General features: G+C 35.7%; 125 protein-coding genes, 2 riboswitches and 2 other annotated features (2 of these 129 running past the window's edge). Of the genes, 102 read left to right on the forward strand and 23 right to left on the reverse strand.

Annotated elements, in window-relative coordinates:
* From sat to ACUL40_RS27240, 8 genes are all read left to right on the forward strand, one after another.
* Window positions 1–810: the 3' portion of a sulfate adenylyltransferase gene (gene sat, locus ACUL40_RS27205; protein WP_000029491.1), read on the forward strand. It extends 327 nt beyond the left edge of the window; only the last 810 of its 1,137 coding nucleotides appear in the window; the start codon falls outside the window, past its left edge; its stop codon occupies window positions 808–810.
* Between the two features lie 12 nt (window positions 811–822).
* Window positions 823–1,416, forward strand: coding sequence for an adenylyl-sulfate kinase (gene cysC / locus ACUL40_RS27210; RefSeq protein ID WP_000380499.1), 594 nt, complete (start codon window positions 823–825; stop codon window positions 1,414–1,416).
* Between the two features lie 11 nt (window positions 1,417–1,427).
* Window positions 1,428–3,050: a nitrite/sulfite reductase gene (locus ACUL40_RS27215; protein ID WP_000119621.1), complete on the forward strand. Its 1,623-nt coding sequence runs from the start codon at window positions 1,428–1,430 to the stop codon at window positions 3,048–3,050.
* 10 nt (window positions 3,051–3,060) lie between these two features.
* A complete protein-coding gene (locus tag ACUL40_RS27220; protein WP_000366914.1) occupies window positions 3,061–3,261 on the forward strand; it encodes a DUF3906 family protein in 201 nt (66 codons plus the stop codon).
* A gap of 84 nt (window positions 3,262–3,345) precedes the next feature.
* On the forward strand, window positions 3,346–4,122 hold the full coding sequence (cobA, locus tag ACUL40_RS27225; protein WP_000521262.1) for a uroporphyrinogen-III C-methyltransferase: 777 nt from the start codon (window positions 3,346–3,348) through the stop codon (window positions 4,120–4,122).
* 1 nt (window position 4,123) lies between these two features.
* On the forward strand, window positions 4,124–4,879 hold the full coding sequence (locus ACUL40_RS27230; RefSeq protein ID WP_048538177.1) for a sirohydrochlorin chelatase: 756 nt from the start codon (window positions 4,124–4,126) through the stop codon (window positions 4,877–4,879).
* On the forward strand, window positions 4,854–5,468 hold the full coding sequence (locus ACUL40_RS27235; protein ID WP_000283356.1) for an NAD(P)-binding protein: 615 nt from the start codon (window positions 4,854–4,856) through the stop codon (window positions 5,466–5,468). The genes ACUL40_RS27230 and ACUL40_RS27235 overlap by 26 nt, the downstream gene beginning before the upstream one ends.
* A 64-nt stretch (window positions 5,469–5,532) precedes the next feature.
* Window positions 5,533–5,781: a binding site (T-box leader), on the forward strand.
* Between the two features lie 111 nt (window positions 5,782–5,892).
* Window positions 5,893–7,248 carry a sodium-dependent transporter gene (locus tag ACUL40_RS27240; protein ID WP_000665430.1) on the forward strand — a complete coding sequence of 452 codons (1,356 nt, stop codon included), beginning with the start codon at window positions 5,893–5,895 and terminating at the stop codon, window positions 7,246–7,248.
* A 27-nt stretch (window positions 7,249–7,275) separates the two neighbouring features.
* Here the strand turns inward: ACUL40_RS27240 and ACUL40_RS27245 are convergent, their stop codons facing one another.
* Together ACUL40_RS27245 and ACUL40_RS27250 are read right to left on the reverse strand one after the other, a co-directional pair.
* Window positions 7,276–7,434: a hypothetical protein gene (locus ACUL40_RS27245; RefSeq protein ID WP_001096001.1), complete on the reverse strand. Its 159-nt coding sequence runs from the start codon at window positions 7,432–7,434 to the stop codon at window positions 7,276–7,278.
* Window positions 7,435–7,535: 101 nt separating this feature from the next.
* On the reverse strand, window positions 7,536–8,801 hold the full coding sequence (locus ACUL40_RS27250) for a murein hydrolase activator EnvC family protein (protein WP_000726086.1): 1,266 nt from the start codon (window positions 8,799–8,801) through the stop codon (window positions 7,536–7,538).
* 495 nt (window positions 8,802–9,296) lie between these two features.
* On the opposite strand from ACUL40_RS27250, the gene gltP reads away from it, so the two are divergent.
* The 9 genes from gltP (at window position 9,297) to ACUL40_RS27295 (ending at window position 17,076) form a co-directional block, all read left to right on the forward strand.
* On the forward strand, window positions 9,297–10,571 hold the full coding sequence (gltP, locus tag ACUL40_RS27255) for a glutamate/aspartate:proton symporter GltP (RefSeq protein ID WP_000821126.1): 1,275 nt from the start codon (window positions 9,297–9,299) through the stop codon (window positions 10,569–10,571).
* A gap of 68 nt (window positions 10,572–10,639) precedes the next feature.
* Window positions 10,640–11,158 (forward strand): DUF402 domain-containing protein, encoded by a 519-nt coding sequence (locus tag ACUL40_RS27260; protein ID WP_000824664.1) that lies wholly within the window; start codon window positions 10,640–10,642, stop codon window positions 11,156–11,158.
* A gap of 120 nt (window positions 11,159–11,278) precedes the next feature.
* Window positions 11,279–11,384: riboswitch (SAM riboswitch) on the forward strand.
* Between the two features lie 94 nt (window positions 11,385–11,478).
* Complete coding sequence (locus ACUL40_RS27265) at window positions 11,479–12,795, forward strand: Na+/H+ antiporter NhaC family protein (RefSeq protein ID WP_000665496.1); 1,317 nt, start codon at window positions 11,479–11,481, stop codon at window positions 12,793–12,795.
* Window positions 12,796–12,976: 181 nt separating this feature from the next.
* Window positions 12,977–13,333: a lmo0954 family membrane protein gene (locus tag ACUL40_RS27270; protein WP_000808640.1), complete on the forward strand. Its 357-nt coding sequence runs from the start codon at window positions 12,977–12,979 to the stop codon at window positions 13,331–13,333.
* A gap of 47 nt (window positions 13,334–13,380) precedes the next feature.
* A complete protein-coding gene (locus ACUL40_RS27275) occupies window positions 13,381–14,043 on the forward strand; it encodes a PspA/IM30 family protein (RefSeq protein ID WP_000814124.1) in 663 nt (220 codons plus the stop codon).
* A gap of 106 nt (window positions 14,044–14,149) precedes the next feature.
* Entirely contained in the window at window positions 14,150–14,890 is a 741-nt protein-coding gene (gene liaF / locus ACUL40_RS27280; RefSeq protein ID WP_000716095.1) for a cell wall-active antibiotics response protein LiaF, read from the forward strand.
* On the forward strand, window positions 14,890–15,945 hold the full coding sequence (locus ACUL40_RS27285; protein WP_000744329.1) for a sensor histidine kinase: 1,056 nt from the start codon (window positions 14,890–14,892) through the stop codon (window positions 15,943–15,945). Before liaF ends, ACUL40_RS27285 begins: the two co-directional genes overlap by 1 nt.
* Entirely contained in the window at window positions 15,942–16,574 is a 633-nt protein-coding gene (locus ACUL40_RS27290) for a response regulator (protein ID WP_000598707.1), read from the forward strand. Before ACUL40_RS27285 ends, ACUL40_RS27290 begins: the two co-directional genes overlap by 4 nt.
* A gap of 163 nt (window positions 16,575–16,737) precedes the next feature.
* The gene (locus tag ACUL40_RS27295) at window positions 16,738–17,076 is read left to right on the forward strand and encodes a DUF3922 domain-containing protein (RefSeq protein ID WP_119683145.1); all 339 of its coding nucleotides are present in this window, start codon (window positions 16,738–16,740) and stop codon (window positions 17,074–17,076) included.
* Between the two features lie 24 nt (window positions 17,077–17,100).
* Here ACUL40_RS27295 and brnQ3 read toward each other — a convergent pair whose 3' ends face one another.
* Entirely contained in the window at window positions 17,101–18,456 is a 1,356-nt protein-coding gene (brnQ3, locus tag ACUL40_RS27300) for a branched-chain amino acid transport system II carrier protein BrnQ3 (RefSeq protein WP_229173980.1), read from the reverse strand.
* A gap of 54 nt (window positions 18,457–18,510) precedes the next feature.
* Window positions 18,511–18,769 (reverse strand) — a binding site (T-box leader).
* A 272-nt stretch (window positions 18,770–19,041) separates the two neighbouring features.
* On the opposite strand from brnQ3, the gene ACUL40_RS27305 reads away from it, so the two are divergent.
* On the forward strand, window positions 19,042–19,251 hold the full coding sequence (locus ACUL40_RS27305; RefSeq protein WP_000880630.1) for a hypothetical protein: 210 nt from the start codon (window positions 19,042–19,044) through the stop codon (window positions 19,249–19,251).
* Between the two features lie 40 nt (window positions 19,252–19,291).
* On the opposite strand, the gene ACUL40_RS27310 is transcribed toward ACUL40_RS27305, so the two are convergent.
* A complete protein-coding gene (locus ACUL40_RS27310) occupies window positions 19,292–20,068 on the reverse strand; it encodes a class I SAM-dependent methyltransferase (protein WP_445423110.1) in 777 nt (258 codons plus the stop codon).
* A 108-nt stretch (window positions 20,069–20,176) separates the two neighbouring features.
* Here ACUL40_RS27310 and ACUL40_RS27315 point away from each other — a divergent pair, with 108 nt between their 5' ends.
* Window positions 20,177–21,031 (forward strand): hypothetical protein, encoded by an 855-nt coding sequence (locus tag ACUL40_RS27315; protein WP_000677061.1) that lies wholly within the window; start codon window positions 20,177–20,179, stop codon window positions 21,029–21,031.
* 107 nt (window positions 21,032–21,138) lie between these two features.
* Here the strand turns inward: ACUL40_RS27315 and ACUL40_RS27320 are convergent, their stop codons facing one another.
* Window positions 21,139–21,336: a hypothetical protein gene (locus ACUL40_RS27320; RefSeq protein WP_001053356.1), complete on the reverse strand. Its 198-nt coding sequence runs from the start codon at window positions 21,334–21,336 to the stop codon at window positions 21,139–21,141.
* Between the two features lie 151 nt (window positions 21,337–21,487).
* On the opposite strand from ACUL40_RS27320, the gene ACUL40_RS27325 reads away from it, so the two are divergent.
* The 3 genes from ACUL40_RS27325 (at window position 21,488) to hmpA (ending at window position 24,586) form a co-directional block, all read left to right on the forward strand.
* Entirely contained in the window at window positions 21,488–22,585 is a 1,098-nt protein-coding gene (locus ACUL40_RS27325; protein WP_000794502.1) for a site-2 protease family protein, read from the forward strand.
* 114 nt (window positions 22,586–22,699) lie between these two features.
* Window positions 22,700–23,218 carry a hypothetical protein gene (locus tag ACUL40_RS27330; RefSeq protein WP_000735227.1) on the forward strand — a complete coding sequence of 173 codons (519 nt, stop codon included), beginning with the start codon at window positions 22,700–22,702 and terminating at the stop codon, window positions 23,216–23,218.
* 159 nt (window positions 23,219–23,377) lie between these two features.
* A complete protein-coding gene (hmpA, locus tag ACUL40_RS27335; protein ID WP_229173978.1) occupies window positions 23,378–24,586 on the forward strand; it encodes an NO-inducible flavohemoprotein in 1,209 nt (402 codons plus the stop codon).
* A 17-nt stretch (window positions 24,587–24,603) separates the two neighbouring features.
* Here the strand turns inward: hmpA and ACUL40_RS27340 are convergent, their stop codons facing one another.
* Window positions 24,604–25,116 (reverse strand): Crp/Fnr family transcriptional regulator, encoded by a 513-nt coding sequence (locus ACUL40_RS27340; RefSeq protein ID WP_000600589.1) that lies wholly within the window; start codon window positions 25,114–25,116, stop codon window positions 24,604–24,606.
* Between the two features lie 170 nt (window positions 25,117–25,286).
* On the opposite strand from ACUL40_RS27340, the gene ACUL40_RS27345 reads away from it, so the two are divergent.
* Entirely contained in the window at window positions 25,287–25,514 is a 228-nt protein-coding gene (locus ACUL40_RS27345) for a hypothetical protein (RefSeq protein WP_000883008.1), read from the forward strand.
* 293 nt (window positions 25,515–25,807) lie between these two features.
* Here ACUL40_RS27345 and ACUL40_RS27350 read toward each other — a convergent pair whose 3' ends face one another.
* The 3 genes from ACUL40_RS27350 to ACUL40_RS27360 all read right to left on the reverse strand — a co-directional run bounded on the left by ACUL40_RS27350 (window position 25,808) and on the right by ACUL40_RS27360 (window position 28,356).
* Window positions 25,808–26,608: a sulfite exporter TauE/SafE family protein gene (locus ACUL40_RS27350; RefSeq protein WP_000455762.1), complete on the reverse strand. Its 801-nt coding sequence runs from the start codon at window positions 26,606–26,608 to the stop codon at window positions 25,808–25,810.
* A 117-nt stretch (window positions 26,609–26,725) separates the two neighbouring features.
* On the reverse strand, window positions 26,726–27,724 hold the full coding sequence (locus ACUL40_RS27355) for an inorganic phosphate transporter (protein ID WP_000380272.1): 999 nt from the start codon (window positions 27,722–27,724) through the stop codon (window positions 26,726–26,728).
* 11 nt (window positions 27,725–27,735) lie between these two features.
* Window positions 27,736–28,356 carry a DUF47 domain-containing protein gene (locus tag ACUL40_RS27360; RefSeq protein ID WP_000231449.1) on the reverse strand — a complete coding sequence of 207 codons (621 nt, stop codon included), beginning with the start codon at window positions 28,354–28,356 and terminating at the stop codon, window positions 27,736–27,738.
* A 311-nt stretch (window positions 28,357–28,667) separates the two neighbouring features.
* Here ACUL40_RS27360 and ACUL40_RS27365 point away from each other — a divergent pair, with 311 nt between their 5' ends.
* The gene (locus tag ACUL40_RS27365; RefSeq protein WP_000769242.1) at window positions 28,668–30,710 is read left to right on the forward strand and encodes a transglycosylase domain-containing protein; all 2,043 of its coding nucleotides are present in this window, start codon (window positions 28,668–28,670) and stop codon (window positions 30,708–30,710) included.
* A 124-nt stretch (window positions 30,711–30,834) separates the two neighbouring features.
* Here the strand turns inward: ACUL40_RS27365 and ACUL40_RS27370 are convergent, their stop codons facing one another.
* From ACUL40_RS27370 to ACUL40_RS27380, 3 genes are all read right to left on the reverse strand, one after another.
* Window positions 30,835–31,263, reverse strand: a complete 429-nt coding sequence (locus tag ACUL40_RS27370) for a hypothetical protein (RefSeq protein WP_001265569.1) — start codon at window positions 31,261–31,263, stop codon at window positions 30,835–30,837.
* Between the two features lie 195 nt (window positions 31,264–31,458).
* Window positions 31,459–33,498 carry a Gly-Xaa-Xaa repeat protein gene (locus tag ACUL40_RS27375; RefSeq protein WP_445423157.1) on the reverse strand — a complete coding sequence of 680 codons (2,040 nt, stop codon included), beginning with the start codon at window positions 33,496–33,498 and terminating at the stop codon, window positions 31,459–31,461.
* Between the two features lie 241 nt (window positions 33,499–33,739).
* Window positions 33,740–35,011, reverse strand: coding sequence for an ATP-binding protein (locus ACUL40_RS27380; protein WP_000937244.1), 1,272 nt, complete (start codon window positions 35,009–35,011; stop codon window positions 33,740–33,742).
* Window positions 35,012–35,150: 139 nt separating this feature from the next.
* On the opposite strand from ACUL40_RS27380, the gene ACUL40_RS27385 reads away from it, so the two are divergent.
* Window positions 35,151–35,996: a DUF72 domain-containing protein gene (locus ACUL40_RS27385; RefSeq protein WP_000897361.1), complete on the forward strand. Its 846-nt coding sequence runs from the start codon at window positions 35,151–35,153 to the stop codon at window positions 35,994–35,996.
* A 214-nt stretch (window positions 35,997–36,210) separates the two neighbouring features.
* Here ACUL40_RS27385 and ACUL40_RS27390 read toward each other — a convergent pair whose 3' ends face one another.
* The 4 genes from ACUL40_RS27390 to deoD all read right to left on the reverse strand — a co-directional run bounded on the left by ACUL40_RS27390 (window position 36,211) and on the right by deoD (window position 39,921).
* The gene (locus ACUL40_RS27390; RefSeq protein ID WP_001094860.1) at window positions 36,211–36,405 is read right to left on the reverse strand and encodes a DUF3924 domain-containing protein; all 195 of its coding nucleotides are present in this window, start codon (window positions 36,403–36,405) and stop codon (window positions 36,211–36,213) included.
* A gap of 121 nt (window positions 36,406–36,526) precedes the next feature.
* Window positions 36,527–37,057 carry a tyrosine-type recombinase/integrase gene (locus tag ACUL40_RS27395; RefSeq protein ID WP_000806236.1) on the reverse strand — a complete coding sequence of 177 codons (531 nt, stop codon included), beginning with the start codon at window positions 37,055–37,057 and terminating at the stop codon, window positions 36,527–36,529.
* A 107-nt stretch (window positions 37,058–37,164) separates the two neighbouring features.
* Window positions 37,165–38,979, reverse strand: coding sequence for a sensor histidine kinase (locus tag ACUL40_RS27400; RefSeq protein ID WP_000797516.1), 1,815 nt, complete (start codon window positions 38,977–38,979; stop codon window positions 37,165–37,167).
* Between the two features lie 234 nt (window positions 38,980–39,213).
* Complete coding sequence (deoD, locus tag ACUL40_RS27405) at window positions 39,214–39,921, reverse strand: purine-nucleoside phosphorylase (RefSeq protein WP_000110703.1); 708 nt, start codon at window positions 39,919–39,921, stop codon at window positions 39,214–39,216.
* A gap of 177 nt (window positions 39,922–40,098) precedes the next feature.
* Here deoD and ACUL40_RS27410 point away from each other — a divergent pair, with 177 nt between their 5' ends.
* A complete protein-coding gene (locus tag ACUL40_RS27410; RefSeq protein WP_000232610.1) occupies window positions 40,099–40,887 on the forward strand; it encodes a hypothetical protein in 789 nt (262 codons plus the stop codon).
* Between the two features lie 4 nt (window positions 40,888–40,891).
* On the opposite strand, the gene mprF is transcribed toward ACUL40_RS27410, so the two are convergent.
* Window positions 40,892–43,471, reverse strand: a complete 2,580-nt coding sequence (gene mprF / locus ACUL40_RS27415) for a bifunctional lysylphosphatidylglycerol flippase/synthetase MprF (protein WP_000010848.1) — start codon at window positions 43,469–43,471, stop codon at window positions 40,892–40,894.
* Between the two features lie 184 nt (window positions 43,472–43,655).
* Here mprF and ACUL40_RS27420 point away from each other — a divergent pair, with 184 nt between their 5' ends.
* From ACUL40_RS27420 to ACUL40_RS27485, 14 genes are all read left to right on the forward strand, one after another.
* Window positions 43,656–44,045 carry a hypothetical protein gene (locus ACUL40_RS27420; RefSeq protein WP_000584367.1) on the forward strand — a complete coding sequence of 130 codons (390 nt, stop codon included), beginning with the start codon at window positions 43,656–43,658 and terminating at the stop codon, window positions 44,043–44,045.
* A gap of 22 nt (window positions 44,046–44,067) precedes the next feature.
* Window positions 44,068–44,559, forward strand: coding sequence for a YpuI family protein (locus tag ACUL40_RS27425; protein WP_000064519.1), 492 nt, complete (start codon window positions 44,068–44,070; stop codon window positions 44,557–44,559).
* Window positions 44,560–44,664: 105 nt separating this feature from the next.
* Entirely contained in the window at window positions 44,665–45,579 is a 915-nt protein-coding gene (locus tag ACUL40_RS27430) for a superoxide dismutase (RefSeq protein ID WP_074047853.1), read from the forward strand.
* Window positions 45,580–45,691: 112 nt separating this feature from the next.
* Complete coding sequence (locus tag ACUL40_RS27435) at window positions 45,692–46,816, forward strand: D-alanyl-D-alanine carboxypeptidase family protein (protein WP_001252635.1); 1,125 nt, start codon at window positions 45,692–45,694, stop codon at window positions 46,814–46,816.
* On the forward strand, window positions 46,809–47,405 hold the full coding sequence (gene spmA / locus ACUL40_RS27440; RefSeq protein ID WP_000247811.1) for a spore maturation protein SpmA: 597 nt from the start codon (window positions 46,809–46,811) through the stop codon (window positions 47,403–47,405). The genes ACUL40_RS27435 and spmA overlap by 8 nt, the downstream gene beginning before the upstream one ends.
* Window positions 47,402–47,932: a spore maturation protein SpmB gene (gene spmB / locus ACUL40_RS27445; protein ID WP_000029514.1), complete on the forward strand. Its 531-nt coding sequence runs from the start codon at window positions 47,402–47,404 to the stop codon at window positions 47,930–47,932. Before spmA ends, spmB begins: the two co-directional genes overlap by 4 nt.
* A 289-nt stretch (window positions 47,933–48,221) precedes the next feature.
* Window positions 48,222–48,950: a 23S rRNA pseudouridine(2605) synthase RluB gene (gene rluB / locus ACUL40_RS27450; RefSeq protein ID WP_000440556.1), complete on the forward strand. Its 729-nt coding sequence runs from the start codon at window positions 48,222–48,224 to the stop codon at window positions 48,948–48,950.
* Window positions 48,951–49,056: 106 nt separating this feature from the next.
* Entirely contained in the window at window positions 49,057–49,578 is a 522-nt protein-coding gene (gene resA / locus ACUL40_RS27455) for a thiol-disulfide oxidoreductase ResA (protein ID WP_000742192.1), read from the forward strand.
* Window positions 49,579–49,699: 121 nt separating this feature from the next.
* Complete coding sequence (gene resB, locus ACUL40_RS27460; protein WP_000910522.1) at window positions 49,700–51,325, forward strand: cytochrome c biogenesis protein ResB; 1,626 nt, start codon at window positions 49,700–49,702, stop codon at window positions 51,323–51,325.
* Window positions 51,326–51,339: 14 nt separating this feature from the next.
* The gene (gene resC, locus ACUL40_RS27465; protein WP_000250083.1) at window positions 51,340–52,497 is read left to right on the forward strand and encodes a cytochrome c biogenesis protein ResC; all 1,158 of its coding nucleotides are present in this window, start codon (window positions 51,340–51,342) and stop codon (window positions 52,495–52,497) included.
* 303 nt (window positions 52,498–52,800) lie between these two features.
* The gene (gene resD, locus ACUL40_RS27470) at window positions 52,801–53,517 is read left to right on the forward strand and encodes a DNA-binding response regulator ResD (RefSeq protein ID WP_000426861.1); all 717 of its coding nucleotides are present in this window, start codon (window positions 52,801–52,803) and stop codon (window positions 53,515–53,517) included.
* Window positions 53,517–55,292, forward strand: a complete 1,776-nt coding sequence (resE, locus tag ACUL40_RS27475) for a sensor histidine kinase ResE (protein WP_229174189.1) — start codon at window positions 53,517–53,519, stop codon at window positions 55,290–55,292. Before resD ends, resE begins: the two co-directional genes overlap by 1 nt.
* Window positions 55,293–55,428: 136 nt before the next feature.
* The gene (locus ACUL40_RS27480) at window positions 55,429–56,010 is read left to right on the forward strand and encodes a cob(I)yrinic acid a,c-diamide adenosyltransferase (RefSeq protein WP_000781269.1); all 582 of its coding nucleotides are present in this window, start codon (window positions 55,429–55,431) and stop codon (window positions 56,008–56,010) included.
* An 84-nt stretch (window positions 56,011–56,094) separates the two neighbouring features.
* Entirely contained in the window at window positions 56,095–56,709 is a 615-nt protein-coding gene (locus ACUL40_RS27485) for a peptidoglycan DD-metalloendopeptidase family protein (RefSeq protein WP_000866117.1), read from the forward strand.
* A 164-nt stretch (window positions 56,710–56,873) separates the two neighbouring features.
* Here ACUL40_RS27485 and ACUL40_RS27490 read toward each other — a convergent pair whose 3' ends face one another.
* The gene (locus ACUL40_RS27490; protein WP_000710837.1) at window positions 56,874–57,560 is read right to left on the reverse strand and encodes a hypothetical protein; all 687 of its coding nucleotides are present in this window, start codon (window positions 57,558–57,560) and stop codon (window positions 56,874–56,876) included.
* A gap of 248 nt (window positions 57,561–57,808) precedes the next feature.
* A riboswitch (FMN riboswitch) is annotated at window positions 57,809–57,948 on the forward strand.
* 162 nt (window positions 57,949–58,110) lie between these two features.
* Between ACUL40_RS27490 and ACUL40_RS27495 the strand changes: the two genes are divergently transcribed.
* Window positions 58,111–58,689 (forward strand): ECF transporter S component, encoded by a 579-nt coding sequence (locus tag ACUL40_RS27495; protein ID WP_000810855.1) that lies wholly within the window; start codon window positions 58,111–58,113, stop codon window positions 58,687–58,689.
* A gap of 121 nt (window positions 58,690–58,810) precedes the next feature.
* On the opposite strand, the gene ACUL40_RS27500 is transcribed toward ACUL40_RS27495, so the two are convergent.
* Window positions 58,811–59,059 (reverse strand): ferredoxin, encoded by a 249-nt coding sequence (locus ACUL40_RS27500; protein WP_001151993.1) that lies wholly within the window; start codon window positions 59,057–59,059, stop codon window positions 58,811–58,813.
* A gap of 298 nt (window positions 59,060–59,357) precedes the next feature.
* Here ACUL40_RS27500 and ACUL40_RS27505 point away from each other — a divergent pair, with 298 nt between their 5' ends.
* The 12 genes from ACUL40_RS27505 (at window position 59,358) to ACUL40_RS27560 (ending at window position 69,323) form a co-directional block, all read left to right on the forward strand.
* Window positions 59,358–60,419: a helix-turn-helix domain-containing protein gene (locus ACUL40_RS27505; protein ID WP_001167004.1), complete on the forward strand. Its 1,062-nt coding sequence runs from the start codon at window positions 59,358–59,360 to the stop codon at window positions 60,417–60,419.
* On the forward strand, window positions 60,409–61,938 hold the full coding sequence (gene recQ, locus ACUL40_RS27510) for an ATP-dependent DNA helicase RecQ (protein ID WP_000762973.1): 1,530 nt from the start codon (window positions 60,409–60,411) through the stop codon (window positions 61,936–61,938). Before ACUL40_RS27505 ends, recQ begins: the two co-directional genes overlap by 11 nt.
* Window positions 61,938–62,501 carry a CPBP family intramembrane glutamic endopeptidase gene (locus tag ACUL40_RS27515; protein ID WP_001025780.1) on the forward strand — a complete coding sequence of 188 codons (564 nt, stop codon included), beginning with the start codon at window positions 61,938–61,940 and terminating at the stop codon, window positions 62,499–62,501. The genes recQ and ACUL40_RS27515 overlap by 1 nt, the downstream gene beginning before the upstream one ends.
* Before the next feature lie 22 nt (window positions 62,502–62,523).
* Window positions 62,524–63,003 (forward strand): LysM peptidoglycan-binding domain-containing protein, encoded by a 480-nt coding sequence (locus tag ACUL40_RS27520; RefSeq protein ID WP_001231553.1) that lies wholly within the window; start codon window positions 62,524–62,526, stop codon window positions 63,001–63,003.
* Window positions 63,004–63,069: 66 nt separating this feature from the next.
* The gene (locus ACUL40_RS27525) at window positions 63,070–63,846 is read left to right on the forward strand and encodes a metallophosphoesterase (RefSeq protein ID WP_000637791.1); all 777 of its coding nucleotides are present in this window, start codon (window positions 63,070–63,072) and stop codon (window positions 63,844–63,846) included.
* On the forward strand, window positions 63,846–64,721 hold the full coding sequence (locus ACUL40_RS27530; RefSeq protein WP_001142719.1) for a MerR family transcriptional regulator: 876 nt from the start codon (window positions 63,846–63,848) through the stop codon (window positions 64,719–64,721). The genes ACUL40_RS27525 and ACUL40_RS27530 overlap by 1 nt, the downstream gene beginning before the upstream one ends.
* 77 nt (window positions 64,722–64,798) lie before the next feature.
* The gene (locus ACUL40_RS27535; protein WP_001235402.1) at window positions 64,799–65,407 is read left to right on the forward strand and encodes a genetic competence negative regulator; all 609 of its coding nucleotides are present in this window, start codon (window positions 64,799–64,801) and stop codon (window positions 65,405–65,407) included.
* A 311-nt stretch (window positions 65,408–65,718) separates the two neighbouring features.
* Window positions 65,719–67,005: an NAD-specific glutamate dehydrogenase gene (gudB, locus tag ACUL40_RS27540; RefSeq protein ID WP_000225173.1), complete on the forward strand. Its 1,287-nt coding sequence runs from the start codon at window positions 65,719–65,721 to the stop codon at window positions 67,003–67,005.
* An 80-nt stretch (window positions 67,006–67,085) separates the two neighbouring features.
* A complete protein-coding gene (locus ACUL40_RS27545) occupies window positions 67,086–67,295 on the forward strand; it encodes a hypothetical protein (protein WP_000426763.1) in 210 nt (69 codons plus the stop codon).
* A gap of 92 nt (window positions 67,296–67,387) precedes the next feature.
* Entirely contained in the window at window positions 67,388–67,624 is a 237-nt protein-coding gene (locus ACUL40_RS27550) for a DUF3961 domain-containing protein (protein WP_001983018.1), read from the forward strand.
* 79 nt (window positions 67,625–67,703) lie between these two features.
* The gene (locus tag ACUL40_RS27555) at window positions 67,704–68,234 is read left to right on the forward strand and encodes a peptidoglycan recognition protein family protein (protein WP_001240655.1); all 531 of its coding nucleotides are present in this window, start codon (window positions 67,704–67,706) and stop codon (window positions 68,232–68,234) included.
* Window positions 68,235–68,342: 108 nt separating this feature from the next.
* Entirely contained in the window at window positions 68,343–69,323 is a 981-nt protein-coding gene (locus ACUL40_RS27560; RefSeq protein ID WP_001168522.1) for a YpdA family putative bacillithiol disulfide reductase, read from the forward strand.
* 35 nt (window positions 69,324–69,358) lie between these two features.
* On the opposite strand, the gene ansA is transcribed toward ACUL40_RS27560, so the two are convergent.
* Window positions 69,359–70,333 (reverse strand): asparaginase, encoded by a 975-nt coding sequence (gene ansA, locus ACUL40_RS27565; RefSeq protein WP_000822010.1) that lies wholly within the window; start codon window positions 70,331–70,333, stop codon window positions 69,359–69,361.
* A 180-nt stretch (window positions 70,334–70,513) separates the two neighbouring features.
* Between ansA and ACUL40_RS27570 the strand changes: the two genes are divergently transcribed.
* The 4 genes from ACUL40_RS27570 to ACUL40_RS27585 all read left to right on the forward strand — a co-directional run bounded on the left by ACUL40_RS27570 (window position 70,514) and on the right by ACUL40_RS27585 (window position 74,039).
* Window positions 70,514–70,687 carry a YpfB family protein gene (locus ACUL40_RS27570; protein ID WP_000738059.1) on the forward strand — a complete coding sequence of 58 codons (174 nt, stop codon included), beginning with the start codon at window positions 70,514–70,516 and terminating at the stop codon, window positions 70,685–70,687.
* A 129-nt stretch (window positions 70,688–70,816) separates the two neighbouring features.
* Window positions 70,817–71,494: a (d)CMP kinase gene (gene cmk, locus ACUL40_RS27575; protein WP_000361252.1), complete on the forward strand. Its 678-nt coding sequence runs from the start codon at window positions 70,817–70,819 to the stop codon at window positions 71,492–71,494.
* Window positions 71,495–71,828: 334 nt separating this feature from the next.
* Window positions 71,829–72,977, forward strand: a complete 1,149-nt coding sequence (rpsA, locus tag ACUL40_RS27580; RefSeq protein ID WP_000229559.1) for a 30S ribosomal protein S1 — start codon at window positions 71,829–71,831, stop codon at window positions 72,975–72,977.
* Between the two features lie 12 nt (window positions 72,978–72,989).
* Window positions 72,990–74,039 (forward strand): type 2 isopentenyl-diphosphate Delta-isomerase, encoded by a 1,050-nt coding sequence (locus ACUL40_RS27585; RefSeq protein ID WP_000251036.1) that lies wholly within the window; start codon window positions 72,990–72,992, stop codon window positions 74,037–74,039.
* Between the two features lie 307 nt (window positions 74,040–74,346).
* Here the strand turns inward: ACUL40_RS27585 and ACUL40_RS27590 are convergent, their stop codons facing one another.
* Complete coding sequence (locus tag ACUL40_RS27590) at window positions 74,347–74,481, reverse strand: YpzI family protein (RefSeq protein WP_000513900.1); 135 nt, start codon at window positions 74,479–74,481, stop codon at window positions 74,347–74,349.
* Window positions 74,482–74,598: 117 nt separating this feature from the next.
* Between ACUL40_RS27590 and ACUL40_RS27595 the strand changes: the two genes are divergently transcribed.
* The 29 genes from ACUL40_RS27595 (at window position 74,599) to ACUL40_RS27735 (ending at window position 99,150) form a co-directional block, all read left to right on the forward strand.
* Entirely contained in the window at window positions 74,599–75,210 is a 612-nt protein-coding gene (locus ACUL40_RS27595) for a YphA family membrane protein (RefSeq protein ID WP_000349103.1), read from the forward strand.
* Window positions 75,203–76,096: a YIEGIA family protein gene (locus ACUL40_RS27600; protein ID WP_000141596.1), complete on the forward strand. Its 894-nt coding sequence runs from the start codon at window positions 75,203–75,205 to the stop codon at window positions 76,094–76,096. Before ACUL40_RS27595 ends, ACUL40_RS27600 begins: the two co-directional genes overlap by 8 nt.
* The gene (locus ACUL40_RS27605) at window positions 76,093–76,278 is read left to right on the forward strand and encodes a capping complex subunit for YIEGIA (RefSeq protein ID WP_000979059.1); all 186 of its coding nucleotides are present in this window, start codon (window positions 76,093–76,095) and stop codon (window positions 76,276–76,278) included. Before ACUL40_RS27600 ends, ACUL40_RS27605 begins: the two co-directional genes overlap by 4 nt.
* A gap of 124 nt (window positions 76,279–76,402) precedes the next feature.
* Window positions 76,403–77,713 carry a ribosome biogenesis GTPase Der gene (der, locus tag ACUL40_RS27610; RefSeq protein WP_001125893.1) on the forward strand — a complete coding sequence of 437 codons (1,311 nt, stop codon included), beginning with the start codon at window positions 76,403–76,405 and terminating at the stop codon, window positions 77,711–77,713.
* Between the two features lie 18 nt (window positions 77,714–77,731).
* Window positions 77,732–78,754, forward strand: coding sequence for an NAD(P)H-dependent glycerol-3-phosphate dehydrogenase (locus tag ACUL40_RS27615; RefSeq protein ID WP_000161763.1), 1,023 nt, complete (start codon window positions 77,732–77,734; stop codon window positions 78,752–78,754).
* Between the two features lie 115 nt (window positions 78,755–78,869).
* Window positions 78,870–79,121 (forward strand): stage VI sporulation protein F, encoded by a 252-nt coding sequence (locus ACUL40_RS27620; RefSeq protein WP_000369754.1) that lies wholly within the window; start codon window positions 78,870–78,872, stop codon window positions 79,119–79,121.
* 267 nt (window positions 79,122–79,388) lie between these two features.
* Window positions 79,389–79,592 carry a DUF2768 domain-containing protein gene (locus ACUL40_RS27625; protein WP_001289008.1) on the forward strand — a complete coding sequence of 68 codons (204 nt, stop codon included), beginning with the start codon at window positions 79,389–79,391 and terminating at the stop codon, window positions 79,590–79,592.
* Between the two features lie 63 nt (window positions 79,593–79,655).
* The gene (locus tag ACUL40_RS27630) at window positions 79,656–80,366 is read left to right on the forward strand and encodes a hypothetical protein (RefSeq protein ID WP_000713407.1); all 711 of its coding nucleotides are present in this window, start codon (window positions 79,656–79,658) and stop codon (window positions 80,364–80,366) included.
* Between the two features lie 245 nt (window positions 80,367–80,611).
* Window positions 80,612–82,090 (forward strand): stage IV sporulation protein A, encoded by a 1,479-nt coding sequence (spoIVA, locus tag ACUL40_RS27635; RefSeq protein ID WP_000416519.1) that lies wholly within the window; start codon window positions 80,612–80,614, stop codon window positions 82,088–82,090.
* A gap of 299 nt (window positions 82,091–82,389) precedes the next feature.
* On the forward strand, window positions 82,390–82,662 hold the full coding sequence (locus ACUL40_RS27640; RefSeq protein ID WP_001043860.1) for an HU family DNA-binding protein: 273 nt from the start codon (window positions 82,390–82,392) through the stop codon (window positions 82,660–82,662).
* Between the two features lie 120 nt (window positions 82,663–82,782).
* Window positions 82,783–83,352 carry a GTP cyclohydrolase I FolE gene (folE, locus tag ACUL40_RS27645; protein WP_001151482.1) on the forward strand — a complete coding sequence of 190 codons (570 nt, stop codon included), beginning with the start codon at window positions 82,783–82,785 and terminating at the stop codon, window positions 83,350–83,352.
* A gap of 181 nt (window positions 83,353–83,533) precedes the next feature.
* Complete coding sequence (locus ACUL40_RS27650) at window positions 83,534–84,268, forward strand: heptaprenyl diphosphate synthase component 1 (protein WP_000332847.1); 735 nt, start codon at window positions 83,534–83,536, stop codon at window positions 84,266–84,268.
* A gap of 38 nt (window positions 84,269–84,306) precedes the next feature.
* A complete protein-coding gene (gene menG, locus ACUL40_RS27655) occupies window positions 84,307–85,020 on the forward strand; it encodes a 2-heptaprenyl-1,4-naphthoquinone methyltransferase (protein ID WP_001187674.1) in 714 nt (237 codons plus the stop codon).
* A 31-nt stretch (window positions 85,021–85,051) separates the two neighbouring features.
* Window positions 85,052–86,014: a heptaprenyl diphosphate synthase component II gene (gene hepT, locus ACUL40_RS27660; protein ID WP_000776077.1), complete on the forward strand. Its 963-nt coding sequence runs from the start codon at window positions 85,052–85,054 to the stop codon at window positions 86,012–86,014.
* 124 nt (window positions 86,015–86,138) lie between these two features.
* On the forward strand, window positions 86,139–86,585 hold the full coding sequence (ndk, locus tag ACUL40_RS27665; protein WP_000415883.1) for a nucleoside-diphosphate kinase: 447 nt from the start codon (window positions 86,139–86,141) through the stop codon (window positions 86,583–86,585).
* Between the two features lie 264 nt (window positions 86,586–86,849).
* The gene (aroC, locus tag ACUL40_RS27670) at window positions 86,850–88,022 is read left to right on the forward strand and encodes a chorismate synthase (RefSeq protein WP_001269384.1); all 1,173 of its coding nucleotides are present in this window, start codon (window positions 86,850–86,852) and stop codon (window positions 88,020–88,022) included.
* Entirely contained in the window at window positions 88,022–89,107 is a 1,086-nt protein-coding gene (gene aroB / locus ACUL40_RS27675; RefSeq protein ID WP_000526819.1) for a 3-dehydroquinate synthase, read from the forward strand. The genes aroC and aroB overlap by 1 nt, the downstream gene beginning before the upstream one ends.
* A gap of 132 nt (window positions 89,108–89,239) precedes the next feature.
* On the forward strand, window positions 89,240–90,352 hold the full coding sequence (gene hisC / locus ACUL40_RS27680; protein ID WP_445423044.1) for a histidinol-phosphate transaminase: 1,113 nt from the start codon (window positions 89,240–89,242) through the stop codon (window positions 90,350–90,352).
* 328 nt (window positions 90,353–90,680) lie between these two features.
* A complete protein-coding gene (locus ACUL40_RS27685) occupies window positions 90,681–91,943 on the forward strand; it encodes a tetratricopeptide repeat protein (protein WP_001168671.1) in 1,263 nt (420 codons plus the stop codon).
* 73 nt (window positions 91,944–92,016) lie between these two features.
* Window positions 92,017–92,553, forward strand: a complete 537-nt coding sequence (locus ACUL40_RS27690) for a ReoY family proteolytic degradation factor (RefSeq protein WP_001095925.1) — start codon at window positions 92,017–92,019, stop codon at window positions 92,551–92,553.
* Window positions 92,554–92,707: 154 nt separating this feature from the next.
* On the forward strand, window positions 92,708–93,166 hold the full coding sequence (locus tag ACUL40_RS27695) for a YpiF family protein (protein ID WP_000871313.1): 459 nt from the start codon (window positions 92,708–92,710) through the stop codon (window positions 93,164–93,166).
* A gap of 140 nt (window positions 93,167–93,306) precedes the next feature.
* On the forward strand, window positions 93,307–93,819 hold the full coding sequence (qcrA, locus tag ACUL40_RS27700; RefSeq protein ID WP_001290418.1) for a menaquinol-cytochrome c reductase iron-sulfur subunit: 513 nt from the start codon (window positions 93,307–93,309) through the stop codon (window positions 93,817–93,819).
* Window positions 93,820–94,494, forward strand: coding sequence for a menaquinol-cytochrome c reductase cytochrome b subunit (gene qcrB, locus ACUL40_RS27705; protein ID WP_000932700.1), 675 nt, complete (start codon window positions 93,820–93,822; stop codon window positions 94,492–94,494).
* A gap of 43 nt (window positions 94,495–94,537) precedes the next feature.
* Window positions 94,538–95,305 (forward strand): menaquinol-cytochrome c reductase cytochrome b/c subunit, encoded by a 768-nt coding sequence (gene qcrC, locus ACUL40_RS27710; RefSeq protein ID WP_000554603.1) that lies wholly within the window; start codon window positions 94,538–94,540, stop codon window positions 95,303–95,305.
* Between the two features lie 119 nt (window positions 95,306–95,424).
* Window positions 95,425–96,015 (forward strand): DUF1405 domain-containing protein, encoded by a 591-nt coding sequence (locus ACUL40_RS27715; RefSeq protein ID WP_025709269.1) that lies wholly within the window; start codon window positions 95,425–95,427, stop codon window positions 96,013–96,015.
* A 25-nt stretch (window positions 96,016–96,040) separates the two neighbouring features.
* The gene (gene lit, locus ACUL40_RS27720; RefSeq protein WP_000414378.1) at window positions 96,041–96,727 is read left to right on the forward strand and encodes a lipoprotein intramolecular transacylase Lit; all 687 of its coding nucleotides are present in this window, start codon (window positions 96,041–96,043) and stop codon (window positions 96,725–96,727) included.
* 106 nt (window positions 96,728–96,833) lie between these two features.
* Window positions 96,834–97,622 (forward strand): sporulation protein YpjB, encoded by a 789-nt coding sequence (gene ypjB / locus ACUL40_RS27725; protein ID WP_000831584.1) that lies wholly within the window; start codon window positions 96,834–96,836, stop codon window positions 97,620–97,622.
* Between the two features lie 101 nt (window positions 97,623–97,723).
* On the forward strand, window positions 97,724–98,407 hold the full coding sequence (locus ACUL40_RS27730; protein ID WP_011109966.1) for a zinc metallopeptidase: 684 nt from the start codon (window positions 97,724–97,726) through the stop codon (window positions 98,405–98,407).
* A 101-nt stretch (window positions 98,408–98,508) separates the two neighbouring features.
* A complete protein-coding gene (locus tag ACUL40_RS27735) occupies window positions 98,509–99,150 on the forward strand; it encodes a uracil-DNA glycosylase (RefSeq protein WP_000876873.1) in 642 nt (213 codons plus the stop codon).
* Window positions 99,151–99,178: 28 nt separating this feature from the next.
* Here ACUL40_RS27735 and ACUL40_RS27740 read toward each other — a convergent pair whose 3' ends face one another.
* On the reverse strand, window positions 99,179–100,060 hold the full coding sequence (locus ACUL40_RS27740; RefSeq protein WP_000202121.1) for a YitT family protein: 882 nt from the start codon (window positions 100,058–100,060) through the stop codon (window positions 99,179–99,181).
* 492 nt (window positions 100,061–100,552) lie between these two features.
* On the opposite strand from ACUL40_RS27740, the gene ACUL40_RS27745 reads away from it, so the two are divergent.
* Genes ACUL40_RS27745 through ACUL40_RS27775 form a run of 7 tightly spaced genes read left to right on the forward strand, consistent with a single transcriptional unit; the run spans window position 100,553 to window position 106,107 of the window.
* Entirely contained in the window at window positions 100,553–100,894 is a 342-nt protein-coding gene (locus tag ACUL40_RS27745) for a nucleotide pyrophosphohydrolase (protein ID WP_002108639.1), read from the forward strand.
* Window positions 100,894–101,694: a dihydrodipicolinate reductase gene (gene dapB, locus ACUL40_RS27750; RefSeq protein ID WP_000658813.1), complete on the forward strand. Its 801-nt coding sequence runs from the start codon at window positions 100,894–100,896 to the stop codon at window positions 101,692–101,694. The genes ACUL40_RS27745 and dapB overlap by 1 nt, the downstream gene beginning before the upstream one ends.
* A 14-nt stretch (window positions 101,695–101,708) precedes the next feature.
* Entirely contained in the window at window positions 101,709–102,104 is a 396-nt protein-coding gene (gene mgsA / locus ACUL40_RS27755; RefSeq protein ID WP_000684765.1) for a methylglyoxal synthase, read from the forward strand.
* A gap of 11 nt (window positions 102,105–102,115) precedes the next feature.
* Window positions 102,116–102,820 (forward strand): bacillithiol biosynthesis deacetylase BshB1, encoded by a 705-nt coding sequence (gene bshB1, locus ACUL40_RS27760; RefSeq protein ID WP_000015673.1) that lies wholly within the window; start codon window positions 102,116–102,118, stop codon window positions 102,818–102,820.
* The gene (gene bshA, locus ACUL40_RS27765; RefSeq protein ID WP_445423043.1) at window positions 102,817–103,962 is read left to right on the forward strand and encodes an N-acetyl-alpha-D-glucosaminyl L-malate synthase BshA; all 1,146 of its coding nucleotides are present in this window, start codon (window positions 102,817–102,819) and stop codon (window positions 103,960–103,962) included. Before bshB1 ends, bshA begins: the two co-directional genes overlap by 4 nt.
* On the forward strand, window positions 103,949–105,142 hold the full coding sequence (locus tag ACUL40_RS27770; RefSeq protein ID WP_048657189.1) for a CCA tRNA nucleotidyltransferase: 1,194 nt from the start codon (window positions 103,949–103,951) through the stop codon (window positions 105,140–105,142). The genes bshA and ACUL40_RS27770 overlap by 14 nt, the downstream gene beginning before the upstream one ends.
* On the forward strand, window positions 105,127–106,107 hold the full coding sequence (locus ACUL40_RS27775) for a biotin--[acetyl-CoA-carboxylase] ligase (protein WP_001192063.1): 981 nt from the start codon (window positions 105,127–105,129) through the stop codon (window positions 106,105–106,107). The genes ACUL40_RS27770 and ACUL40_RS27775 overlap by 16 nt, the downstream gene beginning before the upstream one ends.
* Before the next feature lie 128 nt (window positions 106,108–106,235).
* Here ACUL40_RS27775 and ACUL40_RS27780 read toward each other — a convergent pair whose 3' ends face one another.
* Window positions 106,236–106,625, reverse strand: a complete 390-nt coding sequence (locus ACUL40_RS27780; protein WP_065212122.1) for a cupredoxin domain-containing protein — start codon at window positions 106,623–106,625, stop codon at window positions 106,236–106,238.
* A gap of 482 nt (window positions 106,626–107,107) precedes the next feature.
* Between ACUL40_RS27780 and panB the strand changes: the two genes are divergently transcribed.
* The 9 genes from panB to nth all read left to right on the forward strand — a co-directional run.
* Window positions 107,108–107,944, forward strand: coding sequence for a 3-methyl-2-oxobutanoate hydroxymethyltransferase (gene panB / locus ACUL40_RS27785; RefSeq protein ID WP_065212121.1), 837 nt, complete (start codon window positions 107,108–107,110; stop codon window positions 107,942–107,944).
* On the forward strand, window positions 107,944–108,792 hold the full coding sequence (gene panC, locus ACUL40_RS27790) for a pantoate--beta-alanine ligase (RefSeq protein WP_000707025.1): 849 nt from the start codon (window positions 107,944–107,946) through the stop codon (window positions 108,790–108,792). The genes panB and panC overlap by 1 nt, the downstream gene beginning before the upstream one ends.
* Before the next feature lie 12 nt (window positions 108,793–108,804).
* Window positions 108,805–109,188 carry an aspartate 1-decarboxylase gene (panD, locus tag ACUL40_RS27795; protein WP_000490184.1) on the forward strand — a complete coding sequence of 128 codons (384 nt, stop codon included), beginning with the start codon at window positions 108,805–108,807 and terminating at the stop codon, window positions 109,186–109,188.
* Between the two features lie 131 nt (window positions 109,189–109,319).
* Complete coding sequence (gene dinG / locus ACUL40_RS27800) at window positions 109,320–112,124, forward strand: ATP-dependent DNA helicase DinG (RefSeq protein WP_065212120.1); 2,805 nt, start codon at window positions 109,320–109,322, stop codon at window positions 112,122–112,124.
* A 250-nt stretch (window positions 112,125–112,374) separates the two neighbouring features.
* A complete protein-coding gene (locus ACUL40_RS27805; protein WP_000412179.1) occupies window positions 112,375–112,545 on the forward strand; it encodes a YpmA family protein in 171 nt (56 codons plus the stop codon).
* A gap of 7 nt (window positions 112,546–112,552) precedes the next feature.
* Entirely contained in the window at window positions 112,553–113,056 is a 504-nt protein-coding gene (locus tag ACUL40_RS27810; RefSeq protein WP_000758739.1) for a cell wall elongation regulator TseB-like domain-containing protein, read from the forward strand.
* A gap of 18 nt (window positions 113,057–113,074) precedes the next feature.
* Window positions 113,075–114,262 (forward strand): aspartate transaminase AspB, encoded by a 1,188-nt coding sequence (aspB, locus tag ACUL40_RS27815; protein ID WP_000761560.1) that lies wholly within the window; start codon window positions 113,075–113,077, stop codon window positions 114,260–114,262.
* 120 nt (window positions 114,263–114,382) lie between these two features.
* On the forward strand, window positions 114,383–115,090 hold the full coding sequence (gene dnaD, locus ACUL40_RS27820) for a DNA replication protein DnaD (protein WP_000728542.1): 708 nt from the start codon (window positions 114,383–114,385) through the stop codon (window positions 115,088–115,090).
* A 15-nt stretch (window positions 115,091–115,105) separates the two neighbouring features.
* Window positions 115,106–115,343, forward strand: partial view of an endonuclease III gene (gene nth / locus ACUL40_RS27825; protein ID WP_000933030.1) — the beginning only. Its footprint extends 410 nt past the window's final position; the window shows 238 of its 648 coding nt (coding positions 1–238); it begins with the start codon at window positions 115,106–115,108; its stop codon lies beyond the right edge, outside the window.

The following is a 115,343-nucleotide window of genomic DNA, read 5'->3' on the forward strand; positions in this document are numbered from 1 at the left end:
GTACCAGATAAAGAAAAAGAAGCGTTACTTGTATATAAAACAACGGATGAGGCTCATCCAGGAGTGAAAAAATTATATGAACGACCAAACGTTTACGTTGGAGGAACTATTATTCTAACAAAACGCTTTGAAAATAATCAATTTCCTTCTTATCATTTAGACCCAATTGAAACGAGGGAAGCATTTAAAAAACGTGGGTGGAAAACAGTGGTCGGATTTCAAACGAGAAACCCGGTACATCGTGCCCATGAGTATATTCAAAAATCTGCTCTTGAAATTGTAGATGGTCTCTTTTTAAATCCGCTCGTTGGAGAAACGAAATCGGATGATATTCCTGCTGATGTAAGAATGGAAAGCTATGAAGTACTTCTTCAAAACTATTATCCGAAAAATCGTGTCTTTTTAAGTGTATTTCCTGCTGCCATGCGTTACGCAGGACCAAGGGAAGCGATATTTCATGCGTTAGTAAGAAAGAATTTTGGATGTACCCACTTTATAGTAGGGCGTGATCATGCTGGAGTAGGAGATTATTACGGAACGTATGAAGCGCAAGAAATCTTCACAAATTTTACGATAGAAGAGTTAGGAATTACACCACTATTCTTTGAGCATAGTTTTTACTGCACGAAATGTGAAGCGATGGCTTCAACGAAAACATGTCCGCACGGAAAAGAAGATCATGTTATTTTATCGGGTACAAAAGTAAGGGAATTATTAAGAAACGGTGAGATTCCGCCAAGTACATTTAGTCGTAAAGAAGTAGTGGAAGTGCTAATTAAAGGCTTGAAAAAAGAAGTAGTAACAGAATAGGGAGAGAACGAGATGGATACGAATATTACTTGGCATACAGCTTCGGTTTCAAAAGATGAGAGAAGAGTGAAGAATGGACATCATAGTTTTGTAATTTGGTTTACTGGTTTATCAGCTTCGGGTAAATCTACAGTAGCGAATGCGGTCGCTCGTAAACTGTTTGAAAAGAATATTGGAAATTATGTGCTGGATGGGGATAACATTCGCCACGGTTTAAATAAAGACTTAGGATTTTCTGAAAGTGATCGCATGGAAAATATAAGACGTATTGGCGAAGTGGCAAAGTTATTTGTAGACCAAGGAGCAGTTGTCCTTACAGCATTTATTTCACCATTTCGAGTAGACCGCAAACAAGTAAGAGATTTATTAGCGGCAGATGAATTTATTGAAATTTTTGTGAAGTGTCCGATTGAAGAGTGTGAGAAACGTGATCCGAAAGGACTTTATAAAAAGGCAAGAAAAGGTGATATTAAGGATTTCACAGGTATTGATTCGCCTTATGAAGAGCCAGAGCAAGCGGAATTAATTGTAGAAACGCACAAATATTCTATTGAAGAATGTGCAGAACAAATCGTGAAGTACTTACAAGAGCGTAGTTTTATATAGGGGGATAAACAATGAGTTATGAAAAAGTATGGGCTAACAATGAAAAATTAAATCAGACCGAGAAAAATAAATTAGAAAAAGATGGCTTAGAAATTTTTAATGATATTCCTTACTATGCGGAAAATGGTTTCGAATCTATTCCGAAAGAAGAGTGGGATGCCTTTAAATGGGCAGGCTTGTATTTACAAAGACCGAAAGAAGCTGGTTATTTTATGATGCGGGTAAATATTCCGTCAGGGATTATTACAAATGCACAGGCAGAAGTACTTGCTTCTATCGCTGAAGATTATGGACGTAATGTAATAGATATTACGACGAGACAGGCGATTCAGTTTCACTGGTTAGAAATTCAGCAAATTCCAGATATTTTTAAAAGATTAGCAAGAGTTGGGTTATCTTCAGCGGGGGCTTGTGGTGATATAACGCGGAATATTACAGGTAATCCGCTTGCTGGCATTGATGCAAATGAACTATTCGATACAACGCATATTGTAAAAGAAGTATATGATTACTTCCAACATAATGAAGAGTTTTCTAACTTGCCACGTAAATTTAAAATGTCTATTAGTTCTAATATTTATAATTCAGCAAACGCAGAAATTAACTGTGTTGCATTTACGCCTGCAACGAAAGAAATAGATGGTGAGAAAAAAGTTGGTTTTCATATAAAAGTAGGTGGAGGATTATCAGCTCGACCGTATTTAGCTGATGAATTAGATGTATTCGTTTTACCAGAAGAAGTGAAGGCGGTGGCGATTGCGATTGCTACTATATTCCGTGATTTTGGATATCGTGAAAAACGTCATTTAGCTCGGTTGAAATTTCTTGTTGCGGACTGGGGAGCAGAGAAATTTAAAGAGAAACTAATAGAGTATACAGGGCCTTTACAAAGTAAAGGGGAAAGTGCACTCAAAGGATGGAATGCAGGCTATTTTTATGGTGTTCAAGACCAAAAACAAAAGGGATTAAAATATGTAGGTTTTAATGTACCGGTAGGTCGTTTACATGCAGAAGAAATGTTTGAGATTGCAAGAATCGCAAAGCAATATGGAAATGGACAAATTCGTACATGTAACTCGCAAAACTTCATTATTCCGAACGTTCCTCCGGAAAATGTAAAAGGATTACTTAGTGAACCGCTGTTTGAAGCGATATCTGCTAGCCCGAAATCATTTATTGGTCATGCGGTTTCATGTACCGGTATTGAATATTGTAATCTTGCACTAGTAGAAACGAAAGAAAGATTACGAAAAATTGCAGAATACTTAGATACACAAATTGCACTCGATGTTCCAGTTCGAATTCATATGGTAGGCTGCCCGAATTCATGTGGTCAACGTCAAATTGCTGACATTGGGCTACAAGGGGTGAAAATGAAAACGAAGGAAAAAGGTATTGTTGAAGCGTTTGAAATATACGTAGGTGGAACATTGTTAGATGGCGGTGCCTACAATCAAAAGTTAAAAGGAAAAATAGATGGCGAGGATCTACCTGATGTACTCGCATCATTTATAAGTTATTTCAAAGAGAATAAATTACCAGCCGAAACATTTTATGATTTTGTAGGTCGTGTTGGTGTAGATACATTACAAATAGCGTTAAATAACGTGCTAGAAGAAGTAATAGCGTCTTAGGAGGGACGATATGGATTTATATCGATTTGAAGCTGTGTTAGTAAATAGTATTGTTCCGATTGTTGTTGTTGCTCAAAGTGAAGAACAGGCATTTAAGCTTGCGGAGATTGAGCTTGAAAAGCATTTTTTACCGTTGCCAGAGGTAAAAGAGATTTCTTTGTTTGAAAAAAAGAAGATTCGAAAAGGTGGGGCATTTGTTATCCATGAGTAGAGATCAGTAATACGAAAAAATAAAAACTTCCATTCTTATATACGAATGGAAGTTTCATTTTAATAGAAGAAATGAGGAGAGATGATGGGGAAGGTTTATATTGTTGGAGCGGGTCCTGGCGATCCAGATTTAATTACTGTTAAAGGGTTGAAATGTATTGAGAAGGCAGATGTTATTTTATACGACCGACTTGTGAATAAAGAGCTGCTTTCATACGCAAAGCCTGACGCGGATTTAATTTATTGTGGAAAACTCCCGAATTATCACACGATGAAGCAAGAGACAATTAACACGTTTCTTATTAAGTATGCGAAAAAAGGAAAAGTTGTAACGAGGCTTAAGGGTGGCGATCCATTTGTGTTTGGTAGAGGGGGAGAAGAAGCTGAAGCATTAGCAAAGCAAGGTGTACCATTTGAAATCATTCCTGGTATTTCAGCTGGAATAGCTGCTCCTGCTTATGCGGGCATTCCAGTGACGCACCGTGATGCAAGTGCAAGTTTTGCTATTGTGACTGGGCATAGGAAAGAAGGTGCTGAAGAAGAAGTGAAATGGGAAAGTTTAGCGAAAGGTGTAGAGACTTTAGCGGTATATATGGGGGTTAGTAATTTGCCCTACATATGTGAGCAACTTATGAAGCATGGAAAAGATAAAAGTACGCCAGCTGCTATTATTGAGCAGGGGACGACGTCTATGCAACGCACAGTTGTTGGAACGTTAGGGACAATTGTAGATGTTGCGAAAAAAGAGCAAATTCAAAATCCGAGTATGATTGTAATTGGAGAGGTTGTCCGTTTTAGAGAAAAAATTCATTGGTTTGAGAAGCAGACAGAAAATGCTTATCAAGTAAGTGGAGTGTTGTAAAATGAAAGCCGTCTTATATATATGTCATGGAAGTCGTTTGAAGACAGCGAAAGAAGAGGCGATTCAATTTATTACATCGTGCATGAGCCGTATAGAAGCGACTATTCAAGAAGTTTGTTTTTTAGAGTTAGCGAATCCTTCTATTGAAGATGGTTTTCGTACATGTGTGAAGCGTGGGGCCACTGAGATTATTGCTATCCCTGTTTTTTTATTAGCGGCAGGTCATGTAAAAAAAGATATCCCTTTTGAATTGGAAAAGTTAACTAATCAATTTTCGGATGTTAAAGTGACCTATGGTAATCCGTTTGGTGTATCAGAAACACTTGTTAAATCGGTGTATAGCGGAAGTGGCATCGAACAGGAAGATAAAAATGAAGTGACGTTACTTCTTGTTGCAAGAGGGAGCAGTGATCCTGAAGTATTAAGAGATATAAACTGGATTGCTTCTTTATTTCAAACAAAAGAGAAGGTTAAAAAAGTAGAAGTTTGTTATTTAGCGGCTGCAGAGCCAAAATTTGAGGAGAAGTTAAAGGAAGTTGTAGAACGAAAAGAAAAGAACATCGTTGTACTGCCTTACTTGTTATTTACAGGTTTACTTATGAAACATATTGAGAAAGAAGTGTGCCAATATGAAGTGGAAGAGATAAAAATTAGTCCATATTTAGGGAAGAATGAAGCGTTTCAAGATATGTTAATTCAGAAAACGACGGAGTTATTGAAAGGAGATCAGTATGTATCCACTTACAGTGCGAGTTAATGAGAAACGCGTTGTTGTTATTGGCGGGGGAAAAGTTGCAGGATTTAAAATTATTCCTTTACTCAAACAGGGTGCGGATATAGTTGTGATAAGTCCAGAATTAGATGCGAATTTAGTAAAACTTGTGGAAGAAAAGAAAATTCGTTGGTATCAAAGAGAATATGAAAAAAGTGATATTAAAAGTGCTTTTTTAGTTGTTGCAGCGAGTAGTGATTCAATATTAAATGAACAAGTTGCTGAAGATGCCGCTGAGAATCAATTAGTAAATGTTATTACAAATCCGGAAAGTGGTAATGTTCATTTTCCGGCAGCGATTCATCGTGGTTTACTTAATATAGCAGTTTCTACTGGGGGAGCGAGCCCGAAGCTCGCAAAAAAAATTCGAGATGATATTGCAAATAAATATGATGAGACATATGAATCGTATTTAGATTTTTTATATGAAGTAAGGTTGAAGTTAAAAGATTTACAGTTAGAAAAGAGGGAACGAAATATATTGCTCCAAGAAGTGTTGAAATCAGTATATGTGCAAAATGAGGGGAAAAGAGAAAGTTTTTTACGTGAGTTAGAGGAAAAGGTTTTAAAATAATAAAAGATAAAGTGCGCTTTACAAATATAAAAATATAATTTATAATCACAAGTAACTTCAATAGATGAAATCGATGAGCAAGAAGAGTACGTATATTTGATGCGTTCAGAGAGCTGGGGTTAGGTGGGAGCCCGGTACGATAAAATATACAGAATGGGCTTGCGAGAGGTATGTTGAACATTGTAGTAGGCAACCCGGGTTCCGCCGTTAAAAGGATAGAGTATCGGAATTATTCCTGTACTTGAACAAGTGGGATTTATCAATCCAATTGAGGTGGTACCACGGTATTTACATTACATATATCGTCCTCTACATGCATATTTGCGTGTAGGGGACTTTTTTATTTTCTAAAGGAGGTGTGCGAGTATGAAATGAAAGTGTATAATTAACAAAAGTTTAAATATTCAGAAAAGGAGAAATTATGATGAAAGAAACACAGCAATGGACGTCGAAAATAGGCTTTGTACTCGCAGCAGCCGGAGCCGCAGTAGGTCTTGGTGCGATATGGAAATTTCCATATGTTGCAGGTAATGGCGGGGGAGGCGCATTCTTCCTTGTATTTTTACTATTAACTTTATTTATAGGTATGCCTCTTCTAATAGCGGAGTTTGTTATTGGACGTAGCACGCAAAAAGAGGCGGTTACAGCTTATAAAGTACTAGTGCCAAATAGCAAATTATATCCTTGGATTGGTCGTATGGGAGTTGTTACTTGTTTTAGTGTACTATCTTTTTATAGTGTTGTAGGTGGATGGATTTTACTTTATTTATATTATAGTGTGACAGGAAGTTTCTGGAATGGTGCAGCTGATTATGGACAATTGTTCGGTGAAACGATTTCAAATCCATTAAGTGCGATTGGAGCACAATTTATCTTTATGCTTTGTACGATTTTTGTTGTAAGTAAAGGTGTAGAGAAAGGTATAGAAAAGGCAAGTAAGTACATGATGCCGCTATTATTTATTTTATTTATTGCGATTATTGTTCGTGCGTTAACACTCGATGGTGCTTTTGCTGGAGTAGAGTTCTTCTTAAAACCAGATTTTTCAAAGCTTACAGCAGATACAATTTTATATGCGATGGGACAATCTTTCTTCTCGCTAACTGTAGGTGCCTCGGTAATGGTAACGTATAGTTCGTATTTAAAGAAAGAGGAACATTTAGCGAAATCGGCAACATCTATTGTAAGTTTAACTGTTTTTGTTACAGTACTTGCAGGATTAGCAATTTTCCCAGCGATTTTCGCATTAGGAGTTAAACCGACTGAAGGACCGGGATTACTGTTTATCGTCCTTCCAGCAGTATTTGCAAAAATACCATTTGGTCAATTTTTCTTTATTATGTTTTTAATTTTATTCTTCTTTGCGACTTTAACATCAGCAATTTCAATGCTTGAAATTGTAGTAGCATCTGTTGCGAAAGGTAATGAGAAGAAGCGTCCGTCAGCATCATTATTAATTGGTATTCTTATTTTTGCAGTCGGTATTCCATCAGCGTTATCATTTGGGATTATGAGTGACGTGAAAATATTTGGGAAAACATTCTTTGATTTAGTCGACTTTTCGGTAAGTAACGTATTGCTGCCGTTAGGAGTACTAGCTATTTCATTATTTGTACCAAATAAAATGAGTAAAGAGTTGTTGATGAAAGAATTAGAAGTGACGGAAACGAAAGGGAAAACGTTATTTAACATTTGGTTCTTCTTACTTCGTTATGTTATTCCGGTAACTGTAATAATTGTATTTTTAAATGCGATAGGTGTATTTAAAATGTTTGCATAAAAAAAGGCGGGGATCTCCCGTCTTTTTTTATGTTGATGAATGTAATAGACGATTATACGCTTTATAGGCTGTGGTGACTGCGAGGAATGAACCGATTAAAAATAAAACTGAGCCGCCAAATGTAAATATCCGGCCAATATACGTTTCTCTAGCTTCTTCTATTTTTTGTTGTAATTGCGTATTCATATGGATCACCTCGTAAACTATAGGCATTTAGTTATAGTCTATGTAGAATGCCTATAGTGTGTGAAGTGTAAATGAAAAACCTCGGTAGGCACCGAGGTTTTTTATAATCCGATATAAGGAGATGGGTCAACTGCGTTTGTCTTGCCGACATTCCATTCTCCAAGATGAAGTTCGAAGTGTAAATGTTGTCCGTATGATTGGCCCGTATTCCCCATAAATCCAAGCTGATCGCCTTGTTTTACAGTTTGTCCATTCGATACAGAACGACTATTCATATGAGCATATACTGTCGTATATGTTTTTCCGTTTATACGGTGAGATAAATACACTACGTTTCCGTAACTAGATGATAATTCTGAGCGAATAACAACGCCATCTGCAGCAGCGATAATTGGAACCGTTCCCGAAGCAGCGATGTCAATTCCTTTATGGTTATCTAAAGAACGTACACCAAATCCGGAAGTTTTTGATCCAGCTGCTGGTTTGATAAAACCACCGATATTTGTATCATGTGGTGTTGGGGCCGCTTGAGCAGATTTAGTAGCTTGTTGTTTGCGAGCCTCTTCTGCCTGGCGGGCTTCTTCCGCTTTACGAGCTTCTTCCGCCCGTTTTTCTTCTTCAATTGCTTTTTGAACAGCTTGACGTTGATTTTCTAAAATGCCCTTGGATTCTTCTAATCCTTCAATCTCTGAATCTACTTTTGCTACTTTCGTATGTAGATCGTTAATAAGAGTTTGTTGCTGCTGTTGGTTATTTTGTAATTCTTGTTGTTTTTGTTCTAGTTTTTGTTCAGAGTCTTTCAGTTGTTGTTCTTTTTTCTCAACAGCCTCTTTTTCTGTCGTTACAGCATTTTGATCAGATGTTTGTTTTTTTACAATATCTGTATCGTTGTTTAATATTAAACTTACGGAGTACATATTATCAACAAGATCAGCAATGTTTGTAGAGTTTGTTAATACTTCTGTAATGATATTTGTACGCGGTTTTTCTTGCATAGATTGTAATCGTTGTTTAATAACTTCCTGACGTGTATCTATGTTTGTTTGTAATTGTTCTATATGTTTCTTTTTGTCAGTAATTACTTGTTGTGTTTTGCTAATTTCTTTTTTTGTATCGTTTAATTCAGTCTCATTTTTATTAATGGAAGTAGTTAATTCATCGATTTTCTTCTGTAATTCTTGAATTTCTTTTTCTATTTGTTCTTTCTCGACTGATTTATTTTGTAAGTCACTTTGTTTGCCTTCTAATTCAGATTGAATGTTAGATAATTTATCTTGATTCGTTTCAGCGTATACGGGTGAAAGTAACGGGGAAGCAAAAATCGTTCCTGCTGCTAAAACACTAAACGCTGCAAATTTCTTTTTCATTGTTGTCTGACTCCTTTCCCTATGAATGTTATATATCATAAGAAGAAGGGTGTCTATCGTTGTAATCATAATGTAAAGAAAATTTTATAAAATTGCTAAGTTTTGTCGGAATTTATCATTTTTCAACTGTAATTGTCATAGTGCTTACATTTTATTCATATGTGTAACAAAGGTATATTTTGGAATTTTCCTGTAAAATGAAGGAGGAAAGTAATCGTTTTTATGAGGTGAAATATTACTTGGAAAGCTAATAAAACACTAGTGAGGAATCGTTCTCATGTGAGGTTTTCTAACATGGGTTTATTTTTTGTCAAGAAAATTATTTGCATTCGGGGAAAGTTATTTTGTTGTCAGATTTTAAATTTTGATTTATGATTTTTAACAGGGACAAAATGTAGTGAATTGTCGAATAATATGTAATACTCTTAATTTCTTAGTTTTATAGAGATAGAATGAGAGATAGAGTGACACATCGAAGAGGGGGTTACAACAAATATGAAAAGAATAGGACTTGCATGGCAAATATTAATAGGGCTTGCGCTTGGTATTGCGGTTGGGGCGATTTTCTTTGATAATCCAGCTGTTGTGAAGTACTTACAACCAATTGGTGATATTTTCATCCGATTAATTAAAATGATCGTTGTACCGATTGTTGTAGCAAGTATTGTTGTTGGGGTTGCTGGTGTTGGCGATGTTAAAAAACTAGGTCGACTAGGCGGAAAAACAATTATTTACTTTGAAATTATTACAACAATTGCAATTATTGTTGGTCTATTAATAGCGAATATTTTCCAACCAGGAAAAGGCGTAAATATGGAGCAGTTAACAAAGACAGATATTTCGAAATATACACATACGACAGAGCAAGTACAAAGTCATTCATTTGCAGATACGTTTGTAAATATTGTTCCAACGAACATTATGAAGTCATTGGCTGACGGAGATATGCTTGCTATTATCTTCTTCTCTGTACTATTTGGTTTAGGTGTAGCAGCAATTGGTGAAAGAGGAAGACCAGTTCTTCAATTTTTCCAAGGTGTAGCTGACGCAATGTTTTATGTAACAAACCAAGTTATGAAATTTGCACCATTTGGTGTGTTTGCACTAATTGGTGTTACAGTTTCTACATTTGGTCTTGCTTCATTAATTCCATTAGGGAAATTGCTAATTGTTGTATATGGGGCAATGATCTTCTTCGTCGTAGTTGTCTTAGGACTTACAGCGAAAATATTTGGAATTAACATTTTCCAATTCTTTAAGATTTTAAAAGACGAGCTGATCTTAGCGTATTCTACAGCAAGCTCAGAAACAGTTTTACCAAAAATCATGGAGAAAATGGAGAAATTCGGTTGTCCGAAAGCAATTACATCTTTCGTTATTCCGACTGGTTATTCATTTAACTTAGATGGATCAACTTTATATCAAGCAATTGCGGCTATTTTCTTGGCGCAAATGTACGGTATTGATTTATCTATTACACAACAAATTACATTATTACTTGTATTAATGGTTACATCAAAAGGTATCGCAGGTGTACCGGGCGTATCATTCGTTGTATTATTAGCGACACTTGGTACAGTAGGTATTCCACCTGAAGGCTTAGCGTTCATTGCTGGTATTGACCGTATTTTAGATATGGCTCGTACAGCAGTTAACGTTGTAGGAAACTCTTTAGCAGCTGTAGTTATGTCTAAGTGGGAAGGTCAATATGACGCTGAAAAAGGACAAGCTTATTTAAAAGAGATTTCTGAAAAGGGTCAAGCGGCTTAATTATAATATGAACAAGCTCTCACATAATATGTGGGAGCTTTTCTGTATATAGAAGAGGAGCAGACATAATGAAACGAAAATATGGTGACGGTTCTTCGTGGAAGAGACTAATAGAAAAGAGTTATACGGTTAAGCAAGTGGAAGAGGGAATGCTCGGAATACTGGATATAAAAAAGGTGAGAGAGCCTAGTTGTAAAGAATATGATGGTGAAGAACTTTGTATTGCAGCAGATCAGTATACGTGGATTCAATATTTCATAGACGGGAAAAACTTTGCGATTACCGCTATGTTAGATGATCAGAAAAAATTAGTGCAATATTATATCGATGTGGCGAAAGAATATAAAATAGACGATCGTGGTTTACCGTATTTTGATGATTTATATTTAGATGTAGTATTATTATCTAGCGGTAAGGTGTATGTATTAGATGAAGAGGAGCTAGAGGATGCTTATAAAAGTGGTGATGTCACGAAGGAAGAGTATGAGCTAGCATGGCACACTACGAAATGGATATTAGCAACAATAAAAAATAGTGAATTTTATTGGATTTCAATATTGGAAGAAGAAATCGAAAAGTTAAAATGATTGTTGTATTCAAATTTTTGTATAATTACCAAAAAAATCTATACAAAAAATAATTGACTTTTGTTTTGTAAGCGAGTAAAGTTAGGGAAGAAATTATTATTAAAAAATAAATATGAAACCTTCTTATAAAGAGAGGCGGAGGGACTGGCCCTACGATGCCTCGGCAGCGGACTCGATTTCAGAGTGCTGTGCCAAATCCAGCAAGCGTGTGCTTGAAAGATGAGAAGAGTGTTTCTTATAGATGTATAAGACCTCTTCTCATCGGAAGAGGTCTTTTGTTATTCATTAGAAAAAGGTTGAAACTAGGGAGAGATGGTACTTTGAAAGAAACGAGAGGAAATGGTTTAGCTTTATTACCACTTGGAATATTTTTGGCGCTATTTATTGGTTCTGGAATTATTACAGGTGATTTCTATAAATTGCCGATACTTGTAGCGATTTCAATTGCTGTAGGAGTCGCTTTAGTGATGAATCGTAAAGAAAGTTTTAATGTGAAAGTAGAGCGGTTCGCTAAAGGTGCAGGAAATCCGGATATTATGATTATGGTATTAATTTTTGTGCTTGCAGGTGCGTTTTCTGAAACTGCTAAAGGAATGGGCGGAGTAGACTCAACTGTTAATTTAGCGTTAACTATTTTACCGCCAGGATTTATCGTAGCTGGAATCTTTGTTATTGGTGCATTTATTTCATTAGCGATGGGAACTTCAATGGGAACAATTGCAGCATTAGCGCCGATTGCTGTAGGTATTAGTGGTCAAACTGATATCTCAATTGCGCTTGCAATGGCTACTGTTGTTGGCGGAGCGATGTTTGGTGATAATTTATCATTTATTTCAGATACAACAATCGCAGCTGTTCGTTCACAAGGAACAGAAATGAAAGATAAGTTTAAAACGAACTTTTTAATTGTGTTACCAGCGGCTATTATTACAATTGTACTATTAGTAATAGTTACTTCAGGAAGTGACACGCAGATTAAAGCACATAGCTTTGATTGGATAAAGATTTTACCGTACGCAGGAGTACTTATTACAGCGCTACTTGGCTGGAATGTACTTATTGTATTAACTGGTGGAACTGTACTATCTGGTGTTATCGGCCTTATAGATGGAAGTTACACGTTAGAAAGTTTCTTTAAAAGTGTAACGACTGGAATGGGCGGTATGATGGAGTTAGTATTACTTGCTATATTAATTGGCGGTATGGTTGAATTAATCCAATATAATGGTGGTATTCAATATTTAATGAATGTATTAACACGTAATATTCGTTCGAAAAAAGGAGCGGAATTTGGTATTGCTGGTTTAGTGAGTATGACGAATATGTGTACAGCGAATAATACGATTTCAATTATCTTTACAGGCCCGCTTGCAAAAAATATTGCAGATCAATATGAAATAGATCCTCGTAAATCAGCGAGTGTATTAGATCTTTTCTCATGTTGTGTGCAAGGATTAATTCCGTACGGTGCCCAAATGTTAACGGCAGCAGGATTTGCAGCGTTATCTCCGGTTGAATTGTTGCCATATGCATTTTATCCAATCTTAGTTGGAGTATGTGGGATTGTTTCTATTTTAATTGGGTTTCCAAGGTTTTCGAAAGTAGCTGAGAAAAAAGAGTATCATAAAACAGCTTAATTTAATATGAATGTTAGTAATTAAAAAACGTGCAGAGAATAGACTCTGCACGTTTTTTTGCGTAAAGGGCTGAATATGACTCGGTCTTAAGTCTGAGTTAAAAACGGTTCTTAAGCTCGTTATGGAAAGATGAAAAAATAGTTAAGATAAGAGTATCAAATCGAAGGGAGGCAAGCACAAGATGAAACAATTTCTAGCGTTTATCGCAGCCGGTATTTTGGCTTTAATTGCTCTTGGTAGTCTTGCTGGTATTGTAGGATTCGCAATCGGAGCAGGAGTTGTATATTGGAGCTATAAATCATTTGTGCGAGCTAAATCATTTTTTGGAAAGTTAGCTTGGGGTATTGTTGGTTTAATCGGTTTATCCATTGCACTTTCTCATTCGCCAGCATTAATCGGTATCGCTGCTTTAGTGGTTTTATACTACGGATACCGTGAGTGGAAAAAAGAAAAAGATGTAGTTGTTGAATCTGCTCCAGAAAGTTCTAAACCATATAGTAACTTTGAAGATGAGTGGAACAAATTAATGAAAAACTAAAACAATAAATCAAATTATAAATAAAGTAGAAGAGAGGAAGATTTATAATGAAACAATCTTTATTCGGACGTGTACGCGATGCAATTTTAGCTGATTTTCATAACGTGTTAGATGAGAAGGAAAGAAAAAATCCAATTGCGATGTTAAACCAATATTTACGTGATAGTGAGCGTGAAATAACAAAAATTGAGAAGTTAATTGAGCGTCATAAAACATTAAAATCTAATTTTGCTCGTGAGCTTGAGCAAGCACGTTATTTCGTTAATAAAAGATCAAAGCAAGCTATCATTGCTCAAGAAGCAGACGAACTACAATTGCACGAACGTGCGTTAGAAGAGGTAGCTTATTATGAAGGGCAAGTAACTCGATTAGAAGAAATGTATGCAGGTGTTGTAGAGCAAATTGATGAGTTAGAGCGTCGTCTTTCTGAAATGAAAAATAAATTAAAAGAAATGCACGCAAAGCGCATGGAACTAATGGCACGTGAAAATATGGCACATGCAAATCGTCGTATGAATACTGCGATGCATAAAATGGATGAAAATAATCCGTTCTTACGATTTGAAGAGATTGAAGATCATATTCGTGACTTAGAAACTCGTATGAATGAAGAGCATGAGCGTGACACGTTTGATATGAAAATTGCAAAACTTGAGCGTGAAATGAAAGAAAAGAATGATGTATCGTTAACGAAAGAGTTAACAAAATAATAGTAGTATATTATAAAACAGGCTTATGATATAGTGATAGGAGAAAAGGTGTTGGAAAGCAATGCCTTTTCTTCTATGTATATGTGACAAGAAGGGGGGAGCTGAAATGAAGAAACATTTTTCAAAGACACAATTAATGGGGATGCTCCTCATCATATTTGGATTCGGTCTTTTTCTTGATATGATACTTGGACATTTTGAACCAGGTGGTCTCATTTTTGCATTTATTATGCTTATGTTTGGAAGGCATTATCGTAAAAAGAATCGTTATGTACGGGGAAATGTATTTTTATTTGTTGGTGGTATCGTATTTTTATTTTTCTTATTTTCATCAGCAGCATTTGTTCTTGTCGTATTTGCTTGTTTAGCTTTAATTGGTTATCAATTGATTCAACAAGGACATCAGCAAAAAGCAATGAAGGTTGAAATTAAAGAAAAAGGGATTATAGACGAAGAGAAGCAAATATATCGTACAGAAACATATTTGAAAAATATGTTTGTAGGCAATGTACGAATGATGGATCATATTTATGAACTTGAGGATATTAATGTTCAATATGGTGCTTGTGATGTGGAAATAGATTTAACAACTGCTATGATTCCAGAAGGGGAAACGGTAATTGTTATTCGGGGTGTCGTTGGTAATATTCGTTTATATGTGCCATATGATATTGAACTTTCTTTAAATCATTCTGTTATTGTCGGACGTGTGCTCTTGCCAGGTCATGAAGAGACAGGGTTTAACCGCAATGTTACATTTAGAACAGAGCAGTATAAAGAGGCTCCTCGTCGTATTAAAATTATTTCTTCGCTTGTCGTAGGCGACACGGAAGTGAGGAAAGTATAATGAAGAAACAAAAAAATATTTCGTGGATGTATATTCGTTATTCTATGTTGTCCTCAGTTAGTATCGCACTCATTTGTACAATTGTATATGTATGGAAAAGCGAGCAACAAGTGTATGATTTATTATGGAAGGAATCCATCGCTTCTGTTCCAATTGGCTTGTTTATTATGACTACAAGTTTACTTATCGGGGGAATTGTAGGATATGCAATCGGTTATTATATAGAGCAGCGTATACAAGGATTAAATACTTTTCTATTTGAAGTAGAGCGAGGGAATTTTCCGAGCGATGTTTCGTTTACTGCAGATGATGAATTTCATGAAGTGGAACGAAAAGTAATCGTTCTGGCTCGTCGATTAGAGGAGCAAGCTGGACTCTTTCAAAAAGTAACGAATGAACGAGCTCATTGGAATGAAGAGATGAGACAAGAAGCGATTTCTCAAGAAAGGCATCGTTTAGCAAGGGAGTTGCATGATTCAGTAAGTCAGCAGCTTTTCGCAATGTCGATGATGATGTCAGCGATTAATGAACAAATAACTGAATTTCCAGAGGTGACAAAAAAACAATTGCAACTTGTTGAAAATATGGTTGTAAATGCTCAATCAGAAATGAGAGCATTGCTCCTTCATTTACGTCCTGTACAATTGGAAGGTAAGAAACTGACAGAAGGTATAGAGGAATTATTAACGGAATTATCGCGAAAACAACATATGAAAATTGAATGGCTTATTGAGCCAATAGAATTAAAAAAAGGTGTAGAAGATCATTTATTCCGTATTGTGCAAGAAGCGTTATCAAACACGTTGCGACACGCGAAGGCAAAGAAAACAGAAGTGCGCCTTCGAAAAATTGATCAATATGCGATTTTAAAAATTATTGATGACGGCGTTGGGTTTGAAGTAGGCGTTAATAAGGCAGGTTCATATGGCCTAAGATCGATGCAAGAGCGTGTTCATGAAATTGGTGGGACACTCAAGGTGCTTAGTTTCCCGGCCAAAGGTACACAAATAGAAGTAAAAGTACCGATTATGATTGAGAGAGGGGGAGAAGTATGATAAAAGTATTGCTTGTCGATGATCATGAAATGGTTCGTATGGGTGTATCGGCATATTTATCTACACAGCCAGATATTGAAGTAGTAGGGGAAGCTGAGAATGGACGAAAAGGATCAGAGTTAGCATTGCAATTAAGACCGGATATTATTTTAATGGACCTTGTTATGGATGAGATGGATGGTGTCGAAGCAACACGTGCTATTATTCAAGAATGGCCAGAAGCAAAAATTGTAGTTGTAACAAGCTTTTTAGATGACGAAAAATTGTATCCTGTTATTGAGGCTGGGGCGACCAGTTACTTATTAAAAACATCAAGAGCAAGTGATATTGCTGATGCTGTACGAGCTACTTATGATGGAGAAACAGTATTAGAGCCGAAAGTTACCGGGAAAATGATGTCCCGTATGCGTCAAAAGAAAGAGCAACCTTTGCATGATGATTTAACGGAAAGAGAGTTTGAGATTTTGTTATTAATTGCAGAGGGAAAAAGTAATCAAGAGATTGCGGACGAGTTATTTATTGCACTGAAAACGGTAAAGACACATGTGAGTAATATATTAAATAAATTGAATGTAAGTGACCGTACTCAGGCGGTTATTTATGCATTTAGGCATCAATTAACGAAGTGATAAAGTGAAACTTTAATCAGTGGGGAGGTTGTTCCTCTCCCACTGATTATCAGCCCTCACCAATCGGGCTTTTACGGGCAGTTAATGCGAAGCTTTAATTGGAGGGGAATTCCTCGCTGATTATTGGCTCGATACAATATAGGTTTGGCATTAAAACAATTGAATGTTTTTATTGACGATAAATAATGTAAGCGTTATCATTGAGGTGTTAACAGTACATATAAAGGGGAGAATGTATATGTTAGTTCAAACTATATTCGGAATGGATAAGTCTAAAAAATTAGGGGATTATGTGAACGCATTACAAGCGCTTTGTGAACAATATAATGTTGAAACAGATAAAATTGCGATTATTGAGGCAACAGAGGAATACTATTTATTTTTAGTAAAGCAAGAAGAGCGCTATGATGTTGTCAAGGTAGAAACAGTTGATACAAATATTGAATATTATACGAAGGCTTATAAAATAAGCAGTTTTAATCATGCTGCGTATCAAATGTAAAAAAACTCCCTTTTGGGAGTTTTTTTAGGAGGCTTTTACTTCGTGAGATTCGGTTACTAATGGAACTTTTTTCGTACCGCTTAACCTAGCCGTTGCAAGACCAATAAGACCTCCTCCTAATGCTGGTATTAGCCAGCCGATTCCTTCATTATATAAAGGGATAAATTCAAAATATGGTGTGATAAATGAAACTGAAATACCACCTTGTTTTAATCCATCAAATACGCTCACTACAGCTGCTCCAATTAAAGCACCTACATAAACAGAGCGATATCCACCGAAGTATTTATGAAGTAATGATAGTAGTACGAGTACAATCGCAATTGGATACACAACAAGTAGAATTGGAACAGAGATTGCGATAATTTTCGTTAAACCTAAGTTGGCAACTAGTAATCCTAATGCGCAAATGATACTCGCGAACGTTTTGTATGAAAATGTAGTCAATAATGTTGAAAAATATTGGCTGCACGCAGATACGAGTCCAACGCATGTCGTTAAACAAGCGAGTGTAACGATAAGAGATAATAGGAGCAAACCGTATGGACCGAATAATTGTTGTACGATAACAGTAAGTAGCTGTCCGCCATTTTTTGCATATCCGAGCGAGACGCTAGTTGCCCCAAGCCAGCCGAGTGCACCGTATACAAGTACGAGCCCTGTAGCGGCAATAAGCCCTGCTTTTGCTGTGGCGATGGCAATGGACTTACGATCATTCACACCTTTAGAGCGAATTGCATTTACAACGATAATTCCGAATGCAAGTGCTGAAATAGTGTCCATTGTTAAGTAGCCTTCCATAAAGCCTTTGAAGATTGGAGAAGTTTGATACTCTTGCATCGCTGGTCCTGATTGCCCAAGTGGTGTAAATACACTTTTAACAAATAATAAGAAAATAGAGAGTAATAAAATAGGTGTTAATACATTCCCAATACGATCAACAAGTTTAGATGGATTCAAACTCAGCCAAAATACGATAGTAAAGAAGATGATTGTATATACAAATAGCACTAGGCTGCTAGAGCGGATTGTTTCTGGCAAGAAAGAACTAACCCCCATTTCATAAGCGACATTTGCAACACGTGGGATGCCCATGGATGGACCGATGGCAATGTATACAACTACTGTAAAGAAAATTCCGAATAATGGATGGGCATGACTTGCAAGTTGCTGCATTCCATTTCCTGATAGAGAAATTGCGATAACAGTAAGTAGTGGTAAGCCAACTCCTGTTAGTAAAAATCCAATCATTGCTGGCCAAAAGTTTTCACCTGCGTTTTGCCCAAGCATGGGAGGGAAAATTAAATTACCTGCCCCAAAAAATAAAGAAAATAGCATAAGACCCGTGAAAAAAATATGTTTTTTTGATACAGTGTTCATTGTTTTTCCTCCTTTTTCATTCATTTGTAAGAACACAAAAAACTCGTCCCTAAAGAAAGGGACGAGTTATATTTACCCGCGATACCACCCTAATTTACACATGTAGAAATAAATCTATATGTATACGGCTTTGCAACGTACAACATGATACGTGTTCCTTGTAACGGGGGACGGCCGGTAAGAACTTACTGTAACATTCGGTTCTACTTCTCGGAGATGATTTTCGGTTACGCACTGAACGTTGGCTTTCAGCAAATCGCCAACTCTCTGGGGAACAGTTCTATAACGTACTCGTTCTCGTCAATGAATTTTTATTCAAGTATTCTGACAGTATTGTTGCATGTTTTTTTTAGAAAGTCAATATGTTTTTTGGAAGATATATTTATATATGGAAATATCGAAAGTGATATTCGTTGTTGCAAAAGGAATAATGAATTGTAAAATAGGAGTAAAAATTTGCGGAGAATTGTAAAATTTATAGAGAAAGTTGATATTTATAGGAGTAAAGAAGGGATTGTTTGAATTTACAGAGAATAATACAACAATCCACTTGCTGGAAAGAACAAACCAAAAGAGGTGACTGAAATGCTTGCGATGGGAGTATTATTTGGCATTATTGCTATAATTGGTTTTATGTGGTTATATTATTCGCGTTCGTTTAAACAAGCAGAAGTTTTACTCTTTCAAAAAGGTAGTTTATTGACAAATCAGTCTAGATATTTAGTATGTCCGAAGTGTGGAAGTGCACAGGCCAGAAGTGGAGGATATCAAGAGTGTTGCAAAATTAGATTATGAAAGAAAGGAAGCCTCACATTATTTTGTGAGGCTTCCTTCCTTACAACTTCATGGCGCTCCAAATTGTCCATCGATCTCTTTCAATAATAGGAGAGACGTTTTGTAATGCGGTCTGTATATGTTGTAGAAGTTGAGAAAGTTCATCATCTGTTAACTCATATAGAATGGATCGACCTGTTCGAGGAGATAAATCTTGCAATAATGCTTCTACAGAATCATGTATTTTTCGTATTTCCCATTGTGTTTGTGCGGGAAGTACATGAAGAGAATGTTTTTGTAATTCTGTCTGTATAGTGTTGGTTTTTGGACGTCTTTTTGACTCTATTTCAATAAGTTTTGGAAATAGAGAGAAAAAATATCCGCGAATGTGTTCGGGACTTCCTGGAATTGTACAATCTTCAATTGTTCGATCTTGTAAAATAAGTACACCGTTTTTATTTAATATACGAGAAGCTTCACGTAAAAATGTAGGAATGTCTTGTAAATGATGAATAACTGCACGCGAAATAACTATGTCGAATGTTTCATTAGGGTATGGGATATTATGTGCATCACCGTGGATGAATGAAATGTTTGAAAAGTTGTTACAATTTTCTTTTGCAGCTTGTAATATTTCTTTTGAAAAATCAAGTCCCACAACATTTTTGGCTCCCATAAGAGCGAGTTCTTTCGTATAAATCCCACCACCACAGCCGATATCAATTACTTGCTTGTTTTGTATTTCTGTAATGTTTTTTACCATTTCAGCCCAAGAAATATGAGCGTTTCTTGTTGCATATGTGTACTTATTATTTTCATCATGAAAATTAATGGACATGATAAAGACCTCCTTTCAATGATTAGTATAGCGTATTTAATAGGATGTCACGTTTTTGTTTTATGTATGAAGATTATAAGGATTTCTTATCGTAAGAGGAGGATTAATTTGAAAGGGAAATATGTATTGGTGTTGTTGTTTGTTATGTTACTAGCAGCTTGTGGTCAAGTTGAGCCGAAAAAAGAAACAAAAAAAGTAGAAGAGACGGTGAATGAAGTGAAAGAAACAATAGGGGTAACCGTTATACAAAAAAAACATAAAGAGAAAAAGTTGCAGGAATCAGAAGCGAAGTTAGTAATAGACATTTTGAATAAAGCTGAGAAACAAGAAATAACAGGAAGCTTCGGTGAACCTGAATATGAAATACAAATTAGTAGAGATGGGAAAAAAGAAACTTATTATGCATGGTTAAGAGGAGAAGATAGACGAGGATGGGTGCAATATAAGAAAGCTATGTATATGTTGAATGAAAAAGATACGGAAAAGCTTTTGGATATATTTCCAAATGTCTCAGAACAAAAAGAAGATGAGATGCAGGTAAGCCCTTTAACAGAAGTAACAAAAAAAGATTTACAGATTACCGCATTTCATATTAAAACAGGCGATCAAAACGTGAATTATACGGTACGGTATACGATTTCACAATCACTATACAATAAGTTAGTGAAGGAGCAAGAATATTATTTGCAACTCAATTTTCCAGAAAAAGTTCAAAAATTAATTGGAGCAAAAGAGAGTGAAATAATTTTAGGTGAAAAAGTAAAGGAAGGGTATAAGCAATATGAATTGCATGCTACTGTTCTGATAAAAAGCGCTTCACAATCACAATTAAAATCATTAGAAACATATTACGAAAATTATGATTTGAAAATATTAAACAGTGAAAAAGAAAAAATAGGTGTGTTTCAAAATATAATTCAGATTGTTAAAGATTATGGTGAAAAAATGAATTTTCAAAGATAAAGTGAGCCTTTAATTAGCCCTTACGGATTGGAATGAATGTAAACTCGTCAAATCTATATGGCCTTTCCTAGGAAATGATAATAGAGAGGGGAAAGCACCCCTCTCTATTACTTTGCTTTTGCAGATGGCTCATTCATTGATTTTCGTGTAATAAGAAAAGAAATCATAAGAGCGGAAAGGATGACAAGGGCAATAAATACGTGATTGGGCAACAAATCTAATAATAATACGTAACTAACGGTATAAAAAATAAGAGTTGAAGCTAAAAACGATAGAGCACCTATTATAAGAGATTGTAAATTCATTTGTGTACACCTCCTTTTATTTATATTTTTGGCTGAAAATGGATTATATAAACATTATTTCTAACAATAGAAAAAAATATGTCATAATAGAGAAAAGAACAAGCTTTGATGAATGAATATGATTCATTAATGAGAGATAAAGGAGAGGAATATGAAAAATAATAAAAAAGGATTATGGGGAATTATTGTTGCGGTAGGTCTATTTTTACTGTCTAAGTTAAAGTGGGTATTTGCAATTTTTAAATTAGCAAAGTTTTCAACGGTATTTAGTATGTTTCTATCGCTTGGCGCATACGCAGTTCTATATGGTTGGAAATTTGGAGTAGCGCTCATTTATTTGTTGTTTGTTCATGAAATGGGCCATTTATGGGCTGCGAAAAGAAAGGGGATCCCGACATCGCCAGCAATCTTTATTCCATTTATGGGGGCCCTTATTGGAATGAAAGAGATGCCGAAAAATGCGAAAGATGAAGCTTACATTGCCTATATGGGGCCGCTTTTCGGACTTCTGTCATTTTTACCGGCGATACCGCTTTATATAATGACGAAAGAGCCATTTTGGGCGCTTGTTATTTTGCTTGGAAGTATGATTAATTTCTTTAATTTAATTCCCGTTTCGCCGCTAGATGGTGGGAGAATTATTTCAGTTGTCAGTACTAAAATTTGGGGAGCAGGCCTTATTTTATTACTTGGCTATTCAATTTACTTTAAAAGTATTTTGGGAGGATTTATTGTTATTATCGGTTGTATGGAGTTATATAGAGTAATAAAGAGAGATGAGCCGATTAAGGAATTAGGGCATAAAATTGATGGGATGAAAGAATATGTTACTAGGCTTGAAGAGGAATTAAAAGAAACGGGTGCTGTACATCGGACTATATACGTGATGCATCATGAGATGAATGCATTAAGACAAAGAGAACGGGAAAAAGAGTTACAAATAGGTGAACTTCAAAAAATGGAAGTGTTAGAGTATCTTTTACCGAAGTTCGAACCGTTAGATTATGTTCCATATGAAGATGAAAAAGATGAGTATACAATTCACATAAGGGAAGCATTTGAAGCGTCAGAAAGAAAATTAAATGAATGGAAAACAGAAAAGGAACAACAAGAAAACTATTATAAAGTGGATGCGAAAACGAAATGGACAGTATTTGCTTGTTATATCGGATTAATGATTATACTCGGTTACACAGCTTATGAAGGATATATTGTTTTACAAGAACATTTGCCAACGAGAAATGTATAGAAAAATATTGTCGAAATGATAGGAAGAATTAATACAGGAATTATATTTCTACGAGAGAATGTTACAAGTATAGTCATACGTTGTAATATTTTTAGTAGAGAAGGAGTTCTGTGTATGAAGAAATTGTTAAATGTATTAGGTATTATTATCGTGATGATCATTGCGAGTTATAGTCTTATGAAAGTGCTGTTACATTATGCGAATAAGCCTGCTGAGGTAAATACAATAGCTCAAATAGAAGATGTGCAAGAAGAGACAAAAGTGCTAGATTTTATTCGAATGACACATGAAAGCTATAATAATTTCTTAAATTATGGTAAAGCAGAGAATTATACAGACGGGGATTGGAATCAATTTAAGCAATGGTTTCAACAACAAGAACAATCTTTAAAAAATATACATACGGAAATAAAGAATGAAAAAATAAAACGCGATGTAAATAGAAGCTATGAAATTGTAAAAAAAGGTGTGGAACTTCAAAATATTGAGTATGTAGTGTATGCCCACCGTGTATATCATGACTTGGATATTATCGTAAATAAATATAGAGGTGAAACGAATATCTGGGGGTATACGGAGTTTGGCGATGGGAAAGATATAAAAGTAATCGAACAAGCTATACAAACAAAATAATAAGCTAGCTAGAATTCTAGTTAGCTTATTTTCTTTTGTAAATGCAATGTTCATATATTATTCACAAAAACACCGTGTTAATAGTGATTAAAATCACAATCTGCCTTATAAGATTCAGTTAAACTAAAAACAGTTAAGGAAATAGAGGAGTGGGATACAATGTTAAGTGCAAAAACAATTGAAATCGTAAAGTCAACAGTACCATTATTACAAGAAAAAGGTGTTGAAATTACAACGAGATTCTATCAAATTTTATTTTCGGAACATCCGGAATTGTTGAATATTTTCAACCATACGAATCAGAAAAAGGGAAGACAACAACAAGCGTTAGCGAATGCTGTTTATGCAGCTGCAACGTACATTGATAATTTAGAAGCAATTATTCCAGTTGTAAAACAAATTGGTCATAAGCATAGAAGTTTAGGGATTAAAGCTGAGCATTATCCGATTGTAGGTACATGTTTACTACGTGCCATTAAAGAGGTCGCAGGTGCACCTGATGAAGTTTTAAATGCATGGGGAGAAGCATATGGTGTAATTGCTGATGCATTCATTAGCATTGAAGCAGAGATGTATGAAGAAGCTGCACATAAAGAAGGTGGATGGAAAGACTTCCGCAACTTTGTGATTGTAAAAAAAGTGAAGGAAAGCGATGTTATTACGTCATTTTATTTGAAACCTGAAGATGGAGGGAAAGTTTCTTCATTCATCCCAGGTCAATATGTAACGATTCAAATCAATATTGAAGGTGAGACATATACACATAATCGTCAATACAGTTTATCCGATGCTCCTGGGAAAGAATATTATCGTATTAGTGTAAAAAAAGAAAAAGGTGTAGATACACCAGACGGTAAAGTGTCTAATTACTTACATGGACATGTAAAAGAAGGAGATGTTTTACCAGTAAGTGCACCAGCGGGAGATTTCGTGTTAAATATGGATTCAATATTACCAGTTGTACTAATTAGTGGTGGAGTGGGGATTACACCGATGATGAGTATGTTAAATACGTTAATTGAACAAGATTCAAAACGTAATGTATATTTTGTTCATGCAGCAATAAATAGTAATACACATGCAATGAAAGAACACGTTAAGGCAGTAGAAAATGAATATGAACAAGTTAAAGCATATACTTGTTATTCTGCACCGACTGAAAAAGATTTAGAAATGAAGAACTTTGATAAAGAAGGTTTCATTGAAAGTGAATGGTTAAAAACTATTATTCCGACAACTGAAGCAGAGTTCTATTTCTGTGGTCCAGTAGCATTTATGAAGCATATAAATGCTGCACTAACTGATTTAAGTGTGAAACAAGAGCATATTCATTATGAATTTTTCGGCCCAGCAACAAGCTTACAATAAGCAAAAAAACGAGGTATTTATTTTACCTCGTTTTTTATTTGTTCTCGTAATAAACGGTTTACTGTTTCACGGCGTATACCTATCAGTTGGCCAATTTCGGTTTGTGTTAATATTTCATATATAGGAATGTCACCTAAATATAGGGTGAACCATTCTTGTAAACGATGAAGACGTTCTTTCGGGGAGACTGTTGTCAATTGATCAATTCGTTGTTGCATCATTCTTAATTTAGATTGCAATTGCATAGCAATGTTAGCATACGATTCGGGATTTGCTTGAAGTCTCTCATACCATTCACTACTAGTGATCGGTTCCACTTCTGTTTTTATTAAAGCGATAGCTGTACCGTGATATTCTTTCGGTGAAATTAAAGAATGATGAGGTATCGTTTCACCTGGAACGATAATGTTGAATAAAAATGGTGTTCCGTTTTCTTCTAGCCGAACTACTTTTAATAAGCCTGTTTTTATAAAGTATAAAGGACCGTCCTCGCCTTGACGGAATAGTACATCTCCTTTGTGTAGAATCAATGTTAGCCCCCCATTAATATGTTTCTATTTCTTCTATTTTAGCGTATATGTATATAGACAATATGCTATTTCAACAGCAATTTCATTGACGAAATGTATGCTATTACAGTAGTATACTATTTAGTGTGTAATAGTACTAGCAATGAATACGCTGTAGGGGGTTTAGTATATTGTTAGATGCGATGAGAATGACGGATATGAGAATTCCGGCGAATGCTATCATTCATGTAGAAGAGATGAAAGGTGGAGTCGTTTTATCCGTTGAAGTAGACGGCCAAATTATTTATACGATGGCTTATGATGAAGAAACAGATAGTTATGCTGAATTATATGATCGAAAGGATAAGAGGGCGTGCCAAGTACATGAAGACTTCATGGGATGGTCACTTCTTCACTAAAAAAGATGTCAATATGACATCTTTTTTTATTAAATCGATAGAATATACAAAGAAATGAAATATAAGGATAAAATTTGTAATAATTGATTTTGCATTGTTAGCACTCTGTAACTGCAAGTGAACTATTTTTTCGCTATCATAAAGATAACAGTCGCAGTTATAGGAGTGGTCAACTTGAAGAAAGTACATATTTCAAATTATATGTTATTATGTGTTTGTTTAATTTTATTTGTTCTCCTCGGAGGATTTTTATATTCATGTGTATAAGAAAAACGCATTCTAAAAAGAATACGTTATAAAAGGGAAATAATGATTAATCTAGTTCCAAGAATAATTAACGTAATACGCAATAAATTAATTACGGCGTTACCACTTAGTTTTGTATTAATGTAAGCCCCGATTTTTCCGCCAATCCATGCACCCGGAATCAGGATTAATGCATAAATCCAGCTGACATTTCCAAGTGAGATGTGAGTTGCAGAACTTACAATTGCTGATAGAAATACGATGAACATTGAAGTTGCTACTGCAATATGTGCTGGGAATGCAAAAAGAAGCATCATTGCTGGAACAAGTAAGGCACCGCCACCAATTCCAAATAATCCAGATATAAACCCAACTATAAAAGCGATAAAGATAGCAAGAAACGGTGGGAATTGGTAGTGTACAGTATTTCCATCATTATCTGTAAAAGAACGCTTAATTACAGACGTATTTGAGAGGGAAAGAGGTTTTAATTTGTCTCGAAGCATAAGTAGAATTGAGACGAATATAAGGAAAATCCCAAAGTATAAAGAAAATGTGTCTTGGTTTAAAAATTTATTTGCCCATGATCCGATAATACCACCAGGGCCGCTTCCGATAAATAAAATAAGTCCACTTTTATAATCTACTCGCTTATGCTTCATGTAAGTAAGGGTGGAAGATAGTCCTGTGAAAACGACTGTTACCATAGAAGTCCCTACTGCAAGTTGTGGTGATAAACTGTGTAATCCAATTAATAACGGAACAATAATAATTCCGCCTCCAAGCCCAACTAGGCTGCCGACTGTTCCGGCGATTAGTCCGATGAAAAGTAACATGATGTATTCCAAAATTGCCAACTCCTCTAAATAACTTATCCATCAATTATTATACACGCTTTTTAATGAGAAATAGGCTTGTTCACAAAAAAGTCGTCTTCCTAGAAAAATAAGGAAGACGACTTTTGATTAGAAAACAAAATGTAATAGGTAGTAAAACAGAGCAGCTAAAGAAGCTGAAATAGGAAGTGTAATAACCCATGTAATTAACATACGTTTTGCAGTTCCCCATTTTACCCCTTTCACACGGTGAGAAGCACCAACCCCTAAAATAGAAGAAGAGATAACGTGCGTCGTACTAACCGGTAAGTGAATGAATGTTGCACCGAAAATAACAAGTGATGATGATAAATCGGCAGCTACACCATTTACAGGACGAATTTTCATAATTTGTCCACCGACAGTTTTAATAATTTTCCATCCACCGACAGAAGTACCAAGCCCCATTGCGATAGCACAAGATAATTGTACCCAGAACGGGATATCGCTAGAAGTATGATAGTTATTAGCCATAAGAGCCATCGTAATGATTCCCATTGCTTTTTGTGCATCATTCGTACCGTGTGTGTAGGCTTGTAATGCTGCAGTGAAAATCTGGAATATACGGAAGTTCTTATTCGTTTTTGTTAAGTTAAAGTTTTTAAATACTACTTTAAAAATACTGTATACGATATAACCAATAACGAAAGCGATAATCGGTGAAATGATTAAAGCTTCAATAATTTTAATAAATCCTTTAAGATTTAGCGAGCTAATCCCAGCGGCCGCAATTGCTGCACCTGCGATTGAGCCGATAATTGCATGCGAAGAACTACTTGGAATACCGTAGTACCAAGTAATTAAGTTCCAAGCTATCGCCGCAAGCAAAGCAGCTAAAATTACAAGAGAACCATTTTGTAAGGCGAATGGATCAACGATATCTTTTGTAATCGTTTTTGCTACACCTGTAAATGTCATTGCGCCTAAAAAGTTCATAATAGCCGCCATAATAATGGCATGTCTAGGCTTTAGAGCTTTCGTTGAAACAGCCGTTGCAATAGCGTTTGCTGTATCGTGAAATCCATTGATAAAGTCAAAAGCTAAAGCGCAAATGACTACTAAAACGGTCAGTATCAAGAGTGTATCCATGATCAAACTCCTTACGCGTTCTTCATAATAATTGTTTCTAATACGTTTGCAACGCTTTGACAGCTATCAGCTACTTCTTCAAGCTCTTCGTAAATCTCTTTAAATTGAATAATCTTAATCGGATCTTTTTCACGAGAGAATAAGTTCTTAATCGCATGACGGCGAATATCATCACACTGTGATTCATAATCCTTAATTTTAATCGCATTTGTACGAATGTCGACTAATTTTTTGTTAGACATTAATTCAACAGAGTTTGCAATCTCAATCGCACATTGATTAATTGCTTCTACGAATTTAATCATGTATTCATCAGCTTCTGTAATAGAATACATTTCGAACAGACCAGCACTGTGATCTAATCCGTCTAATACATCATCCATACTCATTGCAAGTTGTAGGATGTCCTCACGCTCAATCGGAGTGATAAACGCTTTGTTTAACTCCATAATGATTTCGTGAATAAATGAGTCACCTTTTGACTCATACTCTTTCATGCGCATAGAAAACTCTTTTAAATCGCTAGCATTTTTAATTTTATACTCCACGAAAAACTGCGCGCCTTCTTTTAAATTTTCGGAAACATTCATTAACATTTCAGAAAATTTATCTTTTTTTGATTTAAAGACCATTATTGTTACCCCCACAAAAGTAATATATGTAAAATATATTGGCTAATCAATTCTAACAAAAAACTGTCGTTTTTTAAAACATTTTATCGAAAAGTTTACAAAAACTTAACATAACTCTCGTTGTTCTATTAATAATATTAATATCCAATAGTGAATATCTTACTTGTAGAATGTCCTTTTCTTGCAAAAAGTATGAATGCAAAAGAAAAGCTTTACACTATAGGAATGACTACGTTATTATAATAAATTTAAAAGGCGGTATATTCTTCCTTTTAAAAAGAAGAGTGTAAATAAATGAAGGAAGTGAACGAATGAAATTGAAGAACACTCATTTTAAAAAAATGCTTGAGTGGTTCAATAAGAGGAAGAAACTTCGTAATTCATTAATTGTATTGGGAAGTGTATTCGTTACTCTATTTATTGCTGTAAATATAATAATTTCCATTCAAGACATATCTGAATTAAAACAAGCTGTTCCACAACCGACTTTAATTTATGATGCAAATAATGAGGTCGCAACTAAATTAGCTTCTTCGAAAACAGAAGGCGTTAAAAGAAAAGATATTCCTGATATTATGGTTCAGGCAATTGTTGCAGTAGAAGATAAGGAATTTTTTAACCATCATGGTATTTATTATAGTGGAATTATAAGTGCGGTTTTTAAAAATATTACAGCAGGAGAAGTTGTAGCAGGGGGAAGTACAATAACACAACAACTTGCGAAAAATGTATTTCTGACACAAGACCGCACATACTCCCGAAAAATAAAGGAATATTTTTTAACGAAAAAAATAGAGCGCACGTATACGAAAGATGAAATCATTGAAATGTATATGAACCAAATTTATTTTGGTGAAGGTGCTTGGGGTATAAAAAGGGCAGCTAAATCTTATTTTGATAAAGATGTAAAAGATTTAACAATTTCAGAAGCTGCAACGATTGCGGGCTTGATTAAAGCACCATCTGCGTATTCACCTTATAAAAACTTTAACAAGTCAATTGAAAGACGTAATGTCGTATTAAGTTTAATGAAAGAGCAAGGGTATATTTCTGACGAGCAGTATAATAAAGAAAAAGAGAGCGGACTTGTGTTAAAACGTGGCGTTGATGATAAATACAAGGGAAAATACTCTCAATATGTAGACTATATTGTTAGAGAGGCGATGGAAAAGTACGAATTAACACAAAATGAAATTTTAGCGGGTGGTTATCGTATTTATACAGAGCTTGACCCGAAAAAACAACAGGCTGTAGAAGACGTTGTGAATAATGATAGTTATTTCAAAGATAGTGGCTCAGACCAACTTATGCAAACGGGTGTAGTTCTTATGAACCCCAAAACAGGTGGTGTACCAGCTCTAGTTGGAGGCAGAGGGCCGTATCAGTTTTTACAGTTTAACCATGCAACCCAATTAAAAAGACAACCTGGCTCAACGTTAAAGCCTTTGGCTGTATATGTACCAGCGTTAGAACAAGGATATGAAGTATACGATATATTAAAAGATGAACCATTTAACATTAAAGAATATAAACCACAAAATAGCGATCATACTTTTCACGGTGATGTGACAATGTATGAAGCTGTGGCAAAGTCGTACAATGTTTCAGCTGTGTGGCTATTAGAACAAATTGGATTAGATAAAGGATTGAAATCTTTAGAGCGATTTGGTATCCCATTAGTGCCAGAAGATCGTACGTATCCGATTGCTTTAGGCGGTATGCATGTGGGGACATCTCCATTTGTAATGGCTCAAGCATACAGTACATTTGCAAATGATGGAGTCCAAGTGGAAGCTCATGCAATTAGGGAGGTACAAAATGCTGAAGGTGAAACGCTTGGAAAGTGGTATAAGAAAGAGACACGAGTGACGAGCGAGAAAATTTCTCAAAAGATGACATATTTATTAAAAGGTGTTGTCGAAAAGGGAACGGGCGAAAAGGCGAAAGTTAATAATGTTGATACGGCAGGTAAGACAGGAACTACTCAAATTGTAAATGGCCCGAGCACCGGTGCAAAGGATTCATGGTTTGTTGGATACACGCCAGATTTGGTAGGTGCGATTTGGGTAGGATATGATAAAACAGATAGCGATCATTATGTTCCGGGTGGTAGTCAAATTACGACGACAATGTTCCGGGATATTATGAAAAAAGCAAACGCAAATCCAGCTCAAAAAGCATTCCAGTTATCGCTCATATCTGAGGCTGATTATAAAAAACAATTGACTACAATAGAAGAGGAAAAACGAAGAAAAGAAGAAGAGAAGAGAAGGAAAGAAGAGGAACAACAACGAAAACAAGAGCAACAAGAGTGGCTTGATAAAGTGAAAGAATGGATTCCTTCATTTTGGTAAAAGAAAGAGGCGAATAAAAAAATTCGCCTCTTTTTTTGGATGAAAACAAAATAAAATTTTAATCGGTAGAGATTTTTGTCTATCTTAATTAGCTATTAATCCATATCCGTTGAGATACATGATATTACTCATTAAGTACAATATTCGTACTGCCAAAGGATTCGGAATCGTATGTGACGATTATTTTGCCTTTACTAATAGGTTCGTAAGGCAATTCTTCTTCGTAATTACCATTATTTTCATTGTGGATAGAAAGTGTAATTTCATCGATTTTTTTATTTGTATACTGATCTTTAATCGTTTCAGCAATTTGGAGTAACGCCTCGGAACTAGAAGCTTTCGTAATAAGCATTCCTTTTATAACTTTTTTTTCATTATTTGTTGCATTGGAATAAGGGATGTTGCTTTGTTTTGTATACAAAAGTTTGTATGGAACAGTCTTTCTCTCTGCTTTTGATATAGTGGAATATTTTAGAGTTAAAAAAAATCCTACACATAAAATAATGCATACCATAAGAGCAAACCAAATGCGTATTAGTGACATAACTCTCATTTTCATCCCTCTTTCATATCTTTGACTTCATTATTTATCATACAAAAAGAGGATTAAGATAGAGTAAATTTGAGGTAAAGAAACGTAAAGAAGGAGCACTTATCCTCCCAAATAAGTGCTCCTTTCTATATAAAGAGAGATTTAATGCACGGTTAAACGATACATATTATTATAAATATATTTTTCAAGTGAAAATTAGTAAATTCGGAATACAGATAGTGTTGCAGTTGTATCGCCCGTGTTTGGAATAGAAATAGTGTTTGCTGTAGGTTGTACAGAAATTGTTGTACCAGCTTGTAAAGTAACGATTGTAGAGAACGATACAGCACTACCGATAACGTTAGTTGAGAAATTACGAGTAGGTGGTTGGCCGTTGAATGAAATACCGAATCCAAACGGTGAAGATCCTGGGAAAGTTGTAGATGCTGAGAAACTAATATCATATACGCCTGTTTCTAAAACTGTTAGAGTATCTGTAGTGTCATTGAAATCGATATTATTTATTTCGAAAACTTGGTTGAATTGGATATTCATTCCAGGTGATATTGTTTGAGCATTGGAGTTTCCGATTGCTGCGATCGTTACAGGAATTGGCGTACCCGCTGGTCCAGTAGCGCCAGTAGCACCAGTAGCACCTGCTGGTCCTTGGATACCTTGAGGTCCAGTAGCGCCAGTAGCACCAGTAGCACCTGCTGGTCCTTGGATACCTTGAGGTCCAGTAGCGCCAGTAGCACCCGCGGGTCCTTGAGCACCTTGCGCACCAGTAGCGCCAGTAGCACCCGCTGGTCCTTGAATACCTTGAGGTCCAGTAGCGCCAGTAGCACCCGCTGGTCCTTGGATACCTTGAGGTCCAGTAGCGCCAGTAGCACCCGCTGGTCCTTGAGCACCTTGCGCACCAGTAGCGCCAGTAGCACCTGCTGGTCCTTGGATACCTTGAGGTCCAGTAGCGCCAGTAGCACCCGCTGGTCCTTGGATACCTTGAGGCCCAGTAGCGCCAGTAGCACCTGCTGGTCCTTGAATACCTTGAGGTCCAGTAGCGCCAGTAGCACCCGCCGGTCCTTGAGGCCCAGTAGCACCAGTAGCACCCGCTGGTCCTTGAATACCTTGAGGTCCAGTAGCGCCAGTAGCACCCGCTGGTCCTTGAGCACCTTGCGCACCAGTAGCACCCGCTGGTCCTTGAGCACCTTGCGCACCAGTAGCACCCGCTGGTCCTTGAATACCTTGAGGTCCAGTAGCGCCAGTAGCACCCGCTGGTCCTTGAATACCTTGAGGTCCAGTAGCGCCAGTAGCACCCGCTGGTCCTTGAATACCTTGAGGTCCAGTAGCGCCAGTAGCACCTGCTGGTCCTTGGATACCTTGAGGTCCAGTAGCACCAGTAGCACCCGCTGGTCCTTGAGCACCTTGCGCACCAGTAGCGCCAGTAGCACCCGCTGGTCCTTGAATACCTTGAGGTCCTTGAGGTCCAGTAGCACCAGTAGCACCTGCTGGTCCTTGAGCACCTTGCGCACCAGTAGCGCCAGTAGCACCCGCTGGTCCTTGAATACCTTGAGGCCCTTGAGGTCCAGTAGCACCTTGAACACCTGCTGGTCCTTGAGCACCTTGAGGTCCTTGAGGTCCAGTAGCACCTTGCGCACCCGCCGGTCCTTGAGGCCCGGTAGCACCAGTAGCACCCGCCGGTCCTTGAGGCCCAGTAGCACCAGTAGCACCTGCTGGTCCTTGGATACCTTGAGGTCCAGTAGCACCAGTAGCGCCAGTAGCGCCTGTTGCTCCTCCACCTCCAAGACAACCTGATCCGTATTGAACTAGGATAGTTTGGATCTCTGTTATGAGTCTAACTAGTTTGTCGATCGTACAACAATCTACTTTGAATAACTTAGCGATATACAATAAATAATTAAGCAAGCTTTGTAGCTCAACGTACAATGCTCCGCACGAGAAAGGTGTTGTTCTTAAAATAGTTAATAGATTAGCAATAATAGAATTTCCAATTTGTTTTTGTGCTGGAGATAAATCTAAGCAATTGAGGAATTTTTGTAAGTTATTTAGGGCAGCGATCAAGTTATTGATATTATTTTGAGAAGGGTTTTGAAAGACAGCTTGAATAGCTTGGCCAAGAGCTTGAAGAAGTCTAACGAATTCTGTAAGTTCGGACTTAGAGATGTTAATGTGACTGCAAGTTCTGACTTCACAACAATCATTACCATAAAATACTTTTCCTTTATTTTTATTGTTCATCTTTTCATTCCTTTCTTTCATAGAATCAATAGTCATTACTATATATTAAAATGAAATTTCTACTAAATCCGTGCTGGACAAACTACCATTTCTAAAAAAATAAGAAATCGGCCCAGCTAGCAAAAAATAAGTAAAATATAGAGAAGGTTTTATATAATGTAAAGAAGAAAAGTTCAACATAAAAACTGCATGTCAATTGTTGAAGGATGTAACAATTGACATGCAGTTCGTGGATTGGATTTTATTTGTATTGATTTAATCTTTCAAGGGCTGTTTTAGGTAAGATTGGAATTGAAATAGTAAAAGTAGTACCATCTTCATTACTAGTCATTTTTAATGTACCGTTATGATTTTGAATAATTTTTTTCGTTACTGACAAGCCCAAACCTGTGCCGGAATCTTTTGTTGAGAAGAATGGATCAAAGATATAGTCTTGAATCGCTGGTGGAATACCAGTCCCATTATCAGTGAAAGTAATACGAACAAAATTATCTAGGCGGTAACTAGTGATTTGGATAGAAAGTTTTTTTTCTCCTTGAGCATCGACAGCGTTCTGGAATAAGTTTAAAAAAACTTGCACAAGTTCATGACGATCAATATGAACTAATATATCATCTAATTCGGTAGAAAAATTATAATCAATTGAAATGTTATGTAAAAAGACTTCGCTAGCTAGTAACTGTTGAATATACTCACGTAAAAATGTATTAATGGGAAAGGGTTCTCTTTTAAATTCACGTGTTTTTGAAAGAGATAAAAATTTTGTAATGATACTATTTGCTCGATCTAATTCAGGAATAAGTAAATTTTTAAATAGTTCTTTATTAGATGGAGAAACACTTTCTTGTAAAAATTGTAAGTATCCTCGTACTGTTGTAAGAGGATTTCGTACTTCGTGTGCAATTCCAGCTGCGATTCGCCCTGCTAACGAAAACTTCTCTGCATCACGTTCTGTATTTAAATAATGAAAGACACTAATAACTCTAAAAATCTCCCCGTTATAATCACGAATAATTCGGTTATTTATAATGCCATAGTTTTTGTCTAAAACTTCTTCATTATATATTTCTGTTCCCGTTTTTAATGTTTCAATCGCTTTAATTTTTTCTTCCGGCAAGTTTAGTAATTGTTGAATCGGTTTTCCGATAATATCATTTCGTATTACACCGAAATCATCTGCAGCAACTTGATTACATAAAGTAATATTCCCTTTATTATCGACAAAAGTTACATGATGTGAAAAGGCATCAAAAATATGTACAAAGTGTTTTTCGAGTTGTTCAAATAAAAATAATGAATCACAAGTAAGTTGAAAATGAGCCTCTTTATTCTCTTTTGGTATTTCTTGAATGGAATGGGTTGTTCTAGTTTTCTTTATTCGTAAACCAATATGTGGATTTTTGTATGTGAAATGATGTGGTAATTGATTCACAAGTTCTTCATAAAAACGTACTTTATTTTCTAGTTCTTCAATTCGTTTTTCATGAGATACAGTAGCATCGTTTGGAAGCATAAATAAATAACCCCTCATTTTAAAAATTCTTCCATATAGTATATCATATTTTTATAAGGATACTCTTAAAGAAAAGGCTACATGATGCAAAGTGTTTGGAAAGTGAATAGAAGATGAAGTTAAAAAGGGAGGGGTATATGTGCTGTTTATTGGAGTGACAGGATGGGGAGATCATGATTCTTTATACATAAATCCCTATGAAAATAGAAATAAATTACGAACATACAGCGAGTATTTTCCTATAGTAGAAGTGGATAGCTCATTTTATGCGATGCAACCTGCACGAAACTATACAAAATGGGCAATGGAAACACCGAAAGATTTTTCTTTTATCGTAAAAGCATATCAAGGAATGACAGGACATATGAAAGGTGAAATTCCTTTTTCTACGTTCGATGAGATGTTTGATGTATATAAACAATCTATTCTTCCTTTAATTGAAGCTGGTAAATTAAAAACGATTTTATTTCAATATCCACCATGGTTTGATTGTAAAAAGAAAAATGTAGATTTTCTTCGATATACGAAAGAAAAAATGGAAGGTTTACCATGTGCAATAGAATTTCGAAATCAAACATGGTTTTATCCAGAAATGAGAGATAGGACGTTACAGTTTCTAGAACAAGAGAAATGGATTCATACAATTTGTGATGAACCACAGGCTGGGATAGGTTCTGTGCCACTCGTGTTAGAGGTTACGAATTCAGACATGGCATTAATACGTTTTCACGGTCGAAATGTTCATGGTTGGCTTGATAAAGGGGAAAACTGGAGAGCAGTTCGCTGTTTATATCGCTACAACAATAAAGAACTGGAAGAATGGGTTGAACGATTAGAGCAATTAAAAAAGAAAACAAAGGATATATACGTACTGTTTAACAACAATTCAGGTGGGGATGCAGCAGATAATGCGAAACAGCTTATGAAAATGATGAACATTACATATGGTGAGCCGAAGCCGGAGCAATTAAATTTTTTTGAATGATAATAAACAAGAAAGGCACTGTACAAACAGGGGGAATGTACAGTGCCTTTCTATATGAAAAAGAGGGGTAACAATGTTACTGAGCGTTTGGTTGATTCATCAATTGTTGGCTTCATAATAAATGATAATGGTTATCATTATCATTGTCAATGGTTTTTCTAAAAATATATAAAAAACTTTGTATATTTTAAATAGAGATAAAAAAAGAACAGCATTAATGCTGTTCTTTTCCGTTGACGAATTGTTGCAAATCAAAAGGAGTTATCGCCTGGATAAATTCTTTTGAGATAAGTGTTTGAACGAGAGTGCTCTCAGAGATAGAAGCACCTGTTTTCTTTTCATAAGCTTGTTTTAATAAATCAAGTTTTTCAGCCGTTTCTTTTGGTAATTCAATTGTAAGTGTGTTCATAATTTCTCCCCCTTATTATTAGAGTACCACTACAGTATAGGAGAGACAAGAAAAGAGAATATGAAATATAAAAAAGGTTACCAAATTTTCAAATGGTAACCTTTTTTATGTATAAGAGTTATTAAGCAATACCGATATACTTTAAAGTTTTTGATGGAGTACTGTGATCAAAGAAGTGTTGTAAAAATGCAATATCAACACCTGATTTGTATGCACAATAACCCCAAGTTTTTCGAAGTGTATGTGAGCTAATCCCTTCTAATCCAACTTCTTTTGCAGCTTTGTTTAAAATGTACCATGCATGTTGTCTCGTAATAGATTTTGTTCCTTTTTGAGATTTTAACAATGGTTCATTACGTTTCCAAGTTTTACGTTCTTTCATGTAGTCTTCGATTGCGTGCTGTAAGTCTTCATTTACAGCAAACCATTTATGTTTCTTCACTTTTTCATTGTAAAATAAAATGGAATGGCGAACATTTTCATTTTCATCGATTACATCACTAACTTTTAATTGTAAGATTTCACTTACTTTTAAGCCAGAATTTACAGCTAATACGAATAATAAGCCATCACGTTTCGAAGATTGTAAAAGTATATTTTTGATAGTTTCTAATTGTTTTTCATTTTGAATAGGTTGTCCTGCTTGTTTCATTTCACGCACTCTCCTCTTTTATATGTGTAAAGGAAAGGATTAACTTGTTTCTTACTATAAAGGGAGAGTGTGAATTTCATGTGAACTCCTAGTGAAATTAAGACAAATTATTTGACTTCTTTTACTTTTTGTAAATTGAAATAGAATACAACACTGTTAGTCGTATTATACACACCGTATTCGGCATGATGGAGGTCTAAAATGTTTTTTACAATAGATAATCCGAGACCGGTACCTCCAGTGTGACGGCTACGTGATGCATCTAGACGATAGAAGCGATCCCAAATTTTTTCAAGACTTTCTTCAGGGATAGGGTTTCCTGTATTCTCGATTTCGACTTTTACGGTATCTTCTGCTTCTATAATGGAGACTTGTATTTTTTCTCCCTCTGGCGTATAACGGATTGCATTACTTAGTAAGTTCACAACTACTTGCTCAATGCGACTGCGATTTGCTTTAACAAGTATAGAAGGGTCTGCATCGATGTTCACTTGTAAATGTTTTTCTTCCATGCTAAATAATAATTTTGTGTAGACTTGTTGCGTTAATTCACCGATTGAGAACGTCGTCATATCTAGTTTGTAAGTACCAGATTCCAACTTTGCTAATTCTAACATTTCAACAATCAGCCTGTTCATATTTTCTGTTTCTTCTAAAATAACATCAGTATAATACGAAGTATCCTTACTAACACCATCTTTAATTCCTTCTGCAAAACTTCTAATTACACTTAGCGGTGTTTTTAATTCGTGTGATACGCCAGAAATGAATTCTTTTCTTGTTTTTTCTAATTGACGTTCACGTTCAATATCTTGTTGTAACTTTGTATTAGCAACATTTAATCGATCGATTCGATCTTTTAAATTTACAGATAATGTATTGATACTGCCAGAAAGCCCGCCAATTTCATCGTCAGCTGTAACAGGTAATTTCTCGCTGAAATCAAAATTAGCCATTTTTTTTGTAACACGATTTATTTTAATTAATGGCTTAACAATGATTTTTGAGTAGTAGAAGGATAACAAAATAATTACGAGAAACACGATGATTAAGGCATAGACATAATAATCTTTTAAAACGAGCATCGCTTCATTAACAGGCTGCAAAGATGCTATCGCAAAAGCGTATTCTGTAATCCTTCCATTTTCTATAATCGGTTTTACAAAGATACTATTTTTTATATTTTCTCCGCCATCTAATATGAAAGTACTTAATTGGTTCGAGTTAGAAGTTCCCTCTCTAATCATATCTGCAAAATATTGAACGGCTTGTAATGTTTCAATATCATTTGCAAGACGAACCTCCGCTTTGGATGGGAGCTGTAACTTAGTTATAACACCTGTAAAGACGATTCGAGTTGTAGATTTGTATCGGCTTGCAAGTCTGTTCTTAGAAGGGTTACCATTAATTGACTGAAAATCCGAATAGAAATGTTCGTTCTGCCATTGATTATAATTCGTTCCTAATTTTTGTGGTGTGATTATATTATTCTCTTGTACGACTCCATCAACATTGATTATTACATCTTTTTTTAAACCTAAATTTTCGAATTTATTATATTCTTCTGGTGTTAAAAGATTGTTGAGTGGAATGGAATACTGTTTATTATTATTGGGATTAAATACATCGATATAGTAATTGTTATCACTTTTAATAATACCGTTAGAATCCAAAAACTGCATATCGGCATTTGTTTTATCATGAAATTCTTGTTTTAGTTTTCTAACCTGCTCATAACTTTTATCACTTTTATCATAATTATCTACGAATTTTTCAAAAGCAGTTTGGACTGTTTTTACTTTCTTATTAATATAAAATTTCTCTAAAAATAGAGATTGTCCTAGGAAAAAAAGTAGGAATATGATTGTAAATAAAGTGGATGTTAATAAAAATAGTTTAAAGACAATACTTCTGTTTTTCACTGCGTCACCTCTTATGAGAAATACTGTAAATGATTTCTTTATCCCGTTAAATCCGATTGGTTCAACTAATAATCAGTGGGGGATGGAAAAAACCTCCACTGATTAAAGTTTCACTTCATTATAACAAACGTTACAAGAAAGTAGAGGGGAGAAATCTGTCTCTTTATAAAGTAGTTATTTATAAAAAGTCACATAAAAAGAACTCGCCAGACGTATGACAAGTTCTTTAGTGTATTATTGTTGAATTGCTGCATCTAAAGCGATTTCAATCATTTCGTTAAATGTAGTTTGACGCTCTTCAGATGTTGTTTCTTCGCCAGTGAAGATGTGATCGCTAACTGTTAATACAGATAATGCATTTACACCGTATTTCGCTGCTAATGTGTAAAGAGCAGTTGTTTCCATTTCTACTGCTAATACACCGTAATCTCCAAGTTTTTTAACTATGTCCATGCTTTCACGATAAAACACATCTGCTGTTAAAACGTTACCGACACGAACGTGTAATCCTTTTTCAGTTCCAGCATCATAAGCTTTCTTTAAAAGGTCAAAGTTTGCAGCTGGTGCAAAATCAAATCCTGGGAATGTTAAACGGTTCATATTAGAATCAGTACAAGCCGTCATTGCGATAATAACATCACGAACTTTTACATCTTTTTGAATTGCACCGCAAGTTCCAACGCGAATTAAATTTTTAACTCCGTAGCTTTGGATTAATTCGTTTACATAAATAGAAATAGAAGGAACACCCATACCTGTACCTTGAACAGATACACGTTTTCCTTTATAAGTTCCAGTGAAACCTAACATACCACGCACATTATTATAGCAAGTAACGTCCTCTAGAAATGTTTCAGCGATATATTTTGCACGTAATGGATCACCAGGTAATAGAATAGATTCAGCGATTTCGCCTTGTTTTGCTTCGATATGTACACTCATAAAAAAGTCCTCCTTATAATGTATTGATAGAAATCAATATCATTTGCATTATACACTACGAATCCTTTCAATTAAAATCTTTTTATTATTTGTAATATGTGCAAAATAGGAGGATTTCATAAATCATAATCTAGAATATATATCTTAAGAAGTTTTGTATGAATAGAGACAATAAAAATGGTAGGTGATGTTTTGAAAAATCTTGTCATTGGGCTTATTGCGTTAGTACTTATTGTGGCAGGAGGATTTTACATAAAAAAATATCAAGAAAACGAAGAGACTGTAGGAGATGTTCAGGAAGTAAAGTGGGATGTTTCAAATGGAAAGGGAAATGAGAAAGTAGATATTGTATTTCAGTTGTTAAACAACAAGAATAATGAAATTCGTGGTGTAAATGATCAAATGCGGGCAGTGATTGTAGATGGACAGTTAAAAAACATACAACAAATTAAACCCACATTTGCAGGGAACGGGTCATATAAGTTATCTTCCAAAATAGCAAAAGACGAAGAATATACAATATTTTTATACGAAGACAAAAATAAGTCCGTAGAGTCATTCGCTAGGAAGAATTTTGGTAGAACGAAAGAGGAGAACAATAAGAAAAAAGTGAAATTTCCAATCGACAGTGTACTTACAAAAAAAATAGGAGAGTATGAAGTTTCTCTTTTATTTGGCGCATTACATCCGAATGAACCAGTTACGTTAACATTTCAGTTTCAAGCGAAAAAGGGTGAAAAATTGAAATTGCATTCAGAGAGAGGAGAAGTAGAGTCACTCTATATAGTGGATGAAACGAAGGAGAATTTTTTATACGCTATGCCTGTAGATACGGATGAGCAATTACAATACCGAATTACATTTCCTGCCGAGGGCACGTATAAAATGTGGGGGAATTTCTATATAAATGGTAAGAAGTATGAAAAAGAATTTATTGTACAAGTTCAAAAAAGAAAAAACAGCTAAGAATTTAGCTGTTTTTTCTTTTTCCTATTAATTTTGTTACAGAGAGCATTGTAATTGGTAAAGAATGATTCTTCCTAAATGCTAAATATTTACCGCTCCATGCTGGTTTATATTTTTCTTTAAAATGTCGTAATCCGCTGAAACTATACGTATAACGAACGTTATTAAAGATTGCAGCAGCCACTCGTTCAGACCAGAAAGACTGTGTGGATAAACCAACATTTGAAAGTGGTGCCATACCGATATTAAAGGAGTGGTATTCATTTTCTTTTGCCCACTGGAATAAGTGGATGAAAATTGCGTCCATAATGCCGCTAGGCGCATCTGGATAATATCGCATTAAATCGACAGATAATGATCCGTTTTGATATACAGGCATGAATGTTGTGAATGCAATAATTTTTCCATCCGCATCAGATAATGTTGCGATAGGAGCGCGACTAATATATTCACGATCGAAGTATCCGAGTGAAAAACCTTTCTCTTTTTTTCCACCAAGCCATGCATCTGAAACTTTTCTTAACTCTTCATATAATTCGTCGGAGAAAGGTGGCTCATGAATAGAGAATGTATAGCCTTCTCTTTCAAAACGGTTGAAAGTAGCTCGCATGCCAGCGCGTTTCTTTCCTGTTATTGTAAAGGTATTTAAATCAACAACAGCTTCTTCACCAAGCTTAAAGAAGTTATAACCAAAATCGTGGTATAAACTCATCCATTTACTTTCAATTTGATAGAATACACAAATGTATCCAAATCGATCAGCCTCAGCTAAAAACTCTTGCAATACAGTACGATAGGAGGAAGGGTCCCCAATTGGATCACCCAGTACAATAAGTCGTTTTCCAGTTATTGAGAAGAGAATGAGTGCTTTTCCATCACTACTGAAAAAGAACTGTTTATCTCCTAAAAAACCTAAATGACTAAGTACATTTCCACCATGTTCATCTAAGAAGTTTTGTAATCGTTTATCATTAGCTGGTTGCCCGGGAAATTCATTTCGATAACGATTTGCAATGAGTGAACCAATTAGTAAAAAAGTAGGAACAAAAAAGGCAGCTGCTAATGCACTTCGTTTTACTTGTGTAATATTACGAACGACAAAATCAGGTTTGAAAGCTTCTTTTGCACCTGCAAATAAAATACCTAAGTTTTTATATAAATATAACGTTACAAGTAGGAATATAAAAACTTTTACGATATCGGAAAGTGAGACTTCCATTTTCTCACGTACAAACCTTTTACGAAGCATATACAATACAGCGAGTACGATTAATAAAATAAAAGTTTCTTCAACATCAATTCCTTTTAGTGTGTTAAAAATAGCCGCTCCAATTAAAGATACAATCGTCATATAATAAGAACGTTTTGTTCCGTAATATATCCCCCGCGAAAGAATGAGGAGGAGAATACCGAATGTTAGCGATAAGCTAAAAGAAAATTGAATAAGATGTTTTGGAGCTAGAATATGTAAGGCGTGTGCCCGATTTATACTTGTCGGTAGAATGGTTGATAAAATAACCATTAAGCCAGCAAATACTGTTAAAGCAGCAGATGCCCAAGAACCTAACTTTCCTAGAAAGTCACGCTGCAAAGTCCATATAACACCAGTTGTCTCTAATGCAGGCGCAATAAAAGGTTTATCTTCAAACTTTTTAATGGCTACTCCTGTCATTTCAAAAGCTGCAAAAATGAGACCAAGGCAGAAGGGCAAGATGTAATAGACGAGACGATATAATAACATAGCAGGGAGTAAAACACCTGTATCGATGCCGTATTGCCCAAGCCCAGTTAAGAAGACAAGATCAAATGATCCAAGGCCACCAGGAACAAGACTAACGACACCAGCTAAAGCAGCAATAACATATACGCCTAAAAACTTTTGGAATTCGATTTCAATGCCAAATAATAGTAATATGACGTACATAACAATACCAGCAGATACCCATTCGACTAATGAAACTAATGAGTATAAAACAGTTGGGTTTTTCTCCTCTTCTTCTTGTTCCTCTGTTTGCGTCGCTTTTCTATTTTTTAATTTAGAAAATCCGATATATATAGGGACGAAAAGAGCGAAGAAGATAAGAACAGGCCATAGCCATGGTTTTTCATGCAAAATAAATCTCGTGTCTAATATTCCGATAAGACCAAGAAATGAAAGAATGGCTAATCCATTAATAAAGGCAGTTGTCATCCAAGCGATACTTTTAATAAGTTTTCCATTTTCTTTTATATATGGACGATAAAGCATTGTGCGTACGCCGGCTCCAACAAGACCACCAAACCCGATAAATCCATTTAAAGTATTAGCAATCCACGAGATACGGAAAATCTTTTGGACAGGAATGTCAGCTTTTAAGTAACGAAGCATAACATAGTCATAAAAGAACATTGTTGATACAGCGAATGCACCAAGTGTAATTGCTAAAAAGACTCCTCCAGTTGGAATGTTTTTAATTGTATCAATCGCTTCTAAAAAAGAAATGCCCGCTAATTCTTTTTTTGCTTGAAAGAATACAATTGTTAATACAACAAATGGGAAGATAATTTTCCCGATTTGTAAGAAACGTTTCCATGAAAACGACATAAATACAACTCTCCTTGTATAAGAAAACTGAGACAATAATATTATTATGACAAACTTCAAGAAAAATAAAAAGGTAATTTCCTGTATAGGGGAGCTATTTTTTATATAGGTATATTTAAAAGAATATTTTGTTTATCAGAAAATTAAGTTAGAATAAGGTGAAAGAAGGTTGAGGGGGGAGTATATGATTATAAAAGGTTACGTAGGATATGAGTTAGAAAAAGAGAAACCTAATACATCAGAAGATTTTTTTAACAGATCTGAAGTGACATATATATTAAATGGTAAAGAGAAAACTTTTTCGGTTTTATACGTTCGATATTTTGAAGAAGTTTTACAAGAAATTACTCCTTTTGAAGGAAATCCAGTGTATAAAGTAGAAGAACAAAACATATATTTGCGCGATATTGTAGCGATATGTTGTTTAATGAAAGATAAGGAGCTTCGTGCGCAAAAACGTTTGTATTTAAATAATATGGAAGAATTTCAACAATATTTTGATGAGGGAACGGTGTCGAAAGTACAAGAAATATTGGCTGAATTACATAAAAATAAAAGAGTAGAAATAGCGTGAAATGGCAAAGGAGAGAGAAAAAATGTCTAATTTTATGGTTGAAAATCAAACAGAACAAGTTTCTATATTTTTAGAAGATGCTATTAATTTAATAACCAATTATGTAAATTATCATACGTTACCTTCTTTATTAGAGGAAACACCAGCAGGGAATGAGCGATATTATAAAGGGTTATTAGCATCAATGAGACGACTTCTCGTTTTTTGCGAAGAAGGACAGGATGCATGTTTTGTTTTGTTGAATAGCCAGCCATTTCGAAAAACAGCAGCTGAAAAAATTTTATATAAGATTTACCATCAAGTAATTGCAGAGTTTTTTTCACCGAAGAGTGATCATTGGTATGAAAATAGTCGGTCTGCATATACAGGGAAAAATTCTATCGTTTTTCAACAAACACCACCTGCATCTTTAGAGCAAGTGATGAAGAGTTTAGAAGGTAAATTTCAATTGATGCGTGAAGAACTAGAATATTATGAGACGGATTATCAGACAAAGATGTTACACAAATATTGATTGAGGAAAAGAAGCTAAGGTGACTTAGCTTCTTTTCCTTTTGTACAGTTATATAAGGGATTTTCATTGAATATAGTTAAGTGGATAGCATTAGGGAGGTGCAACATGAATCAGCAAGGTGTATTTACAGATTACTTTCATGAAGTAGAAAATTGGTGTGAAAGTGTTCTTCACGTATTAGATAGTCGCGCAATGGAAGTGTATGATGTCCATATGCTTGCTTATAAAATTCAGACGTTATTAGAGCGTATGAAAGAGCATGAGTATGAAACAGATGCAGAGTTTATGTATGAAATAAGCGATGATGTAGAACATATTCAGCATCACTTGCAGGAAGTATTTATGCAAGAAGAAGAGGAATATGAATTATATGAAAGAGGGGATAGTGAACGAGCTGTCCCAATTGGAGGACATACACTCCCGCCATTACCTTATCCATATAATGCGTTAGAACCGTATATTTCTAAAGAAATTATGATGTTACATCATGATAAACATCATCGGAGTTACGTGGAAGGATTAAATAAAGCAGAGAAGATGATGGAAGAAGCGAGAAAAACAAATAAATTTGATTTAATTAAGCATTGGGAAAGGGAAGCGGCTTTTCATGGGTCAGGTCATTACTTACACACGATATTTTGGAATAACATGAAAAAAGACGGTGGTGGAAGTCCAAGAGGAACTTTTTCACAACAAATTGAACAAGATTTTGGGAGCTTTTTACGTTTCCAAAAACATTTTACAGAAGCAGCCTCTAAAGTAGAAGGTTCAGGCTGGGCAATTCTCGTTTGGGTACCCCGGTCTGGAAGGTTAGAAATTTTGCAAAGTACACTTCATCAATTATTTACACAATGGGATACGATACCGCTCCTTGTACTAGATGTCTGGGAACATGCGTATTATTTACAATACCAAAATCGAAAAGATGAATATATTAAAAACTGGTGGAATATTGTAAATTGGCCTGATGTAGAAAAAAGGTTTGAAACTGCGAAACAAATTGAATGGACACCATATTAGACGCAAATTCTCTGCGTCTTTTTTAATGGAAGTAGAAGGAAGATTTCGTTCATATTTTAAAAGGCCAAGCATACACTTGTACAAAAAGTGCCAAAAGGACGTGGGGGGAAATATGAGACGAATTTGTGTAATCATTACGCTTCTTATGATGTATGCAAGCGTTATGCCGATTCCTACATATGCAAAGATAAACAGCAATGTTAGTGCTCGAAATGCTGTATTAATGGAGCAACAGTCTGGTCGTGTATTATACGGAAAGGCAGAACATGAGCCTCAAAAAATTGCTAGTATAACAAAAATTATGACCGCCTTATTAGCTGCTGAATCAGGGAAGATGAAAGAAATGGTATCAGTTAGTAATGAAGCGGTGAGGGTGGAAGGATCGGCAATCTATTTAAAGCCTGGACAAAAAGTGAAGTTAGAAGATTTAGTATACGGACTCATGCTTAGATCTGGTAATGACGCAGCGCAAGTAATTGCTGAAAGTGTGGGTGGGAGTATAGATGGATTCGTATATTTAATGAATCAAAAAGCGAAAGAAATTGGAATGAAAGATACGCACTTCTCAAACCCTCATGGCTTAGATGGAGATGGATCACATTATTCGTCGGCTTACGATATGGCATTATTAACGAAATATGCAATGGGAAACGAGACATTTAAGAAAATCTTTGGAACCAAAACATATAAATCAGATTCTTGGGATTACCCGTGGAAAAATAAACATAAGCTGGTAACGTCTTATTATGAATTTGCAACAGGGGGAAAAACAGGCTTTACGAAGAAAGCTGGGCGAACGCTTGTTACAACGGCATCAAAAGGTGGACTAGATTTAATTGTCGTAACTTTGAGTGCCTCTAGTGATTGGGATGATCATATGAATTTGTTTGATAAAGGTTTTGACCGTTTCAAACAAACGAAAGTTTTAGGACAAGGAGCAATTGCTGAAATAAATGAAAAGAAGTATGCCAACCATGTTTATACGAAAAATAGTTTTTCGGTACCGTTAACTGAAGAAGAAAAAAAGAACGTAGTATTAAAAGTTGAACTCGATAAAAGTACAAAACTTACGGATGGAGTAAAGGTTGGGAAGACAGACATTTATGTTGGTAATGAAAAAGTTGGAGAACGGAATTTATTTTATAGTAAACGAAAGTTAGTAGCTACAACGGGACTTTACTGGAATAATGTGAAAGAAATTTTTTCTTACATGATAGGTGTTGGGAACGATGGTTAATCTCGTATGGGTAGCGATGGCTGTCATTGGGATTGTATACGCCATGATAAATGGAACGATGGAAGAAGTGAATAAAGCTGTATTTGACGGAGCAAAAGATGCGGTAACGATTTGTATAGGACTTATTAGTGTTTTAGTATTTTGGCTCGGTTTAATGAAAATTGCAGAGGAAGCCGGATTGTTAAAAAAATTAGTTACACTTTTTATGCCGATAGTAAAAAGGTTGTTTCCAGAAATACCAAAGGATCATCCGTCTATGGGATTTATTCTATCAAATATGATGGCAAACTTTTTTGGTCTAGGTAATGCAGCGACCCCTCTTGGTATTAAAGCGATGGAACAACTGAAAGAGTTAAATGGAGGAAAGGATTCGGCGAGCCGTTCTATGGTGACGTTTCTAGCATTAAATACATCAGCTATTACATTAATTCCTACGACAGTCATTTCCATTCGAATGACGTATGAATCAGCGAATCCTACTGAAATTGTTGGGGTAACATTTATTGCACAAGTACTTTCTATGATTGGGGCAATTTGGATTGACCGCTATTTTTACCGAAGAAGGAGTAGAAAGGGGCGGAAAAAATGAGCATTGTAAATACAATTTCCTTATGGGTAATCCCTTGTGTAATTGGTTTTATCCTTTTATATGGCACAATAAAGAAAGTGCCGACGTATGAATCGTTCGTTGAGGGAGGAAAAGAAGGGATTCAAATTGCAATTTCCATCTTACCGTTTATGGTTGGAATGCTTGTGTCTATTTCTATATTCCGGTCTTCAGGTGCGTTAGATGCAATGATATCGGTAATGAAGCCAATGTTAGATTTGATCCATGTTCCAGCAGAAATTGTACCCTTAGCACTTATACGCCCTATTTCAGGCTCTGCTGGTTTAAGTATTACGACCGATTTAATTGCAACATATGGGCCAGATTCGTTTATTGGGAGATTGGCTTCTACGATGCAAGGGAGCACAGATACGACTTTCTATATTTTAACTGTATATTTTGGAGCGGTTGGGATTAGAAAAATGGGGGATGCACTAAAAGTAGGACTTTTTGCAGATTTAATCGGGATTATATGCTCAATTGTGTTCGTTTCTTTATTGTTTCAGTAATACTATTCATTTTTTACGCTATTTCGCTTATAATACGTATACGACCACTATTAAGGTGTAGCTTAATAGTGGTTTTTTTATGTGGTATTTTTGACAAAATGATGAACTTTTATTGTGAGAAATATGAAAAATATGGACAATAATAAAGGGTAAAAACATGATTTGACCTTTATATGTTTATTATCATCGCTATGTTGTTTAAGTAAGATGAAGCGAATAGCCGTAAAGCGTATGCGGTTGCCAAGTCTTTCTAATGTAAGGTAAGATAAATTCGAGGTGAAAAAAAGAAATGGAACGATTACAAAAAGTGATTGCGCAAGCAGGTATTGCATCGAGAAGAAAGGCTGAGGAATTAATTCAGCAAGGAAAAGTGAAAGTTAATGGAAAAATAGTGAAAGAGTTAGGGACAAAAGTAACTCCTCAAGATAAAGTAGAAGTAAATAATATCCCTCTTGAAAAAGAAGAACCTGTTTATTTTTTACTATATAAACCAACTGGCGTAATTTCAAGTGTATCAGACGATAAAGGAAGAAGTGTTGTAACGGACTTTTTCCCGGAAATTACACAACGTTTATTCCCAATCGGACGCTTAGATTATGATACGTCTGGCGTATTATTAATGACAAACGATGGGGACTTCGCAAACGTATTAATGCATCCTAGATATAAAGTTGAAAAAACATATGTTGCAAAAATAAAAGGGCCATTAACAGGTGAGAAAATTCGCATGTTAGAACGCGGTGTTACGTTAGAAGACGGTAAAACAGCACCAGCACGTGTGAAAATTATTTCTTGGGACAAGCGTAAAGAGATGGCTATTGTACAATTAACAATTCATGAAGGACGTAATCGTCAAGTACGTCGTATGTTTGAAGCGTTAGACTGTAAAGTAGTGAAATTAAAACGTGAACGTTATGCTTTCTTAGAAGTAGGAAGCCTGCGACCTGGTGATGCGAGAGAATTGACACCACATGAGGTGAAACAATTACGCGCGCTTGCTTCTACAAAGCCAAGATAAGCTATAGAGTTAAAAATTCACCAGTGGAGTGCTCTGCTGGTGATTTATTCAATACAACATTTACAGAAGATAATACATAACATTTACCGAGGAGAGGAGAGATAATATGAAGAAAAATCGCTTATTATTTCGCGTTATTATTCTACTCATTTTATGTGGTGCTGTAGGATTTACCCTTTATCAAGGATTCTTTGCTAATAAAGAGAAAATGCAAATCGGAAAAGAAGCACCTAACTTTATTGTGACGGATTTAGAAGGAAAGAAAATTGAACTAAAAGATTTAAAGGGAAAAGGTGTATTTTTAAACTTTTGGGGCACGTGGTGTAAACCTTGTGAAAAAGAAATGCCTTATATGAATGAATTATATCCAAAGTATAAAGAAAAAGGCGTTGAAATCATAGCGTTAGATGCAGATGAAACGGATATTGCAGTAAAGAACTTTGTGAACCAATATGGTTTGAAATTCCCAGTTGCCATTGATAAAGGACAAAAGATTATAGGAACATATGGAGTAGGTCCTTTACCGACAAGCTTTTTGATTGATAAAGATGGAAAAGTAGTGGAGCAAATTATAGGGGAACAAACGAAAGAACAGTTAGAAGGGTATTTAAAGAAAATTACTCCGTAATAAAGAAAGCCTTTACATAAGGGGTGCGTGTTTATAGTGCCTCTGGTTTAAAAATTCTGAGTATTGCGGTAACTTGAGGTTAGAATATACAATAGTACATATAGATACAGGGGCGGTGAGAGTGTTGAAAGAAATTAAATGTGAATGTGGACATGTTAATCCGATAGGAACCGTTTTTTGTGAAGCTTGCGGGAAACCATTTGAAAGCAATGAAAATGCAAAACTATTGGATATGCGCTATGAGGGGAGTGCACGGAGATCTCTCACGCAGACAAAAACGATAGTCGATAAAATTTGGAGCTTTTTCTCTTCTGTAAAAGTAGGTGTATGGCTAATCGTAATAACTTTAGCTGCATCAGCGATAGGAACTATATTTCCGCAAGAAATGTACATAACTCCAGGTATTGCACCAGCTGAATATTATAAACAAGAATATGGATTTTTAGGACAATTATACTATCAATTAGGGTTTAATAATTTATACGGTTCATGGTGGTATATGATTTTGATTGCTTCTATCGGTATTTCACTTGTGATATGTAGTTTAGACCGCGTTATTCCACTTTATAAAGCTTTAAAAAAGCAAGGCGTAAAAAGACATCCTAGTTTTTTAAAGAGACAGAGATTATATGGGACTGGTACACCGCAAGAAGGTGACCTGGAAAGAGTGCAAGAGAATTTAAAGAAAAGAAACTATAACGTGAAAGTGGAAGACGGAAACGTTTTAGCAGAAAAGGGACGCTTCTCGCGTTGGGGTCCATATGTAAATCATATCGGTCTTATTATCTTTTTATTCGGTGCGATGCTTCGTTTTTTACCGAGTATGTACGTAGACGAAGCACTTTGGTTACGTGACGGTGAAACGAAAGAAATACCAGGGACGGATGGACAATACTACTTAAAAAACGAGAAATTTATAAAAGAAGTTTATGATAAAAGTAAGGACAAGGAAGTTTTTGATGAAGCGATTGATCGTGTAGGCGATAAAATGATTGCGAAAAACTTCCAAACGAATGCCGTATTATATAAAGCAGTAGGAGAAAATATAGCAGGACAAAAACCGAAATTAGAAAAAGTAAAAGAAGCGGAAATTCGAGTGAATGAACCACTGAAATTTGATCAATTTGCAGTGTATCAAGTGGATTATAAAGAAAGTGAATTTAAAAGTATGTCCTTTAACTTGCAAAATAAAGAAAATAATCAAAAGTGGGGACCAATTAAAGTAGATTTAACGAATCCTAAGGAAAAATATGATTTAGGAAATGGTTATTCTCTAGAACTATTAAGCTATTTTCCTGATTTTTATTTTGATGAGAATGGAAAACCAAATACAAAAACGAAATTACCAAACAATCCTGCATTTGTATTTAAAATGTTTACACCTGAAACACCAGATGGTGAAGTGAGTTTTGTTGGTATTCAGCAAAATATAGAACCAGATGGAAACAACAAATATAAAATGTCGTTTGCAGGTGTTGAAATGCAAAATGCCACAGCACTTACTGTAAGAAAAGATTTAACGCTTTGGATTCTCGGCATTGGAGGATTTATATTTATGGTTGGTGTCATTCAAGGTATGTATTGGAATCATCGCCGTATTTGGATACAACGTGTTAATGATGAATGGTGGATTGCAGGGCATACAAATAAAAATTGGTTCGGTTTAAAGAAAGATATTGAAAGAGTACTAGAAGGTACAGCAATTCCACAGCCAAATGATAAAGTAATTGATAAAAAAATTAGTTAAGGTGGGGAAACGATATGGTGCAAATAAGTAGTAACTTTCTCTTTACCGCATTTATTTTATATTTAATTGCCACTCTATTTTTCGGGGGAGCAATTAAAGAAAAGGGTCATAAATGGGCAAATGTAGGAATAACGATTACAATTTTAGGGTTTATTGCACAAACAGTATATTTTGTTACAAGGTGGATTGCATCAGGACATGCGCCAGTTAGTAACTTTTTTGAATTCGGTACATTTTTCGGCATGATGCTTGTAGGAGCATTTATTGTCATGTATTTTATGTACCGTGTAAGCATAATCGGACTATTTGCATTACCAGTTGCGCTTTTATTAATTGCCTATGCAAGTATGTTTCCGAGGGAAATATCTCCGCTTATTCCATCTTTAAAAAGTAATTGGTTACATATTCACGTGACGACGGCAGCAGCAGGACAAGCCATTTTAGCGATTAGTTTTATTACAGGTGTTATGTATTTATTGAAAAATGTAGATCAATCGACGAGAAGTAAACGTACATTTTGGCTAGAGACGGTAGTATTTACACTTGTTTGTACAGTTGGATTTATTGGAGTAACAACGGTATTTTCTAGTATGAAATATGAAGCGAAGTTTCAATGGATTGATAAAAATGAACAACAAGTGGAAATGAAATACAATCTTCCGGCTTTAGTTGGACCGCACGAAGGGAAGTTACTGACAGAAAATAAATTAGAACCGGCAGTTGAAGTTCCAGCGATTGTAAATGCGAAAAAATTAAATACTGTTATTTGGTCAGTGTTAGTTGGAACATTACTGTATATTGTATTAAGACTTGTTTTACGGAAGCGAGTATCGGCGGCACTTCAGCCGTTAGTAAAGAATACGAATAGTGATTTACTAGATGAAATCGGATATCGATCTATTGCAATTGGATTCCCAGTGTTCACATTAGGTGCATTAATTTTTGCGATGATTTGGGCACAAATAGCGTGGACACGTTTTTGGGGCTGGGATCCAAAAGAGGTTTGGGCACTTATCACTTGGCTCTTTTATGCGGCAGTATTACATTTACGCCTATCAAAAGGATGGCATGGAGAGAAGTCAGCTTGGCTTGCAGTAATTGGTTTTGCAATCATTATGTTTAACTTTATTGTAGTAAACTTAATTATTGCCGGTTTACATTCATATGCATAGAGAAATAAAATAGGGGAGTGCATGTCACTTTCCTATTTTATTTTTGTCAACTTTTCTTCTTTTTTGAGAAAAACATGACAAAGTAGCGGTTGATTTTGTAAAATGATGTCGAGGACATTATATGCTGTTCAAAAAAAATACATAGTTTTGGAAAAAAATTGAACAAAATTTATTATTCTTGTGAAGCATAATGTGGGAAGTGAAACATTTAGAAGATTGCTTAAATAAACGAGAATAGCGCAACATAATAGTTAAAGAAGGGTAGGTGTGAACCGCTGAGGTGAGAGTGCGCAGCGGGTAGAGATGGAAAATGAATCAAGAATTTTAATTGTAGATGATGAGGATCGTATTCGTCGTTTATTGAAAATGTACTTAGAAAGAGAACAATATACGATTGAAGAAGCAGATAATGGTGATACAGCTTTAGAAATGGCGTTGCAAAATGATTACGATTTAATCTTATTAGATCTTATGATGCCTGGTAAAGATGGCATTGAAGTATGTAAAGGGGTTCGTGAGAAGAAAGCGACACCAATTATTATGCTGACAGCAAAAGGTGAAGAAGTAAATAGAGTACAAGGATTTGAAGTTGGAACAGATGATTATATTGTAAAGCCATTTAGTCCACGTGAGGTCGTACTACGTGTGAAAGCGGTATTACGTCGTGCTGTACCAACAACATTCTTTACACAAGATACAACGACAAAAGATGTTACTGTATTCCCGCACTTAACAATTGATAACGATGCACACCGTGTTACTGCAGATGGTAATGAAGTAAACTTAACGCCGAAAGAATATGAGTTACTATTATTTTTAGCGAAAGCTCCTGATAAAGTATTCGATCGTGAGCAACTGTTAAAAGAAGTATGGCAATATGAATTCTTCGGAGATTTACGTACAGTTGATACACATGTAAAGCGTTTACGTGAGAAGTTAAGCAAAAAATCACCAGATGCAGCGAAAATGATCGTTACTGTTTGGGGTGTAGGTTACAAATTTGAGGTTGTGAACGACTGATGCTTTGGAGAAGTGTAGTAGGGAAGTTATGGATGACCATATTACTTCTCGTTTCGTTTGTTCTTGGATTTGTTGCGATTTTACTTTCACAGTTTTTTAGAACGTATTATGTTGATATGAGTGAAGCTAGGCTTCAAAAAGTTGCAACAAGTGTTTCAGAGTTAATTGAAGAAGGTGCCGATGTAAAAACGATTGAGAATATCGCTTACAAATTCTCTGACCCACTTTCAAGGATTATTATTGTAGAAGATGGTAAAGAAATCTCTTCTTCACCGAAACAAGAAGGGTTAGTCACTCTTACAATGGATGACTTAAAAGAAGATAAAGAATTAGCGGCTGTGTTTACAGACAAAAAAGAAATTAAGAATAATATTAGAAAAGCGTCTAATAGTAGGAAGAATAAAAACACCGAAAATGATATTATGATCGTCGGAAAACCAGTGCAATCAAAAAATCAAAGTGCAGTGTTCGTATATGAATCTTTACAAGTACCGATACAAGGTATGGAAAGAACAACTGATTTTATTTTCTTATCGGCTGGAATTGCGATTATATTAACAACTTTCTTTGCGTTCTTCTTATCTACTCGGATTACAGCACCGCTTCGTAAAATGCGTGAGGTTGCTTTTGAAGTGTCACGTGGGAAGTTTGATGCAAAGGCTCCTATGGTATCTCAGGATGAGATTGGTGAGCTTGCAACGGCCTTAAATCAAATGGGAAAACAGTTGAAGTTTAATATGAACGCCTTGCAACAAGAAAAAGAGCAGTTAGCAAGTATTTTGAGTAGTATGGCAGATGGGGTTATTACGTTAAATCAAGAAGGTGAAGTCGTTGTAATCAATCCGCCGGCCGAACATTTCTTACAAGTTTGGCAAGAAGAAAAAGAGATAGAGCTCAGTAAAAAACTACCTTCTGAACTTGTGGAATTATTCCATCTCGTTGTAGAAAGCGAACAACAACAAGTTGTTGAAATTAATTTACAAAAAGGAAACTATGTAGTTCTTATGACGCCGCTTTACAATCAAACGAAAATTCGTGGAGCTGTAGCAGTGCTGCGAGATATGACGGAAGAACGTCGTCTTGAAAAGATGCGTCAAGATTTTATTGCGAATGTATCACATGAACTTCGTACACCAATGGTCATGCTGCAAGGGTATAGTGAAGCGATTTTAGATGATATTGTGCAAACGAAAGAGGAAATAGATGAGTTTGTTCAAATTATTTATGATGAATCTGTTCGTTTAGGTAAACTTGTAAATGAATTGTTAGATTTAGCTCGTATGGAAAGCGGTCATGTAGAGTTACATATTGGTGAAGTGGATATACATCCGTTTGTTGAAAAAATTGGTCGTAAATTCCAAGGGATTGCAAAGGATAAAGAGGTCGCGTTAACGGTTGATTTCAAAGGTCCAATTGAACAATACCCGTTTGATGCAGATCGTATGGAACAAGTATTGACGAATTTAATTGATAACGCAATACGTCATACGAATGCAGGCGGACATGTAACGCTTGTAATTGATACGAAAAATAACGGTCTTATTTTTGAAGTACAAGATTCGGGTGCAGGCATTCCAGAAGAAGATATTCCATTTTTATTTGATCGTTTCTATAAAGCTGATAAAGCAAGAACACGTGGGAAAAAGGGTGGAACAGGACTCGGGCTTGCGATTGCGAAAAATATTGTTCAAGGCCATGATGGTAAAATTTCTGTATCAAGTGTTGTTGGAGAAGGAACTACATTCTCTGTACATTTACCGAATCGTATAATTTAGATATGCGTTTTTAAAGTTGATAATGAATAAAGTTCTGCTGGTTTTTATTTTTTTGTAAACTCAATTAAATAAAGAATGGTAGAACTTTTTTCTATGTTGCTCGAATAAAGAATAACAAGAGAGGTGCTGTGAAGAAATGAAATTATATACAAAAACAGGAGATAAAGGAACGACAAGTGTAATAGGTGGCAGGGTTGATAAAGATGATATCCGTGTGGAAGCGTATGGAACAATAGACGAGGCAAATTCTCATATTGGATATGCAATGACTAAGCTTCAAGGCGGGGCTTTTATAGATATTTACAATGAGCTCGAAAATATTCAACATGAACTATTTGATTGCGGAGGAGACTTGGCAATAGTGGAACAAAAAATTCCTTATAAAGTGACAATTGTGATGGTTGAAAGTTTAGAAAGAAAGATTGATTTATATATAGAAGAAGCCCCGCCACTAGAACGCTTTATTTTGCCAGGTGGTAGCGAGGCAGCGGCTACTATTCATATTGCACGTACTGTTGTAAGGAGAGCAGAACGCTCTATAGTATCATTGCAAAAAGAAGTGAAAATAAATGAAGTTGTATTAAAGTATGTAAATAGATTATCTGATTATTTGTTTGCGATAGCTCGAGTAATAAATGCCCGATTACAAGTGAAAGATGTGGAGTATAACCGTAGTGCAGTAGTTTTTCGTGATAAGAAAGAGAAGGAAGTGGAGTAATTCACTTTCTTTTTTTGTATACTTTTTTCTGTAATATACCAAAATAGAGAAGGTATGGTGGTAATTAGAAAACGGAGGATGTATATGAAAGTTTTAAAATGCGGTGTCATGTTATTGAGTATACTGTTTGTATCTCAATTACATGTTTATGCAGAAGAAAATCGATGGACATGGCCTGTTGAAGGTCAGATAAGTGATTATTTTGGGACAAGGCATGGAAAACACTATGGTATTGATGTAGCTGCGCCGATTGGAACGCCTGTGGCAGCTATCCAAGATGGTAAGGTAACGAGGTCTTATTATTCAAGTAGTTATGGAAATGTTGTATTTATTAAACACGGAGAATATGAGGCTGTATATGCACATTTAAATAAGAGATATGTGGATCAAGGAGATTATATTTCCAAAGGAGAAAAAATTGGAGAAGTAGGGAACACGGGAGAATCGCGAGGTGCGCACTTACATCTAGAACTTCATCAAGGAAGATGGACGATGGCGAAAAAGAATGCGATGAACCCATTGCTTGTTTTAAGTGAACAAAGAAATGAAGTTGTTTCTTCGTCATTATATGTCGTACAAAAAGGGGATACTTTAGTTAGTATTGCACGGAAATTTAGTATGACACTTAAGGAAATTAAAGAAAAAAATGGATTGCAGCAAGAGCTAATTTATCCTAATCAACAATTATATGTTAAGTAAAGGAAACGCTTCAAAAATTAAACTTTGAACAAATTTATGTTCTTCTTAAATAAGATTCAATGTAAATGAAATTATATGGGCGCTTTTGCTAGAACTATTGAGTGAATCAGAGCATCTATATCTAAAAGAAAACCGTCCCAAAATTTATTTTGGGACGGCTTCTTTTACCAAAAAATAAAGACACATATAAATCCAGAAATAGCTAAATAGCTGTATAAGTAAAAAACTTTTGTTCTTGTTTTCTCTTTTGTTCGAAACAGTACGATAGTCGGTTCAATTAAACCGATTGTCAAACAAAGTAGGCCAAGAAGCATACAACCAATCGAGATAGAATACAGGGCGATTTGTGGTGCTTGAAATGGAATCATCCATTTTAATAAAAATGCAATAAGTGCAGTGTAACAAATACTACCGATGTATTTATTCAGTGGTGTATTAGAACGAAAACCAGGAAGTTTTTTTAAGAAAGAGCGGGAAACAACTTCTGTTTGTAAAGATGTATGCTCTTCAATAATTTTTTGAGCTTCTTTTCCTTTTTGAAAAAGAGATAAGATCCAATTTCGCTCACCCTGAAAAATAAATTGAGAAGTTGTCAAATAGTGATCAATCTTCACTTTATTCCAACTCTTCCACGGATGACGCTCACACAATTTTAATTTACTTTCTGTTTTTTTATCATACTGATAAATACTGATGCCATCTTCATCGAAAGTAGCATAGTATGTCTCGTTTGAGAATGTGCCTAAATCAATTGGGCAGTAGAAAAGTAATTCTTTTTTTAAGTAAAAGTATTCTTTTCTTAAGTTTTTTTTCATTGCTTCTCGAATAGAATGTCTCTTGTCTTTTTTCATGACATTTCCTCCATAACTCAGAAAATGTTCTTATCTTAACAATTCAATATCTTATCACTTTTAATTATATATGACTAGGTAATTCAAAAGAGAAATGCCGAATAATAAAAAATATGGATTGTATTGTAAAATATCTCGCAATTTATTTGTTGTTACGAAAAATAAATAACTAATTTTAAATAAGTTACAATTTTTTAGTTCACAATGTTATGAGGTTGTTGTATAATGAAGGGGAAAATAGAATATCGGTCTATCTTCGGGGCAGGGTGAAAATCCCGACCGGCGGTGATGAACTATTTATGATTTTGTTCTAAGCCCGCGAGCCGTTAAGGCAGGATTTGGTGTGATTCCAAAGCCGACAGTATAGTCTGGATGGGAGAAGATGGAGGTTCAAGCGTTCAAAAAAGATATGGATTTGAACGTCTGTTTGATGTGCCTTAAATTCTCCCTTTGTGTAAAACACAAAGGGTTTTTTCGTTCTATGAAAAAATAGGCATAGCAGAACCTTTCCACTTTCCATGAGATGATCGATGGAAAAGGAGAGAGAAAGATGAAACAAAAAAACAGTGTAGTGCAGATGGTGAGTGTAGCGATGCTAAGTAGTATTGCATATTTACTAATGATGTTGGATTTCCCGTTCCCAGGGCTTCCGCCATTTTTGAAAATTGATTTTAGTGATGTACCAGCTCTAATTGCGGCAATTATCTTTGGACCAGTAGCAGGAGTGATTGTAGAGGCGATAAAGAACATTTTACATTACGGGATTCAAGGAAGTTTAACGGGAGTACCAGTTGGAGAAATTGCAAACTTTATTGCAGGATGTTTATTTATTGGGCCAGCAGCTTTCTTATTTAGAAAGTATCGTACTGTGAAGAGTTTAACTACAGGATTAATGCTAGGGACAATTACAATGGCACTTATTATGAGTGTATTAAACTACATCATCATATTCCCGGCGTACACTTGGTTTTTAAATTCACCAGCTATGTCTAGCGAAGCTATAAAAACAACGGTTGTAACGGCAATCTTACCATTTAATTTAATTAAAGGGATTGTTGTAACAATTGTATTTGTAGCATTATTCTCACGCCTGAAAGTATGGGTGTTTGCAAAAATGAAAAATGCATAATATATACTAAAACCATTAGTAGTGTGAAACTACTAATGGTTTTTTATTAAGGAAAATAAAATTTAGATACAAAAAACGCCCCTCATCAATAGGAGGGGCGTTTTTTGAAGTTAATAAAAGACTATTCGAATTTTAAAGCGTCTCCGTCGAATGATTCGTCAGCAACTTTAATTGAGTCAGTTGGACAGCCTTCGAATGCATCCATCATATCTTCAATTAATACATCTGGAATTTCAACGATACCTTGGTTATCATCTAATGTTACAAATGCAATACCTTCATCATCATAGTCATAAATGTCTGGTGCAGCAGCGCCACAAGCACCACATGCAATACAAGTATCTTTATCAACGATTGTATATTTTGCCATCTTTTTTCCCTCCTGATAATATGTATGTGAAAAGCTCGCCATAAAAATTATAACCTTATTGTAAAACGGTTTGTAAAACTTTTCAACATAAAATTATAATGATAATGCTTATCAATTAGAGTGTCAACTTATTTTTGAATTATGTCATAAGATTTTCAAAATACGTAAATATGATTTCGTTTGATACAATAGAATATATACAAGTATATAGTTCTTATATGATAAGTTTAATGAGCGACAGTAGATAGTGTAATTGTACTGAAAAGAATGAAGTTAAGATTGGAAGGTGGAAGCGGTCATGCAAATACAATATACTTTGTTGCATTGTTTAAAACAATTGAATGGTGAAAGAACCGTTTCTTCTATTTATTATTTACTAAAGGGCAAACGTTCTTCGCAAACTTTACAAGATGGAAATATGTTCCGAATTTCTTTTTTGTTCGGAATATATAAATCATTAAATAGAAATGACTATGATGGTGAAGTTGCAAAGTTGTTGCAAGCGGATTTTATTCAAGAAATACATGAAAATACATATGTGTTAACACCTACGGGTAAAATGCAGTTACATAAATGGGAGGAAGTTTATGCTTTTCCGGCGCATTTGCATGGTTTACATTATGGTGAATTAGGTGAAACATTTTGGAAAAGATTATCATTAATTATTCAAACCATATCAAATTTACAACAGAATAATACGAGATTTATTCCAATTCAGCAAGATACAGAAATAATGATGTGGGTGAAACGTTTTCTAACAGGAAGGCCATATAAGAGAAGTGAGTTGGCGAGAAAACTATGGACGGAAGTACATAATCTTTTAGAAAAGAGTAATGCGATAGAAGCGACGATTGTAACATATCGATTAACGGGTTATGAACGCATTGGTTGTACATTGCAACAATTAGCAGAAATTACGAAACAAGATATATTCAGGGTGTATTTTTTATTTTGGGGTACAATACATTTCTTTATACAAGAAGTTCGTGATAAAGAAAATGAATTTCCACTATTAGCTGAAATTATATCTTATCCAAATGAGAGAGCTGAATTATTTAGTTTATCCACGAAAAAAACATATAATTTTTGGAGACAAGGACGTTCTTTAGAAGAAATAGCGACGATTCGGAATTTAAAGGTTGCAACGATAGAAGATCATTTTGTTGAAATTGCTTTGCGAGAAAAAGATTTTTCTATTGAAATGTTTATGGAAAAAGAAAAGATAGACAAAGTAATAAAAGTAATTGAAGCATTGCAAACGCGGAAGTTACGTGTTTTGAAACAAGCGGTTGGAGAAGATATCTCTTATTTTGAAGTTCGTCTTGTATTAGCGCGGATGGAGGGTGTAAATGAAACTTGAAGAATATTTATATAAGTGGTTTGGATATTCTGAATTTCGTCCAGGTCAAAAAGGAGTAATTACAGATTTATTAGAAGGAAAAGATGTGATAGCAATGCTTCCGACTGGAAGAGGGAAATCTATGTGCTATCAGTTTCCGGGGCTTATGCGAGAAGGAACAGTGCTTGTTGTATCACCGTTATTATCTTTAATGGAAGATCAAGTGACACAATTAAAGTATGTTGTGAAAAACCGAGTGATAGCATTTAATAGTTTTCGGACATTAAATGAAAAAAGAGAAGCGATGAAAAAATTATCTTCATATAAATTTATTTTTGTTTCACCAGAGATGTTGCAGTCGGAGTTATTAATTAGGGAATTGAAGAAAATTCATATTTCATTATTTGTTGTTGATGAGGCTCATTGTATTTCTCAATGGGGTTATGATTTTAGACCGGACTATAAAAAACTAAATGTAGTTATTGAAAATATTGGTTCTCCTACAGTATTAGCATTGACAGCCACAGCGACAAAAGGGGTACTGCAGGATATCGCAGATAGTTTAAATTTAAAGGGTGCCGCGGAACATGTATACTCTATTGATCGTCCTAATATTGCAATGGATGTGCAATTTGTAGAGACGATAGAAGAAAAGAAAGAGGCGCTTTTAGAGCAGGTGATGTATTTACAAGGGCCGGGGATTGTATATTGCTCAAGTAGAGCGTGGACAGAAAGGTTAACGGAATACTTGAGAGGGAAAGGTGTTACTGGTGTAGCTTTTTATCATGGTGGTATGGAACATGAAGAGCGTATGTTAATTCAACAGCAGTTTATGAACGATCAATTGCAACTTGTAATATGCACAAGTGCATTTGGTATGGGGGTAAATAAGGCGAATACGCGATATATTATTCATTTTCATTATCCAACTAATATAGCCTCTTACTTACAAGAAATCGGAAGAGCTGGAAGAGATGGCGAACCGAGTATAGCTATTTTATTATGTAGTCCGTTGGATCATGATTTACCAATTTCAATCATTGAGGATGAATTGCCAAGTAAGTCACAAATAAAATTTTTATTTTCTTTACTACAAGAAAGAATATTTCAAACGAAGGAATTACCAATAGAAGATGTAGAAGAAATTTGTTATAATGCAGCAAGATTTAATGAGCAATATTGGCGTTTCGTTCGTTATCATCTCGAACAGGTTGGAATTATACAACAACGAAGATTATTATTAGAAGGTTTGTCAGATGAAATCATGAACCGATTAATAGCTGAAGTAGAAATAAGGTTGCGTAATAAATATAGTGAGCTAGAAAATATGAAGTCATGGATACAAGTTAAAGGGTGTAGACGTGAATATGTGCTGCAACAGTTCGGTTATAGGAAAGAGCAAGAGTTAATTAATTGCTGCGATTATTGCGGTATTACCAAAGAAGATTATAAAAAAAGACGAGCGCAACAATCGGATTTCGACTATAATTGGGAAACAGAGTTACAAAAGCTTTTCGGCCTAGAAAAGATGGAGGAATGATGAACATTCAAAGGCATAATGTTGAAGATATGAGTCCGCAGGAAATAAGGCTGAATCTATATATAACACAGTTAATTATTATCGGTATTGGCTGTTTACTGGCATATATATTATTTCAAGATGTAAAAGAAGTCTTTAATTTATGGAAATGGGAACCAGTATCTATACTTATTATAGGTGGTTTGTTAGCGATTGGTATTGTGTTATTAGATTATGTTGCAATGCGAGTGTTTCCGGAGTCATGGTTTGATGATGGTGGTATTAACGATAAGATGTTTCGAGGAATGTCCGTTCTACACTTACTCGTTATTACGTTCTTGATTGGTTTTGCAGAAGAATTTTTATTTAGAGGTGTAGTACAGACTCATTTTGGAATTGTAATTGCGAGCTTCGTATTTGCAGTGTTACATATTCGTTATATAACAAAGCCATTTTTATTTTGTTTCGTCTGTTTTATTAGTTTTGTCTTTGGTTATGTATTTGAATGGACAGGAAATTTGTTTATAACAATCTTTGCACACTTTCTTGTTGATTTTATAATGGGACTCCAATTAAGAAAATAAATGGAAGGTGGTGGTGAACAACATGAGGAAACGAATTCCTGATTTTGAAGAGGAATTAGAAGTTGAGCGAGTGGAAGAAAAAGAAAGTTTACCGCCGCGTAGTGAAATTCATAGAAATAAAGAGAAAAAACAAAAGTTTAAAATAAATCACATTTTCGTCCGGGTTTTAACATTTCTATTCATTCTTCTGCCGATTAGTATTTTGTGGTACACGGATAAATATATTCAGGTGAAGGGTGATAGTAATAATGCTGGAAAAAGTGCGTTTGAAGTAATCTTCTTTGATTCAGCTAAATCTGAGTCGCAGAAACATTCTGAAAAAGTAATAACGCATACTGTGAAAGAGGGAGAAACTTTAGAAAGTATAGCGAAGCAATATTTTTCAGATGGAAATGGAATTGAAGTAATTAAAAAGTATAATAACTTGCAGGAAGATGAAGTGAGTGCAGGTCAAGAATTAAAAATTCCGATAAAAGATAAGTCCACAAAGCAAGAAAGCTAGCGAGTTAAGCGATCACAGTTTGTTATAAAAGCCTAGGATTATCTTTATGAGGAGGGAGTCAAAAATATGATATGGATTATATTATTCAGTACTCTCATAGGCATGGGGATTTTATTACTTTTTGTGATGTATAAAGAAGCGATGCGTAATACGGTGTTGGAACATACTTTAGTATTTAAAGAATTTCCGAAAAGTTTTCAAAAAGTAAATGTGTTTTTTATTTCTGATATTCATAGAAGGGTCATTTCGAATTTGTTAATTGAACAAGTAAAAGGAAAAGTAGATCTCGTAATTATCGGAGGAGATTTAGCAGAGAAAGGTGTCTCTTTATCAAAAATCTCTGCGAATATTCAAAAGTTAAGAGAGATAGGTCCTGTATATTTTGTGTGGGGAAACAATGATTATGAGATAGAATATCATGAATTAGATGCGTTATTATTAGAAAATAACGTAAAAGTTTTAGATAATACAAGAGTGGTATTTGAGTCTGAATTAGGAGAGAAAATTTGTTTGCTCGGTATAGATGATGTTGGATTGCACCGTGATCGTCTAGATTTGGCATTGGCGGATTGTAAAGAAGATGGTTTTCGTATCCTAGTTAGTCACAACCCTGATATAATAAAAAAAATGTCTGGAAATGAACAGATTTCACTTGTGTTAAGTGGACATACGCATGGAGGACAAATCCGATTATTCCCATCTAAAAAATATTTAAAAGGTGGCGTATATAACCATTTGAATACGATTCTCTTTGTTAGTAATGGGTATGGAACAACATTGATACCACTTCGTTTCCGAGCACCTGCTCAAACACATATCATTACATTGTGCGGAGGGAAATGATGCCAACTCTTAGTGGGAAATATAATATAAAAGCCGTTTCGAATATAATTGGAGTTCAGCCGAGTACGCTTCGTGCATGGGAAAGACGATATCAAATTATTGCCCCAAAGCGGAATCAAGCTGGGCATCGCTTATATACAGAAGAGCATATTCAAATTTTAAAATGGTTAATGGAAAAAGTTTCTTCCGGTATGATGATTGGACAAGCGGTTCAGTTATTAGAAGAGAATCGTTTGCAGAGTACAGTTCAAAAAGAGATACATTTCGATAAAGAAGTTGTTTTAGTGGACGATTTGCTACAAGCTTTGTTAAAATTTGATGAAATTACAATTGCTGCATTATTAAACGAAGCTTTTAGTATATATTCAACAGAAAAGGTTGTTGCCAGTATCGTTCTTCGAGTGACAGACAAATTATTAACGTCAAAAAATAATAATGAGATTTCAATGGTGCAATTTCAATATGCACTATCATTTTTACAAACGCGTCTAGGGATGGTGTATCACAATGCCTCAATGTTTTCCTCTTTACACAAAGTTATTGTGTTAGAAAAGGATGCATTGAAAGGATTTATTTTTTCAACTTATTTACGCTTAAAAGGATATGAGGCGATATATATTAGGACAAGCTTAGCTGAAGATGGTATGTTATCAGCGGTAGAGGAAATACAGCCGAAATATGTATTTATATCTTTTGCTGACGAACAAGAAATGAAAAAGACGATGAACTTTATAAATTTATTACAAGAAAAAAGGGAATCTCTTTCTGTTGGATTTATCGGAAATCTAGGCGTTCTAAACCAGTTGGACATTGAAACAATCTTAATTGGTGATACGAAAGAAGAATGGGATGGATGGTTAAAAATGTCGGAATAGTTGTTCGAAAAGAACCATCTATTTTCTATTTCATATAATAAAAATTAGATGCATTGGTTACGTAGGGAGGGTATGAGATGAGGCTGGAACGATTAAATTACAATAAGATAAAAATTTTTCTAACATTTGATGATTTATCTGAACGAGGATTAACGAAAGAAGATTTATGGAGAAATGCACCGAAAGTACAGCAATTATTTCGTGATATGATGCAAGAAGCAAATAAGGAATTAGGGTTTGAAGCAGATGGTCCGATTGCAGTTGAAGTGTTTTCTCTACAAGCACAAGGGATGGTTGTAATTGTAACGAAAGAAAATCAAGAAATGGATACAGATGATGAGTTCCGTGACGAGTTTATTGAAATGCAAGTGACTCTAGATGAAAGTGAGCATATATTATATGAGTTTGCTACGCTAGATGACGTAATTAACCTGTCGAATCGCTTATATAACCTTGGTGTAACTGGCGGAAAGCTATATACGTGGGATGAGCGCTTCTATCTTTGGGTGGAAGAAGAGGAACAAATTCAATTGTTAAAGGCGGATTTTATAGCTATTTTAGCGGAATACGGTAATCCGTCTACAGCAACCATTTACCGCATCATGGAGTACGGTAAAGAATTAATGGATGTTAACGCGATAGAACAAATACACAATTACTTTGTGAAAAAACAAAACCTCAGCTAATACAACATAGCTGAGGTTTTGTTTTTATTTGGAGAAGGGAAGGGATGATTGTAAATACTCGAACATACTTTTTGAAAATAAAATATGCAGTTTTATGGGAGGGTGGTTGATGAAAATAAAAAATATTTAAATATTTAAGTATTTTACTTTTCTAAAAGTAATAAAAGGACTATAATAATAGTGAAAACGCTTGCAACAGAAAATAGTTTGTATATATTTGTTAGCGTTTTCTATTGCATTCCAAATTTAAGGGTGTATACTAGGCAATGAAGGTTTACTAAACAAGTGAAATTACAGGGGGTTTACTTACTATGGTAGCCGAAAAGGGAACTCAAACAAAAACACAACAACAAAGGGAACAACATTTTGAACTATTGAATTCAACACAAATTGTTATTAGTGAAGCGTTAGAAAAATTGGGTTATCCAAACGAAGTATATGAATTATTAAAAGAACCAATTCGTATGATGACAGTGAAAATACCAGTTCGTATGGATGACGGGACTGTTAAAATATTTACAGGATATCGTGCGCAACATAATGATGCTGTTGGTCCAACGAAAGGTGGAATTCGCTTCCATCCGAATGTAACAGAAAATGAAGTGAAAGCACTTTCAATCTGGATGAGTTTAAAATGTGGTATTGTTGATTTACCATATGGTGGAGGTAAGGGTGGAATTATCTGTGATCCACGTGAAATGTCATTCCGTGAGTTAGAAAGATTAAGCCGCGGTTATGTACGAGCAATTAGCCAAATCGTAGGTCCGACGAAAGATATTCCAGCTCCAGATGTATTCACAAACTCTCAAATTATGGCGTGGATGATGGATGAGTATAGCCGTATTGATGAATTTAATTCACCAGGATTTATTACAGGTAAACCGCTTGTATTAGGTGGATCACATGGACGTGAAACAGCAACAGCGAAAGGTGTAACAATTTGTATTCGCGAAGCTGCTAAAAAACGTGGCATTGATATTAAGGGTGCACGCGTTGTTGTTCAAGGATTCGGTAATGCTGGTAGCTTCTTAGCTAAATTTATGCATGATGCAGGTGCGAAAGTTATTGCAATCTCAGATGCTTACGGCGCGTTACATGATCCAAACGGATTAGATATTGATTATTTATTAGACCGTCGTGATAGCTTCGGTACAGTAACAAAGCTATTTAACAATACAATTTCAAACAAAGAATTGTTAGAACTTGATTGCGATATTTTAGTACCAGCTGCAATTGAGAACCAAATTACAGAAGAAAATGCTAATGATATTAAAGCGAAAATCGTTGTTGAAGCTGCAAATGGTCCAACAACATTAGAAGCGACTAAAATTTTAACAGATCGCGGAATTTTGCTTGTTCCAGACGTGTTAGCAAGTGCTGGTGGTGTAACAGTATCTTACTTTGAGTGGGTACAAAACAACCAAGGTTACTACTGGACTGAAGAAGAAGTAGAACAACGTTTAGAAAAAGTAATGGTAAGATCATTTGATTCTATTTATGAAACAGCACAAGTTCGTAAAGTGAACATGCGCTTAGCGGCGTACATGGTTGGTGTTCGTAAAATGGCTGAAGCAAGCCGCTTCAGAGGTTGGGTATAAAATATTATATCTTGAGAAAACGTGATTTCCTTTCGAGGGAATCACGTTTTTTTGTTGAAGTATTAAATGAGGTGTTGTATATGGAGAATGAAATGCTGGAACGAGTAGAACAATTAGAAGAGAAGGTTAAGAGGTTAGAGGGAGAACTTGCAAGAACGATGAAAGCTCGAAAAATAAGTACCGTTCGGATGTTCGGGGAAGGGTTACTGTTTTTGGTATTTGGTGTGGTTGTAGTAGGGCCGATTATTGCCGTTGTAATCTCGATTTTTACTTGGCTTGCTGAAAAATAAAATAAAAATAAAAAGAACGCTTGTTCTATACGAACAAACGTGCTATACTCTCCTTAGATAAACAAAACGGAAATGATTTTAAGGAGAGATAAATGATGAAAATGACAGTAGACCAAAGATTTATGATGCCAGCAGATGTTGTAGAGCGAGTGGAAGTATTACGAAACAAACAAAGCAAGCGTGGCACATTATTACAATCGGTAAATAAATTTTTCGGTTTAGATACGAAAGAAGATTGTGTTTGGTTTTACGGTTTTTATGGAGTGGCTGTAAGTATCTTGTTGTTTATGGTGTTCACTTCAAATATTTTCGATTTTCTCTTCGCGTAAGAAATATGCGATAAGGACATTGCTACCGAATACATATATAAGGAAGTAAGGTAATCTTCTAGAGCGGGAGTTGGTAGCAATGGCGATGTTTCCTATAGAGCGCAACTATATTGGATATGGAAGTTCACGACCGGGGATTCCTCTGACTAAAGTGAGATTTATTGTAAGCCATGATACGGGGAATCCTGGAAGCAATGCGATAGGGAATCGAGATTACTTTAATGAATTACAACCGAAAGCTTCGGCGCATACATTTATAGATGATAAAACAATATTGGAGATTATTCCTATAAATGAAGTTGCGTATCATGTTCGATATGGTGTGCCGACGGATAATGACTTATATGGCTATGACGCGAATAAGGCGGCCATTGGAGTGGAACTTTGTTATGGTGGTGATGTTAACTTTTGGGAAGCATATAATCGTTTTACATGGTATCATGCGTATTTATGCCAAAACTTTGGCTTAAATCCGAAAAAAGATATCGTGTCACATAAAACGCTTGATCCAGCTAGAAAGATTGATCCTGAGAATGTATTAGGGAAACAAGGTATTAAATTTCAGCAGTTTTTAGCAGATGTCTATCGGATGTACGTTTCGTTTAGATGACAAATATATGAAAAATGAATACAATAAAGATAGGTGCCTACTGCTGTAAGTAGGTTTTTTCTTGTTTTTATAAATAGTGTATTGGTAGAAGACTAGGAGTGGACGAGTATGCAGAAAGAAACAGTTATTATAATCGGAGGCGGTCCGTGCGGATTAGCGGCTGCAATTTCGTTGCAAAAGGTAGGGATAAATCCGTTAGTAATTGAAAAAGGAAACATTGTAAATGCCATTTATAATTATCCAACTCATCAAACATTTTTCTCTTCTAGTGAAAAATTAGAAATTGGTGATGTAGCTTTTATTACAGAAAATCGTAAGCCAGTTCGAAATCAAGCGCTTGCGTATTATCGTGAAGTAGTAAGACGTAAATCTGTACGTGTAAATGCTTTTGAGCGAGTGGAGAAAGTTCAAAAAGATGGAGAAGCTTTTCAGGTTGAGACGACAAAGCGTGACGGAAGTAAGGAAATATATATAGCGAAATATATTGTTGTAGCAACTGGATATTATGATAATCCAAATTATATGAATGTTCCAGGTGAGGAATTGAAGAAAGTAGCTCACTATTTTAAAGAGGGGCATCCTTATTTTGATCGAGATGTAGTAGTTATAGGTGGGAAAAACTCGAGTGTAGATGCCGCGTTAGAACTTGTTAAATCTGGTGCACGTGTAACGGTACTGTATCGTGGAAGTGAGTATTCACCAAGCATAAAGCCTTGGATTTTGCCGGAATTTGAGGCGTTAGTACGAAATGGTACAATTCAAATGCATTTTGGGGCTCATGTGAAAGAAATTACTGAGCATACATTAACGTTTACAGTTGATGGTGAAGCTCTTACAATCAAAAATGATTTTGTATTTGCGATGACTGGTTATCATCCTGATCATAGCTTCTTAACGAAGATGGGTGTTCAGATTGATGAAGAAACAGGACGTCCAATTTATACAGAGGATAGAATGGAAACGAATGCTGAAAATATTTTCATTGCAGGTGTCATTGCTGCTGGAAATAATGCAAATGAAATATTTATCGAGAACGGAAGATTTCATGGAGATGCGATTGCGCAAACCATTGCATCAAGAGAAAAATAAAAAGGAGCTGTCGGGAAAACCTCGACAGCTCCTTTTTATTCGTGCATAAACATATTTTGAATGGATTCATGAGAATTTGTATTCTCTAATGCAACAAGTAATTTAATGCGTGCTTTTTGTGCATTTAATCCGTATGTGAATACAATGCCCATATCTTTTAAGTGTTTACCGCCACCTTCATACGAATATACGTCTTGAACGATACCGTTGAAACAGCGAGAAACTAATACGACAGGAATACCTCTATTTAATAATCTTTCTAGACTAGGTAGTGTTCTTGGAGGGAGATTACCTTGTCCAAGAGCTTCGATAACAATGCCGTCTACAGGAAGATTTTCGATTGCTGCTAATAATGTATCATCCATGCCAGCATATGCTTTTAGAACAACTACATTTTTAGACACTTTGTTTATCGTATATGTTTCGTGATGTACTAAAGCGTGATGGAAGACAACGCCGCGTTTTGTTACCATTCCAATTGGTCCGTATTGTGGGCTTTGGAATGTTGCAACATTACTTGTATGTGTTTTCGTTACATTTGTAGCGCAATGAATTTCGTCGTTTAATACGACTAAAACACCTTTTTCTGCAGCTTCATCACAACTAGCAACTTTTACAGCTGATAAGAAGTTATATAGACCATCAGCACCTAACTCATTGCTAGAGCGCATTGCACCTGTCACTACGATCGGAATAGTTGCTTGTACTGTTAAATCTAAGAAATAAGCTGTTTCTTCTAATGTATCCGTGCCATGCGTAATGACTACGCCATGAATGTTGTCTTGTTTTACTCTTTCATCAATGATGACTTGTAATTGTAACATTTCGCTCGGTGTCATATGAGGAGATGGTAGGTGGAACACATCTTCAACGATTAAATCAACATCGCCTTCTAAATCAGGAATGAATTTTAAAAGAGGATTTTTTTCACCTGGTTGTACGACCCCAGTTTCTTTATCTTCCTCCATTGCAATTGTTCCACCTGTGTGTAAAACTAGGATTCTTTTCAATGCTTATACCCCTTTCAAGTAAAAAAATACATTTAGAACATAACATGTTTTGAGTAAATTCGACAATGGAAATGTATAAAAGTATGCCTCGAAAATGACAATAAAATTAACTGCTATATGTACGATGTATAAAATCATGAAACGAAATGTGCAAATATAGTATAGGAGGGAAGAATTCCGGTGAAAAAGATGGAGAGAATTTTTATTCGTATATTAATAATGCAATTCATTTGTCTTTCTGTTGTGCAATTGTTATTTATACATAAGTCATCAGTGAAATATTTATCTAAAATTGTTTATTATGAGGGTGTCATGGTAAAAAACAAAGTGGAAATCTTGCAGGTGAATAGGTAGTTTTCATTTTCTTCTATGAAGGATTATGCTACAATAATTGAGGATTTAATGACGTGAAGCAAATGAGAAGAAGCAGGGTGAACACCTGCTTTTCGTTTTGTTTTATAAGTGAAAAAATGAGGTGTTACAATGGATAAACGAATTTCAATTGCTATAGATGGTCCAGCAGCTGCTGGGAAAAGTACAGTGGCAAAAGTTGTTGCGAAGGAACTTTCTTACGTTTATATTGATACAGGCGCAATGTACCGTACGCTTACATATGCAGCCCTTGAACAAAAAGTAGACATTGAAAATGAAGAGCAGTTAATGGAAGTTGTAAAGAATGTAAATATTGAGTTTCAGCAAGGAGAAAATACACAGCTTGTATTTTTAAATGGACAAGATGTTTCTGAAGTAATTCGTACACCTGATGTGACGAATCGAGTATCTATTGTAGCGAAACATCGCCTTGTTCGTGAAGAAATGGTACGTCGTCAGCAAGAGTTAGCGAAAAAAGGCGGCGTTGTAATGGACGGCCGTGATATTGGTACACATGTATTACCGGATGCTGAAGTGAAAATCTTTATGCTTGCTTCTGTTGAAGAAAGAGCGGAAAGAAGACATTTAGAAAATTTAAATAAAGGTTTCGATTCTAATTTAGAGCAGCTAAAAGAAGAAATTGCTCAGCGTGATAAATTAGATTCAGAACGCGAAGTTTCTCCACTAAAAAAGGCTGATGATGCATTGGAATTAGATACGACTTCTTTATCAATTGAAGAAGTTGTCCAAAAAATTATGAGCATTGTTTCTGGAGTGTTTGCGAAATAAAGAAAGGGGATAGTCCTCTTTCTTTTTTTGTTTAAATAGAAATGTAAAGGATACGTGAATTGTGAGTCTCTTTCCTTGACAAATGAGCTGATTTGTAAGAAGTTAGTTAAAGAGGAATAAAACTGTCAGAATATATTCGCTATTATATTTCAAAACATACTTTTTTCAAGCTGGTTTTGCTGTATACTATTTATATAGGTTTAATATATTTTCTTGTGAATGTTATTGAAAAAGAGTATGTGATGAGAAATTCTTAAACATGCAAATGAAAACTTTGTTTTCATTTCGTATATACATAAAAAATGCTTTGTCAATTCTGTAGGGAGGTATTTCCATGGTAGAGAAAATGAATGAAGAAGTTATGGATTCAAAAGAATTACAAGTTGGTGACGTTGTTACAGGTTCTGTAACGAAGGTTGAAGAGAAACAAGTGCTTGTAAATGTTGGATACAAAACAGATGGCGTAATTCCGATTAGTGAATTAGCTAACGTTCATATTGAAAAAGCAAGCGATGTTGTAGAATTAGATCAAACACTAGAGTTGAAAATTATTAAATTAGAAGAAGATGATCTTGTCTTATCTAAACGTGCTGTTGATGCAGAAAAAGCATGGGTAGAACTACAAGAGAAATTTACTTCTGGTCATGTATTTGATGTTACTGTAAAAGATATTGTGAATGGCGGATTAGTTGTGGACCTTGGTGTTCGCGGTTTTATTCCAGCTTCACTTGTAGAAGTACATTATGTAGAAGACTTTACTGACTATAAAGGTAAAACATTAGCGGTGAAAATTGTTGAATTAGACCGTGAAAAAAATCGTGTAATCCTTTCGCATAAAGCGGTAGTAGAATTAGAACTAGATTCTAAGAAAAAAGAAGCAATTTCTTCATTAAAAGAAGGGGACGTTGTTGAAGGAACAGTACAACGATTAACTGACTTTGGCGCATTCGTTAACGTTGGTGGAGTGGACGGTTTAGTTCACATTTCACAAATTTCACACGAACGTGTAGAGCAACCTTCTGAAGTGTTAGAGCAAGGTCAAAAGGTTAAGGTAAAGGTGTTATCTGTTGATGCTGATACACAACGTATTTCTTTATCAATTAAAGCAGCTCAACCAGGACCTTGGGAAAACGTTGCTGGCGAAATAAAAGCTGGAGATATTCGTGAGGGAGTAGTAAAACGCCTTGTTACATTTGGTGCATTCGTTGAGATTTTACCGGGCGTTGAAGGGCTTGTACACGTATCTCAAATTGCAAATCGTCACGTGAAAAATCCGAATGAAGTATTGGAAATGGGACAAGAAGTAAAAGTGAAAGTACTTGAAGTTCACGTAGCAGAGAAACGTATTTCTTTAAGTATAAAAGAAGCGCTTGAGGAAAATAATGTAACTGAAGATTATAGTCAGTATGAGCCAAATGCTGATTCTGCTACTTTCCAATTAAGTGATATTATTGGTGAACAACTGAAAAAATTAAAGAAATAATGAGGGGTACAAGTGGTAAGGGCAAAACGTAAATTAGATCATATTGAATACGCTCTTTCTACTGGTCAGTCTCGTACGCATGGCTTTCATGATATTGATTTTGTGCATCAAAGCTTGCCAAATTCAAATTATGACACAATAACATGTGAAACAAAAATCGGCGAACTTTCACTAAGTTCGCCGATTTTTATCAATGCGATGACTGGTGGTGGAGGAGAGAAAACGTTACATATTAATGAGCAATTAGCATATGTAGCGAAACATCATAACCTTGCTATGGCTGTAGGTTCGCAAATGGCGGCGTTAAAAGATGAAAGTGAAGCTGCTTCTTATAAGGTGATTAGAAAGGTAAACCCAAATGGTATTTTCTTTGCTAATTTAGGTAGTGAGGCAACTATCGAGCAGGCAGAGCGCGCCGTTGATATGATTGAAGCGAATGCATTACAAATTCATTTAAATGTCATACAAGAGTTAACGATGCCAGAAGGAGACCGTGATTTTACTGGAGTACTTCAGCGCATTGAGAAAATTGTTTTAAATAGTAAAGTTCCTATCATTGTAAAAGAAGTTGGATTTGGGATGAGTAAGGAAACAATGCAACAGTTAGTGAACGTAGGTGTAACAGCAATTGATATTGGTGGGCAAGGTGGTACGAATTTTGCTGCTGTTGAAAACGAAAGAAGACAGCGAATGCTTTCTTATTTTAATAACTGGGGCATACAAACAGCAACCTCGATTATTGAAGCAACCTCTACAAATAATAACCTCTCTTTTATTGCATCTGGGGGTATACAAACAGCGCTTGACGTAGCGAAAGCAATCGCATTAGGGGCGAATACAACTGCGTTTGCTGGTTATTTTTTACGTATTTTAATGCAAGATGGTATCGAGAAGTTAGTAGATGAAATTGAGCTTCTACATACAGATTTGAAATTTATAATGACAGCTCTTGGTGCGAAGACGATAGAAGAGTTGCAATCTGTACCTCTTGTTGTAAAGGGTGAAACATATCATTGGTTAATGCAGCGTGGTATTGATACTGCGCATTATAGTAGGAGATAAAAAATCAACCATTCGGTTGATTTTTTTTTGTTCTATTCTTTTTCGTAATATAAAGTGGAGAATGGAATTAGTATTATATAAAAATATCATTTCGTAAAAATTGTAATTGAAAAAGGGTTGAAAAATGTAGATGGTGTGTTGTCGAATTACTGGAGAGAACTTAATTTTTAATGGGAATAGGTGAAGGTAAAAAGAAGTAATGGGAGGATATAGTATGCGAAATATTATTTCGATATAAATAGAAATCATTAAACTGATTATGTAAAAGACGGTTTCGTACAATATAGAAACCGTCTTTTTGTATTAATTAGTGCTGGTTTTGTTTTCGAGCCTGTTCTGGTGTATCAAGTCCAGTTGCACCTGGATATTGTAGTGATTGATCACGATCGGATTCAACGCGGCGTGATTCTCGTAGTTTTCGTTCTTGGCGATCTTTACCCATAATGAATAACACCTCCTTGTTAAAAGTGTTGCTGTTATAAGAAAAAACTATGCGTAAATAAAGTGGATTAACTTTCATAAAAAGTTCCCATAATGGAAAACATAGGAGGTGAAGTTGATGGATGGAAGTACTTTTTATTTTGTAGCTTGGATAGGGTGGATCATTGTAACCTTTTTTATGAAAAAGGACCCTATCCGATGGAAGTTAGGCGCTTGTATACTGATTTTTATAATTTGCTCTCCGTTACATGTAACGATTGCCTCATTCGTGGTATCAGTAAATGCTCTTTTACTTTGTATTATTTCTTTTATAGGGATCACGCTATATTCCGTCTGGAAAAAATTGTATAGCTTACTTTCGGCACTTATTATTGCAATGTTATATACAAGTTTTCATCTGTTAGAAATATATGATCCGATTTGGATTGTGGTGGATAGAGTGTTTCTGCTAAGTAGTGCTCTTGTGTATGCATCGGTGTTATTGCATGGGGATCGCATATTACGATTATGTTCTCTATATGTAGGGATGTTACAAGGAGAGCTGCTAGTGACATTTATTTTTAGGAAATTGAATTTTCCATATGATTACGGTAGTTTAGCATTTTTTGATATCGTCGCCATTTCTACATTATTCATGGCAATATTGTTTTGGATTGCAAAAGCATCAGTATACATGGAACGGTTTAAGAGAAAAACACGTAAAAGAAAGGCGAGGGTAATACATGACTGAATATACACCAGCCATTTTATGCGGCGTAATAGCGGGGACAGTTACAAGGGTGCTAATGCTTCGGACGGATACGCGGCAATATCCGACGAGGCTACATGGGAAAATTATTCATATTGCAATGGGGTTAATTGCAGCTGCTTTAGGAGCGATTGCAATCCCGTCTATTTTGAAAAAAGATTTTTCTGCCATTACATTTCTTACATTAGCAGCGACACAATTTCGTGATGTACGTAATATGGAAAGAAATACGCTTCAACAATTAGATGGGTATGAGCTCGTACCGCGTGGAAATACATACATTGAAGGAATTGCATTGGTTTTTGAAAGTCGCAACTATTTGGCAATGTTAACGTCGTTTGCAACGACGTTTGCGTATATAGGATTCCGTTCATGGATTGCAGGAGTAATTATGGCTATAATCGCATTTTTTATCGCGAAAAAATTAATGTCTGGTAAAAGGCTACATGATCTTGTTGAAATTGAGCACGTTCCGCTTCGTTTTGAAGGAGCAGGGCTTTATATTGACAATATTTACATTATGAATATTGGATTGCCAGCAAGACAAGAAGAAATTATGAAATATGGTATGGGTTTTATTTTAAAGCCGAAATCAATTGATGCGATGGTTACAATCTCAAATTTAGGGCAACGACAAGCTATTTTACACGATGTTTCAGTAGCGTTAGGGATTTATAGAGATTCTGGTACACCAGCGCTTGTACCGTTAGCAAAGCGTGATTTAGAGGATGGCAGGGTTGGGATTTTTGTCCTGCCGCAAGATCAAGATGCAGAGAAAGCGATAGGTGTCATAGGAAATGTACCAACGTTAGAAAGTGCTGTCCATATGTCATCGGAAGCCCCAAAAGGAAGGGGAGATAAGAGATGATGTTAGAAAGTGTTATTCTGGCAGTTATAACAACGACTCCAGAAAAATTTGCAGGTGGTGCTCCTTTATTCGTTTGCGAATCGACGGAGGAACTAGAATTTGTTGCAAATAATTTAGAAGCAATTTTAGATGGTATTGCACATCGCTTACAAGAGAATGTATATATTATTGTGAAACATTAGCAACGTGTGTTATAATGTGAGGTGTTTTGATACGTTGAGAAATATTCTGGAATGCAAATCCCTTCTTGCACAAAGAAGGGTTTTTTACATAATAAACAGAAGCAAGTTGAAAGGATGAAAGTATATGCCGAAACCAGTAATAGCGATAGTAGGTCGCCCGAACGTAGGGAAATCTACTATTTTCAATAGAATTGTTGGAGAAAGAGTTTCAATCGTAGAAGATATTCCAGGTGTAACGCGCGATCGTATTTATAGCGCTGGAGAATGGTTAAATCATGAATTTAACATTATTGATACGGGCGGAATTGATATTGGAGACGAGCCGTTTTTGACACAAATTCGTCAACAAGCTGAAGTAGCAATTGATGAAGCGGATGTTATCATTTTTATGACAAACGGTCGTGACGGTGTAACAGCAGCTGATGAAGAAGTTGCAAAAATTTTATATCGTTCAAATAAACCGGTTGTACTTGCAGTAAATAAAGTGGACAATCCGGAAATGCGCAGTGACATTTATGACTTTTATGCATTAGGATTTGGCGAACCATTCCCAATTTCAGGTACACACGGATTAGGGTTAGGTGACTTACTAGACGAAGCTGCACAACATTTTCCAAAGATTGAAGAAGACGGATATGATGAAGACACAATTCGTTTCTCTTTAATTGGACGTCCAAACGTAGGGAAATCATCACTTGTAAATGCTCTTCTTGGTCAAGAGCGTGTAATTGTTAGTAATGTAGCAGGAACAACTCGTGATGCTGTCGATACACCATATAGTAAAGATGGAAAAGATTATGTAATTATTGATACAGCTGGTATGCGTAAAAAAGGAAAAGTGTATGAAAGTACAGAAAAATATAGTGTACTTCGTGCGCTAAGAGCGATTGAACGTTCTGACGTTGTTTTAGTCGTTTTAGATGGTGAAGAAGGAATTATTGAGCAAGATAAAAAAATCGCTGGATATGCTCATGATTCAGGGCGAGCTGTTGTTATCGTTGTAAATAAATGGGATGCAGTGAAAAAAGACGAAAAAACAATGAAAGCATTTGAAGAAAATATCCGTGCTCATTTCCAATTCTTAGAATACGCACCAATTGTTTTCTTATCTGCAAAAACGAGAAAACGTACACAAACATTAATACCGGTTATCGATGAGGTAAATGAAAGTCATAGTATCCGTATTCAAACGAACGTATTAAACGATGTAATTATGGATGCGGTAGCGATGAATCCGACGCCAACTCATAATGGTAGCCGTCTGAAAATTTTCTATGCAACACAAGTTGCGGTAAAACCACCGACATTTGTTGTGTTTGTAAACGATCCAGAATTATTGCACTTCTCATATGAGCGTTTCTTAAAGAATCGCTTACGTGAATCATTTGGCTTCGTAGGAACGCCGATTCACATTATCGCTAGAGCAAGAGACTAATGGAGAGGATGTGATTTTATGACAAAAATCACAGTAGTAGGAGCAGGTAGCTGGGGAACAGCGTTAGCGATGGTATTAGCTGACAATGGACATGATGTACGTATTTGGGGAAATCGCCCAGAACTTATGGATGAAATTAATACGAAACATGAGAATAGTCGATATCTCCCAGGCATTACATTGCCAAGCACAATCGTAGCCTACTCTTCTTTAGAAGAAGCATTAGTAGATGTAAATACAGTACTGCTAGTAGTACCAACGAAAGCGTACAGAGATGTATTACAAGAGATGAAAGAAATTGTTACTGAACCAATTACTTGGATTCATGCGAGCAAAGGAATTGAACCTGGTACGTCAAAACGTATTTCGGAAGTGATTGAGGAAGAAATTCCAGAGCACTTAATTAAAGATGTTGTTGTACTGTCTGGACCGAGTCATGCTGAAGAAGTCGGTTTACGACAAGCGACAACAGTTACGTCTGCAGCAAAGCGTATGGAAGCGGCTGAGGAAGTACAAGATTTATTTATGAATAGTTATTTTCGTGTATACACAAATCCAGATATCGTTGGAGTTGAACTTGGTGGTGCGTTAAAAAATATTATCGCATTAGCTGCTGGTATAACTGATGGTCTTGGATTAGGTGATAATGCAAAGGCGGCATTGATGACACGTGGTTTAACAGAGATTGCTCGTTTAGGAAGAAAAATGGGCGGGAATCCGTTAACGTTTGCTGGTCTAACTGGTATGGGAGACTTAATTGTAACTTGTACAAGTGTTCATAGCCGAAATTGGCGCGCTGGAAATATGCTTGGAAAAGGACACTCTTTAGAAGAAGTGTTAGAAAGCATGGGTATGGTTGTGGAAGGTGTAAGAACAACGAAAGCTGCTCATGAATTGGCAGAGAAAATGGAAGTTGAAATGCCGATTACAGCTGCTTTATATGACGTGCTGTTCAATGGGAATAACGTAAAAGATGCAGTAGGCTCATTGATGGGACGTGTTCGAAAACATGAAGTGGAAGCTATACCTGATTTACTGTAAAGAAAAGCGACAGAAGTACATTTGTACTTCTGTCGCTTTTTTATTTTTTGGGTCTTTTCACCATTTTTTCATTTTTGCATAGGATGAAGAGTAACTTGAGGAGAGGGTGAAAAGAATGGATAATAATATTTTTAATAATATTGAGAAGGAAGCGAAAGTAAATAAAGAGGATATTTTTAAATTAGCATCATCCGTGCAAAATGCGAATTTACGTGATGAAACTGTACTTCGTCAATTAATTCATCAAGTGGCTCTTATGGCGGGACGTGAAGTGCCGAAAGAGCAAGAGGATCAAATTGTAAAAGCGATTATTAATAATAATATGCCAACAGATTTTGGTTCGTTAAGCAAAATGTTTAAAAAATAAATTATGAGAAACAAAGAGTTTGGAGATTGCATATGATAGCCATGAAAGAATGGGAATAGAGCTGTTTTTGGGCATATTTGGTCAACCGAAGCGAGAGATACAATCGCTTCGGTTTTATTTTTGCCTAGATTGGTGAGAAATGCTGGAAAACCTATTGATTAAAGTTACATACTCGCGATTTGTAGTAAAATGTTCTTTTTGTATTTGTTTAAAGATTTTAATTTGTTAAAATAGTATAAAAATAGATTAATAAAAAGGAGTGTGTATATGTCAGAAGGGCTTATGAAAATGTGGCTGGCTTTAGGGGCAATTGGATTTATGTTTTTTGCAGTAAGTTTTATTTTATTAAGTAGACATAGAATAAAGAATAAATTTTTGAAAGGGATTACAGCGTTAGTAGCGTACACCCTTATGATTGTGTCAGGAATTGTTATTTTTCTTGTTGTATTTAGTGGACCTGTACAGCAGTAAATGGAATGGTCTCGAAAATACTACATACGGAGCAAATTAGATTAGTATGAAAAGGTGATGCTAGTGAAAAAATTCCATATTATTTTAATATTTTGTTGTATGAGCCTTTTAACGGGGTGTCTGTATCCGAAAGAAAATATGAAGCAAAATGCGGTTCCTTATGAAGATCAGCTACAGGTTGTTCAAAAAGCTGTTGTGACATTTAAGGAGCAAAATGATGGGATATTGCCAATTAAGACGAGGGATATGAGTACACCTATTTATCAAAAGTATCCAATCGATTTTCAACAGATTGCCCCGCGTTACATACAAGAAGCGCCAGGGAATGCGTATGAAAGTGGAGGAGTATATCAATACGTATTAATAGACGTTGAAACAAATCCGACAGTAAAGTTAATTGATGTTAGGATGGCTGAACAAATTCAGGAACTATCTTTAAAGCTTAGGATGTATCGTGATGAACATCAATATCCACCTTTTAAAAAAGTAATTTCAGATGGTGTATATGAATTGGATTTCAAAAAACTAGGATATAAAGATGTGCCACAAGTGACAAGTCCATATTCTGGTAAAGGACTTCCTTTTGTAATTAATGAAAAAGGAGAAGTTTTTGTTGATTATAGAATCGACTTATATGACGCTTTGAAAAAAAATGAAGGGCAGTTTACAGAGGGAGAAGATATTCGAAATATACTTTCGAAAGGTTCCCCGTTTGTACCAGCTTATTCTTTACCGTACACAGTAAAGGACGGAGAACCAATTTTTTTAAAATGATAAGTCATGAACCTTTCTTTTAGTGAATAAGTTCTAGAAGAAAGGTTTTTTATGTTATACAACTTACGATGCAAACAAAAGATATTTTTTAATAGTCATATGAAATTGGACAAAATTATATGATATATTGTCCGAACTTCTAGAATACCATTATATTATATCAGATATTATAGGCAACGTTAGAGAAGGTATTAGTTGACTATAAACGCGGAATTATTCCCAAAAATTTTGAGGGAGGGAATCACTTGGAAAAGGTAGATATTTTTAAAGATATTGCAGAACGAACAGGCGGTGATATTTATTTTGGAGTTGTAGGAGCTGTTCGAACAGGGAAATCAACATTCATTAAAAAATTTATGGAACTTGTAGTTATTCCAAATATTGAGAATGAGTCTGACCGTCAAAGAGCGCAGGATGAATTGCCTCAAAGTGCTGCTGGTCGTACAATTATGACGACGGAACCGAAGTTTGTTCCAAACCAAGCGGTTTCTATCGAAGTAGATGAAGGACTTGAAGTGAATATTCGATTAGTAGATTGTGTTGGATATACGGTTCCTGGAGCGAAGGGCTATGAAGATGAGAATGGCCCGCGTATGATTAATACCCCTTGGTATGAAGAACCTATTCCATTCCATGAAGCTGCAGAAATCGGCACGCGTAAAGTAATTCAAGAACATTCAACAATTGGTGTTGTAATTACAACAGATGGAACAATTGGTGAAATTCCAAGAAGGGATTATATAGAGGCAGAAGAACGCGTTGTAAATGAGTTGAAAGAAGTAGGAAAACCTTTCATTATGATAATTAATACGGTACAGCCGTATCATCCAGATACAGAGCAATTACGCCAAAGTTTATCAGAAGAATATGATATCCCGGTTATTGCAATGAGTGTGGAGAGTTTAAGAGAAACAGATGTATATAATGTACTTCGTGAAGCGCTATTTGAATTCCCTGTATTAGAAGTGAATGTGAACCTTCCGAGTTGGGTAATGGTGCTAAATGAAGGGCATTGGTTGCGTCAAAGTTATCAAGAAGCAGTTCAAGAAACTGTGAAGGATATAAAACGTCTTCGTGATGTGGATCGCGTTGTTTGGCAGTTTAGTCAATATGAATTTATTGATCGAGCGAGCCTAGCTGGCATTGATATGGGGCAAGGTGTGGCGGAGATTGATTTATATGCGCCAGATGAATTATATGATCAGATTTTAAAAGAAGTAGTAGGAGTAGAAATTCGAGGGAAAGATCATTTGTTAAAGCTTATGCTCGATTTATCTCATGCGAAAATAGAGTACGATCAAGTGGCGGATGCACTGCGTATGGTTAAGCAAACAGGATATGGTGTAGCAGCACCTGCATTAGCGGATATGAGCTTAGATGAGCCAGAAATTATTCGTCACGGTTCAAGGTTTGGTGTGAAGTTAAAAGCGGTAGCGCCATCTATTCATATGATTAAAGTAGATGTAGAGTCAACGTTTGAGCCGATTATTGGTACTGAAAAGCAAAGTGAAGAATTAGTTCGTTATTTAATGCAAGATTTTGAAGATGACCCGTTATCAATTTGGAATTCTGATATATTTGGACGTTCACTTAGCTCGATTGTTCGAGAAGGAATTCAGGCGAAATTATCTTTAATGCCAGAAAATGCTAGATATAAATTAAAAGAAACGCTAGAAAGAATTATTAATGAAGGATCTGGCGGATTAATTGCGATTATACTATAAGAAAAAATCCCTCTCATTGTAGAGGGATTTTTTGTTTTTTTTGATTATAAAATAGAAAAATAAACAGTCATTATCTAATACATTGTTGTAAATTGTCAAGTTTCATCAGATTTTCACATTTTAAGAGTAACAATTTCCTTAAAAATATTGAATTATAAAGGAGAATCGTATAATATAGGCGTTGATAATGATTTATCTACATCTTTGTAGTATAGAATTTGCAAAAATTGCCTACAAATGAAAGTAAGACTCATTTTATGATCATTATACAGTCTTATCTTTGGGAGGAGGTGAATGGCATGAACAAGACAGATTTAATCAATGCTGTTGCAGAAGCAAGTTCCCTTTCTAAAAAGGACGCAACAAAAGCAGTAGACGCTGTTTTTGATTCTATCTTAGAAGCTTTAAAACAAGGTGATAAAGTACAACTGATCGGATTCGGTAACTTCGAAGTTCGTGAGCGTGCGGCTCGTAAAGGTCGTAACCCACAAACAGGTGAGGAGATTGAAATCGCTGCAAGTAAAGTACCTGCATTCAAACCTGGTAAAGCGTTAAAAGATGCGGTTAAATAATCCTTACATATTAACAGGGAAGAAGAGTTTCCTTTTTGGGAACTCTTCTTTTTGCTTTTAAAAACATAAATATGCTAGAATGTGTTCGTATCACTTTTAGGTTTTCGGGAGGGCTAGCGGATGGCAAAAGTTAATTTAGAACAAATTGAACATGCAGTACGCCTTATTTTAGAGGCGATTGGGGATGACCCAAATCGTGAGGGAGTACTTGATACACCAAAGCGTGTTGCAAAAATGTACGCAGAAGTGTTCTCAGGTATGCATGAAGATCCGAAAGAGCATTTGCATAAAGTATTCGGAGAAGATCACGAAGAGCTTGTACTAGTAAAAGATATACCATTTTATTCGATGTGTGAGCATCATTTAGTACCATTCTATGGAGTTGCTCACGTTGCATATATTCCGCAAGGTGGAAAGGTAACAGGGTTAAGTAAATTAGCTCGTACCGTAGATACAATTGCACGTCGCCCACAACTGCAAGAACGTATTACATCAACAGTAGCGAACTCTATTATGGAAGTACTAGAGCCTCATGGTGTAATGGTAGTAGTAGAAGCAGAACATATGTGTATGACGATGCGTGGTGTGAAAAAACCAGGTGCGAAAACAGTAACGACAGCAGTGCGTGGTGTGCTTGAAAATGATGCTGCAGCGCGCAGTGAAATTTTATCGTTTATTAAAACGAAGTAAAGAAAAGCGGGAAACTGCTTTTCTTTTTTTTTAGTAAATAAATGATATAGTTTTAACTAGACAGAGTGAGATTAGAAAGATTGCTTACATGAATGGTAGGTGTAGCCAAGTTTTGGTTATAGAAAATAGAGTGTATGTGTTATAATAAGTTTTATGAATTAGAAAACAAGGGTGATTTTTTGTGTGTGACATCTACGGAGGGTATGCGGGTATAAAAGAAAAATTGATGGAGAAATTACGCCATCCTTATTTTATAAACTATATTGAAGAACCATTTATTGATGAAGAAAAGATAGCATTGTTATATGGTGCTTTAAAGAGTGCAAACTTACATATAGAACAAATTGAGCATTACGTAGTAACAATTATGCTTGTACAAATTGCGCTTGATACGCATGAAAGGGTATCAAATAAAGCAGGCGAGGAAGAGATTGAATTCCATAAATGTCGTCAATTAACAGTACTTGCAGGCGATTACTATAGTGGACTATATTATTATTTATTGTCTATGAATCGTGATATTGTTTTAATTCGTGCACTTGCTGAAGGAATTAAAGAGATAAATGAACACAAAATTATGTTATACCAAAAAGCGCATGAAACGACGGATGACATAATGAAAAGCATAGTAACGATTGAGTCTGCGCTCCTTCAAAAAACATGTGATCATTTTCAGTTATCACATTGGAAGCCATTTATCACATACGTATTAGGTGGAAATCGCCTTCAAAAAGAAATTCAATTGTATGCTGATAAGCAACATTCACCTGTTTTTCAAGCTATGCAAGATGCTTTAGGGGATAAAGCAGAAGTAGTGATTAATGGTTGGATGAAGGAATTGAGAAAGAAAGAAAAACAATTTTTAGAAAATCACACAGACATAAATGAAATAAATTCTGTGTTAAGGAATAAATAGAAGACATAAGCAATTTTACATTGGAAGAAGGTACGAGCATGCAACAATCAAAAGAAGAAAGAGTACATGACGTATTTGAAAAGATTTCTGATAAATACGATGTGATGAATTCTGTAATTAGTTTTCAAAGACATAAAGCGTGGCGGAAAGAAACGATGCGAATTATGGATGTACAACCAGGCAGTCAAGCGCTTGATGTATGCTGTGGAACCGCAGATTGGACAATTGCGCTAGCTGGAGCCGTAGGTGAGCAAGGAAAGGTTGTTGGCTTAGACTTCAGTGAAAATATGTTATCTGTTGGTAAGCAAAAGGTAGAGGCGTTACAATTAAAACAAGTAGAACTTCTACATGGGAATGCAATGGAACTTCCGTTTGAAGATAATACGTTTGATTATGTGACGATTGGGTTTGGTTTACGTAACGTACCGGATTATATGCACGTATTAAAAGAAATGACGCGTGTAGTAAAACCAGGTGGAAAAGTAATCTGTTTAGAAACATCTCAACCAACAATGATTGGTTTTCGACAAGGGTATATTTTATACTTTAAATATATCATGCCGTTATTTGGAAAGATGTTTGCGAAAAGTTATAAAGAATATTCATGGCTTCAAGAATCTGCTAGTACGTTCCCAGGGATGAAAGAATTGGCTCAAATGTTTGAGCAAGCTGGACTTGAACGTGTGCAAGTGAAACCATTTACTTTTGGGGTAGCAGCAATGCATTTAGGAATTAAACCAGAATCAAAATAGAAAAAAGAAGTTTTAGGTTAAGGTGAACAATATGAAGTTACAACTTATGTACTCTTTTTTACGATCGGATATTAATGTGATAGAAAAAGAATTAAAAAAGACAGTCGCTTCTGAACAGCCATTAGTAGAAGAGGCAGCATTACAGCTTATTGAAGCTGGTGGGAAACGAATTCGTCCTGTATTTGTGTTGCTTGCAGGGAAATTTGGAGATTATAAGTTAGATGCGATTAAGCATGTTGCTGTTGCGTTAGAACTTATTCATATGGCTTCTCTTGTTCACGATGATGTTATTGATGCTGCATTTTTACGACGCGGCAGTGCGACTGTGAATGCGAAATGGGGAGATCGTATTGCGATGTATACAGGGGACTATCTGTTCGCTAAGTCTCTTGAATGTATAACCAATATCGAAATTCCAGAGGCACATCAAGCGTTATCACATACTATTTTAGAAGTCTGTAAAGGTGAAATTGAACAAATTAAAGATAAATACAATTATGACCAAAATTTAAGAACGTATTTAAGAAGAATAAAGCGAAAAACAGCATTATTAATTGCCGCGAGTTGTCAATTGGGAGCGATTGCTGCTGGTGCTAATCGTGATACGGTAAATCGTCTATTTTGGTATGGGTATTTTGTAGGAATGTCTTATCAAATTATTGATGACATTTTAGACTTCGTTTCTACAGAAGAGAAACTTGGAAAACCTGCTGGTGGGGATTTACTACAAGGGAATATTACACTTCCTGCTTTATATGCGATGGAAGATCCCGTACTTCGTCAGAAAATCACATCTGTACATGAAAATTCAACAGCAAGTGAAATGCAAGAAATTATTGATGCTGTAAAAAATAGTACAGCAATTGATCAAGCATTTGCGTTTAGTGAACGTTATTTACATAAAGCTTTAGAAATAATAAAACCACTCCCACGTGGAAAAGCAAAGTACGCATTACAAAATGTTGCAAAGTATATTGGAAAACGAAAATTTTAAGGTTTATTCTAAAAAATAAAATAATCTCTCTATTTCAAAACTATTGCACAATTGTGATAAGGGTGATAATATGTGTGTGGGGATATACAATTACATACATAATTCAGAAGTGGAGAGATTTTTTATGGAAAAAACATTTCTAATGGTAAAACCAGACGGTGTACAACGTGCCTTCATTGGGGAAATTGTAGCTCGTTTTGAGAAAAAAGGCTTTCAATTAGTTGGTGCAAAATTAATGCAAGTCACTCCAGAAATTGCTGGACAACACTACGCTGAGCATAAGGAAAAACCTTTCTTTGGTGAGTTAGTAGACTTTATTACATCTGGACCTGTATTCGCAATGGTATGGCAAGGTGAAGGTGTAGTAGATACAGCTCGTAACATGATGGGGAAAACAAGACCACATGAAGCAGCTCCTGGAACAATTCGTGGAGATTTCGGTGTAACTGTTGCGAAAAACATTATCCATGGTTCTGATTCTTTAGAAAGCGCAGAGCGCGAGATTGCTATTTTCTTTAAAGAAGAAGAATTAGTTGACTACTCAAAATTAATGAATGAATGGATTTACTAATTATTTTGAAATAATTTGTAAACGCTTTAATCACTGTGATAATAGTAAAAAGTGCAAGGAGAATAGGGGTATTCTTCTTGCACTTTTTTTATTTTCAGTTAGTTACGAAGTTTGAACTGTTATGATATGTTGATATTTAAATTAGGACTATCGGAAATATAGAATAAGAAAATGGTCGATTTATGATATAATTTCTTTAATATTTTTAGAATGATAAAAGTTAATATAGTGAGATAAATACATATACGAAAAGAGGAATAACGTATGCGATATATTACAGCTGGTGAATCTCATGGTCCACAACTTACAACGATTATAGAAGGTGTTCCGGCAGGATTGTCTTTAGTAGCAGATGATATAAACGAAGAGTTAGCTAGAAGGCAAAAGGGATATGGGCGCGGTAGACGCATGCAAATTGAAACGGATCAAGTGCAAATTTTAAGTGGTGTTAGACATGGAGAAACATTAGGTTCCCCTATTGCACTTGTTGTTGAAAATCGTGATTTTGCACACTGGACAAAAATTATGGGGGCGGAGCCTTTAACTGAGCAAGAAGAAAAAGAGATGAAAAGGAAAGTGACAAAACCAAGGCCTGGGCATGCTGATTTAAATGGTGCGATTAAATATGGTCATAGAGATATGAGGAATGTACTGGAACGTTCGTCAGCGCGCGAAACGACGGTGCGTGTTGCTGCTGGTGCGGTTGCTAAAAAGGTGTTAGCAGAACTTGGTATTAAAGTAGCGGGCCATGTAATTGAAATTGGCGGTGTACAAGCTAAGGAGATTACGTATAGTTCAATTGAAGAATTAAAGAGTATTACCGAAGCATCTCCTGTACGTTGCTTAGATGACGAAGCTGGTAACCAAATGATGAAAGCGATTGATGATGCGAAAGCAAATGGTGATTCAATTGGTGGAATCGTTGAAGTAATTGTGGAAGGGATGCCAATTGGAGTAGGTAGCTACGTGCATTATGATCGAAAACTGGATGCGAAATTAGCAGCTGCAATTATGAGTATTAATGCTTTTAAAGGTGTCGAGATTGGAATTGGTTTTGAAGCAGCGCATAGACCAGGAAGTGAAGTTCATGATGAAATTCTGTGGAATGAGGAGCATGGATATACACGAAGAACAAATAATGCAGGTGGATTAGAAGGCGGTATGACGACTGGAATGCCAATTGTTGTGCGCGGTGTGATGAAACCGATACCTACACTTTATAAACCTCTTCAAAGTGTAGATATTGATACGAAAGAGCCTTTTACAGCGAGCATTGAACGTTCAGATAGTTGTGCAGTGCCAGCAGCTAGTGTCGTTGCAGAAGCGGTTGTGGCTTGGGAATTAGCGACAGCTTTAATAGAACAATTCGGATTAGATCGTATGGAACTAATTCGTGAAAATATTGAGAAACATAATGAATATGCGAGGGGATTTTAATGGGAAACATACATATTCAAACGAAATCAAAAGAATATGATGTACATGTTGGTAAAGAAGTGTTGTCAAACTTAACAACGATCGTTCAGAATATGCAGCCAGCGGTATCTAACGTAATGATTATTTCAGATGAAGCTGTTGCATCACTACATTTACAGACAGTTATCGATGCATTACAAGTAGAGCAGCACGTGTTTTCGTTTGTTGTACCAAGTGGCGAAAAAGAGAAGTCTTTCGAAAATTTCTATGCGGCTCATACGTCAGCTCTTGAAAATAAATTAGATAGAAATTCTTTAATTCTTGCACTTGGAGGCGGAATGATTGGAGATTTAGCTGGTTTTGTTGCTGCATCGTTTATGCGTGGTATTCGCTTTGTGCAGGTTCCGACAACTTTATTAGCGCACGATAGCGCAGTGGGTGGGAAAGTAGCGATTAACCATCCGTTAGGTAAAAATATGATTGGTGCATTCCATCAGCCAGAAGCAGTTGTATATCATACACCGTTTTTACAGTCTCTTCCTGAAAAAGAGTGGCGTTCAGGTTATGCAGAGGTGATAAAGCATGCTCTTATCGGTGATGTGGAGCTATACCATTGGTTAAAAGAAGAAGTGCAAACATTAGCGGATCTTCATGATGAGAAGTTAATCCATATATTAACGAAGGCGATTCCTGTAAAGGCAAATGTTGTGTCACAAGATGAAACAGAGAAGGGTGTACGTGCTCATTTGAATTTTGGACATACGTTAGGACATGCTCTTGAAAAAGAGCTAGGGTATGGAAATATTACTCACGGTGACGGTGTAGCGGTTGGAATGTTATTCGCCATATTTTTAAGTGAGCAAGTGTACAAGGTTGATCTTGCTTATGAAGATATGAAGCAGTGGTTCTTGAAATACGGCTATCCAAAAATGCCAGGAGATTTGAATGTAGAGCGCCTCGTTCAATTGATGAAACAAGATAAGAAAGCAAATGCAGGAGCAATTCATATGGTGCTTATGCAGGAATATGGGGTAGTGAATGTCGTATCTATTTCAGATGAGACTGTTCATATTGCGTTAGAGGCATTTCAAAAAGATATGGTTTAAAATGATAGCGAAGTGCTGTGAAGTGCTCATTTAGAGGTATTCTCGTAATAGTGACGGTTATGACAAAAGATTACAGTAAGGGGCTATAACCGTATTGTAATCAAATTGAATGAAATGACTGGGGGAAGAAAAATGAGAGTGAAAGAGCAATTGTTAACTTTGAGAGCGTATGTGCCTGGGAAAAACATTGAAGAAGTAAAACGAGAATATGGTTTATCAAAAATTGTGAAATTAGCATCCAACGAAAATCCATTCGGTTGCTCAGCACGTGTGACAGAAGCATTAACTTCTTTAGCGAGCCAATATGCCCTTTATCCAGATGGATATGCCTTTGAACTTCGGACAAAAATAGCGGAACATTTAGGTGTAAAAGCAGAACAACTACTATTTGGTAGTGGATTAGATGAAGTCATTCAAATGATTAGCCGAGCGTTACTACATGAAGGAACAAACGTTGTAATGGCGAATCCTACGTTTTCACAATATCATCACCATGCTGTTATTGAAGGAGCAGAAGTTCGTGAAGTATTACTTAAAGATGGTATTCACGATTTAGATGCAATGCTAGAGCAAGTAGATGAGAAAACGAAAATTGTATGGATTTGTAATCCGAATAATCCAACAGGTACATATGTTGAGAAACAAAAATTACTTTCATTTTTAGAATCAGTTCCTAAGTCGGCTCTCGTTATTATGGACGAAGCATATTATGAATACGCGGAAGCAGAAGACTATCCGCAAACATTACCACTTCTTGAAAAGTATGAAAATCTTATGGTTTTACGCACGTTTTCAAAAGCATATGGTTTAGCTGCTTTTCGTATCGGATATGCGATTGGGGATGCGAAGTTAATCGGACAGCTAGAAGTAGCTAGGTTACCATTCAATACATCAACTGTAGCCCAATCTGTAGCACTCGCTGCATTAGAAGATCAAGCTTTTTTACAAGATTGTGTGCAAAAGAATGCTGAAGGTTTAAATCAGTATTATGCATTTTGTAAAGAATATAACGTATTCTATTATCCATCTCAAACAAATTTCATTTTCTTAAAACTCGGTATACCAGGTAATGAAGCTTTCGAACGATTAATGAAAAAAGGATATATCGTTCGTTCTGGTGCTGCATTTGGTATCGATGATGGTATTCGTATTACTGTCGGTTTGAAGGAAGAAAATGATGAAATTATAGAGTTACTGAAAGAGCTTGTAAATGAGCAAGTACAGAAAGAAGAAACATATTCTTAAGAGATTGTGAAGGCTCCTATTATAGGAGCCTTTTTTATCGCATTCAAAATAAAGGTTGAAGACTGCTAATTAAGTTATTCTGTAAACCACGGTTTGTATGGCTTGATAATTAGTGAGAGAAGTTATTTGCACGGTCATAAAAGAAAGCGGTACAATAGAAGATGATGATAAGGTATCGGTGTCATATCCGAACCTTTTGAACAATTAACTACTCTGTAGGAAGAAGTATAAGAAGAAGCATGCTCATTCTAAAGGTTGCGTTCTAACAGTGAGTTGCTTATGATAAATGAACAGAAGAGAATATTTTTTAGAATTAAAGGAGACGTTTATGCAAAAGTTTGAACAAGCTGTTTCATATATTGAAAATGGTGAAGCAGAAAAAGGATTACAATTATTAAAAGAACAATTAAAAATTGCGAATGATGAAGAGAAGTATGATATCGCTCGTTACTATCATACACTTGGATTTACAGATGAGGCATTAGCAATTACTGAAGACTTACGTTTACTGTATCCAGAAGAAAGTGAATTCACTGTATTTTTAGCAGAATTATATATTGATCTAGATAAAGAAGATGAAGCGATTGAAGTGCTTCATGATATTCCAGAAAATGACGATTTATATGTTCAATCGTTATTACTTGTTGCAGATTTATTCCAAATGCAAGGTTTTGATGATGTAGCAGAGCAAAAACTATTAAAGGCGAAAGAAATGATGCCTGATGAACCTGTTATTACGTTTGGGTTAGCAGAATTATATAGTAGTAAAGGTGAAGAACAAAAGGCAATTACTTATTATGAATCGCTATTAGCGGAACATAAAGTAATGGGTGGTGTTGTGATCGCACTTCGCCTCGCAGAAACGTTAAGCGCGATCGGAAACTGGGAAGAAGCGATTTCTTATTATGAAGCAGGCCTAGAGGAACAAAAAGATATTCACTCATTATTTGGATATGCCTTCACATTATACCAAGGTGAAGAATATCAGAGAGCAATTGGTGCTTGGCAGGAATTAAAAGAATTAGACCCTGAGTACGCATCACTGTACATGTATTTAGCGAAAAGCTATGAAAAAGAAGGAATGCTTCAAGAAAGCTATGAAACGCTTCATGAAGGAATTAAAGTAGATGAGCTTTCAGTTCCATTTTATGTAGAGTTAGCGAACATTGCGGCGAAATTAGGAAAAATAGTAGAAGCAGAGGAAGTTCTTCAAAAAGCGCTTGAGTTAGATCCAGGGCATTTAGGTGCAACATTAAAATATGCATATATCTTAAAAGAACAAGAAAAGTACGAAGAGTTAATTGCAATTGTAGAGCGTGCTATTGATAGTGGAGAACCAGATACACAACTACTTTGGGATCTTGCGTATGCAAAAAAACAATTAGAAATGTATTCGGATGCATTAAAACACTATGAAAGTGCATATACTTCTTTTAAGAATCATCCAGACTTCTTAGAAGAGTACGGTTATTTCTTATTGGAAGAAGGAAAACGAAAAGAGGCGAAAGAAGTATTTACCCAGTTATTACAACTAGACCCGACACAAATTCATATTGAAGAGTTGTTATATAATTTAGAGGATTTTTCATAAGTTGGAAGGAAACTGAATGCCGCTTCTTGAATCTAAAAAGAAAAGAGAAAGACAGAGGAGGGACTTAATTGCTATGAATACCCCTGTTTCTGTAAACGAGAAGAAGGATTTTGTAAAATGGTTTTTGAATAATTACCAACTGAAACAGCGTGAATGTGTATGGATTCTGAATTATTTAATGAGTCACGACCAATTGATGCATAAAGTCCACTTCGTAGAGCATGCAAAATATTGTCCGCGTGGCTTAGTGATGTCAGCGAATTGTGTGAAAGACACACCGTTTCACTTTTTTAAACAAAATGTTATGACAACAGATGCTGAAAAATCGTTTCATGATATTCGTTTAAATCGAGATGAGGATATTTATATTCAACTCAACTTTAAATCATCGTTTCAAAATGCGAATTATGTAGCTGTATTAGAAGAAAACCCATATCTACCAAAGCATATTGAAGTAAATGAAAAAGATCGTTTACTTGCAGAAAGGTTTTTGGAAGAAAGTGTATTTTCGTTTAGGAGAGAACGCCTTTTGAAACAAATTGATGAAGCGTTAGATAAGCAAGATAAGGAAGCGTTTCATAGATTAACGGCAGAGTTAAAAACTTTATAGAATTTATTTGGATTAATAAATTTTTACAAATTTCAGACTTTCATCAAGAAAAACTACCTATATTGGGTAGTTTTTCTTTTTTTACCTCTTTTAGTATGGTTTAATATATATAAAGTGAAAGTTCTGTCATTTGTAAGTGAAGGAGGGAAGGAATTTGAAGTGGATTGTAAAAGATGTGGAACAGTTTGAGCAAGCAAGAGAGTATGTTGATACAGGAGTAATACCGCTGTTATCAATTTCGGCAGCAAAAGAAATGAAAATGGTTGTAGAACAAGGTGAATTTATCGAATTGTTGAGCACGGAATTGGAAAGAGAGTATAAGGGAAGAGTGCTTTTACTGCCTGCGTTTACGTATTTGGTAGAAAGTCAAAAGAATGAAAAAGGTCGTTTGCAAGAATGGACAAATCATTTACGAAGTGAAGGTTTTAAGCATATTGCTTATGTTACAAGTGATTTTTCATGGAAAGAGGATATGCAAGAGTTACAGGGAGATTTGTTTTGGTTTCCTTCATTAGCATTAGAACAATTTAGTGATCAAGCAAAAAGAGAAGTTATTCATGCACATATAAAAAATATAATGGTGATGTTGGAAGAGAAATGGGGAAACTCATAATAAACAGAAAGTTCTTATTATTATGAGTAGTATGATATTGACCTGTGCATGAGCGTATTATATCATGATAGTGTCCTAGTTTTTATTTTTTATATAATTTATCACGAGGGGACAATTTCTGATAGAGGGGGGAAATTTTCGTGAGCGAGAAAGAACATCGCGTGTCAAGAAGACAATTTTTAAATTACACACTCACAGGGGTAGGAGGCTTTATGGCTGCCGGTATTTTAATGCCGATGACGCGATTTGCGCTTGATCCGGTGTTAAGAAAAGAAGCGGGAACGGATATGGTTGCTGTTGCGCAAGTAAAGGATATTACAACAGAGCCGAAGCGTTTCGATTTTAAAGTGAAGCAGGTTGATGGTTGGTACAAGTCTGAAGAACCAAAATCAGCTTGGGTTCATAAAGATGAAAGCGGAGACATTGTTGCGTTCTCTCCAGTATGTAAACATTTAGGATGTACAGTTAACTGGAATTCGGACAAAGCACATCCGAATCAATTCTTTTGCCCATGTCACGGGGGTCGTTATACAAAAGATGGGATTAACATTAAAGGTACGCCACCCCTTGCTCCGCTTGATGTGTACGAGTCTAAAGTGAAAGATGGAACGCTGTATCTAGGAAAAGCGAAGCCAAGAGGGGGTGCAAAGTAGATGTTAAATAAAATTTATGATTGGGTGGATGAAAGATTAGATATTACACCAATATGGCGTGATATCGCTGATCATGAAGTACCTGAACATGTAAACCCGGCACATCACTTTTCTGCATTCGTCTATTGCTTTGGAGGACTTACCTTTTTCGTTACTGTAATTCAAATTTTATCTGGAATGTTTTTGACGATGTATTATGTGCCTGATATTAAAAATGCTTGGGAATCAGTTTACTATTTACAAAATGAAGTTGCTTATGGGCAAATTGTTCGTGGTATGCACCACTGGGGTGCTAGTCTCGTAATTGTAATGATGTTTTTACATACACTCAGAGTTTTCTTCCAAGGTGCGTATAAAAAGCCCCGTGAGTTAAACTGGATTGTTGGTGTTCTTATTTTCTTTGTTATGTTAGGTCTTGGTTTTACCGGATATTTATTACCGTGGGATATGAAAGCTTTATTTGCTACAAAAGTAGGGATTCAAATTGCAGAGCAAACACCGCTCATTGGTCCTTATATTAAAACATTACTCGCTGGTCATTCCGAAATTGTTGGCGCTCAAACATTAACTCGCTTCTTTGCTATTCACGTCTTCTTCTTACCAGCAGCACTTCTAGGTTTAATGGCCTTCCACTTCATCATGATTCGCAAACAAGGTATTTCCGGTCCACTATAAGAGATTGCTAAATTAAAGGGGAAAGAACTAAAGGAGGGAGATTATGCATCGCGGCAAAGGGATGAAGTTTGTAGGAGATTCTCGGGTACCAGTAGCTCGGAAACCAAATATTCCAAAAGACTATTCTGAATACCCAGGGAAAACAGAAGCATTTTGGCCGAACTTCTTGTTAAAAGAATGGATGGTTGGTGCAGTTTTTTTAATCGGTTATTTATGTTTAACAGTGGCGCATCCGTCGCCGCTTGAGAGAATGGCGGACCCAACAGATGCTGGATATATACCACTTCCAGATTGGTATTTCTTATTCTTGTATCAGTTATTAAAGTATTCGTATGCTTCCGGTTCATTTACTGTAATTGGAGCATTTATTATGCCAGGGATTGCGTTTGGAGCATTACTGTTAGCTCCATTTCTTGATCGAGGTCCAGAAAGACGTCCATTGAAGCGTCCTGTGGCAACTGGATTTATGCTTTTAGCAATTGCATCGATTATCTTTTTAACTTGGGAATCTGTAGCACACCACGACTGGGAAGCTGCAAAAAAACAAGGAGCAATTGTAAAAACAGCGCCAGTTGATAAAAATGATGATGGCTATAAATTAATGCAAAAAAATACTTGTTTAACATGTCATGGTGACAATTTACAAGGCGGGGCAGCAGCACCGGCACTGCAAAACTTAACTTTAAAGCCAGAAGAAATTGCTAAAATTGCGAAAGAGGGAAAAGGTTCAATGCCTAAAGGTGTATTTAAAGGTACGGATGAGGAACTGAAGAAGCTTTCGGAATTCGTTGCAAAGTATAATAAAAAATAATAAAAAAGCTGACTACAAAATTTGTAGTCAGCTTTTTTATTTAGTTGGATGAAGTTTGTTATAATAGAGTAGGATTTAGTGAATGAATTACTTTGCTTGAAAGGTGTTGGACATACGGATTGGTGTACTTGTATGCAATGTTAAGACAACGCTCGGTATTATTATTTTTATTAATTGTTAACTTATTAGGTACAATTTATGGATTTATATGGTACGGAAATCAATTGAAAGAAACGTCACCTATATTTTGGCCGTTTGTACCAGATAGTCCTATGGCGACTCTCTTTTTTGTCTTTGTTTTAATTGCTTTTTTGGCAAAGAGAAACTGGGGATTAATAGAAGCGTTAGCGATTGTAACTTTAATAAAATATGGTATTTGGGCTGTTGTTGTAAACGCGATTATGATTTACGTAAAAGGGCCTATAGGCCTTATGGGCTACATGTTAATGCTTTCGCACTTCGCGATGGCAATACAAGGATTTTTATATGCTCCATTCTATCGTATAAAAAAATGGCATTTTATAGTAGCAGCTGTGTGGACGTTGCATAACGATGCAATTGATTATTTATTTTGGCAAATGCCGCGATATGGAATTATGCATTTGTTTGTAGAGGAAATTGGTTATTTTACGTTTTGGTTAAGTATTGCTGTACTATGTATTACATATTATTGTTGCTTACGTGAGCAAAGAAAACAATTTTCTTTATGATGGTTAGAACATTTAGGGGGAGAACATGGAGAAAAATAAGAGTGGTACAAAAATATTGGATCGATTGATTACTTTAGTTGTTTCATATAGCATAGCATTTTCTATTTTTGCACTCGCAACAACGGCAGTTGTATATGGAAAATGGTTGTATTATTTTGAAATTGATTTTTTAAATATTCCTGATTTAGCGGATATGACGAAGGATGAAATTAAAAGAAATTACGATGTGCTTATTACATATTTATCCCCGTTTTATGACGGAGCATTACATTTGCCCACATTAGATATGTCCACAAATGGCCGTATTCATTTTGTAGATGTTAAAAATATTTTAGTAAAGATTCAATATGTGATGTATGCGACAATTATGATTGCAGTGATAGGCGGAATTTATTTATTAAAAAAGAAAAATGAAAAGTTTTTACTGCACGGATCGATTTTAACAATCATTTTTCCGATAGCGCTTATGTTACCAATTGCTATTAATTTTGAAAAGAGTTTTGTATTATTCCATAAACTTTTATTTAGTAATGATTATTGGGTTTTTGATCCTGAAAAGGATCCAATTATATTAATGTTACCAGAAGAGTTCTTTATGCATGCTGCGTGTGCTATTTTATTATTCATTTTAGGTGGGAGTATACTTTGTTACAGCTTATATAGATATCTCGTAAAAAAGAAAAGGATGTCACAGAAAAAATTCTCTGCTTAAAGAGAATTTTTTTCTTTGTAAAACGATAATATATTTTTCGGTCTAGTTCTGTTCTATTCTTGTCCAAATTAACATATTTTGTACTAGTAGTTAAGGGGGGACCGGGATGAAGAGAACATTAATTGGATTGATAGCATTTCTAATTATAATGTTTCCGTTACGTATATATGCTGAAGAGTGGAATGAGCTAACAGGGTTGTTAGACGACTCGTTACAGTTAGTGAAGCGTAATGAAGATGAAAAAGCGGTACAAGTATTACAACATTTCTCGGAGCAGTTTTTAATAAAGGGGAATGAAAAGAAGCAGGAAGTAACACCAGATCAAGTTAGAGTTATTTCTTTAGCTTACGATAAGGCGCAACAATCGCTCTCTGAAGAAGGTTTAGGTAAGCAAGCTAAAATTGATAATGTGCTGGCATTACAACTTGCTGTTGATGCACAAGTATCGAAATATCAACCACTTTGGATGGAAAGAGAAAGGAAAGTAATGGATGCCTTTTCTCAAATGGAAAAAGCGATGGAAAAAGAAGATGCTGGGCAGTTTCAACAAACGTTAAATACGTTTTTAAATGAATTCAATATTATTTATCCAAGCTTAATGATTGCTTTGCCAGAAAACGAGGTCCAGCGTGTAAATGTTCATTTATCTTATTTAGATGAATTTCGTAACGTTATGTTAAAAACGAAAGGCGGCCAAATGCAATTAGGGATTATTAAAGGGGATTTGCAAAAGATATTTCACACAGTAAAAAAAGATGAAATTGCACCCTCTCTCATTTGGTTTATGACAATTACTGGGGGACTTATTTTATTCACATTAACTTATGTTGGATGGAGAAAGTATAAAGGAGAGAGAGAAAAAAGAAAAAGTAATGTACATTCTAAAAATAGATAATGCAATAAATAAAGATATGGATTGTAAGGTTTATTCATTGACAATAGTGGCAGAAGAAAATAGAATGAGAAGTACTATAATTAAAACTTCAATGGAGGTTCATGATGTTTTATTTAATTTACTTCGCGATCATAATGATCATACCGTTGTATGCACAGTCAAGAGTACGTAGTGCCTATAGCAAGTATTCACAAGTTTATTCAACATCAGGTATGACAGGAGCGGAAGTGGCTCGAAAAATTTTAGATGAAAATGGATTATACAACGTAGCTGTAGAAGAAACACCAGGTCATTTATCAGACCATTATGATCCAACCGCTAAGACGGTTCGATTATCAACAGATAACTATTATGGACATTCAGTTGCTGGTACAGCAGTTGCAGCACACGAAGTAGGACACGCAATTCAAGATGCACAAGATTATAACTTTATGCGTATTCGTCATTCGTTAGTTCCTGTGGCTAATTTTGGATCGAATATATCATGGGTATTTATTATGATTGGTATATTTGCGACAATGTCAAAACTATTGTTATTAGGTATCATTTTAATGGCAGCAGGTGTTGTGTTCCAGCTCGTTACATTGCCAGTTGAGTTTGATGCGTCAAAGCGCGCAATGCAACAAATTGAAGCGTTAGGTATTGTATCAACAGATGAATATGGGCAAGCTCGTAAAGTATTAAATGCGGCAGCATTAACATATGTAGCAGCTGCAGCTGTAGCGGTATTTGAATTATTACGTCTCGTATTAATGTATACTGGTATGCAGCGTAGCGACGACTAAAGACTATCAATTTTGATAGTCTTTTTTTGTTGTGTGGATTGAATTATATAATGTATTGCAAATAGAAATAATAGAAGTAATGCGGAAAGGTGGTGGGGGAAATGAAATATCCAGACCATTTAGTAAAACAAGTACAAGAGCGTAGTGCTCCTTATCAACTAGAAGGTTTTTTAAGTGGACAAGGTCCTGAAAATCCCAAATTTATGTTGTTAGGAGAAGCACCTGGTGAAACAGAAATTCATAATGGGATTCCGTTTAGCGGGAGGGCGGGAAAACAATTAATGGTTTTTTTAGAGCGTATCCACGTTACAAGGGAAGAAGTATATATTACGAGCGCTGTTCGGAGTAGACCTTATAAATGGCGAGAGAAAAAAGAACGAAATGGTGAAATCATACAAAAAAAGTATAATAGAACGCCAAATCAGGGAGAAATAGTTGCCCATGCGCCTTTGTTAGATTATGAATTAGAGAAAATACATCCGAAGCTTATCGTCACGCTTGGAAATATCGGTCTTCAACGTTTAACAGGAAAAAATAAAAAAATCACAGATGTACACGGGCAATTATTAAAACAGCCCATTCAAAAATTAAAGGATATGCAAAGTGCAGAGTTTACATGGTCAGAGAAAGAATATCATGTTTTTCCGACTTTTCATCCAGCTTCCATTTTTTATAATCGGAGTTTATTGGAGCTTATTCATGAGGATTTTGAGAAGCTTAAAAGACTTGTAATAAAAAACTAGAAAAGCTAAGGCGCTTTTCTAGTTATATTTAATTATGTAAAGGGTTTTTATTTTCATCTAACGTAAACCCTTCACCAACTACATCATGTACATCACTTACAGCGACAAAAGCATGAGGATCTACAGAAGTAATGATATTCTTTAATTTCACGATTTCATTTTTAGCAACAACGCAATACAATACATTACGTTCCACTTTTGTATACGATCCAACAGCTTTTAAAAAGGTTGCTCCGCGCTCCATTTCAGATAAAATTTTGGCAGCAATTTCATCGTTTTTCTCTGAGATAATAGTCGCTCCTTTGGCAGCATAAGCTCCTTCTTGCATAAAATCAATGACTTTAGCACCGATAAAAACAGCAACTAGCGTATACATGCCCTCACGGTATGATAAATAGGTAAGAATAGAGACGACGATAACGACAGCATCAAACATAAACATTGTTTTCCCCATACTCCAGCCAACATATTTGTGCGCTAGTCGTGCGATAATATCTACACCGCCAGTAGTCCCGCCATATTTAAATATTATTCCAAGGCCGATACCGATAAATGCCCCGGCGAATAAAGCTGCGAGTGTCATATCATTTTGCAAGTTTAAATGTAAGTTGAGTACTTCGTAACGCTGGAAAATCCATAGAAATAAAGATACGCTAAAGGTTCCAATTAATGTATATAAAAATGTCGTTCTGCCAAGTAACCTCCAGCCAATAAAAAATATAGGGATATTTAAAATTAAGTTTGAGTAGGAAGGATCAAACTTAAATAAAAAATACAATAATAGTGTAATACCAGTAAACCCACCCTCTGCAAGGTGGTTTTCAATATTGATATTGACAATACCGAAAGAAAATATAGCGGAACCAATTAAAATAAAAATAATATTTCGCATCTTCAATTTTGATGTCATATAGAAATCCCCCTAATTATGTAATGATTGCATTGCTCCGCTGAAACGGTAAAACATAATAATAAGTAATTTCTAGTTGCTAGTGAAAATAGTAAGAACCTGATTGATGTGGGCTGATTTTTTGTGAAAAGTGCAAAAGAAAGTTTCACTTTATCCCGCTCTAAAGGCTGATAGGAGATGAAGCAAAGAAGAGGGGCAAACCAGCCGTAGGAACCCGATTGGTGTGGGCTGATCTTTTGCAAAAATCGCAAAAGAAGTTTCACTTTACCCCGTACCAACGGCTGGTAGGAGATAAACCTCTGAAGAAAGGCAAACCAGCCGTAGGAACCCGATTAGTTCAACTAATCTTTTGCAAAAAAATCACAAAAGAAGTTTCACTTTATTATAGTCTATCCAAAAATGGGTCGCAAATAGGTGTTTGGCGGGGAATAATATTTGTCAAATCGCGATGAATTGGCTAACATGAAAGAGGAAGGATTAGAGGTGAATAGTATGGAAGCAAAAACGATGAAAGATATGCAGAAAGAAGTAGATGCATATATTGGTCAGTTTAAAGAAGGTTATTTCAGTCCGCTTGCAATGATGGCTCGTTTAACGGAAGAAATGGGAGAGCTTGCAAGAGAGGTAAATCATTATTATGGTGAGAAACCGAAGAAAACAACTGAAAAAGAAAGAAGTATTGAAGAAGAGCTTGGAGATGTATTATTTGTTATGATTTGTATGGCAAATAGTTTAAATATTGATTTAGAGACAGCACATAACATTGTAATGAATAAATTTAATACACGTGATAAAGATCGCTGGACACGTATTGATGAGGGAGAGAAAGAATAATGAAAGAAATTAAAGTAATTATCGCCGGACCAAGAGGACGTATGGGACATGAAGCAGTCCTTCTTATGGAAAGAACGGAACATTTTAATTTAGTAGCAGCAGTGGATTATAAGCATGGTGGTGAGAAGATTTCTGATTTACCTGGCATGCCAGCATTACATGCGCCGATTTACGCTGATTTACATACTTGTTTAGATGAAGTAGAAGCAGATGTGTTGTTAGATTTAACAACACCAGAAGTGGGGAAACAACACGTTACACTTGCAGTTGAGCGTGGACTTCGTTCGGTTATTGGTACAACTGGATTTACAGAAGAAGAATTGACACGTTTAACAGAGAATGCAAAAGAAAAAGCAGTAGGAACAATTATTGCTCCAAACTTTGCAATTGGTGCAGTTCTTATGATGAAATTCTCACAAATGGCAGCGAAATATTTCCAAGATGTTGAGGTAATTGAATTACATCATGATCAAAAATTAGACGCACCATCTGGTACAGCTGTAAAAACGGTAGAGTTAATTCGCCAAAATCGTGAATCAAAGCAGCAAGGTCATCCAAATGAAGTAGAGCAACTAGCAGGTGCACGAGGTGCAAATGTAGACGGTATTCACATTCATAGTGTACGTTTGCCAGGGCTTATTGCACACCAAGAAGTAATGTTTGGTGGAGATGGACAAATGTTAACAGTTCGTCATGATTCATTCAATCGTGCATCATTTATGTCAGGTGTAAAACTATCAATTGAGACAGTAATGAACCTTGATCATCTTGTGTACGGTTTAGAAAATATTATCGACTAAAGGGGAGACAACGGATGAAAATTGCCTTAATCGCACATGACAAAAAGAAAAATGATATGGTTTCGTTTGCATACGCATATAAACCAATTTTTGAACAACATGAATTATTTGCAACAGGAACGACAGGGCTTCGCATTATGGAAGCGACTGGATTAGTTGTAACAAGATATCAATCTGGCCCTCTTGGTGGAGATCAAGAAATTGGTGCAATGATTGCAAAGAACGATTTAGATATGGTGATTTTCTTCCGCGATCCATTAACAGCACAGCCGCATGAACCGGATGTGAATGCATTACTTCGTTTATGTGATGTATATGCGATTCCACTTGCAACGAATATGGCAAGTGCTGAAATGTTAATGCACGCATTAGAGCGAGGAGATTTAGATTATCGTAAGTTAAGAAAATGAGGGGAACAATTATGAGTGGATTACATATATTAGCGTTTGGTGCTCATGCCGATGATGTTGAAATCGGCATGGCTGGTACCATCGCTAAATATACAAAGCAAGGGTATGAAGTAGGTATTTGTGATTTAACAGAAGCTGATCTTTCTTCAAATGGAACGATAGAGTTGAGAAAAGAAGAAGCGAAGGTCGCAGCTCGTATAATGGGAGTAAAAACGAGGCTGAATTTAGCGATGCCAGACCGTGGTTTGTATATGAAAGAAGAGTATATACGTGAAATTGTCAAGGTGATCCGTACATATAAACCAAAACTAGTTTTTGCGCCGTACTATGAAGATCGCCATCCAGATCATGCAAATTGTGCAAAGCTTGTGGAAGAGGCTATTTTTTCAGCAGGAATCCGTAAATATATGCCGGAACTTTCACCACATCGTGTGGAGTCTTTTTATAATTATATGATTAATGGTTTTCATAAACCGAATTTTTGTATAGATATAAGTGAGTACCTCTCTATAAAGGTGGAAGCATTAGAAGCGTATGAAAGTCAGTTTTCAACAGGGAGTGATGGTGTTAAGACACCGTTAACAGAAGGTTACGTTGAAACTGTGATTGCTCGTGAGAAGATGTTTGGAAAAGAAGTTGGAGTCTTGTATGCCGAGGGATTTATGAGTAAGAAACCGGTTTTATTACATGCTGATTTATTAGGGGGATGTAAATGAAATTAAAAATAGGTATTACATGTTATCCTTCTGTAGGTGGTTCTGGAGTTGTTGGAACAGAATTAGGAAAGCAATTGGCGGAACGTGGGCATGAAATTCACTTTATTACATCGGGTTTACCATTCCGGTTAAATAAAGTATATCCAAACATTTATTTTCATGAAGTGACGGTAAATCAATACTCTGTATTTCAATATCCACCATACGATTTAGCGTTAGCAAGTAAAATGGCCGAGGTTGCACAAAGAGAAAACTTAGACATTTTACATGTGCATTACGCGATACCACATGCAATTTGTGCATATTTAGCAAAACAAATGATCGGAGAGCGTATTAAAATTGTTACAACCTTACATGGAACAGATATTACTGTGTTAGGTTCCGACCCTTCGTTAAATAATTTAATTCGTTTTGGTATTGAGCAATCGGATGTTGTTACTGCTGTCTCGCATTCATTAATTAACGAAACACATGAGCTTGTAAAACCAAGTAAAGAAATTCAAACGGTATATAACTTTATAGACGAACGTGTATATTTCAAGCGTGATATGTCTCAATTAAAGAAAGAATATGGTATAAGTGAGAGTGAAAAAGTACTTATTCATATTTCGAATTTCCGTAAAGTGAAACGTGTGCAGGATGTTGTTCAGGCATTTGCTAAAATTGTTAAAGAAGTAGATGCGAAGTTGCTTCTTGTTGGAGACGGACCAGAATTCTGTACGATTTTACAGATAGTGAAGAATTTACATATTGAAGATCGCGTTTTATTCCTAGGGAAGCAAGATAATGTTGCAGAACTACTTGCGATGAGTGATTTAATGTTGCTTCTATCAGAGAAGGAAAGTTTTGGTCTTGTTTTATTAGAAGCAATGGCGTGTGGTGTACCTTGTATCGGAACACGGGTTGGAGGTATTCCAGAGGTTATTCAACACGGGGAAACAGGATATTTATGTGAAGTTGGCGATACAACAGGAGTGGCAAATCAAGCTATTCAGCTATTAAAGGACGAGGAACTTCACCGTAATATGGGAGAACGAGCAAGAGAAAGTGTTTATGAGCAATTTCGCTCAGAAAAAATTGTTTCACAATATGAAACGATTTACTATGACGTACTAAGGGATGACAAAAATGGAAATATTTAAAAAAGCTAGTTCTATTATTGAGACATTAAAGCAACAAGGACATGAGGCTTACTTTGTTGGTGGGAGCGTACGAGATCTTATTATCGATAGGCCGATTGGAGATATTGATATTGCGACATCTGCTCTACCAGAAGAAGTGATGGCTATATTCCCAAGAAATGTTCCTGTTGGTCTTGAGCATGGAACTGTAATTGTTGTAGAAAATGGTGAGCCCTATGAGGTAACTACTTTTCGAACAGAAAGCGAATATGAAGATTTTCGAAGACCTAGTAGTGTTCAATTTGTTCGTTCATTAGAAGAGGATTTAAAACGTCGTGATTTCACGATGAATGCAATTGCTATGACAGAAGAAGGCAAAATGGTCGATTTATTTGCTGGACAGGAAGCCATTCAACAGAGAGAAATTGTGACAGTTGGAAATGCTGCGGATCGTTTTCAAGAAGATGCCCTGCGAATGATGCGTGGTATTCGGTTTGTAAGCACGTTAGGTTTTTCATTAGAAATGAAAACGAAGCAAGCAATTGAAACGTATGGGCATTTGCTAGAACATATAGCAATTGAGCGTATTACAGTAGAGTTTGAGAAACTGTTAACTGGTACATATTGTGTGAAAGGTCTCAAAGAATTAGTAGAGACGAAGCTATTTTCTCATTTGCCATATTTACAAATGTCAGAAGAGAGACTGTTAAAAGCTACGCAGTATAAATGGGATTCTTTCGAAACGGATATTGAGGCGTGGGCATTTTTCTTATATTGTATCGGAGAAGAACATCCATCTGTCTTTTTACGTCAATGGAAGTTTTCGAATAAAAAAATAAAAGATATTGTTGCAGTTTTATTGACAATCCGTACTAGAAAGGAGAAGGATTGGGATACAGTCCTTCTTTATAAAACGGGAATTCATATCGCTGAAATGGCAGAGAGAGTATATGAAGCGATGATTGAACGCTATGACCCTACATCTGTTGAACGAGTACAATCAATGTTTCATGCATTGCCAATCCAGGAGCGTCAAGAAATGAATGTGACTGGTAATGATTTATTAAACTGGGCAAACAAAAAGCCTGGTCCGTGGGTTGCTGAGATGCTTCAGAAAATCGAAGAAGCAATCGTACAAGGAAACGTAGTTAATGAGAAAGAGCGTATAAGGGAGTGGCTACAAGGATGCAATCTACTATAAGAAAGCAGTTATTGCAAGTTTTTTCTGAAGCGGATGGCGAGTTTGTATCCGGCCAAACAATTAGTGATAAACTTGGTTGTTCAAGAACTGCTGTGTGGAAACATATGGAGGATCTGCGGAGTGAGGGATATGAACTTGAAGCTGTGCGTCGATTAGGTTACCGAATTGCAAGTAAGCCAGACAAAGTGACCGCTAATGAAATTCAGTTAGGGCTACAAACGAAGCGGATTGGTAGAACTGTGTATTTTGAAGAAACCGTTGAATCAACGCAGCATATTGCAGCAAAACTTGCTTATGAAGGTGCAGAAGAAGGAACAGTCGTTGTAGCAGAAGAACAAACAGCGGGAAGAGGTCGTTTAAGCAGAAAATGGCATTCACCAAAAGGAACAGGGATTTGGATGAGTATTATTTTACGCCCATCAATCCCAGTTCATCATGCACCGCAACTTACTTTGTTAGCGGCCGTTAGTGTTGCACAGGCAATTGAAAAATGCACGGGTGTAAACGTAGGAATAAAATGGCCAAATGATATTTTAATTCAAGGTAAAAAGGCTGTAGGTATATTAACAGAAATGCAAGCGGATCCTGATAAAATTAATGCTGTCATTATGGGCATCGGTATTAATGCGAATCAAAAGCAAGAACATTTTGATGAAGAAATTCAGCACATTGCTACTTCATTAGCGATTGAATCAGGTAAGCCGATTGTTCGTGCAGAACTTATGCAACAAATCTATTTACAACTAGAAAAATTATATGAAGAGTATTTACAAAATGGTTTCTCTGTCATTAAAATTCTTTGGGAAAGTTACGCTGTGAGCATCGGGAAAGAAATTACCGCTCGAACGATGAGAGAGACAATTACGGGGTTAGCAAAAGGAATCACAGAGGATGGTGTATTACTTCTGGAGGATCATGAGGGGAAAGTACATCATATTCATTCTGCAGATATTGAAATTAAGTAAAAGAAGTTCCTCTTTTGGAACTTCTTTTTATTTCAATAGTTTTGAGTTGAATTTGTAACATGATAATAAATTTTTTTTCATATTTAAAGTTCATTTCAAAATATCTTCCGCCTAGTTGGCAGGGCATGTTATTTGACGATTACTTTGCCTGCCATTCCTTTAAGAAGATGGTATCGACATATTAATTCATATGTACCAGTATTTTTAGGTTTCACGGTAATATGCTTTTCTTTTCCTGACTCGATTACGACGTCAATGCCGAGTTTTTTCACTGTAAAGGTGTGCTCGTTTTTACCTTTATTTTTCAATAGTAATGTTGTTGATCCTTCAAGCGGAATCGTGATAACATTTGGATTAAAGTAATCATCATTTAGTTCAACCTCAATCACTTTCGTTAAATCGGTGGGGGGTGTTACGACAGTAACTGAGGCAAATACATGGGAGGATCCTAAAGACATCCACCATACAATCATTACAAGCAAACTGCTGAATCGAAATAACCACCTGTTCATAGACATCTGCAATTCTCCTTTGTTAAGTACTTTCCTCAATTAACCTGCATCATTAGTTTAAGAGTTATACTATACAGTTAAATGGATTACAGAAAAAATTAACTTGGATTTTTTTAGCATGCGTTGAAAAAACATGTATCTTTTCAGGATTGAATTCTCCATAAAAACTGTATAGCATATATACTCTCGTGTTAAATTTCATATACCGTAATAAGAATAAAAAATTATTTTTTCAAAAAAATGTAGTAATTCCTTTTTGTAGTTTGCTATAATTAGTTCGAATGTGGGCAGTATCAGAGAGAACTGCACCATGATTCGAAGTCATACGAAAAATAATAACTTGGATTCTGCCTTGATCCAATAACGGACTGGGACAGAGGGATGAATAATGCCGACTAACACACAACCCTTCTGCCCTTTTATGGTCAGAGGGGTTTTTTATATGATTTCGGCCATCTCCTCTCTCCTGCATAAAGGAGGAGTAGTTTTTGAAAACAAAAACAGATTTTTTGAAGATGAAAGAGCAAGGTGAGCCGATTACAATGCTAACGGCGTATGATTATCCATCTGCTAAATTAGCAGAAGAAGCTGAAGTTGATATGATTCTAGTTGGAGATTCTCTTGGAATGGTTGTACTCGGATACGATTCAACAGTACCTGTAACAGTAGAGGATATGATTCATCATACGAAAGCTGTACGCCGTGGAGCGAAAGAGACGTTTATTGTAACTGATATGCCATTTATGTCGTATCACGTATCATTACAAGAAACGATGGTGAATGCACGTCGCATCGTTCAAGAGAGCGGGGCACACGCACTGAAGGTAGAAGGTGCTGGAGAAGTTATATCGACGATTCAATATTTGACGAACGCAGGAATTCCTGTTGTAGCGCATTTAGGTTTAACCCCTCAATCTGTAGGAGTGTTGGGTGGATATAAAGTGCAAGGAAAAGATGCGGAGAGTGCAAAAAAATTAATAGAAGATGCAAAGAAATGTGAAGAAGCTGGTGCAATAGCGCTTGTGTTAGAATGTGTACCAATGCAGTTAGCAGAACTTATTTCAGAGCAACTAACAATACCAACAATTGGGATTGGTGCAGGACAAAAAGTAGATGGGCAAGTGCTTGTTTATCATGATCTTATCTCATACGGCGTAAATCGTGTTCCGAAATTTGTGAAGCAATATACGTCTGTTCAAGAGGAGATTGTGCGTGGGATTTCACAATATGTTACTGAAGTAAAGGCAAGGCAATTTCCTGAAGAAAAACATTCGTTCACAATGAAAGAGGAAGAATGCTTAGCGTTATACGGAGGAAAACAATAATGAAAATCGTAACTACAGTGCAAGAGATGCAGCAAATTACAAGCGAACTTCGTGCAAGTGGAAAGAGTATTGGTTTTGTTCCAACAATGGGTTATTTACATGAAGGCCATGCTACTTTATTACGTAAGGCAAGAGAAGAAAATGAAATTGTAGTTTTAAGTGTATTTGTAAACCCGCTACAATTCGGCCCAAATGAAGATTTAGATCGATATCCTCGTGATATTGATAGAGATGAAAATGTAGCAAAAGAAAACGGTGTAGATTATTTATTTTATCCGAGTGTAGAAGAAATGTATCCAGCAGAACAAACAACAACAGTAGAAGTTGTGAAGCGCACGGACGTATTATGCGGTCAACAAAGACCTGGTCATTTCGCTGGTGTTGCAACTGTACTGATGAAACTATTTAATATTACGGTGCCAACGCGTGCTTATTTCGGTATGAAAGATGCTCAACAAGTTGCAGTAATTGAAGGATTTGTAACTGATTTCAATATTCCAGTTACAATCGTACCAGTTGATATTGTAAGGGAAGAAGATGGTTTAGCGAAAAGTTCTCGTAACGTGTACCTATCACAAGATGAACGTGAAGAAGCTCTTCATTTATACCGCAGCCTATGTATAGCGAAAGAAAGAATTGAGGCAGGTGAACGTAATCCGGAAATCATTACAAATCTTGTGAAAGATTATATTGAGACGCATACGAAAGGCACTGTAGATTATGCGGATTTATATGCATATCCGTCATTAACAATGGTAGAGAAAGTCGAAGGAAGAATCATTTTAGCTATTGCAGTTAAGTTTGAAAATGTAAGATTAATTGACAATATAACATTAACGGTTAAATAAGGGGGAGCATCTATGTTTCGCACAATGATGAGAGCAAAGTTACATCGTGCAACTGTAACGGAGGCAAATTTAAATTATGTAGGTAGTATTACAATTGATGAAGACTTAATGGATGCAGTAAATATTGTAGAAAACGAAAAAGTCCAAATTGTAAATAATAATAATGGTGCTCGCTTAGAGACATACGTTATTAAAGGGGAACGCGGTAGTGGTGTTGTTTGTTTAAACGGTGCGGCGGCAAGACTTGTACAACCAGGGGACAAAGTAATTATTATTTGTTATGGGCTAGTTACGGAAGAAGAGATTCATACACAAGAACCAAAAATTGCAGTACTAGACGATAATAATCAAATTATTGAAATGTTAGGTGCTGAAAAAGCGGGTACGATATTATAAGTAGAAAGGCTATCTCCATTGCGGAGATAGCTTTTTTGTGCATCTTTTCATTAAGATGAGATAAAACGTGGTATAGTAACATTATATAAATTATTGTTGTTTGAAAGGTAAGAAATTGAGGTGTTACATATATGAGTAAGCGTTATGTCGTTGTTGATTTAGAGACGACAGGGAACTCCTGGAAAGATGGGAAGGATAAAATTACCCAAATTGCAGCTGTTGTAGTAGAAGATGGAGAGATATTGGAGATTTTTTCGTCTTTTGTTAATCCAAAGAGAGAGATCCCACCATTTATTACAGAATTAACAGGGATTGATGAAAGTCTTGTAAAACAAGCCCCGTTATTTCAAGATGTAGCCCCGATGATTGTTGAGCTATTACAAGGTGCGGCTTTCGTTGCGCATAATGTTCACTTTGATTGGAATTTTTTAAATGAAGAATTAAGGCAAGCTGGATATACAGAAATACATTGTCCGAAAATCGACACGGTTGAATTGGCTCAAATTCTTTTGCCGACAGCCGATAGTTATAAATTACGTGATTTAGCTAAGAAGCATGAACTAGAGCACGATCAACCACATCGTGCGGATAGTGATGCTCTTGCAACAGCGGAATTATTTTTACAATTTTTAAATGAAATTGAAAAGTTACCACTTGTCACGTTGCAATCGCTTTATGAATTAAGTGATGTGTTCCAAAGCGATATAGCTGATGTGCTTTCTGAAAATATTTTAAAGAAAGTAATGCACGGTAAAGAAGATATAGCGGAGTATGAAATACATCGAAATATTGCGCTGAAAAAGCGGAACTATTCCTTAAACCTTGGAGAAACGTGTTCATCAAAGTTTGATGCTTTCTTGAATAAAACGATGGATAAATTGGAATCACATATGCCAAAGTTTGAAAGAAGAGAAAGTCAACAACTGATGATGAAAGAGATATATACGGCGTTAAGAGATTCTCGTTTTTCACTAATTGAAGCCGGTACAGGAACAGGAAAGACTCTCGCTTATTTGCTTCCTAGTCTTTATTTTGCAAAGAGAAAAGAAGAACCTGTCATTATAAGTACACAAACGGTACAACTCCAACAACAAATATTAGAAAAAGAAATTCCGTTATTACAAAAAATAATGCCATTTTCATTTGAGGTAGCTCTTCTAAAAGGAAGAAAGCATTATTTATGCTTACATAAATTTGAGTATGCTTTGCAAGAGGAAGAAAAAAATTATGATATGGCACTTACAAAGGCGAAGATTTTAGTTTGGCTATTGCAAACTGAAACAGGTGATCGAGACGAATTAAATATTCCTGAGGGCGGAAAGTTACTTTGGAATCGTATTTGTAGCGATGCGTATAGTCCAGGCGGTATGCAAAGTAATTGGTTTAGTCGTTGTTTTTACCAGCGAGCGAAGAATAAAGCTTTATTTGCAGATATCGTTATTACAAATCATGCGTTATTATTTCAAGATTTTTCAAGTGAAGAACCGTTGTTTGCTTCATGCGAACATATTATTTTTGATGAAGCTCACCATATTGAAGAAGCCGCGAGTAGAACATTGGGTGAACAGTTCTCTTGTATGTATTTTCAATTGGTTATATCTCGTCTTGGGACACTAGAAACAGAAGATGTACTCTCCAAAGTATATAAAATGATGAAAAAATCAGAGCAAGCATCTCGTTCAACTTTCCGTATGATAAGTTATAGTTTGAAGGAACTTAAGTTTGATGCGGATGAACTCTTCCAAATGTTACGTACTTTTATATTTAAACAAACAAAGCAAGAGCAAGGAACGAATAATATGCCGCTCATCTATAGGTATAACGCAGAACTAGAAAAAGGTAAGTTGTGGGATAGTATCGTCGAATTAACAAATCGTTTTATATATGAATTAAGAAGGGTAGTAACTGCTCTTGAGAAGCAAGTGGATATATTGCAAAGTAAGTTAGAATGGGAGATGCATGTTGTAACAGGTGAATTTATGCATTTAATTGAGTTGCTGAGAAAGATGGCAGAATCATTACAGTTACTCGTATTAGAAAAGAATTCGTATGTAACTTGGATGGAGACTGAAACGAAAGGGACGATTCATTCAACAGTTCTATATGCACAGCCTGTTCATATTGGTGAAAGATTTGCTGATGAATTTTTAACAGAAAAAAAGAGTGTTATTTTTACATCCGCAACACTAACAGTTAACGATACGTTTGATTATATAAAAGAGGAACTTGGTTTACATGATTTCGCTCCAAATACTTTAAAGGTTCCGTCGCCATTTCGTTATGATGAACAGATGAAATTAATGGTGTCAACGGATGTACCTTTTATTAAGCAAGTAAGTAATGAGCGATATATTGAATCTGTATCGGAACATATTGCAAAGATAGCGAAAGCCACAAAAGGCAGAATGCTCGTTTTATTCACTTCGTATGAAATGTTAAAAGAAGCGTATGCGAATTTAAAAAATAATGATGAATTAGAGGGGTATTTATTACTGACCCAAAGTGTGAATAATAGAAGTCGAAGCCGCTTAATTCGAAAGTTTCAAGAATTCGACAAATCAATTTTATTAGGGACGAGCAGTTTCTGGGAAGGAATAGATATTCCAGGAGATGCCTTAAGTTGTCTTGTTATAGTCCGTCTACCATTTACACCTCCTCATCAGCCGATGATGGAAGCGAAGGGTGAGTGGCTAAAAAATCAAGGTGAAGATGTATTTGCTAAATTAGCGCTTCCACAAGCAATATTACGTTTCAAACAAGGATTCGGCCGCTTAATTCGAACGAATACAGATACAGGAACGGTAGTAGTGTTAGATCGTCGTTTGACGAGTTCTTCCTATGGAAAACGATTTCTACAATCGATTCCTAACGTACCTCTTTATGAAGGGCCATTAGAAGAATTGTTAGTACAATTAGAAGAACCACCAAATGAATAAAAATGGAAGAAAAATACGCCTGAAGTACTTATAAACTTCAGGCGTAAAAAATGTGGGTAGGAGGAATTTTATTTTTCTTACTTCTTGTATACAAAATGTGTTGGTTTTCGACTTGAAACCTTTTTTTGCTGTACATGTCCTGCTATAATAGATGGGTGATGAAGCAGGGGTTGTAAAGAATGTACTCTTATTGTAACCGCATTGCGTTCTTCTATAATTAGAAATTTTTGTGTAACGGAGGAGTTTTTTCATGGAGAAGAAAATCGAAGTACTATCAACGACGCGTATTAAATATTCGTCGGATTTGTATAAAATTGTTGATAGTTTAAATCGTACGTTAAAAGAGCAGGACCTCATGTTCGGACTAGCATTAGACGAAAAAGATAAAGAAACAGCTGTATTTACGATTTACAGAACGTAGTGATACAATGAAAAAGTGGATCTTTGCAATCATTATTGTTATCGTTGCTAGCGGAATATATGGGGCGTATGTTTATAATAAAGCGATGGGAAAGAAAATTCCAAAAGAGTCGAAATTTGTAGAAATTGCTAAAGAAAAAGCAAAGCTTACAAAGGTGAAATCTGTTGATTATTACAACGGAAAATCTGCATATATAGTCGTGCAAGGTACAGATGAAAAGGGAGAACAACTTATCGTTTGGGTGCCTGAGAAAAAAGGGGATACTGTAGTAAGGAAAAAGAGCGAAGGTATTTCTGAAAAAGAGGCTATACAAAGAACAATAGAGCAAGTCGGCAATGAAAGTAAGGAATCAAAAAGTAAGCCGAAAGAGATTATGAAAGTGAAATTAGGCTTTGAAAATGATGTACCACTATGGGAAGTTACATATATTGATGATGACAATCGTTATAGTTATTACTATCTTGAATTTAAAGATGGAAAATTTTTAAGACGATATAGCATTGAAAAATAGATGTAGGGGGAACTACAAATGAAATTAGCAAAGCGAGTAGCTGCTTTAACACCGTCTTCAACTTTAGAAATTACAGCAAAGGCACAAGCATTAAAAGCAGAGGGTCATGATGTAATTGCATTAGGGGCAGGGGAACCTGACTTTAATACACCAGAGCATATTATGGATGCTGCACATAAAGCGATGTTAGAAGGGCATACGAAGTATACACCAACAGGTGGATTACAATCGTTAAAACAAGAAATTGTGAAGAAATTTACTCGCGATCAAGGTATTGCGTATGATCCATCTGAAATTATTGTATGTAATGGTGCAAAGCATGCATTGTATACATTATTCCAAGTATTACTTGATGAGGGAGATGAAGTTATCATCCCAACTCCTTACTGGGTAAGCTATCCAGAGCAAGTAAAGCTTGCTGGCGGTAAGCCGGTTTATGTAGAAGGTTTAGAAGACAATGAGTACAAAATTACAGCAAAGCAGCTGCGTGAGGCAATTACAGAGAAAACGAAAGCAGTTATTATTAATTCACCGAGCAATCCAACAGGAATGATTTATAGCAAAGAAGAATTACAACAGCTTGGAGAAGTATGTTTAGAACATGATATTTTAATCGTTTCTGATGAAATTTATGAAAAATTAATTTATGGTGGCGTAGAATATACTTCAATTGCCCAGCTTTCTAATGCATTAAAAGAACAAACACTTATTATTAATGGTGTATCTAAATCTCATTCTATGACAGGATGGCGTATTGGATATGCTGCAGGAAATAAGCAGCTTATTAAAGCGATGACGAACTTAGCGAGTCATAGTACGTCAAACCCTACTTCAATCGCTCAATACGGCGCAATTGCGGCATATGCAGGCTCACAAGAACCTGTGGAAACAATGCGTCAAGCCTTTGAAGAGAGATTAAACATCATTTATGATAAATTAATTCAAATCCCTGGCTTTACTTGCATTAAACCGCAAGGTGCATTTTACTTATTCCCTAACGTAAAAGAAGCTGTAGCTTTATCAGGATATGCAACAGTTGATGATTGGGCAAAAGCTCTATTAGAAGAGGAAAAAGTGGCTCTTGTACCAGGTACAGGATTTGGTGCTCCAAATAATGTTCGCTTATCATATGCGACATCTCTTGAACAAGTAGAGAAAGCATTAGAGCGTATCCATACATTTATGAAAAGTAAAGTGCAAGCTTAATTTTATATTTCATTCATGTAATATAAAAAACCTCCCCATTAATAGGGAGGTTTTTTTGACGAATTGTGGCAAAAAGAAATAGCTAAAGGTGTGTTATACTAGAGAGCGAGGTGTTTGGTGATGAAAAAGAAAATGATGTTACAGTGGTTTGAGCAGGGAAGCATTGCAATTCCAAAATTACTTATGATGCATTATAAAAAATTAGGTTTAAATGAGACGGAATTTATGGTCGTACTTCATGTACACACATTTTTAGAATCAGGTAATTCGTTTCCGACTCCATCAGAGATTTCTGAACGGATGACGATAACGGAAATGAAATGTATGGAAGTAATTCAAGCATTGATTCAAAAAGGGTTTTTATCGCTAGAAGGTGGACAAAGATCAGAAGCGATGATGTGCGAAAGTTATTCTTTACAACCGTTATGGGAAAAAATATTACATTTCTTAATGGATGAATCAATAGAGGAAGAGCAAAAAGAAAAAAAACAGCTGCAAGTAAATTTATATACAGTATTTGAAAAAGAATTTGGAAGACCACTTTCGCCGTTCGAATGTGAAACGTTAGGAATGTGGGAGGACCAAGATCAACATCATCCAAATTTAATTCAAGCGGCTCTTAGAGAAGCTGTAATGAGTGGAAAACTAAATTTCCGATATATTGATCGTATTTTATTTGAGTGGAAAAAGAATGGAATTAAAACGGTAGATCAGGCTCAAAATCAAGGTCAAAAATTTAGAGCGAATCAACAAAGAGCACAACAAATGACAAAACAAGAGACGAAATTTACTGGAAAAGTGCCTTTTTATAATTGGTTGGAGCAGTAATATAGGAGGAAGTATATGTTAAATAAAACGCAAATTCGCTATTGTTTAGACACAATGGCGGATATGTATCCAGAAGCACATTGTGAATTAATTCATGAGAATCCTTTTGAATTAGTAATCGCGGTGGCACTATCTGCACAATGTACAGATGCACTTGTAAATAAAGTGACGAAAAATTTATTTCAAAAATATAAAACACCAGAAGATTATTTAAGTGTATCTTTGGAAGAGTTACAACAAGATATACGTTCTA

The organism is Bacillus sp. KNSH39, assembly GCF_052656585.1.

Bases quoted from the DNA above. Each gene is read 5' to 3' on its own strand.
- cysC (WP_000380499.1), top strand. From the start codon at position 823: ATGGATACGAATATTACTTGGCATACAGCTTCGGTTTCAAAAGATGAG.
- ACUL40_RS27215 (WP_000119621.1), top strand. From the start codon at position 1,428: ATGAGTTATGAAAAAGTATGGGCTAACAATGAAAAATTAAATCAGACC.
- ACUL40_RS27220 (WP_000366914.1), top strand. From the start codon at position 3,061: ATGGATTTATATCGATTTGAAGCTGTGTTAGTAAATAGTATTGTTCCG.
- cobA (WP_000521262.1), top strand. From the start codon at position 3,346: ATGGGGAAGGTTTATATTGTTGGAGCGGGTCCTGGCGATCCAGATTTA.
- ACUL40_RS27230 (WP_048538177.1), top strand. From the start codon at position 4,124: ATGAAAGCCGTCTTATATATATGTCATGGAAGTCGTTTGAAGACAGCG.
- ACUL40_RS27235 (WP_000283356.1), top strand. From the start codon at position 4,854: ATGTATCCACTTACAGTGCGAGTTAATGAGAAACGCGTTGTTGTTATT.
- ACUL40_RS27240 (WP_000665430.1), top strand. From the start codon at position 5,893: ATGAAAGAAACACAGCAATGGACGTCGAAAATAGGCTTTGTACTCGCA.
- ACUL40_RS27245 (WP_001096001.1), bottom strand. From the start codon at position 7,434: ATGAATACGCAATTACAACAAAAAATAGAAGAAGCTAGAGAAACGTAT.
- ACUL40_RS27250 (WP_000726086.1), bottom strand. From the start codon at position 8,801: ATGAAAAAGAAATTTGCAGCGTTTAGTGTTTTAGCAGCAGGAACGATT.
- gltP (WP_000821126.1), top strand. From the start codon at position 9,297: ATGAAAAGAATAGGACTTGCATGGCAAATATTAATAGGGCTTGCGCTT.
- ACUL40_RS27260 (WP_000824664.1), top strand. From the start codon at position 10,640: ATGAAACGAAAATATGGTGACGGTTCTTCGTGGAAGAGACTAATAGAA.
- ACUL40_RS27270 (WP_000808640.1), top strand. From the start codon at position 12,977: ATGAAACAATTTCTAGCGTTTATCGCAGCCGGTATTTTGGCTTTAATT.
- ACUL40_RS27275 (WP_000814124.1), top strand. From the start codon at position 13,381: ATGAAACAATCTTTATTCGGACGTGTACGCGATGCAATTTTAGCTGAT.
- liaF (WP_000716095.1), top strand. From the start codon at position 14,150: ATGAAGAAACATTTTTCAAAGACACAATTAATGGGGATGCTCCTCATC.
- ACUL40_RS27285 (WP_000744329.1), top strand. From the start codon at position 14,890: ATGAAGAAACAAAAAAATATTTCGTGGATGTATATTCGTTATTCTATG.
- ACUL40_RS27290 (WP_000598707.1), top strand. From the start codon at position 15,942: ATGATAAAAGTATTGCTTGTCGATGATCATGAAATGGTTCGTATGGGT.
- ACUL40_RS27295 (WP_119683145.1), top strand. From the start codon at position 16,738: ATGTTTTTATTGACGATAAATAATGTAAGCGTTATCATTGAGGTGTTA.
- brnQ3 (WP_229173980.1), bottom strand. From the start codon at position 18,456: ATGAACACTGTATCAAAAAAACATATTTTTTTCACGGGTCTTATGCTA.
- ACUL40_RS27305 (WP_000880630.1), top strand. From the start codon at position 19,042: ATGCTTGCGATGGGAGTATTATTTGGCATTATTGCTATAATTGGTTTT.
- ACUL40_RS27310 (WP_445423110.1), bottom strand. From the start codon at position 20,068: ATGTCCATTAATTTTCATGATGAAAATAATAAGTACACATATGCAACA.
- ACUL40_RS27320 (WP_001053356.1), bottom strand. From the start codon at position 21,336: ATGAATTTACAATCTCTTATAATAGGTGCTCTATCGTTTTTAGCTTCA.
- ACUL40_RS27325 (WP_000794502.1), top strand. From the start codon at position 21,488: ATGAAAAATAATAAAAAAGGATTATGGGGAATTATTGTTGCGGTAGGT.
- ACUL40_RS27330 (WP_000735227.1), top strand. From the start codon at position 22,700: ATGAAGAAATTGTTAAATGTATTAGGTATTATTATCGTGATGATCATT.
- hmpA (WP_229173978.1), top strand. From the start codon at position 23,378: ATGTTAAGTGCAAAAACAATTGAAATCGTAAAGTCAACAGTACCATTA.
- ACUL40_RS27355 (WP_000380272.1), bottom strand. From the start codon at position 27,724: ATGGATACACTCTTGATACTGACCGTTTTAGTAGTCATTTGCGCTTTA.
- ACUL40_RS27360 (WP_000231449.1), bottom strand. From the start codon at position 28,356: ATGGTCTTTAAATCAAAAAAAGATAAATTTTCTGAAATGTTAATGAAT.
- ACUL40_RS27365 (WP_000769242.1), top strand. From the start codon at position 28,668: ATGAAATTGAAGAACACTCATTTTAAAAAAATGCTTGAGTGGTTCAAT.
- ACUL40_RS27370 (WP_001265569.1), bottom strand. From the start codon at position 31,263: ATGAGAGTTATGTCACTAATACGCATTTGGTTTGCTCTTATGGTATGC.
- ACUL40_RS27375 (WP_445423157.1), bottom strand. From the start codon at position 33,498: ATGAACAATAAAAATAAAGGAAAAGTATTTTATGGTAATGATTGTTGT.
- ACUL40_RS27380 (WP_000937244.1), bottom strand. From the start codon at position 35,011: ATGCTTCCAAACGATGCTACTGTATCTCATGAAAAACGAATTGAAGAA.
- ACUL40_RS27390 (WP_001094860.1), bottom strand. From the start codon at position 36,405: ATGAACACACTTACAATTGAATTACCAAAAGAAACGGCTGAAAAACTT.
- ACUL40_RS27395 (WP_000806236.1), bottom strand. From the start codon at position 37,057: ATGAAACAAGCAGGACAACCTATTCAAAATGAAAAACAATTAGAAACT.
- deoD (WP_000110703.1), bottom strand. From the start codon at position 39,921: ATGAGTGTACATATCGAAGCAAAACAAGGCGAAATCGCTGAATCTATT.
- ACUL40_RS27410 (WP_000232610.1), top strand. From the start codon at position 40,099: ATGGTAGGTGATGTTTTGAAAAATCTTGTCATTGGGCTTATTGCGTTA.
- mprF (WP_000010848.1), bottom strand. From the start codon at position 43,471: ATGTCGTTTTCATGGAAACGTTTCTTACAAATCGGGAAAATTATCTTC.
- ACUL40_RS27420 (WP_000584367.1), top strand. From the start codon at position 43,656: ATGATTATAAAAGGTTACGTAGGATATGAGTTAGAAAAAGAGAAACCT.
- ACUL40_RS27425 (WP_000064519.1), top strand. From the start codon at position 44,068: ATGTCTAATTTTATGGTTGAAAATCAAACAGAACAAGTTTCTATATTT.
- ACUL40_RS27430 (WP_074047853.1), top strand. From the start codon at position 44,665: ATGAATCAGCAAGGTGTATTTACAGATTACTTTCATGAAGTAGAAAAT.
- ACUL40_RS27435 (WP_001252635.1), top strand. From the start codon at position 45,692: ATGAGACGAATTTGTGTAATCATTACGCTTCTTATGATGTATGCAAGC.
- spmA (WP_000247811.1), top strand. From the start codon at position 46,809: ATGGTTAATCTCGTATGGGTAGCGATGGCTGTCATTGGGATTGTATAC.
- spmB (WP_000029514.1), top strand. From the start codon at position 47,402: ATGAGCATTGTAAATACAATTTCCTTATGGGTAATCCCTTGTGTAATT.
- rluB (WP_000440556.1), top strand. From the start codon at position 48,222: ATGGAACGATTACAAAAAGTGATTGCGCAAGCAGGTATTGCATCGAGA.
- resA (WP_000742192.1), top strand. From the start codon at position 49,057: ATGAAGAAAAATCGCTTATTATTTCGCGTTATTATTCTACTCATTTTA.
- resC (WP_000250083.1), top strand. From the start codon at position 51,340: ATGGTGCAAATAAGTAGTAACTTTCTCTTTACCGCATTTATTTTATAT.
- resD (WP_000426861.1), top strand. From the start codon at position 52,801: ATGGAAAATGAATCAAGAATTTTAATTGTAGATGATGAGGATCGTATT.
- resE (WP_229174189.1), top strand. From the start codon at position 53,517: ATGCTTTGGAGAAGTGTAGTAGGGAAGTTATGGATGACCATATTACTT.
- ACUL40_RS27480 (WP_000781269.1), top strand. From the start codon at position 55,429: ATGAAATTATATACAAAAACAGGAGATAAAGGAACGACAAGTGTAATA.
- ACUL40_RS27485 (WP_000866117.1), top strand. From the start codon at position 56,095: ATGAAAGTTTTAAAATGCGGTGTCATGTTATTGAGTATACTGTTTGTA.
- ACUL40_RS27490 (WP_000710837.1), bottom strand. From the start codon at position 57,560: ATGAAAAAAGACAAGAGACATTCTATTCGAGAAGCAATGAAAAAAAAC.
- ACUL40_RS27495 (WP_000810855.1), top strand. From the start codon at position 58,111: ATGAAACAAAAAAACAGTGTAGTGCAGATGGTGAGTGTAGCGATGCTA.
- ACUL40_RS27500 (WP_001151993.1), bottom strand. From the start codon at position 59,059: ATGGCAAAATATACAATCGTTGATAAAGATACTTGTATTGCATGTGGT.
- ACUL40_RS27505 (WP_001167004.1), top strand. From the start codon at position 59,358: ATGCAAATACAATATACTTTGTTGCATTGTTTAAAACAATTGAATGGT.
- recQ (WP_000762973.1), top strand. From the start codon at position 60,409: ATGAAACTTGAAGAATATTTATATAAGTGGTTTGGATATTCTGAATTT.
- ACUL40_RS27515 (WP_001025780.1), top strand. From the start codon at position 61,938: ATGAACATTCAAAGGCATAATGTTGAAGATATGAGTCCGCAGGAAATA.
- ACUL40_RS27520 (WP_001231553.1), top strand. From the start codon at position 62,524: ATGAGGAAACGAATTCCTGATTTTGAAGAGGAATTAGAAGTTGAGCGA.
- ACUL40_RS27525 (WP_000637791.1), top strand. From the start codon at position 63,070: ATGATATGGATTATATTATTCAGTACTCTCATAGGCATGGGGATTTTA.
- ACUL40_RS27530 (WP_001142719.1), top strand. From the start codon at position 63,846: ATGCCAACTCTTAGTGGGAAATATAATATAAAAGCCGTTTCGAATATA.
- ACUL40_RS27535 (WP_001235402.1), top strand. From the start codon at position 64,799: ATGAGGCTGGAACGATTAAATTACAATAAGATAAAAATTTTTCTAACA.
- gudB (WP_000225173.1), top strand. From the start codon at position 65,719: ATGGTAGCCGAAAAGGGAACTCAAACAAAAACACAACAACAAAGGGAA.
- ACUL40_RS27545 (WP_000426763.1), top strand. From the start codon at position 67,086: ATGGAGAATGAAATGCTGGAACGAGTAGAACAATTAGAAGAGAAGGTT.
- ACUL40_RS27550 (WP_001983018.1), top strand. From the start codon at position 67,388: ATGATGAAAATGACAGTAGACCAAAGATTTATGATGCCAGCAGATGTT.
- ACUL40_RS27555 (WP_001240655.1), top strand. From the start codon at position 67,704: ATGGCGATGTTTCCTATAGAGCGCAACTATATTGGATATGGAAGTTCA.
- ACUL40_RS27560 (WP_001168522.1), top strand. From the start codon at position 68,343: ATGCAGAAAGAAACAGTTATTATAATCGGAGGCGGTCCGTGCGGATTA.
- cmk (WP_000361252.1), top strand. From the start codon at position 70,817: ATGGATAAACGAATTTCAATTGCTATAGATGGTCCAGCAGCTGCTGGG.
- rpsA (WP_000229559.1), top strand. From the start codon at position 71,829: ATGGTAGAGAAAATGAATGAAGAAGTTATGGATTCAAAAGAATTACAA.
- ACUL40_RS27590 (WP_000513900.1), bottom strand. From the start codon at position 74,481: ATGGGTAAAGATCGCCAAGAACGAAAACTACGAGAATCACGCCGCGTT.
- ACUL40_RS27595 (WP_000349103.1), top strand. From the start codon at position 74,599: ATGGATGGAAGTACTTTTTATTTTGTAGCTTGGATAGGGTGGATCATT.
- ACUL40_RS27600 (WP_000141596.1), top strand. From the start codon at position 75,203: ATGACTGAATATACACCAGCCATTTTATGCGGCGTAATAGCGGGGACA.
- ACUL40_RS27605 (WP_000979059.1), top strand. From the start codon at position 76,093: ATGATGTTAGAAAGTGTTATTCTGGCAGTTATAACAACGACTCCAGAA.
- der (WP_001125893.1), top strand. From the start codon at position 76,403: ATGCCGAAACCAGTAATAGCGATAGTAGGTCGCCCGAACGTAGGGAAA.
- ACUL40_RS27615 (WP_000161763.1), top strand. From the start codon at position 77,732: ATGACAAAAATCACAGTAGTAGGAGCAGGTAGCTGGGGAACAGCGTTA.
- ACUL40_RS27620 (WP_000369754.1), top strand. From the start codon at position 78,870: ATGGATAATAATATTTTTAATAATATTGAGAAGGAAGCGAAAGTAAAT.
- ACUL40_RS27625 (WP_001289008.1), top strand. From the start codon at position 79,389: ATGTCAGAAGGGCTTATGAAAATGTGGCTGGCTTTAGGGGCAATTGGA.
- ACUL40_RS27640 (WP_001043860.1), top strand. From the start codon at position 82,390: ATGAACAAGACAGATTTAATCAATGCTGTTGCAGAAGCAAGTTCCCTT.
- folE (WP_001151482.1), top strand. From the start codon at position 82,783: ATGGCAAAAGTTAATTTAGAACAAATTGAACATGCAGTACGCCTTATT.
- menG (WP_001187674.1), top strand. From the start codon at position 84,307: ATGCAACAATCAAAAGAAGAAAGAGTACATGACGTATTTGAAAAGATT.
- hepT (WP_000776077.1), top strand. From the start codon at position 85,052: ATGAAGTTACAACTTATGTACTCTTTTTTACGATCGGATATTAATGTG.
- ndk (WP_000415883.1), top strand. From the start codon at position 86,139: ATGGAAAAAACATTTCTAATGGTAAAACCAGACGGTGTACAACGTGCC.
- aroC (WP_001269384.1), top strand. From the start codon at position 86,850: ATGCGATATATTACAGCTGGTGAATCTCATGGTCCACAACTTACAACG.
- aroB (WP_000526819.1), top strand. From the start codon at position 88,022: ATGGGAAACATACATATTCAAACGAAATCAAAAGAATATGATGTACAT.
- hisC (WP_445423044.1), top strand. From the start codon at position 89,240: ATGAGAGTGAAAGAGCAATTGTTAACTTTGAGAGCGTATGTGCCTGGG.
- ACUL40_RS27685 (WP_001168671.1), top strand. From the start codon at position 90,681: ATGCAAAAGTTTGAACAAGCTGTTTCATATATTGAAAATGGTGAAGCA.
- ACUL40_RS27690 (WP_001095925.1), top strand. From the start codon at position 92,017: ATGAATACCCCTGTTTCTGTAAACGAGAAGAAGGATTTTGTAAAATGG.
- qcrB (WP_000932700.1), top strand. From the start codon at position 93,820: ATGTTAAATAAAATTTATGATTGGGTGGATGAAAGATTAGATATTACA.
- qcrC (WP_000554603.1), top strand. From the start codon at position 94,538: ATGCATCGCGGCAAAGGGATGAAGTTTGTAGGAGATTCTCGGGTACCA.
- lit (WP_000414378.1), top strand. From the start codon at position 96,041: ATGGAGAAAAATAAGAGTGGTACAAAAATATTGGATCGATTGATTACT.
- ypjB (WP_000831584.1), top strand. From the start codon at position 96,834: ATGAAGAGAACATTAATTGGATTGATAGCATTTCTAATTATAATGTTT.
- ACUL40_RS27730 (WP_011109966.1), top strand. From the start codon at position 97,724: ATGATGTTTTATTTAATTTACTTCGCGATCATAATGATCATACCGTTG.
- ACUL40_RS27735 (WP_000876873.1), top strand. From the start codon at position 98,509: ATGAAATATCCAGACCATTTAGTAAAACAAGTACAAGAGCGTAGTGCT.
- ACUL40_RS27740 (WP_000202121.1), bottom strand. From the start codon at position 100,060: ATGACATCAAAATTGAAGATGCGAAATATTATTTTTATTTTAATTGGT.
- ACUL40_RS27745 (WP_002108639.1), top strand. From the start codon at position 100,553: ATGGAAGCAAAAACGATGAAAGATATGCAGAAAGAAGTAGATGCATAT.
- dapB (WP_000658813.1), top strand. From the start codon at position 100,894: ATGAAAGAAATTAAAGTAATTATCGCCGGACCAAGAGGACGTATGGGA.
- mgsA (WP_000684765.1), top strand. From the start codon at position 101,709: ATGAAAATTGCCTTAATCGCACATGACAAAAAGAAAAATGATATGGTT.
- bshB1 (WP_000015673.1), top strand. From the start codon at position 102,116: ATGAGTGGATTACATATATTAGCGTTTGGTGCTCATGCCGATGATGTT.
- bshA (WP_445423043.1), top strand. From the start codon at position 102,817: ATGAAATTAAAAATAGGTATTACATGTTATCCTTCTGTAGGTGGTTCT.
- ACUL40_RS27770 (WP_048657189.1), top strand. From the start codon at position 103,949: ATGGAAATATTTAAAAAAGCTAGTTCTATTATTGAGACATTAAAGCAA.
- ACUL40_RS27775 (WP_001192063.1), top strand. From the start codon at position 105,127: ATGCAATCTACTATAAGAAAGCAGTTATTGCAAGTTTTTTCTGAAGCG.
- ACUL40_RS27780 (WP_065212122.1), bottom strand. From the start codon at position 106,625: ATGTCTATGAACAGGTGGTTATTTCGATTCAGCAGTTTGCTTGTAATG.
- panC (WP_000707025.1), top strand. From the start codon at position 107,944: ATGAAAATCGTAACTACAGTGCAAGAGATGCAGCAAATTACAAGCGAA.
- panD (WP_000490184.1), top strand. From the start codon at position 108,805: ATGTTTCGCACAATGATGAGAGCAAAGTTACATCGTGCAACTGTAACG.
- dinG (WP_065212120.1), top strand. From the start codon at position 109,320: ATGAGTAAGCGTTATGTCGTTGTTGATTTAGAGACGACAGGGAACTCC.
- ACUL40_RS27805 (WP_000412179.1), top strand. From the start codon at position 112,375: ATGGAGAAGAAAATCGAAGTACTATCAACGACGCGTATTAAATATTCG.
- ACUL40_RS27810 (WP_000758739.1), top strand. From the start codon at position 112,553: ATGAAAAAGTGGATCTTTGCAATCATTATTGTTATCGTTGCTAGCGGA.
- aspB (WP_000761560.1), top strand. From the start codon at position 113,075: ATGAAATTAGCAAAGCGAGTAGCTGCTTTAACACCGTCTTCAACTTTA.
- dnaD (WP_000728542.1), top strand. From the start codon at position 114,383: ATGAAAAAGAAAATGATGTTACAGTGGTTTGAGCAGGGAAGCATTGCA.